Annotated in this window: 81 protein-coding genes and 1 tRNA gene (1 of these 82 only partly in view); 30 read left to right on the forward strand and 52 right to left on the reverse strand. The window is 41.8% G+C overall.

What is annotated here, in order from left to right; all coding sequences use genetic code 11:
* The 11 genes from dnaG to HMPREF9010_RS06110 form a co-directional block, all read right to left on the reverse strand.
* Window positions 1-1,797, reverse strand: the 5' portion of a protein-coding gene (gene dnaG, locus HMPREF9010_RS06160; protein WP_004305478.1) for a DNA primase. Its footprint begins 285 nt before the window's first position; only the first 1,797 of its 2,082 coding nucleotides appear in the window; it begins with the start codon at window positions 1,795-1,797; its stop codon lies beyond the left edge, outside the window.
* A 106-nt stretch (window positions 1,798-1,903) separates the two neighbouring features.
* Window positions 1,904-2,677 (reverse strand): prephenate dehydrogenase, encoded by a 774-nt coding sequence (locus HMPREF9010_RS06155; protein WP_004297263.1) that lies wholly within the window; start codon window positions 2,675-2,677, stop codon window positions 1,904-1,906.
* 57 nt (window positions 2,678-2,734) lie between these two features.
* Window positions 2,735-3,796, reverse strand: coding sequence for a bifunctional 3-deoxy-7-phosphoheptulonate synthase/chorismate mutase type II (locus tag HMPREF9010_RS06150; protein ID WP_004297264.1), 1,062 nt, complete (start codon window positions 3,794-3,796; stop codon window positions 2,735-2,737).
* A gap of 87 nt (window positions 3,797-3,883) precedes the next feature.
* A complete protein-coding gene (locus tag HMPREF9010_RS06145; RefSeq protein ID WP_008650489.1) occupies window positions 3,884-5,062 on the reverse strand; it encodes a pyridoxal phosphate-dependent aminotransferase in 1,179 nt (392 codons plus the stop codon).
* Window positions 5,037-5,885: a prephenate dehydratase gene (locus HMPREF9010_RS06140; RefSeq protein WP_004297266.1), complete on the reverse strand. Its 849-nt coding sequence runs from the start codon at window positions 5,883-5,885 to the stop codon at window positions 5,037-5,039. Before HMPREF9010_RS06140 ends, HMPREF9010_RS06145 begins: the two co-directional genes overlap by 26 nt.
* A gap of 300 nt (window positions 5,886-6,185) precedes the next feature.
* Window positions 6,186-7,148 (reverse strand): tetratricopeptide repeat protein, encoded by a 963-nt coding sequence (locus tag HMPREF9010_RS06135; protein ID WP_008650490.1) that lies wholly within the window; start codon window positions 7,146-7,148, stop codon window positions 6,186-6,188.
* Window positions 7,149-7,186: 38 nt separating this feature from the next.
* A complete protein-coding gene (locus tag HMPREF9010_RS06130) occupies window positions 7,187-9,097 on the reverse strand; it encodes an ATP-dependent DNA helicase RecQ (RefSeq protein WP_008650491.1) in 1,911 nt (636 codons plus the stop codon).
* Window positions 9,090-10,808 carry a single-stranded-DNA-specific exonuclease RecJ gene (recJ, locus tag HMPREF9010_RS06125; protein WP_008650492.1) on the reverse strand — a complete coding sequence of 573 codons (1,719 nt, stop codon included), beginning with the start codon at window positions 10,806-10,808 and terminating at the stop codon, window positions 9,090-9,092. Before recJ ends, HMPREF9010_RS06130 begins: the two co-directional genes overlap by 8 nt.
* A gap of 205 nt (window positions 10,809-11,013) precedes the next feature.
* Complete coding sequence (locus tag HMPREF9010_RS06120) at window positions 11,014-11,244, reverse strand: hypothetical protein (protein ID WP_008650493.1); 231 nt, start codon at window positions 11,242-11,244, stop codon at window positions 11,014-11,016.
* Entirely contained in the window at window positions 11,241-11,720 is a 480-nt protein-coding gene (locus HMPREF9010_RS06115) for a DUF3990 domain-containing protein (protein ID WP_008776722.1), read from the reverse strand. Before HMPREF9010_RS06115 ends, HMPREF9010_RS06120 begins: the two co-directional genes overlap by 4 nt.
* Window positions 11,720-11,941, reverse strand: a complete 222-nt coding sequence (locus HMPREF9010_RS06110; protein ID WP_004305471.1) for a DUF3791 domain-containing protein — start codon at window positions 11,939-11,941, stop codon at window positions 11,720-11,722. Before HMPREF9010_RS06110 ends, HMPREF9010_RS06115 begins: the two co-directional genes overlap by 1 nt.
* A 263-nt stretch (window positions 11,942-12,204) precedes the next feature.
* On the opposite strand from HMPREF9010_RS06110, the gene HMPREF9010_RS06105 reads away from it, so the two are divergent.
* The gene (locus tag HMPREF9010_RS06105) at window positions 12,205-13,065 is read left to right on the forward strand and encodes a phosphodiester glycosidase family protein (protein WP_008650496.1); all 861 of its coding nucleotides are present in this window, start codon (window positions 12,205-12,207) and stop codon (window positions 13,063-13,065) included.
* Window positions 13,066-13,342: 277 nt separating this feature from the next.
* Here the strand turns inward: HMPREF9010_RS06105 and HMPREF9010_RS06100 are convergent, their stop codons facing one another.
* The 24 genes from HMPREF9010_RS06100 to HMPREF9010_RS05985 all read right to left on the reverse strand — a co-directional run bounded on the left by HMPREF9010_RS06100 (window position 13,343) and on the right by HMPREF9010_RS05985 (window position 38,071).
* Complete coding sequence (locus tag HMPREF9010_RS06100; protein WP_008650498.1) at window positions 13,343-14,083, reverse strand: hypothetical protein; 741 nt, start codon at window positions 14,081-14,083, stop codon at window positions 13,343-13,345.
* Between the two features lie 17 nt (window positions 14,084-14,100).
* Window positions 14,101-14,670 carry a hypothetical protein gene (locus tag HMPREF9010_RS06095; RefSeq protein WP_004311052.1) on the reverse strand — a complete coding sequence of 190 codons (570 nt, stop codon included), beginning with the start codon at window positions 14,668-14,670 and terminating at the stop codon, window positions 14,101-14,103.
* 56 nt (window positions 14,671-14,726) lie between these two features.
* Complete coding sequence (locus HMPREF9010_RS06090; protein WP_008650500.1) at window positions 14,727-16,022, reverse strand: phenylacetate--CoA ligase family protein; 1,296 nt, start codon at window positions 16,020-16,022, stop codon at window positions 14,727-14,729.
* Window positions 16,006-17,703 carry a C45 family autoproteolytic acyltransferase/hydolase gene (locus HMPREF9010_RS06085; protein WP_008650502.1) on the reverse strand — a complete coding sequence of 566 codons (1,698 nt, stop codon included), beginning with the start codon at window positions 17,701-17,703 and terminating at the stop codon, window positions 16,006-16,008. The genes HMPREF9010_RS06090 and HMPREF9010_RS06085 overlap by 17 nt, the downstream gene beginning before the upstream one ends.
* Window positions 17,696-19,186: a phytoene desaturase family protein gene (locus HMPREF9010_RS06080; RefSeq protein WP_032852873.1), complete on the reverse strand. Its 1,491-nt coding sequence runs from the start codon at window positions 19,184-19,186 to the stop codon at window positions 17,696-17,698. The genes HMPREF9010_RS06085 and HMPREF9010_RS06080 overlap by 8 nt, the downstream gene beginning before the upstream one ends.
* Window position 19,187: 1 nt before the next feature.
* Window positions 19,188-23,045 (reverse strand): trifunctional MMPL family transporter/lysophospholipid acyltransferase/class I SAM-dependent methyltransferase, encoded by a 3,858-nt coding sequence (locus HMPREF9010_RS06075; protein WP_008650508.1) that lies wholly within the window; start codon window positions 23,043-23,045, stop codon window positions 19,188-19,190.
* Window positions 23,042-24,232, reverse strand: a complete 1,191-nt coding sequence (locus HMPREF9010_RS06070) for a DUF2062 domain-containing protein (RefSeq protein ID WP_008650511.1) — start codon at window positions 24,230-24,232, stop codon at window positions 23,042-23,044. The genes HMPREF9010_RS06075 and HMPREF9010_RS06070 overlap by 4 nt, the downstream gene beginning before the upstream one ends.
* Window positions 24,229-24,663: a 3-hydroxylacyl-ACP dehydratase gene (locus HMPREF9010_RS06065; protein ID WP_004311046.1), complete on the reverse strand. Its 435-nt coding sequence runs from the start codon at window positions 24,661-24,663 to the stop codon at window positions 24,229-24,231. Before HMPREF9010_RS06065 ends, HMPREF9010_RS06070 begins: the two co-directional genes overlap by 4 nt.
* Window positions 24,664-24,666: 3 nt before the next feature.
* Window positions 24,667-25,227: a hypothetical protein gene (locus HMPREF9010_RS06060; RefSeq protein WP_004305461.1), complete on the reverse strand. Its 561-nt coding sequence runs from the start codon at window positions 25,225-25,227 to the stop codon at window positions 24,667-24,669.
* Complete coding sequence (locus HMPREF9010_RS06055; RefSeq protein ID WP_004323602.1) at window positions 25,202-25,837, reverse strand: LolA family protein; 636 nt, start codon at window positions 25,835-25,837, stop codon at window positions 25,202-25,204. The genes HMPREF9010_RS06060 and HMPREF9010_RS06055 overlap by 26 nt, the downstream gene beginning before the upstream one ends.
* Window positions 25,838-25,850: 13 nt before the next feature.
* A complete protein-coding gene (locus HMPREF9010_RS06050) occupies window positions 25,851-26,528 on the reverse strand; it encodes a polysaccharide deacetylase family protein (protein WP_004297286.1) in 678 nt (225 codons plus the stop codon).
* Window positions 26,525-27,523: a beta-ketoacyl synthase chain length factor gene (locus HMPREF9010_RS06045; RefSeq protein WP_008650512.1), complete on the reverse strand. Its 999-nt coding sequence runs from the start codon at window positions 27,521-27,523 to the stop codon at window positions 26,525-26,527. The genes HMPREF9010_RS06050 and HMPREF9010_RS06045 overlap by 4 nt, the downstream gene beginning before the upstream one ends.
* 24 nt (window positions 27,524-27,547) lie before the next feature.
* Complete coding sequence (locus HMPREF9010_RS06040; protein WP_008650514.1) at window positions 27,548-28,738, reverse strand: beta-ketoacyl-[acyl-carrier-protein] synthase family protein; 1,191 nt, start codon at window positions 28,736-28,738, stop codon at window positions 27,548-27,550.
* 3 nt (window positions 28,739-28,741) lie between these two features.
* Entirely contained in the window at window positions 28,742-29,023 is a 282-nt protein-coding gene (locus HMPREF9010_RS06035) for a phosphopantetheine-binding protein (protein ID WP_004297289.1), read from the reverse strand.
* Window positions 29,016-30,788 (reverse strand): beta-ketoacyl-[acyl-carrier-protein] synthase family protein, encoded by a 1,773-nt coding sequence (locus HMPREF9010_RS06030; RefSeq protein ID WP_004311041.1) that lies wholly within the window; start codon window positions 30,786-30,788, stop codon window positions 29,016-29,018. Before HMPREF9010_RS06030 ends, HMPREF9010_RS06035 begins: the two co-directional genes overlap by 8 nt.
* A complete protein-coding gene (locus HMPREF9010_RS06025; RefSeq protein WP_004324733.1) occupies window positions 30,773-31,216 on the reverse strand; it encodes an acyl-CoA thioesterase in 444 nt (147 codons plus the stop codon). Before HMPREF9010_RS06025 ends, HMPREF9010_RS06030 begins: the two co-directional genes overlap by 16 nt.
* The gene (locus tag HMPREF9010_RS06020) at window positions 31,213-31,650 is read right to left on the reverse strand and encodes a hypothetical protein (RefSeq protein WP_004305453.1); all 438 of its coding nucleotides are present in this window, start codon (window positions 31,648-31,650) and stop codon (window positions 31,213-31,215) included. Before HMPREF9010_RS06020 ends, HMPREF9010_RS06025 begins: the two co-directional genes overlap by 4 nt.
* Entirely contained in the window at window positions 31,647-32,717 is a 1,071-nt protein-coding gene (locus HMPREF9010_RS06015) for a class I SAM-dependent methyltransferase (RefSeq protein WP_004311039.1), read from the reverse strand. The genes HMPREF9010_RS06020 and HMPREF9010_RS06015 overlap by 4 nt, the downstream gene beginning before the upstream one ends.
* 18 nt (window positions 32,718-32,735) lie before the next feature.
* Window positions 32,736-33,653, reverse strand: a complete 918-nt coding sequence (locus HMPREF9010_RS06010) for an acyltransferase (RefSeq protein WP_008650537.1) — start codon at window positions 33,651-33,653, stop codon at window positions 32,736-32,738.
* 2 nt (window positions 33,654-33,655) lie between these two features.
* On the reverse strand, window positions 33,656-33,907 hold the full coding sequence (locus tag HMPREF9010_RS06005; protein ID WP_004305450.1) for an acyl carrier protein: 252 nt from the start codon (window positions 33,905-33,907) through the stop codon (window positions 33,656-33,658).
* Window positions 33,908-33,928: 21 nt separating this feature from the next.
* On the reverse strand, window positions 33,929-35,152 hold the full coding sequence (locus HMPREF9010_RS06000) for a beta-ketoacyl-[acyl-carrier-protein] synthase family protein (RefSeq protein ID WP_004305449.1): 1,224 nt from the start codon (window positions 35,150-35,152) through the stop codon (window positions 33,929-33,931).
* A gap of 26 nt (window positions 35,153-35,178) precedes the next feature.
* Window positions 35,179-35,907 carry a 3-oxoacyl-ACP reductase FabG gene (gene fabG / locus HMPREF9010_RS05995; RefSeq protein ID WP_008650539.1) on the reverse strand — a complete coding sequence of 243 codons (729 nt, stop codon included), beginning with the start codon at window positions 35,905-35,907 and terminating at the stop codon, window positions 35,179-35,181.
* Between the two features lies 1 nt (window position 35,908).
* Entirely contained in the window at window positions 35,909-37,432 is a 1,524-nt protein-coding gene (hutH, locus tag HMPREF9010_RS05990) for a histidine ammonia-lyase (protein ID WP_004305448.1), read from the reverse strand.
* 207 nt (window positions 37,433-37,639) lie between these two features.
* Entirely contained in the window at window positions 37,640-38,071 is a 432-nt protein-coding gene (locus HMPREF9010_RS05985) for an acyl-CoA thioesterase (RefSeq protein ID WP_004297299.1), read from the reverse strand.
* A gap of 489 nt (window positions 38,072-38,560) precedes the next feature.
* Between HMPREF9010_RS05985 and HMPREF9010_RS05975 the strand changes: the two genes are divergently transcribed.
* From HMPREF9010_RS05975 to HMPREF9010_RS05885, 19 genes are all read left to right on the forward strand, one after another.
* A complete protein-coding gene (locus tag HMPREF9010_RS05975) occupies window positions 38,561-41,587 on the forward strand; it encodes a SusC/RagA family TonB-linked outer membrane protein (RefSeq protein WP_232284369.1) in 3,027 nt (1,008 codons plus the stop codon).
* Between the two features lie 24 nt (window positions 41,588-41,611).
* The gene (locus HMPREF9010_RS05970) at window positions 41,612-43,234 is read left to right on the forward strand and encodes a RagB/SusD family nutrient uptake outer membrane protein (RefSeq protein WP_004305446.1); all 1,623 of its coding nucleotides are present in this window, start codon (window positions 41,612-41,614) and stop codon (window positions 43,232-43,234) included.
* A gap of 250 nt (window positions 43,235-43,484) precedes the next feature.
* Entirely contained in the window at window positions 43,485-44,048 is a 564-nt protein-coding gene (locus HMPREF9010_RS05965) for an L-threonylcarbamoyladenylate synthase (protein WP_004297304.1), read from the forward strand.
* A complete protein-coding gene (locus HMPREF9010_RS05960; protein ID WP_004297305.1) occupies window positions 44,049-45,842 on the forward strand; it encodes a chloride channel protein in 1,794 nt (597 codons plus the stop codon).
* A gap of 71 nt (window positions 45,843-45,913) precedes the next feature.
* Window positions 45,914-46,885, forward strand: coding sequence for a methionyl-tRNA formyltransferase (fmt, locus tag HMPREF9010_RS05955; RefSeq protein WP_008650541.1), 972 nt, complete (start codon window positions 45,914-45,916; stop codon window positions 46,883-46,885).
* A 98-nt stretch (window positions 46,886-46,983) separates the two neighbouring features.
* A complete protein-coding gene (gene rpe / locus HMPREF9010_RS05950; RefSeq protein WP_004305443.1) occupies window positions 46,984-47,634 on the forward strand; it encodes a ribulose-phosphate 3-epimerase in 651 nt (216 codons plus the stop codon).
* A gap of 8 nt (window positions 47,635-47,642) precedes the next feature.
* Window positions 47,643-49,736 carry a ComEC/Rec2 family competence protein gene (locus HMPREF9010_RS05945; protein ID WP_004305442.1) on the forward strand — a complete coding sequence of 698 codons (2,094 nt, stop codon included), beginning with the start codon at window positions 47,643-47,645 and terminating at the stop codon, window positions 49,734-49,736.
* A 46-nt stretch (window positions 49,737-49,782) separates the two neighbouring features.
* Window positions 49,783-50,820 (forward strand): DHH family phosphoesterase, encoded by a 1,038-nt coding sequence (locus tag HMPREF9010_RS05940; RefSeq protein WP_004297310.1) that lies wholly within the window; start codon window positions 49,783-49,785, stop codon window positions 50,818-50,820.
* 118 nt (window positions 50,821-50,938) lie between these two features.
* Window positions 50,939-51,631 (forward strand): DUF4827 domain-containing protein, encoded by a 693-nt coding sequence (locus HMPREF9010_RS05935; protein WP_004305441.1) that lies wholly within the window; start codon window positions 50,939-50,941, stop codon window positions 51,629-51,631.
* A 42-nt stretch (window positions 51,632-51,673) separates the two neighbouring features.
* Window positions 51,674-53,062: a phosphoglucosamine mutase gene (glmM, locus tag HMPREF9010_RS05930; protein ID WP_004305440.1), complete on the forward strand. Its 1,389-nt coding sequence runs from the start codon at window positions 51,674-51,676 to the stop codon at window positions 53,060-53,062.
* A 975-nt stretch (window positions 53,063-54,037) separates the two neighbouring features.
* A complete protein-coding gene (locus HMPREF9010_RS05925; protein ID WP_004305439.1) occupies window positions 54,038-54,310 on the forward strand; it encodes a hypothetical protein in 273 nt (90 codons plus the stop codon).
* Window positions 54,311-54,474: 164 nt separating this feature from the next.
* Window positions 54,475-58,434 (forward strand): helix-turn-helix domain-containing protein, encoded by a 3,960-nt coding sequence (locus HMPREF9010_RS05920; protein WP_032852932.1) that lies wholly within the window; start codon window positions 54,475-54,477, stop codon window positions 58,432-58,434.
* A gap of 282 nt (window positions 58,435-58,716) precedes the next feature.
* Window positions 58,717-61,854: a SusC/RagA family TonB-linked outer membrane protein gene (locus HMPREF9010_RS05915; RefSeq protein ID WP_008650549.1), complete on the forward strand. Its 3,138-nt coding sequence runs from the start codon at window positions 58,717-58,719 to the stop codon at window positions 61,852-61,854.
* 27 nt (window positions 61,855-61,881) lie between these two features.
* A complete protein-coding gene (locus HMPREF9010_RS05910; protein ID WP_032852875.1) occupies window positions 61,882-63,507 on the forward strand; it encodes a RagB/SusD family nutrient uptake outer membrane protein in 1,626 nt (541 codons plus the stop codon).
* Window positions 63,508-63,812: 305 nt separating this feature from the next.
* On the forward strand, window positions 63,813-66,098 hold the full coding sequence (locus HMPREF9010_RS05905; RefSeq protein WP_004305434.1) for a GH92 family glycosyl hydrolase: 2,286 nt from the start codon (window positions 63,813-63,815) through the stop codon (window positions 66,096-66,098).
* A 6-nt stretch (window positions 66,099-66,104) separates the two neighbouring features.
* Entirely contained in the window at window positions 66,105-68,447 is a 2,343-nt protein-coding gene (locus tag HMPREF9010_RS05900; protein ID WP_008650552.1) for a GH92 family glycosyl hydrolase, read from the forward strand.
* Between the two features lie 13 nt (window positions 68,448-68,460).
* Window positions 68,461-69,255 carry a basic secretory family protein gene (locus HMPREF9010_RS05895; protein WP_004305431.1) on the forward strand — a complete coding sequence of 265 codons (795 nt, stop codon included), beginning with the start codon at window positions 68,461-68,463 and terminating at the stop codon, window positions 69,253-69,255.
* A gap of 10 nt (window positions 69,256-69,265) precedes the next feature.
* On the forward strand, window positions 69,266-71,623 hold the full coding sequence (locus tag HMPREF9010_RS05890) for a GH92 family glycosyl hydrolase (RefSeq protein WP_004305429.1): 2,358 nt from the start codon (window positions 69,266-69,268) through the stop codon (window positions 71,621-71,623).
* Between the two features lie 103 nt (window positions 71,624-71,726).
* On the forward strand, window positions 71,727-73,673 hold the full coding sequence (locus HMPREF9010_RS05885; RefSeq protein ID WP_004305427.1) for a glycoside hydrolase family 97 protein: 1,947 nt from the start codon (window positions 71,727-71,729) through the stop codon (window positions 73,671-73,673).
* 363 nt (window positions 73,674-74,036) lie between these two features.
* Here HMPREF9010_RS05885 and HMPREF9010_RS05880 read toward each other — a convergent pair whose 3' ends face one another.
* The 4 genes from HMPREF9010_RS05880 to HMPREF9010_RS05865 form a co-directional block, all read right to left on the reverse strand.
* A complete protein-coding gene (locus tag HMPREF9010_RS05880; RefSeq protein WP_004305425.1) occupies window positions 74,037-74,831 on the reverse strand; it encodes a LytR/AlgR family response regulator transcription factor in 795 nt (264 codons plus the stop codon).
* A 5-nt stretch (window positions 74,832-74,836) separates the two neighbouring features.
* Entirely contained in the window at window positions 74,837-75,904 is a 1,068-nt protein-coding gene (locus HMPREF9010_RS05875) for a sensor histidine kinase (protein ID WP_008650554.1), read from the reverse strand.
* Window positions 75,905-75,974: 70 nt separating this feature from the next.
* Window positions 75,975-76,868, reverse strand: coding sequence for an efflux RND transporter periplasmic adaptor subunit (locus HMPREF9010_RS05870; RefSeq protein ID WP_004305423.1), 894 nt, complete (start codon window positions 76,866-76,868; stop codon window positions 75,975-75,977).
* Window positions 76,869-76,930: 62 nt separating this feature from the next.
* Window positions 76,931-81,256, reverse strand: a complete 4,326-nt coding sequence (locus tag HMPREF9010_RS05865) for a CusA/CzcA family heavy metal efflux RND transporter (protein ID WP_004305421.1) — start codon at window positions 81,254-81,256, stop codon at window positions 76,931-76,933.
* Between the two features lie 210 nt (window positions 81,257-81,466).
* Between HMPREF9010_RS05865 and HMPREF9010_RS05860 the strand changes: the two genes are divergently transcribed.
* Window positions 81,467-82,009: a glutathione peroxidase gene (locus HMPREF9010_RS05860; RefSeq protein ID WP_004305419.1), complete on the forward strand. Its 543-nt coding sequence runs from the start codon at window positions 81,467-81,469 to the stop codon at window positions 82,007-82,009.
* Here the strand turns inward: HMPREF9010_RS05860 and HMPREF9010_RS05855 are convergent.
* From HMPREF9010_RS05855 to HMPREF9010_RS05845, 3 genes are all read right to left on the reverse strand, one after another.
* Complete coding sequence (locus tag HMPREF9010_RS05855; protein WP_004305417.1) at window positions 81,987-82,505, reverse strand: NUDIX hydrolase; 519 nt, start codon at window positions 82,503-82,505, stop codon at window positions 81,987-81,989. The genes HMPREF9010_RS05860 and HMPREF9010_RS05855 overlap by 23 nt on opposite strands.
* 44 nt (window positions 82,506-82,549) lie before the next feature.
* Entirely contained in the window at window positions 82,550-83,770 is a 1,221-nt protein-coding gene (locus HMPREF9010_RS05850) for an S-adenosylmethionine:tRNA ribosyltransferase-isomerase (protein ID WP_008650555.1), read from the reverse strand.
* Window positions 83,771-83,827: 57 nt separating this feature from the next.
* Window positions 83,828-83,902, reverse strand: a tRNA-Pro gene (locus HMPREF9010_RS05845).
* A 463-nt stretch (window positions 83,903-84,365) separates the two neighbouring features.
* On the opposite strand from HMPREF9010_RS05845, the gene HMPREF9010_RS05840 reads away from it, so the two are divergent.
* Window positions 84,366-85,235, forward strand: a complete 870-nt coding sequence (locus HMPREF9010_RS05840) for a helix-turn-helix domain-containing protein (RefSeq protein WP_004301155.1) — start codon at window positions 84,366-84,368, stop codon at window positions 85,233-85,235.
* A 112-nt stretch (window positions 85,236-85,347) separates the two neighbouring features.
* Here HMPREF9010_RS05840 and aroB read toward each other — a convergent pair whose 3' ends face one another.
* Window positions 85,348-86,409 carry a 3-dehydroquinate synthase gene (aroB, locus tag HMPREF9010_RS05835; protein ID WP_004301156.1) on the reverse strand — a complete coding sequence of 354 codons (1,062 nt, stop codon included), beginning with the start codon at window positions 86,407-86,409 and terminating at the stop codon, window positions 85,348-85,350.
* Between the two features lie 80 nt (window positions 86,410-86,489).
* Here aroB and HMPREF9010_RS05830 point away from each other — a divergent pair, with 80 nt between their 5' ends.
* The 3 genes from HMPREF9010_RS05830 (at window position 86,490) to cls (ending at window position 91,471) form a co-directional block, all read left to right on the forward strand.
* A complete protein-coding gene (locus HMPREF9010_RS05830; RefSeq protein WP_004305412.1) occupies window positions 86,490-86,894 on the forward strand; it encodes a hypothetical protein in 405 nt (134 codons plus the stop codon).
* Window positions 86,895-86,977: 83 nt separating this feature from the next.
* Window positions 86,978-89,899, forward strand: a complete 2,922-nt coding sequence (locus tag HMPREF9010_RS05825) for a TonB-dependent receptor (protein ID WP_008650560.1) — start codon at window positions 86,978-86,980, stop codon at window positions 89,897-89,899.
* A 132-nt stretch (window positions 89,900-90,031) separates the two neighbouring features.
* Window positions 90,032-91,471, forward strand: coding sequence for a cardiolipin synthase (gene cls, locus HMPREF9010_RS05820; RefSeq protein WP_008650563.1), 1,440 nt, complete (start codon window positions 90,032-90,034; stop codon window positions 91,469-91,471).
* 24 nt (window positions 91,472-91,495) lie between these two features.
* Here cls and HMPREF9010_RS05815 read toward each other — a convergent pair whose 3' ends face one another.
* The 3 genes from HMPREF9010_RS05815 to HMPREF9010_RS05805 are packed head-to-tail and all read right to left on the reverse strand — an operon-like array spanning window position 91,496 to window position 93,476.
* On the reverse strand, window positions 91,496-92,029 hold the full coding sequence (locus tag HMPREF9010_RS05815) for an RsmD family RNA methyltransferase (protein WP_004314595.1): 534 nt from the start codon (window positions 92,027-92,029) through the stop codon (window positions 91,496-91,498).
* The gene (locus tag HMPREF9010_RS05810) at window positions 92,020-92,790 is read right to left on the reverse strand and encodes a DUF3822 family protein (RefSeq protein WP_008650564.1); all 771 of its coding nucleotides are present in this window, start codon (window positions 92,788-92,790) and stop codon (window positions 92,020-92,022) included. The genes HMPREF9010_RS05815 and HMPREF9010_RS05810 overlap by 10 nt, the downstream gene beginning before the upstream one ends.
* A complete protein-coding gene (locus HMPREF9010_RS05805; protein ID WP_004301363.1) occupies window positions 92,790-93,476 on the reverse strand; it encodes a hypothetical protein in 687 nt (228 codons plus the stop codon). Before HMPREF9010_RS05805 ends, HMPREF9010_RS05810 begins: the two co-directional genes overlap by 1 nt.
* 95 nt (window positions 93,477-93,571) lie before the next feature.
* On the opposite strand from HMPREF9010_RS05805, the gene HMPREF9010_RS05800 reads away from it, so the two are divergent.
* A complete protein-coding gene (locus HMPREF9010_RS05800) occupies window positions 93,572-94,990 on the forward strand; it encodes an ATP-dependent RecD-like DNA helicase (protein WP_008650573.1) in 1,419 nt (472 codons plus the stop codon).
* A 252-nt stretch (window positions 94,991-95,242) separates the two neighbouring features.
* Here HMPREF9010_RS05800 and HMPREF9010_RS05795 read toward each other — a convergent pair whose 3' ends face one another.
* From HMPREF9010_RS05795 to HMPREF9010_RS05770, 6 genes are all read right to left on the reverse strand, one after another.
* Window positions 95,243-96,745, reverse strand: coding sequence for a BACON domain-containing protein (locus HMPREF9010_RS05795; protein ID WP_008650576.1), 1,503 nt, complete (start codon window positions 96,743-96,745; stop codon window positions 95,243-95,245).
* A 32-nt stretch (window positions 96,746-96,777) separates the two neighbouring features.
* Window positions 96,778-98,202 (reverse strand): BT_3987 domain-containing protein, encoded by a 1,425-nt coding sequence (locus tag HMPREF9010_RS05790; RefSeq protein ID WP_004301366.1) that lies wholly within the window; start codon window positions 98,200-98,202, stop codon window positions 96,778-96,780.
* Window positions 98,203-98,227: 25 nt separating this feature from the next.
* Window positions 98,228-99,394 carry a DUF1735 and LamG domain-containing protein gene (locus HMPREF9010_RS05785; protein WP_004301367.1) on the reverse strand — a complete coding sequence of 389 codons (1,167 nt, stop codon included), beginning with the start codon at window positions 99,392-99,394 and terminating at the stop codon, window positions 98,228-98,230.
* Window positions 99,395-99,405: 11 nt separating this feature from the next.
* Entirely contained in the window at window positions 99,406-100,491 is a 1,086-nt protein-coding gene (locus HMPREF9010_RS05780; protein ID WP_004301368.1) for a glycoside hydrolase family 18, read from the reverse strand.
* Between the two features lie 99 nt (window positions 100,492-100,590).
* Window positions 100,591-102,213, reverse strand: coding sequence for a SusD/RagB family nutrient-binding outer membrane lipoprotein (locus HMPREF9010_RS05775; protein WP_004301369.1), 1,623 nt, complete (start codon window positions 102,211-102,213; stop codon window positions 100,591-100,593).
* An 11-nt stretch (window positions 102,214-102,224) separates the two neighbouring features.
* Window positions 102,225-105,551 carry a TonB-dependent receptor gene (locus tag HMPREF9010_RS05770; protein ID WP_004301370.1) on the reverse strand — a complete coding sequence of 1,109 codons (3,327 nt, stop codon included), beginning with the start codon at window positions 105,549-105,551 and terminating at the stop codon, window positions 102,225-102,227.
* A 236-nt stretch (window positions 105,552-105,787) separates the two neighbouring features.
* On the opposite strand from HMPREF9010_RS05770, the gene HMPREF9010_RS05765 reads away from it, so the two are divergent.
* From HMPREF9010_RS05765 to HMPREF9010_RS05750, 4 genes are read left to right on the forward strand one after another with little or no spacing between them, the layout of a single operon-like run.
* Window positions 105,788-106,858, forward strand: a complete 1,071-nt coding sequence (locus HMPREF9010_RS05765) for a glycoside hydrolase family 18 (RefSeq protein WP_004301371.1) — start codon at window positions 105,788-105,790, stop codon at window positions 106,856-106,858.
* A gap of 9 nt (window positions 106,859-106,867) precedes the next feature.
* Window positions 106,868-108,028 (forward strand): DUF1735 and LamG domain-containing protein, encoded by a 1,161-nt coding sequence (locus HMPREF9010_RS05760; RefSeq protein WP_008650579.1) that lies wholly within the window; start codon window positions 106,868-106,870, stop codon window positions 108,026-108,028.
* A 26-nt stretch (window positions 108,029-108,054) separates the two neighbouring features.
* The gene (locus HMPREF9010_RS05755; RefSeq protein ID WP_004310998.1) at window positions 108,055-109,482 is read left to right on the forward strand and encodes a BT_3987 domain-containing protein; all 1,428 of its coding nucleotides are present in this window, start codon (window positions 108,055-108,057) and stop codon (window positions 109,480-109,482) included.
* A 20-nt stretch (window positions 109,483-109,502) separates the two neighbouring features.
* Window positions 109,503-110,810 carry a DUF4989 domain-containing protein gene (locus HMPREF9010_RS05750; RefSeq protein ID WP_008650581.1) on the forward strand — a complete coding sequence of 436 codons (1,308 nt, stop codon included), beginning with the start codon at window positions 109,503-109,505 and terminating at the stop codon, window positions 110,808-110,810.
* The last annotated feature ends 915 nt before the right edge of the window (window positions 110,811-111,725 follow it).

The following is a 111,725-nucleotide window of genomic DNA, read 5'->3' on the forward strand; positions in this document are numbered from 1 at the left end:
ACTCAATTTACTGATTACCGGATCAGGATGTGCCAGGAAATAACGTTCGGCAATGAAGTTGGAATCGTGCATGTGTGCAGCAGCTTCCGATAACATTTGGCGGTGCAGCGGATTATGGAAGGCTAACTCGTCCTCTTTCAAATCATTAACCACATATTCTATGACGGTTACCGGAATTTCGTTTCCTTCTTCATCGGTCAGGTTACACATGATTTTCTCTCCATAACGAACTACCGCCTGTAATATCAGTCGCTCGAATTTGTAGAATTCCTGCCCTTCCTTTCCTTCCTGCGGAATAAAGGAAGCATAACTGTCTTCCTGCAGAGCAGGAGGAACATCTGTATATCCGCCATCCACTTCAGGAGGTAACGGAATATCTCCATTAGGTATTGGAACATCTTCAGGAGGTGTGCTGCCCTGTGACATCATAGCCGTTCTTTCAGCCATCCGGCGTTCCCGTTCCGTTTGTTCAGCTCGCTTCTCTGCTTGAGTTTCCCGTCTTTTGGCAACTTCTGATACTAGCAGCTTATCTTCTACATGAAGTAGCTGCGCGCATTCTTTGATATAGACGTCTCTGACAATTGCTTCAGGGATGACAGAAATACTTTGCACCAGATTACCAATCAGTTCCGCACGCTTGATGGGATCTTTTCCTGCATCCTCCAGTAGCAAGTTCGTTTTGAAGCGGATAAAGTCCGTTTCATGTTCCGAGATAAAAGTCTGAAATTCCGTTGAGTTGTGCTTGCGGGCAAAAGAGTCCGGGTCGTCCCCATCGGGAAGAAGACAGACTTTGATATTCATACCTTCCTCCAATAACATGTCAATTCCCCGGATAGAAGCCTTGATACCTGCTGCGTCGCCGTCGTAAAGCACAGTCATGTTGTTGGTGAACCGGTGAATCATACGGATTTGTCCCGGTGTAAGGGCTGTTCCCGAGGAAGCAACCACATTCTCTATGCCGGATTGATGCATGGAGATTACGTCCGTGTAGCCTTCAACCAAAAAGCAACGGTCTTGTTTTACAATAGCCTGTTTGGCAAAATATATACCGTATAACTCGTTACTTTTGTGGTAAATTTCCGATTCGGGCGAATTGACGTATTTGACTTTAACCCCTTTCGTTGCACTGGCAAGTACACGTCCGCCAAAAGCCACCACTTTGCCGGAAAGCGTATGTACAGGGAAAATAACACGTCCCCAAAAACGATCCCGTAACCGGTGGTCGTCCGTTTCGTAGCAAAGTCCTGTTTTTACCAAGTACTCTTTCTTATATCCTTTTTGGATTGCTTCTTTGGCGAATGCATCGTGGGCTTCAGTGCAGTAACCTAATTGGAATTTCTCAATGATGTCGTCGCGAAAGCCACGGTTGCGGAAATAGGCCATACCGATGCTACGCCCGTCTACATGATTTTTTAGTATGTTCTGGAAATAGTCGCGTGCAAAGTTATTAACGATAAACAGACTTTCGCGTTCGCTTTGCACAAACTTCTCTTCATCGCTTAATTCCCGCTCCTTGATTTCAATATTATATTTCTTGGCAAGGTACTTCAATGCTTCCGGATAAGACATCTGCTCGTGTTCCATAATGAAATGCACGGCATTTCCACCTTTTCCACAAGCAAAACATTTGCATAATCCTTTGGCGGGAGAGACATAAAAAGAAGGGGTTTTATCACTGTGGAACGGACATAAACCGACATAATTGACACCACGTTTGCGCAGGGTGACAAAATCCGAAACGACATCCATAATTTGTGCCGCGTCCAATATCCGGTCTATGGTAATTTGATCTATCATTCTTTCTCCTGTGAATCCGTTTTTGCGGATACAAAGGTACACATAAAAAAATCCCCTGCAAAGAACTTTTTTGCAGGGGATCGTTAAATCTTGGCACCGGTATTGATTATTTAATCTTTTCCCGGATCTTCGTCAGATACTTTTTCATACCTTCCGCATCCTTGTTTTCGATGATTTCGAGAAGGTTTTTCAATTCTGTCCGGATATTAGTCACTTGTCCCGGAGTGCGTGGGTTGAACAGTATTTCCTGAAGCAGGTAATCATCTTCGCTTAGCAGCCCTTTGGCGATTGCCATGTGCTTTTTGAACGTAGTTCCCGGGGCTTCCTGATGTTTCATTACGGCAGCAAATACGAACGTCGATACGAACGGAATAGAAAGCGAGTAGGCTACTGTTTCGTCGTGCTCATCGAAAGTATATTCAAAGATGTTCAACCGTAATGTCTGGTAGAGGTCTTTGAAGAATATTTTTCCCAGGTGGTCGCCTTCACTGATGATGATGGCATTTTCGCTGCTTAGATTGCTAAGACTTGCGAAAGTCGGGCCAAACATAGGGTGACTGGAAACGTAGCGGAAACCACTTTCTTCGTAGAACTTCTTCAATCCTGTTTTTACAGAGGCAATGTCACTAATGATACAGTCTTTCGGTAATACAGGCAGTATTTTGCGAAAGGCATCCAACGTGTACTTCACTGTAACAGCATTAATAACCAGTTCCGGTTCAAATTCCTTAATCTCCTCCAATGTAGTGAAACGATACGTGTTATAGACGAAACGCAACTGGTGCGGGTTGACGTCGAACACGGCCGTCTCGTGTTGAAAGCTCAAAATATCAGTAAAGAAGGAGCCCATTTTACCAGCTCCAAGGATTAATATTCTCATAATGTTTATTATTTAGTAGTCAAGTAGTAAGTAGTAGATACTACTTGACTACTCTAACTACTTATTAATAATTTCCATCTGTTGACGAACTGATTCTTCGTGGATGGCTTCGAAAATCTTCTTCATAAACTCGCTGTCCATACCGCATTGTTCGCCCTGCGCGCCACGTTTTTCCAGAATCTCATTGTAACGTCCGGCTTGAAGGACTGTGATTCCGTGCTCTTTTTTGTAAGTACCGATTTCACGTGCCACACGCATTCTTTTTGCTAATTCCTGAATGATATTGTCGTCACATTCGTCAATCTGTTTACGGAGCTGTGCCAGACTTTCGGTAGACTGTGTTTCCGTACGGATTACCAACAGATTGAGGATATAGTCGAGTACGTCCGGAGTAACTTGTTGAGAAGCATCGCTCCATGCGCAATCCGGGTTGCAGTGGCTTTCTACAATCAGACCGTCGAAATTCAAGTCCATAGCCTGTTGGCAAAGCGGTGCTACCAACTCACGTTTTCCACCGATATGGCTCGGATCACAGAAAATCGGAAGATTAGGGATACGGCGGCGTAGTTCGATAGGAATATGCCATTGGGGAAGATTTCGATAGATCTTTTTGTCATAACTGCTGAAACCTCGGTGGATAGCACCCAGACGCTTCAAACCAGCGTTGTTGATACGTTCCAGTGCTCCGATCCATAATTCGAGATCCGGGTTCACCGGGTTCTTAACCAATACAGGGATATCAACCCCTTTCAGTGCGTCAGCGATTTCCTGTACGGCGAAAGGATTGGCAGTGGTGCGTGCACCTACCCAAAGAATATCGATTCCCGCTTTCAGACATTCGTAAACGTGTTTGGCTGTTGCTACCTCCGTAGAAACATACATTCCAGTTTCTTTCTTCACCTCTTTCAACCAGGCAAGACCTTCTACACCGATACCTTCGAAACCTCCCGGTTTGGTACGCGGCTTCCAGATTCCGGCACGATATATTTTTTGTCCTTTAGCAGCCAGTTGTTTGGCTGTATCCATTACTTGTTCTTCCGTTTCTGCGCTACACGGGCCGGCAATGACAATCGGTCTTTTAGCTTCAACGCCCGGTAATAAAATTGATTCGAGTTCCATATTCTTATTTGTTTTTATTCTTTTAATAACTTGTTTTCATTGAAATTGTTCTGTCTCATTCTACTGTCGTTCTCTCTTTGGGAGAGGTTAGATTCTTTTAATTCTTTCCAGAGCTTCTGCCAGCTTATTGTCCTTGCAACAAAGTGAGATACGGATATACCTTGCTCCGTTACTGCCGAAGATAAATCCCGGAGTGATAAACACTCTTGCTTCATGCAGCACCTTTTCTGTCAGTTCCTCTACATCTTTGCAGGAAGCGGGAATCTTTCCCCAAAGGAACATTCCTACTTGTTTTTCGTCGTAGGTGCATCCCAATGTTTTCATAATCTCACCGGCGAGGTGACGACGGTTGCGGTAATTCTCGTTATTGCCTTCATACCAGTCCGCTTCGGCTTCAAGAGCAGTTGCTGCAGCCAGTTGCATAGCACGGAACATACCACTGTCGATATTACTTTTCACTTTCAGTATCCATTGCACGAATTCCGCGTTTGACGCCAGCATGCCGATACGCCAGCCGGGCATATTGTGGCTCTTGCTCATAGAGTTAAACTCGATGCAACAGTCTTTGGCTCCCGGTACACTTAGGATACTGATAGGCTTATCGTTCAGGATAAAGCTGTACGGATTATCATTCACAATTACGATATTCTTACGACGGGCAAAGTCAACGAGACGTTCATAGATTTCCGGAGTTGCATTGGCTCCCGTCGGCATGTTGGGATAATTGGTCCACATCAGTTTTACACGGCTAAGATCCATTTTTTCCAGTGCCTCGAAGTCAGGCATCCAGCCATCCTCTTCTTTCAGGTCGTAGTTGATAACTTCCGCTCCGAGTATTTTACTCAAAGAAGTATAGGTAGGGTATCCCGGATTCGGGACTAGCACCTGCTCACCCGGATTGACGAATGCCAGCGTAACATGGAGAATTCCTTCTTTAGAGCCGATTAAAGGCTGTATCTCCGTATTCGGATTCAGTTCCACTCCATACCAGCGTTGATACCAGGCAGCAAAGCCTTTGCGCAGTTCGGGGATACCTACATACGGTTGGTAACCGTGTCCGTTGGGATCATGAGCATTGTTGCACAATGTTTCGATGGTTTCCCTTGAGGGAGGCATATCAGGGCTTCCGATACCGAGGCTGATAACATCCTTTCCCTCTGCATTCATCTGTGCTACCTCTTTTAGCTTCTTTGAGAAGTAGTATTCGCTAACACTTACCAATCTGTCGGCAGGAGCGATTTTATACGTTTGACTTTCCTTCTGCATATTCGCCTAATAATTTAAGTTCTTTGGTTAATGGAGTGATTGCAGCAATAGACTGCTTGTATCTTAGATAATCGTTGAAAGCTACATCTACGTAAAACTGGTATTCCCATTCCCGTCCGATGATAGGCAACGATTGAATTTTTGTCAGATTGATATTATAGAACGATAGAATGGATAAAACCTGTGACAGGCTGCCTTCCGTATGTGGAAGAGTGAATACGATACTTGCCTTGTTGGTTGCATTGGCATGATGTTGACGGAGTTCGTCTACTTGCCAGGGATCGGCAACAACCAGAAAACGGGTGAAGTTGTGCTTGTTTGTTTCAATACCTTCCTGAAGGACTTTCATACCGTAACGTTCAGCTGCTGCTTTGGAGCAGATGGCAGCGTGTCCTTTCAGATTTTCATTCTTGATGATTTCTGCGCTGCGGGCCGTATCTTCACCTTCCACCACTTTCAACTGCGGATGTTGATTCAGAAATTCGCGACACTGCATCAGGGCGATAGGGTGGGAGTTGACTTCTGTCAGATCTTCCCAGTTCTCATCGGGGAGACAGACAAAACTGTGCGAGATGCGCAGTTTGTATTCACCGATAATCTGTGTGCCGCTTTGTCTCAACAATTCATTGTTGTGCAACAAACTTCCCGCAATCGTATTCTCGATGGCTAGCATTCCGATAACCTGGCTGTCTTTCCGTATCGAAGTAAACACATCTTCGAAGTTGGCACAACAGATTAACTCTATTTCTTCTCCCTCGAAGTACTTGTGTGCGGCGATATCATGATATGAGCCGAGTGTTCCTTGAATTGCTATCTTTTTCATTGTTCTAAATGTATTATATAAAAAAATCCCGCATCCATATTGGAGCGGGATTCATATGATTGATTTCTCTATTCAGTCCTTAAGCATCACTGTCACTTGATACATACAAACTCCCGCTCTACTTTGTTGCTAAAGTAAAAGTAAAAAAAGAAGTAATATGCATAAGTAAATGATTTCATTAGAATCTATCTTTTTTGCTTTGTTTTTTAATTCTGGGGCAAAAGTAATAATTTTCTGTTAGATGCAAACAAAAAACGATACTTTTTTTGTTTTCTTGCCTAAAATAGATGAAAAGGATACTTAAAAGATGCCGGGAAGTGCTTCAGGCTTTGGTCCCAGGTTCTTGAATTCTCCGTTCAGACCAGCTTCCTCTTTCGGATTCAATTCCAGAGATTTCTTCATGTCCTCTACCGAACCGTCCTTATCACCATTCAGTAATTTAGCACGTCCGCGTTCTTTGTAGGCTTCCGCAAAGTTCGGATTCAGCTCGATGGCTTCATCAAACAGGCCGATAGCTTCCGTCAGTTTTTTCTGGTTGATATAAAGTTGCCCTAAATAAAGGTATGCCTGTTCGTTGAACGGGTTTATTTCCGTCACCAGTTTGTAGTCCTCTTCTGCCTCTTCGTCCTTGCCGTCTGCTTCTTTCACTTTTCCGCGCAGGAGCATGGCTGTCTCTTCTTCCGGATTCTGGGCGAGCACAGCATCTATATCTTCCATCATATCTTTATACTGTTTCAGGTTCATCAATGCTTCCGCACGTAATAGGCGAGCTTCAATGAAATCATCTTTCAAAGTGATTGCTTTGGTGAGATGGGCAATAGTCATCAGGTCGTCATCCTGTCCCTTGCGGGCCTTCCCTAACAGATAATGAGCCACGACATTTCCTTCTTCGATGGCAATCGCTTTATTGGCAGCTTCTTCCATTGCCTGATAATCTTCTTGGATGAAGCATACATTGGCCAGTGTCAGGAAAGTACTTGTGACATCAGGTTCCATAGCAGCCATCTTTTCCAATAATTCGCGGGCCTTTGCCGTTTCCCCCATCTGGATATAGAGTTGGCTAAGATAGCCCATTGTTTCAAACTCTTCCTTGATGGCAAGAGCTTCAATAAAACATTTTACTGCATAATCCGGACGTCCCATGCGTTGCGCACGTAAACCGTCGTATTTGAAGATCTCGAAATTTTTCTGATCGTTTTTCTGTTTTTCACTTTCCGGAGTTTCCGACTTACCGGAGAAGAAAGATTTAAAAAAGTTCGGCATGGTGTGTTATTTTTGAGTTACCTTGCAAAGGTAGTAACTTATTTTGAAATATGTATCATTCCATCCTGCATCTTCCATTCACCTTCCTCCAATAAATATTGGATGACTTCGCTGATGCTCTCTTTCTCCGCTTCTATCTTATCGGCTATTTCTACCGGTGTCAGCGGTTTCTGGGTAAGTAATTCTGATATTTTCTTTTTCAGTTCCTCGAAATCGAAAGAATTCTCGGTCAGGGCACCAGTTGCACGGTGACTAAGACAAACATCGCATTGTCCGCAGTTGTGCTCGTTCTTCTCTCCGAAGTAACGGAGCAGCATCCGGCTCCGGCACACATTCTCCGAAGTGACATACTCTTCCATCGCTTTGATGCGGGCTTCATACCGGGCTTTGCGTTCTTCGTAGACGGAAGGAGGAATATGCACAAAACGAAGTTCCTGCCGTTCGCGGGTGTATATAATATAAGGTGTCTTTTTGTGCGGGATGTAATCCACGATGCGACGTTTGGTAAGCGTGACCAGTATATTGTAAATTTGTTCACGGGTCAGTCCGGTACGTATGGACAGGGTTGCTTCGCTGATATAGGCATAGTCGGTGAATACTCCGGTGTAAGAGCGGAGAATCGTCTGTATCAGTACTTCGGCTTCCGTTCCCATTTCCCGCAATTTGTATAGTTCGTCCCGGCGAATCGTGAAAAGAATACGGGAGGCATTATCCTGTTCGTCCGTATATTCCAGATAACCGGCTTGAGTCAGTATTTTCAGTGCACTGTCCACCGGAACCGGGAAGTATTTGAACTTCCGGCAAAACTCTTCCAGATTAAATTCGCGGACACATTGGAAACCGTCGCCCATTGCCATCTGATAGTAATACTGCAGATGTTCGTAGACATTGAGAATATACTCTTTGTCGGGAAAAGTATCCACAACGCGCCTGTGCAGCGTCGTTCTGTCCGTTTTGGTGTATAAGATCACAGCATACGCTTTTTCACCGTCTCTTCCTGCACGACCGGCCTCCTGGAAGTAAGCTTCGAGAGAGTCGGGGAGATCGAGATGCAATACGATGCGCACGTCGGGTTTATCAATCCCCATTCCAAAGGCGTTTGTCGCTACCATTACACGAACTTCTCCGCTTTGCCAGCGTTTTTGCCGGAGGTCTTTTACGGCATTATCCAGTCCGGCGTGATAGAAGTCGGCGGTAATATCTTCGTTTACCAGTAACTCGGTGATTTCTTTGGTGCGTCGTCTGTTGCGGACATAGATAATGGCACTGCCGGGTATCTTTCGTAAGATATGCAACAGCTCTTGAGTTTTGTTATCCGTTTGCCGGACGATATATGCCAGGTTTTTCCGTTCGAAACTCATGCGGAAAACATTCTCTTCACGGAACTCCAAACGGGCTTGAATATCCTTCACTACTTCCGGAGTGGCGGTGGCTGTAAGTGCCAGTACCGGAATTCCCGGTAGCAATGTCCGTATTTCGGCAATTTTCAGGTAAGCAGGGCGGAAGTCATATCCCCATTGTGAGATACAGTGACTTTCGTCGACCGTAATCATGGAGACTTTCATTAATCGCAGTTTGGTACGGAATATGTCCGTGTCCAGACGTTCCGGAGAAATATAGAGGAATTTATAATTACCGAAGATGCAATTTTCAAGAGCAGTGAGAATCTCCTGCCGTGTCATGCCTGAATAGACGGCAAGCGCCTTGATGCCGCGTTTACGCAGGTTTTGCACCTGATCTTTCATCAGGGCGATGAGAGGAGTAATGACAATGCAAATCCCTTCCTGGGCGAGAGCAGGCACTTGAAAAGTGATGGACTTACCGCCTCCGGTCGGCATAAGTCCCAGTGTATCTTTGCCTTCGCCGATACTGGTGATGATCTCCTCCTGCAAGTCGCGGAAGGAGTCATATCCCCAATATTGTTTTAATATCTCCTGATACTTATTCAATCGGCTTTATATCCTCGATTTGAAGTTGTACTTCACCACGCTTGTGCGTGTTTTCTTCAATGGTGTAACAGATGTCGAACGAGCGTTTCGTTTTGATATAACGTACGTGTGAGCTCTGTCCGAACGCGATACCGTTCATTACATTATTCGATTTATTATCGACCAGTTCGAGTTTGATATGTTCCTGATCGCGTCCCACCACTTTACTTGTTCCGTAATCATAAACATGGTGAGTGCAGAAAATAGGTTTCGTGTTATCAGGACCGAAAGGATTAAACTTTTTCAGGTCGTTGAAGAACTTTGACGAAATATCCCTGAAATCAATTTCAGCATCAATTTCGATCACAGCACTGGTTTGTTCCGGCAAGATATGCTGTGAAACGTATTCTTCGAACCGTTTGGTAAAGGCATTCACGTTTTCCACTTTCATCGACAGTCCGGCGGCGTATGTATGTCCCCCGAAGTTTTCCAGCAGGTCGCGGCAATGCTCGATTGCTTTATATACATCGAAGCCGGAAACTGAACGTGCGGAACCTGTTGCCATATCATCCGTCCGGGTCAGTACCACGGCAGGGCGGTAGTACACTTCTGTCAGACGGGAAGCTACGATGCCGATCACGCCTTTGTGCCATTCTTCGTTGTAGAGCACGATGGAGCGGCGATCCGCTAATCCTTCCAGATTGGCAACGATGTTGTTTGCCTCTTCCGTCATACTCTTGTCGAGGTCTTTCCGGGTTTCGTTGTACTGGTTGATTTGTCCGGCTTTCTCAAGTGCTACCGAGAAATCTTTTTCCGTCAGCAGGTCTACGGCTTCTTTTCCGTTCTGGATACGACCCGACGCATTGATGCGCGGTCCGATTTTAAACACAATATCGCTGACGGTGATTTCCTTTTCAGAAAGTCCGCATACGTCGATAATGGCCTTCATGCCGATGCTTGGATTACTGTTCAGTTGCTTCAGACCGTGGTAGGCGAGGATACGGTTTTCACCCATAATCGGAACGATGTCCGATGCAATACTCACAGCTACAATATCCAGCAAAGGAATCAGGTGGTGGAACTCGATACCGTTACTGATAGCGAATGCCTGCATAAACTTGAAACCGACTCCACAACCGGAAAGGTGAGTGTACGGATACGTATTGTCCAGGCGTTTGGCATTCAGAATAGCTACGGCAGGCGGAAGCACATCATCCGGTACATGATGATCGCAGATGATGAAATCAATCCCTTTCTCTTTGGCATAAGTGATTTCTTCTACTGCTTTAATTCCACAATCGAGTACAATAATCAGTCCTACACCGGTTTCTGCGGCATAGTCCACTCCTTTTTTAGAAATGCCATACCCTTCATTGTATCGGTCGGGTATGTAATAATCAAGGTTCGAATAGAACTGTTGAATAAACTTGTAGACCAATGCTACGGCAGTAGTACCGTCTACGTCATAATCTCCATAAATTAGAATACGTTCTTTCTTTCCCATCGCCCTGTTCAGACGTTCCACTGCAATATCCATATCCTTCATCAGGAACGGATCATGCAGGTCGGGCAATTGCGGGCGGAAAAACTTCTTGGCATCTGCTGCCTTTGTAATTCCCCGCTGCACCAAAAGTTGTCCAAGTATCGGGCTAATCCCTAGTTCCTGGGCCAATGTCTGGCTTGTCTCTGCCTGTTCGGGTGTAATGGGTCGATAATTCCATTTGTGATTCATTTTATATATTGTTTTTTCTTTTTCTGTTCTCAAGGGTTGAAAAGGCACTTCTTTCCAACAAGGGGTAAAAGTACGAAAAAAAGCGGAAGTGTATAGTAGATAAGACGAAAATATTTCAAGGCTGTAGAAAACAGAGGTTTGATAAAGGTAGCTTTTTTACTTGTGAAAGATATGGGATGCTGACAAGCAAGTGTGAAACTCTATTCTAACTAACTTGTCCTGTGGTCAGTTCTTTTTTTAGAAAGTCGTACACGTAACCGGCACTTTGGTAATAAAGTCCCGTAGTCGGATCACTCAAACGCTCAAAGGTGTCGGAATTGTAGTAGACTTCCATTGCTTGCGTCATATTATACTGCCATTCCTCCATGAGTATCCGTATGATTTCACTACTTAAATCTTCAATCATACATTCTATTTGTGTATTCGTCAGCTTCATAGTTTCTTTAGGTATGAAAGGGCATGTTCAGTGCCGAAGTAATATTGTATGGTCAACCCTTTGGCATATTTTAGTTCTTCAATCAATCTGCTCATTGAAATGTCTCCCATGCTGTAACGACGTAACTGATAGGTTACTCCGTCGTCGGCAATAGGACCAATGACTATATCGTAAGTGTGTGCAGGATGTGTATGGCTACGGTCGCGGTTGAGTAAAACGAACTGTGCCCATTCTTCACAGTAATCATCGAATATTTTTATTTGCAGATCTGAAGTCTTTATTATTTGATCTTCCAGTTCGAAGATGGTCACACATGGCTCTCCGGATTGTAATTGATCGGTTTTTTGTTTGGCTAAGGCATGTGCCTGTTCATAACCGGGAGAAAGATAAAATCCTTGGCCAAAGTCTTTGAAGGGCTTTGAACGAGATAGGTCCGGCTTGTCTATTTCCATATTTGAACCATGGTATAGCTTCATTACAGTTGTCCTCCATTTCTACGGCATACCATTGATAAAGCTTCAATAGAATCTTCGAAAGATTGTGTGTGCATTACTTCATAGTGTTTTTGTAAAAAAACAAGGCCTTTAAAACGATTCAAATAGTTGAATGCCTGTTTTTGCTTGATTTGATAAGTCGCTGCGAACTCTGCGATTAAAGCTACAGTAAAATTCAATTTGTTTTTCTCTATGCGAGACATCATGGTTCTCCTTTCTTCATTTGTATTACCTTCCGAAAACAAAGATAGGAAAAACTCTGCAATATCAAAAATAAGAAGCTATTAAAAGTTGACTTAAAGCTCTGTTGCTCACTCTGAATTAGATGCAGTCAGAAGATATGGATTATCTGGATAGTAAAAAAGGGAGGTAGAGAAAATGGAGCGAGCGGAAAGTTACAGGGATTTTTGGATGAATGGCGATTATTAACTAGCTTTAGCGGCCTAAATGATTCATTTCTCTATCTATGATAAAAAGAAACTTGTTAATTGCTATCTTGATTTTATGTTCTATCGGAACATTGAAAGGGCAAACCGCATCCGATTCTTTGGCAATCGTATCTGCCCAATGGAAGGTGGAAAGTCCTCAAAAAGGACTCATTTATAAGTATGCTTCTATCCCCCGATTGTATCAGGGACCCCAGTCTGTTAGTCTGATAGAAGTTGATCCCGGTGCGGGCTTGAAAGTTGATGTTGCCGTTTCGGATAAAATGAAAGAAACAAGTAAGATTGCTTCTGAATATAACGCCATTGCAGCCATTAATGGCTCCTATTTTGACATGAAACGGGGAAACTCGGTCTGTTTCCTGAAGACGGATCGCCAAGTTATTGATACAACGCTGCAGAGTGAGTTTAAACAGCGTGTCACAGGAGCCATTAGTGTGCGCAAAAGGGGAATGAAATTAATTCCTTGGAACAAACAGATAGAAAAGAATTATAAAGGCAAAGCAGGTACGATACTAGCTTCCGGTCCGTTAATGTTGAAAGACGGACAGGTTTGTGATTGGAACTCGTGTGAACCGAATTTTATCCGGACGAAGCACCCTCGTAGTGCTGTTGCTACTACTAAGGATGGAAAAGTCCTGTTGATAACGGTAGACGGGCGTTTTCCTGAACAAGCAGGAGGAGTGAATATTCCGGAATTGGCACATCTGATCCGGGTTTTAGGAGGTGAGGATGCATTAAATTTGGATGGAGGTGGATCTACTACTCTTTGGTTGTCCGGTGCATCGGATAATGGAGTCGTTAATTATCCTTGTGACAATGGGCGGTTTGACCATGCCGGAGAACGGAAAGTTCCTAATATTCTTTATATAACGCATCAATAACGTTTCCATTATTCTTCATTGTATTTAAGGTCTTTCAGTGCATAGATTAAGACTTTTCAGTGCAGAAACTAGTGACTTTTTATGCAGTCGGGTGGTCGTCCTGTTGTAACGGGACAATGGGCACTTTATAAAAAGACGAATGTCACCTTATAGGGTGACATTTATCATTCTATAAGGTGACTAGCTATCCTCAAAAGGATGAAAATTACTAAAGATACAAAATTAATTAGTGAAAAGCAATAGTAGGGTAAGAAATTTATCTGTATTGCAAACAGGCTTAGAATTCAAATCCGAATCTAGCTCCTACTCCATGTAACTCCCATGTATCATTCCAACTGTTATGATAATAATGCCCTCCATAGCTGTAACTATAATCTGTTGTGGCGTCATAATCTTGGAAGTTATACATCAAAGCTAAATTCAAGGCCTTTTTCCCTTTTAAAGAAAAACGTACTCCTACTCCTATTGAAGCATACGCTCCTTCTATGTCTCCTACAGCATATCCGGCTTTTACGTCGGCGAACGGAGTCACTTTTTTGTTGATGAAGTTAGCTCTGAAGTTAGCATAGATGGGGGCTGCATAAAGATCTGCATCGGTATAGTAGTTGAAAGCAACGCCACCACCTACAAAGAAATAATTGTTGAATTGATAACCATGTGTGGTTGATAATTCAATTTTAGAGGCATTGTAGTCGCTCACATCGCCAATATATGCAAAGTCTACGAAACCCTTATAGCCTTTTAATGTATTTCTTGCGGCTTTGCGGTCGTTGGTATCCTTACGATAACCTCTTGTGTACCGCTCTTCTTTTGTGATTTTAGTCACATCACTCATCTGACAGATGATGAGGCTGCCATCACCTGTTTTGATTTTTAAAGAGACATTGGGCACTTGTTCAATGATTACTCCTTTAATAATGCTGCCATTCTTTAAATACACTACTTCTGTGTAATTCTGTGCTGCGACATACGTACTGATACTTAATAATAAGGTCAGTACTAATAGTAGTTTTCTCATACTTGTATTTTTATTGTTTATAGTTTCTTGAGTGCGCTATAGATAGAGCCTGCCCAATAGTTGCGCAATCCGAAACCACGTGCCTTGCCGTCGGTAATCCATTCTTCAATGATTTCCTTTGTTTCGGTATTGAAGAATACGACTTCATACGTACCTCTATTGTTTGATTTGTCCAGGAACTGTGCGATAAACACCATACCTACTCCGGGTGTTTTCTGGATAGGCAATGCGTTGATGGCTGCTTTGATTTGCTCTTTACTAAGAGTATATTCTCTTTTAGCAGTCATTAGCTCGGTCAGGTCGATGTTTTCGTTCACCTGATTAACGGCATCCAGTGAAATCTCTGTCACTTCTTTTTTCAATTGTTTTCCTACGTTATACTTCTTAGCTTCTGTGATGAACAGTTCATTGATACGTCTGAAAGCATCTTTGAATTGTGCCGGTGATTCATCTGCACCGAAAATTTTTACTTGGGAGTAGTCTACCCCATAGAACTTAATAGACTGAATGTCTTTCAATGCACTCTTGCCTTGTCCGAAACAGAACAGGCTCGTGCTCAAGAATAAGAATAGAATAAGTTTTTTCATATACGTTAATGTTAAAGTGATATAGTTGGTTACTAACTTCCAAAAGTAGAAAATAATTATCGTAAATCAATGAATTTTATCGTTTTTCGACTCATTGGAGGCATTTGTATCTTGGCTATGTACTCTGCCGATTCAAAATTGATGCTTGGCGCCACTCTGACTTTCGAACGGAACAGATCTTTAATCTCTTTGGCAAAGGCTTCGCTACGGTTCTCGCTTCCGATACGAATCAGAATCTCATCCGTTCCCAATTCATTGGTATAAACTTCAATGATATAGTTTTTTACCGAAGGTATATTATCCAGAATGTCGAATAATGCAGGCGGATACAACGTCGTTCCTTTGTATTTAATCATTTGTCCTTTCCGGCCGAGGATGGAGCTTAGGCGGATGGTATTTCTCCCGCAACCACAGGGATCGGTGTGGTGGTAACAAATATCACCTGTTTTGAAACGGAGCAACGGCATACCTTTGACTCCGAGCGTCGTGATCGTCACTTCCCCTGCTTCTCCCTCTTCCACAGGACGATTGTTATCATCCAGAAACTCTACAATGATAAGTTCCGGTTGCAAATGCCCTCCGTGGAATTCATTACACTCGGTAAAGGACGACTGCATTTCGGTGGAGGCATAAGTGGAATACAACTGCAAGGCAGGCCATTTATCGTGTATTTTCTGTCCGAGCGTATTCAACTGGAATTCCTGATTGCGCAATGCTTCTCCGATACAGATGCACTTCTGCATGGAACAGGTATTATGGCTGATATGATTCTTTTCGGCAAACTCTATCAGTTTGATAAGGAAAGAGGGGACTACCATTCCACAAGTCGGATGTATCCGTCGAATTGTGTCCCATTGCAGTTCCGGGATGCCGTTGCCTACACGGATCACTCCCATACCCAGTTCGCGGGCTCCCATATAATATGCCAAGCCTGCCATGAAACGGCGGTCGATGGTAGTCATCAATTGAAGAATATCTTGCTTGGTGCATCCGGTGGTGGTGAAAGATAAGTATTCGTTGTAAGAAAGACGGTCCAGGTCTTCAGAGGTGAGAACGAAAGTGACCGGATCTCCCAATGTGCCCGAAGTCGTCACATAGTCGATAATTTTCTCTTTGTCTACGCAGATGAAATCATCGTTATGGAGTTGCAGGTCCGTCTTGGTAGTGACGGGAATCTGTTGCAAGTCTTCAATCGTCTTTATTTGATTGATATCAATGTGATGTTCGGCAAACATCTGTTGATAGAACTTGGAATGTGCTTGCAGGTAGGCTAACGCTTTGGCTAACTGTTCTTCCTGATAGCTTTTGATATCTTCCGGTGAGCGGAACTGAATTTCAGGATTCTTTTCCATCTTTGGATTGTTTTTGAATTTTCTGTTGGATACGTTCTTTCTCTTGCAACTTGGGAATAGGTCTCTTCAATGCCTGTTGCCAGTATGCAATAGCTTGTTGAGGTTGCTGCATGCCCTCGTAGTAATCTCCTATTACTTCATATACATAGTATAGGGAAGGATTGGAGGCTTGGTATGTTTTTAAAACAGATTCTTCTATCTTTTCCTTTTTTCTGATTTTCTTCAATAAAAGCGGAGTCAGTTTCTTATACGTGAGAAGATGCTGGAACTCCGGTGTGTCGATGAATTTATCTTCCGGAATGGTCAGGTCGGAACTGTATATTTCGTGTTGCCAATCAATCGTGTCCTTGAATATCTTATTCAGGTCATAGGCTACGTATTTCCCACATTGCCAAGGAGAGGTCGATACCCACATCAGCCGTTTCTCCGGTTGGAAGATGACGGAATGATGGGCAATAAACTGATTGATGGCCATTTCGTTGGCCAGTCCCAGGTCTGTGTTTTGCAGGCCTTTGTGGTCACGCAGGATAGAGGCGGCTTTGGAGACATTGATCGGAAGATTCTCATTAATGAGTTCCGTTAATCGTGCAAAACGGTATGGGCTGTCGGAAGTGCGGATATTTTCCATGTTTCGTTCGTCCTTGCTGAATTCTTCCGATTGGTAATGGTTGGTGCAGATGAGCCGATTGGCTTCTTTTCCGGTGAAAAGCACAGTTTTCTCCGGAGATTTCTCGATAATCGCGGTCTTGCCGTCTTTGGCAGAACCTATCAATATGGATTCGGAGACGAATGTTTCCCGTTTTTGGGCGATGGCAAAGGCTTCATCAATAGTGGCTGCATATTGCAGAATCTCTCTGGTCAGGATGGAAATGGGGGTAGCGGAACCTGTCGGGACAGCAGATTTGGCAGCATTAATTGTCACGGTAAGACCTGTCTCGTTCATGCCGGATAACACTCCTATCATACCCGGCCATCCCACGGAAGCAAACCTGTATCCTTGCTCCGGTACATAAAAAGCCACCTGCTTGTTCTCTGCGAAGGCATCTCCTACGTAGAAATCGAAGTTACGTCCGATCAGCAGGGATGAATCTGCACTTTGTGTTCCCCAAGTGGCGAACGAACTGCATCCCACTAACATATAATCTTGCATGGCATGTCCCAGGTCGTGTGCCGAATGGTAATTCAACTGGCGTTCGTAAGGAGTGCCGATGAAGTCGTATTCATGCGTACATGATAGCGAGATTCCGTAGATCTCGTCGCGGTATTCTTCGAGGACGTTCTCACCCAGATTACGGTTGAATAATACAATGAAGAACCGGAGGAATTTCAGATAACTGTCTGAAGGAACAATCTCACGAATCTGATCCACGAACACTTTCTCTTGATAGTGGAGCAGGTCGGAAGACAGTTGCCCGATAGCTTCTCCTCTCTGGAAAGCATCCCCTTTCACAAATAATTCCCATAAGCCGCTGTCGCTGTGCCGGAGAAAGTTATCTCCATAATACCGGAGGTGGAGACTGTCTATATCAATCACTTTGTCTGTGGTCATGCTTTGCTCATGTTTGGGCGTTTGCATATCCGCAGAAAAGTAGAGATAGCTGATTCCGGCTATCAATAGAACGATGAGCGACAGGAAAAGGAAGCCCGTGTATTGGAGTGTCTTTTTGACTATTCTATGCATTTCCTACTTTTTTAGCCAGATATTCTTGTCCTACAAACTCCGCACAAGTCAGCATGGCAGTTAGTGTTACCCCTAATGCACCATGCACATTCAGGTTTTGCCCGGTGAAAAAGAGATTTCCCAAGCGGCTTCTTGTAGATACGAAACCAATTTGCGGACATTTATAATCTTTGATGATCCCATACGCGGAACCATCCACTGTTCCTGTATAGTCCCGATAGCTTAATGGAGTAGTGTCATACATCTCTTCTATGTTTTCTGAAAGGTCAATGCCATGTCCTCGGATGAAGCGGAGAATCTGTTCTGCTTTCTCCTTTTTGAAGGATTGGTAGTCTTCTCCCCGATGTTCGGGAGTCGTGTCCTTCCAGGCAGACAGTTCATCTATATACATAGGTGTCAGGATGGAAATGACACTGGCATATTGACTGTCCTCGGAAGACGCTTGCATGGAAATCATACAGTTGGTGGTCCGTCCCGGATAGAGCAGTTTGTCATACCACACTTTATTGTTCGCATGCAGATACAGGTTGCGGTTCTGATAAGGAGTGCTTTTTTTCTTCATTACCAGGTAGAGCGTAAAAATGCCGTAGGTATTTTCCAACGAACGGATGCGGGAAATATAGGCATTCTTGATGCTACGGTTTTTATCCAGTATCTCCAATGTCCGTTGGGGATGCATATTGGAGATGACGAAGTCGCTTTCCAGTCGCTCTTCTCCATTGATGATAACCCCTTGTACCTTTTCGTTTTCAACGATGATGCGGGTGGCTTCACTGTTATTGAGCACGGTCCCTCCGTTTGCCCGGATTACATTGATTAGCTCCAGACTGACTTGCATACTTCCGTCTACAAAACGGTAGGCGCCTTCAATATAGGAGTGATTAATCATGGCATGCTGGTAGAAAGTGGAGACATCTTTCAAACCTCCGTAGAGTAAAGCTGAACCTGCCAGTACATTTCGTAAGGCGGGGTCCGGAGTGATATCCGCAATCAGATGGGCGGCAGAGGTACAAAAGTATTTCATACCCTCCAAAGCGAGTGTGCCTTGTTTCAGGTGGTCTACGCTAATCAGGTTTCCGACAGCCTGAAGCTGTTCGGCATAGCATTTCAAGTTTTCTTTCTCATGCGGGAAGGAACGGCAGATGGTTTCAATAAACTGCGGGTATCCCATTGCATAATCGTATGTTTTTCCTTTATAGTAGATCGTATCAAAAGCAGCATCGTCCAAGCGTTTTATTTTCAGCTTGTCCATGATACCGAAATAGCGGAAATACTGGTTCATCACTTGACCCTCATCCAGGCTTCCTACATAATGAATACCCGTATCCAACAGATGCCCTTTTCGTTGGTAAGTCTGGAAGCATCCGCCGAATTGCGCATTTTTTTCTACTACGCATACGTTGAATCCCTCTTTGCTAAGAATCGCTCCGCATTCCAGTCCGCCAAGGCCGCTGCCGATAATGATGATGTCATATTTGCTCATACTAGTTCGGTTTTCTAAATATGTAAATGGTGTTTGATGTATATTTGTCATTAGGAATGATTTCGACAGCCATTCCACAGGCGACTGCTATTTCCCGTAATTGGGTTTCAGTGGTGAAATACAGCTCTCCGGTTGTCCGGTTGAAGTTGAAGATACGGGTGGATAGTAATTCCGTGAACCGGGTTAACCGGTGCTTGGAAGCGTTGGCTGAATTTCCGTCGCGTATGATAATCATTCCTTGTGAACGCAAGCGACCGGCACATTTCAACAATAGGGTTTGTTGATGTTCGTAGCTCATATAGTGAAGCATGTCGTTCAGGATAAAGACATCACTTTCCGGCAGGGGATATTCCAATGCATTGCCATGCTTGAACTGGAGATGCTCGTTGCGTAACCATCCGTGCTGCGCCAGCGCTATCTTGTCTTCATCGTAATCAATACCCAGGATTTCCCGGTCCTCGGAAAGCAGAGACAGCATATAGCATAACGGGCCGAAGCCGCAACCGATGTCTGTGATTTGCCCTTGGACGGGAATCAACCGGTTGAATAGCCGGTAATTCTTTTCCATCTTTACTTTAATACGGATATACCATTCTACGACGGGACCTTTATAGATATAGTTCTGGATAAGAGCTTCGTAGAACGCCGGATTGTCCGTCGTGTTCTGTTCACGGCAGATACGGGCATAAACCTCTTTCATGTAAGCGGATATGCGTTTGGTACGCTCCTGATAAGTACTTCCGAAAGACAGATCGTCTAGTGGTATACGGGGAAGTATTTCTGTATAGATGATTCCTTTCCGGATATTGAAAGGCTGTGCTTTGGCAATGATTTTGTTATTACCGTAAAGCAGGATCGGCAGAATATCCAGTTTCAATGCTTCTGCCAGATAGAATGCTCCTTTGTGGAAACGTTTCATCTTTCCGTTATAGGTACGTGTGCCTTCCGGGAAAATGGCGATGGAGTAGCCCTCCTTCACTTTTTTCCGCATCCGTTCCATATATTGCTCGTATCCTTCGCCTATATAATAGAAGTCGACATAACGAATGATGGCTCCGAAGAAAGGAGAGTGCCATACCCAATGGTTGGTTACCATCAGGATTTTAGATGAAAGAGACAGCAATACCAGAATGTCGATGAACGACTGGTGGTTGGCAATGATAATTGCCGGATGCCGGAAGCGTTCGTTGGCTTTGTTGATATGTTCTTTTTTGACGGCGGTGGCCAGTAGCAAAATTCCTTTGCAGGTGATTTGTATCAGGCGGCACACCAAACGCTGCTTGCTGCTTTTGCGCACAGGCACCGGATAAAGCAGGATAATCAATATACGGAGGACGATGCAGCCGATAAAGAAAAGCAGGAAGAGCAACACGGTACGTATCAATCCGATAAGCGTATAAGGCGGTAATCCTTTGGAAGCGGGGCCTGCGATGAAGAACCGGAAAATGAGTGGCTGAATGGTATAAGCCACCAGTACCACTGCTATCATACCCAGAATGGAAATCAGGGAAATGGATTGCAAAGCCGGGTGTTTGGCAAACACAAGTGCTCCCATACCGACCACTGTGGTGAAGGCGGAGAAGAAGATGGCTGTTTTATGGGAATTCAACACCTTCTGACCTGTACGGTATTTGTTTTGTAGCCCGTCCATAATGAAGATACTGAAGTCATCTCCAATGCCAAAGATAAAGGTGGACAGGATGATGTTGATAATATTGAACTCAATCCCCAGAATTCCCATCAATCCCAAGATGATTACCCAGCTGATTAGCATTGGGAGAAAGCTCATCAGGGTAAGTTCGATACGTCCGTAGGAGAACCATAGTGCAAAGAATATGAGGAAAGAAGAGATGTACAGAATCAGGTAAAAGTCGTCATTGATGGCCGATACCCATTTGTTGGCAAAATAGGAACGGTCGAAGATGACTACATTCGGGTCTTTATTAAAGTTCTGGTACACAGCTTCCTTATTCGGTTCGCTGATCCGTATCTGGCTGATAAGCATGGTGATGGAATCGGCAGAGGTTTGCCATTCATTCAATAGCTTGCCGGATAAATCGTCTTCTTGCGCGGTGTAATGATATTCACCGAAAGGCTGGTTCATCCATTGATAAAAAGGTTCGAAGCTTCCCGGGCGGAAACGATATTCGGTGGCAACTGTTTCCAACTGTTCACGGACTTGTTGCTGTTTTTCATCCGTCCAGTAATCTTTCCATTTCTTCAGGCGTTTTTGCTGCTCTTGCGGAGAGATCAGAAACTGTGAGGCGGAGGCATACTCTTTGATGAGTCCCTGCTCTTTCAGTGCCGATAACTTCTGATTGGTCGTTGCATAAATTTCGGTAGCCTGATTCATGTCTTTGCCCACACTGACAAAAAGCACGGTCTTTTCGTCGTTGTCGAAGAGTTGCAGTAATTTTTCTTCCGATTGTTGGAGATGGCGGGGCTCATAGTTGAGACTCATCATATCGTTGTTGAAGCCTACCTTTTGCGAAGTAAACAAACAGATCACTGTAATGAGGAGGATGCCGCCTACCAGCCATTTATTCTTTTCGTAAGAATAAGCATTTATTTTCTCGATGATGCGTAGTATGCGTCCCTGTTTGACGTCTGCCTGTCCTTTCAGAAAATGAGGCAGGTAAATGAGACAGAAGAGGGTGGTGCCCACCAATGCCAGAGAGGCAAACAATCCGAAGTCGCGTAACAGATCGGAACTGGTGAATATCAATCCCAGAAATGCGCCGATAGTGGTGAAACTACCTACCGTAAGCGGATAGGCTATCTCTTTAATAAGTTGTTGAACGGTGGAAACATGGTTCTGGTGTGCCAGCATGTGAATGGAATAGCTTAGTGCAATACCCATCACTGCCGAACCAGCTCCCACTGCAATGGCGGAGATACTTCCTTTGATAAAGAAAATGAGAAACAGGGCAAATAATCCTCCGAACAGTACTGGAGTAATAATCAACGGTATCGATCTCTTTCGTTTAAAAACGAGTGAGATGAATACAATGATGATAAGCAGTGCCAGGGAGGAGGTCAGGATGGTATCTTTCTTAATCTGACGGGCGTTGTAGACTCCCACGGAGGGACCGCCGAAGTATTCAGCTCGAATGGTAGGAGATTTTTCCTGTACGTGCTTGAGCTCTTCTTCGAGTATCTTTATCAGTTCGTCGTTCTTTCCGGTGCTGCCTGTACTGAATACCGGGGTAATGAACATAAGTAAGGTGGAACCGTCTTTGGAGAAGATATGTTCGTCATAAATCTCGTAGTTGGCTTCCAACTGGAAATCTTGCAAATGTTTCAGGGTTTCGCTTCCCAGTCCGAGCGGGTCCCGGAGAATATAGTTTCTTAATGCAATTCCGGCAGGAGAGAGGAGGTTGGTATAATTCTTCTGCATGGTAGCCTGTATCCCTTTATCCGTCAGTAAGGAATCGAAGCGTTGATAGTCCGTATCTGTCAGGAAAAGCGGGAGATGTTCATAAACGAAGTCCGTGGCTCCTTGGATGAGGCTTTGGTCTACCTGTGCGAAAATTCCTTTAATCAGTTTTCCTCCGGCTTTTTCTGTCAGGTTTTGTTGCAGTTGTCCGGCTGCTTCTATCAGGGAGTCGGGTTCTACGCGGTGGCAGGTATCTGCAGAGGATAACATGATGATAATCTTATCCTTAATCTTGAGATTGTCGAACACTTTGATTGTGTTCTGGGAATCTTTAGTGTCGGGGAAAAATTGTGTGATGTTCTCTTCGAACCTTACTTGTAGTGCAAAGAATCCCATTAACAGGACACAACTGATGAGTGACAAATAGAACAGAATCTTGTGCCTCTCGAAATAATCATATAGTCCGATAAAAAACTGGGTCATATCTTTTTTTTCCTACACGCCGTGAGCAGAATGAACGCGATGGTTCCTGCCAGTATGCTGCATACGACTGCAAAGATAACACTTCCTATTAAATATTGCTCTATGACTGATTTTACATTTTCAAAAGAAAGTTCGTTTAAATGCAGATTGACAGGATCTCCCAGCACTTTACAGCCGGTTACGTAACTGCCGTACAGCAAAAATGGAATCATCGGAGGGATACTAATATTGGCTGCTACAATAGCTATGACTTTATTCAGTCTGAACAAATGTGCCAGAAATAACGTGATTAGCATTTGATATCCCCACATCGGAACGATACCCATGAATACGCCGAGTGTGATGGCAGCCGTGATCCGCAGATTAGATTCGGGGGAGTGGGTGACATGATCCGAGAAAAACTGCTTGCAGTTCTTCCAGGTCAGTTTACGGAAAAAGTTCCGGGGGATGATCCAAAGGAAAGTGACGAGCACCAGTACTGTGTTCAGGATACTGATACGGGTGAAATCGCGAAACGGTCGGAAATGAGAAACCCGTTCTTCCTGTGGCGGATAATAAACATGTACCGGAATGTTTTTAACGGTAATGCCTCCCCAGGCTGCAAAGACAAGTGCTTCCAGCTCAAACTCGTATTTGGCGGTGTAATACCACTTGTCCACATTCATTCGTTGGATGGGGTACAGGCGGTAGCCGGATTGTGTATCTTGCAGTTTGATACCTGTTTCGAGGGTAAACCAGAAGTTGGAAAACTTATTGGCAAATGTATTCTTTCCCGGCATATTGTCCGAGGCGAGGTTACGGGCACCTACCAATAATGTGTCCGGTTCCTTTTCTATGGCTTCGATCAATGCAGGGATATCCGAAGCGAAATGCTGTCCGTCAGAATCAATGGTGATAGCATACCGGAATCCTTGCTTTTTGGCAAAGGATAGTCCATGTCTCAAAGCTACTCCTTTTCCTTGATTGACAGGGTGGGTGATGGTATGTAAGTTAGATTCCCGGCTAAGTATTTCGGCAGTTTCATCTGTAGAACCGTCGTTGACAACAAGGATATCGGGGGCGTAGAAACGTACACTTTCTATGACGTCCGCCAGTGTCTTTCCATTGTTGTAACTTGGGATGATAACGATGATCCCTAATTGTTTCAACTTCTCGTGCCAATAGGCTGTACTTATTTGTTCCTTCATACTGTCGGGGTAAGTGCAGCTTTTAGTTTGATGAAACATTCGTTCTTTACGGTATTTTCCTCTACAGTGCTCTCTTTCACAGTACTCTTTTTTACAGCTTCCTTCTTTATAGTCCCTTCCGCTTGCAACTGAAGTGTACCTTCTTCTGTCTCTTTAAAAGTCAGTGCCACCGAAATATGCGGTGTTTCTATAGGATTGATAGCCGAAAGAAACTTGCAGGAAGACACTTGTGTTACTTGCAATTTTTGCTGGCGAATGTCTTCTACACATTCCTTGATAAGTTGTAACAGGCAAACTCCCGGAACTACCGGATGTCCGGGGAAATGTCCCTGATAAACAGGATGCCCGGGATTCAACTTTACCTGGATAGTCCAGATCGTTGAGTCCGATGATTCGGAGGAAAGGATGGTATAGAAGTTATCAAGTAGCATATATTAAATCTCTTTAGATAGTTTGTCCAGACGGATCGTTAACCGAATCCACGGATGTTTGATTTTTATTTGTGCGGGATCGCCCGGAGTATTGCCAATGATGTAGACCACTGACTTTCCAAAGCCTTTTCCACTGGTTCTTTTTTCAGTAGCACTGTCTTTAGTCGTTTTCACACGAATATCTTTCCCACTTAAGAACAGACGTCTGAAATCCATCTCCAGAAGTTTCAGCACCTTTTCCTTTTTCATGGGTTCAATGCAACTGTTGACAGTAAACTGATCGTTGCGTAGAGAAAAATCGAAAAGGCTTAGTCCGAAGTAAGTAGACGCTACGATCCGGATTTCGTTATCAGGCATACGGCGTACTATTAGCATACCGCTCATGTGATGTTTCATGAAATCCAGTTGGATATTGTATTTTTGCGAGCTTTCTCCTTGTGTTAGTTCGATAGCGGGGAGCACAGTACTTCCTTCCCCGCTCATCCGTGGAGAGCAGGAAGTCTGGATCTGTATCCATAAGAACAGCAGAACCATCAGACTAACGAATCGCAAACTTCGTCTCATTCTTCAGGGAGTTGAACTTTTTATTATAGAATTCGTATTCTGTATAGTTTGTGGCTGTTTCGGACAGACGGAGTTTGTGTACCGACATATCTTTCTTGTCCAGATAGATTTCTATACCGGCAATATAGGCTTGTACCGCTTTGTTGGTCGGTTTTATTTTAACCAGATAGTATCGTGCGTCTTCAAAATACTCCAGCAGGTAGTTGGACGACATTTTAGACAGGTCGCCTATCATACACGCGGTCAGCATATCCTGCATCTGTGCCATCATTTTGTTCGAACTAAGATTCATGATACTTTTCTTGCCATCCGAAACGATTTTGAGCTTACTGCCGTTTATCACGATGAGATAATCCATCGGGCGGAAATATTCCATGCAGATTTTATGGGTCTTCTGGTAGTAGAACTTCCCTTTGGAAGTAACCTTCTCATCGAATACATCGAGATATTTCACTTGGGTGAAATCGCTTTCGATGGACTCTACGGTTTGCGCCTCCTTTGCCAGGCGGCTTTCAAACTCTGTCTTTTGCGCCATCTTTTTCATGCTCTGGGCATGGATAGAGGCTATTGACAAGAAGAAAAGCGATAAATATATTAATAAAGTTCTCATACCTTTTTTTATTTTATGCCAATAGTTTGTCCGGACGGACAACGGTATATCCTTGTTCTTTCAGCAAATCCAAGATTTGTTTCACTAGCTGGTCGCTGTCAGGCATCCGGTCGTGCAACAGAATAATGGCTCCCGGTTCAAGATGTTTCCGAATCCTGGCAAGGACTTTATCCGGTGCTTGTTGTGTATCCAGTGTACGGATGCTCCATCCTATAGGGGTATATCCTAACTGTCGAACGGCTTTCGCAATCGTTGGATTAGTGACACCGAACGGCGGACGAAACAAACTAACCGGCTGCGAAGTTACTCGTTCTAGTTCACACTGACAAGTTTGCAAGTCTTTTTTCATCTTGGAGAGCCCGTATAGCGGGAATAAACCGGAATGGGTATGCGAATGATTTCCAATCAGATGACCTTCTGCCACCATTTTTTGCAAGATTGCTTCATTCCCTTTTACCTTATGACCGATACAGAAGAAACAGGCGGTTACCTGATATTCTTTTAGTACCTGCAGAACTTTGGGAGTCTGTAGGGAGTCGGGGCCGTCATCAAAAGTCAGGGCGACAATCTTTTCCGCAGTATGCTTTTTGCAAAATGACCGGAGGTAAATTCCCGATTGAATGCTATAAGAGGCATAAACGAGAAAAGACAGGAGCAAGAGCAAGCAAAGAAGGAGGCAAACGATTATCATACGCTTTTCCGGATTAGAATCAATGAATGATTGATGGAGTGGTGATGATTATAAATCAATATATGGGTCGAGGTAGTGCAGTTGGCCGATTCGTTCACTGCTTTCCATACCGCATACGATGTTGCGGTAGGATATTCACCACATTCATTCTTAAAACTAAGATGAACACTTTCCGGGAAAAGGTTTGTTTCAAGCTCTTCATAAATAGAGTTGCCATTGTCAACAGTTTGCTCGTGAGAGTCATCTTGATTGTGTGGCTTCTTGTTTTTCCCGGTAACCAACCACTGAATATCCTGACATTCTAAACCATTTCGTTGCAAAAAACGGATGATTCGGGAGCTGATTTCTTCTGTAGTCTGTTTCCCTATGAAAGTTTCGATTCCCTGTATTTCAGCCAACGGATGCTCTCCGGCTTCCCGACTTAACAGGAAGAATTGAGCACCTTCTCCTGCTGCTATCCCTTTCAGCACTCCCAGCCGTTGCTGAATCGTGTAACTGGTTTCTGTCATTTCATCGATGGCTCCCACAAGTATATTCTCGCTTCCTTCTCCTATTTTCATCATAGCGTCCAATAAAGCACTTTCAAAACTAAGACCACGGTGGACATAAGTCATGTTGTAGGCATGTATTTGATGAATCAGAGCTATTTGTGCACCGATTGTATTGAATGTCGACTGGATAAAAGGAGTAGGATTCAGCATCCGCTCTTCATTATCCAATAGGTTGTTCAGGAATTTTTCCGTATCTGTCAAGCAGCCCAATCCTGTTGCTGTGATGATTCCTTGTATCTTTTCAGGAGATAGTTCACCCATACATTCCAATCCGCAAGCCACCCCCATTTTTACGATACGGCTCATGCGTCTGCGCAAGGTCGCATTGGTGATAATATCCTTATAATCGGGTTCGCAAGCCTGAAGATAAGGGCGATTATTTCCTGATGAATGATCCTTTGGCGGATGAATGGAAGCGATGCGTTGAATATAAACTGGCTGCATAGGCTTAAATACTTAAAGGTGCGTTTATGCTGGAAAATTCGTTGCGGAAAAGAGGAGCGATGAATCGTTTCCTCCGAAACCGAAAGAGTTGGATAACACATGTCGGATGGGGATTCCTTCTTGAAAAGAGGTTTCCGGTATCAGTCCTGTTTCCGGCATCGCATCCGTAAAGTTCAGGTTGGGATAAATCAGCCCTTTATCTATTGAAAGAACGGAGTAAACAGCTTCAATTCCTTCGGAAGCTCCTAAGGTATGTCCGATAAAAGCTTTTACCGAACTAAATGGCGGAACGTGTTCTCCAAAGATTCTTCGGAGCGCCATGCCTTCTGACGCATCATTGCCGGGAGTACCTGTTCCATGTACATTGATATAATCGATTTCTTCAAGGGAAATACCACTGGAAGCGATAGCTTTACTCATTGACAGAAAGGCACCGTCCCCTTCAGGAGAACTTCCTGTTTGATGATAAGCCTCATTCGTATTGGCGTAACCGCTAAGTTCGCAATAAGGAGTTCTTTGGAGTGAACTTTCCGATTGAAGCACTAAGTAACCGGCACCTTCTCCCAGATTTAATCCGGTACGTGAGCGGTCAAAGGGACGGCAATGTGTTTTGTCCAAAATCATCAGGGAGTTGAATCCATTGAGCGTAAACCGGCAAAGTGCATCCGTACCTCCCACGATAGCAGCATCCAGTAGCCCGTGTTTAATCATTCTTGCTCCCAGCATGATGGCATTGGCTGCTGACGAGCAGGCTGTACTGATGGTGGTTATAAAATCATTGATACCCAAATACGAAGCAATCAATTCTGTACTGGCTCCGCAGTCGTGTGAAATTACTTCCCGTAACCGTCCCTGTCCCGGGTTTTTCTTGAAAGATTCATAGAAGTGCTCGCTCAAATCCATGCCGCCAACGGAAGTGGCGGAAATAAAACCGATACGTAATGGTGGTGTGAGTCCCGCATCTTTCATTGCTTCTTTGGCTGCTATCATTCCCAACAAGGCCGTACGTGATACAGTGCGTTGCGGAGGTAAAGAGATCAGTTGCTTTAGTTCCTCATTGCTACGTTTCACTTCGGATACGGGCACATCGAGAGCAGTCGGAAAAAGAGTTACTTTTCCGATGCCATGCTTTCTTTGTCTCAACGCTTCTATATTTTCGGAAACTCCGATACCGATGCCCGAAACAACTCCCAATCCGGTGACGTATATCTTCATCGGTTAAGCTTTGCGATTAGCAATGATGTAGTCTGCCAGTGTACGTACCGAGTAGAAGATTTGTTTTCCTTCACTGGGGTTCTCTATCTTTATACCGTATTCGCGTTCCAGAATCAGGATGATTTCGAGTGCGTCAATGGAGTCAAGGCCAAGACCTTCGTCGCCAAACAGAGGGGCTTCATTGTCAATATCTTCCGGAGTGATTTCTTCAAGGTTCAACTCTTCGATTAGTTTCCCTTTCACTTCGTCCATCAGTTCTCTTTTGGTTTGATCTAAATTATCCATAAATCGTTGATATATTATTAAGTTGTTTAAATTCTGCTTGATAATGTCCGTCCAGTAGTTCGCACCAGCCTATGATACAGGTGCGTAACTTGCCTTTTGCCATCACAATCCTTGCATAATCCTCTAATGAGGCAGCATCGGATTGCCGACGGACAAAGAATGTATTCTCTCCCTGAATCTTGTGCCGGATACAGATTTCTCCCAATACTACATTGGGGAGAGTGTAGACAAACACGGCAGGACTGGCTGCTTTGTCCCCTTCTTTACTGATGATTGCCTGATGTTTGCAGTCCGTATCCAGAGAGGAAGAAGCATTGGCAAGAATGATTCCAATCTCTTCCGGACGGTGGTGTGTATTTTTCAGTAAATATTCGGCAGCTACATATCCCAGCTTACAGAGGTTGTCCATCTTATAGAACTTCATATTGTTTTCTCCCAGATGCTTGTATGCTTCCCGGATGAACGGTGCAAAGTCAGTTTCCGAAGAGCTGAATACAGTTGTTCCTTTACTTTCTACTGCTCCTGGCCTGATTGTGACCATGTTGCCCGATTCCACCACTGCTTTGCAAACTGACGGAGCACTCGCTTTGTCGGTTGCCTGCAAGTTTACTTTCTGTTTCAGGTGAGCATCGGGGAGGGATAATACCAGTGCGGCATTACAGCCTCCGAAACCGGAAGCGGTTTTGATGCAGCATTTCATCGGCATCGGCTGATGAGTGGTATAGACAGTGATAGGCATGGGAACACCGAGTGTTTCATACCCTAAAGTTCCGTAGTATCTTCCTTCTTTTAGTTGCTCTATGCAAAGTATGGTTTCGATAATGCCCGAAGCTCCTAATGTATGACCGAAATAGGGCTTGAGGCTATTCACCGGAACTGCAGCTAATCCCGCCAGATGTATGGCTTTGGATTCCATTTCATCATTGTAAACCGTAGCTGTTCCGTGTGCATTGATAAAGCTAATGTCTTCGGGGAGTGCTCCGGCTTCTTCCATTGCCTGATTAATGGCTAGAGCTAAACCGTCCCCTGTTCGGGAAGGACCGGATATATGGTTGGCGTCATTGCTGATTGCTCCTCCGGAGAGAATAATATGATTCGCGTTTCCTTGAGTTTCTAAAAGAACAGCTCCACAGGCTTCGCCCAGACTTAATCCATCCCGTTGTATATCGTATGGTCGGCAAAGGTGTGCGCTGACAGATCGAAACGATAGAAAGCCGCTGGTAATGAAATGAGAAAGAATATCCCCACCTGCCACAATCACTCGTTTGTAACGTCCTGATTCTATCCATCTCTTAGCGACGATTAGTGCCGAGACTCCTGATATACAGGCATTGGAGATGACCTCTACCTGATTTGTCGCTCCAAAGAAATCTCCGATTCGTTCCGCCATTTTCCAAAGAAAAACCGGACTGTCAGCAGGTAATTCACTCAATAAATCTATATTTCCTTTAGTGGTAGATAATAACAAGGTACAATCCGGCTCCCGCAAGTCGGCTCCCGATTGAGAAATAACCTCTTGGATAGCCAGTATGAATAATTGCTCCATTCGGGTATAATCCGTAATCTGCATCAGCTTCGCCCGTTTTTCCAATTCCACAGAATCAATCATTCCCGCCAATAGGGGATGATCGGAAATTAGGCCGGCTTCTTGCATACGGATTCCGCTTCGGTAGTTATGGATGGCCTCCAGGTTTTCCGGGATGCCGAAACCTAACGAACTAATCAGCGTATGGGCTGTGATGTATATATTTAAAGGATATTCCATTTCTTTTTCCATTCCAGATAAAACGGAGGATTCATAAGCTCCAATTCTTTATTCAGGTTCAGGAACACTTGTATGGTGCTTCCGGTGGCTACTATACTCTGGTCGGTAGCCCGGTAGATAATGTATTCAAATTTTATCTTGGCTGCTTCACAGGCAATATAGCGCGTTTCGACAATCGCTTCTTCACCAAAAGATAGTGATTGTTTGAACTGACAGGTTAAATCCACGATAGGAACCATGTATCCCTCCCGGTAAATACTCATATAATCCAAACCATACTGTTTGCCAAAAGCTTCTCTTCCATCTTCAAAATAGCGCACATACTCACCATGCCATACAATCTGCATGGAGTCTATTTCGCTGAACCGCACTCTGAAGGTAGTCCGGTTAGTCAAAGCTGCAACCTGTTGATTCGTTTTCCGTTTCATTCTTTTTTTATAAATATTTTCATCCTGCATTCAGCTATCAGCTTGTCTTCCACTTTCACTTGTGCAGAAATCAATGTAATGTCGAATACCTCCTGTACAACGGTAATCTCCGTAAATAGTTTCATCCCGTTCTTTGGCAAATCGTAGATTTTAAGTTTGTCTACCGAGCCGATAAACCCTAACGGTACTTTTTCACCCTGCCGGGTATAAAGAAATCCGATACGTGCCGCTGCTGATTGAGCGATGTGTTCAATAATTCCTGCCTCTTGCAGTTTTCCGGTTTCGTAGAAAATATTATCAGCAGTAACAGTCAGTCCGGAATAAGAATGATTCTTTTCGATACCAAAGAAACTGTCCACCATCACGATGGGCGGACGCTGTGGAATCAAATTGAGTATTCCTTCTCCTTGTATGATAACTTCCCTGTTGTTCATTTCAATCTGCATTGTACAATGCTGTGTCCCATTCCTAAATGGTCATCTATCTTTTCAACTTCCAATCCCGCTGCTTTGATGCACCGTTCCATATCATCCGAATGATACATTTTGCTGTTACCATTTGCCATGGCTGTGAAATAAAGACTGATTTGTGTCAGGCAATAAGCGGCTGTGTCAAACTTTTGCCGGTTCCAGAAAGTTTCCATGATATAGAGGCGACTCTCCCCACTCATAGAACGGGCTGCACGGGTCAGTATGCTGGTTACTTCTTCTTCCGAGAAACAATCAAGGAACTGGCTCATCCAGATAGCATCGAACCCTGTCGGGAAAGGTACTTCGGGATCGAGCAGATTGGCGCCATACCCGTGAATACGCATTGCTCCGGGTAGGTCTTTAGTTTGTTGACGCATCATCTCCAATTGTTGCGGAAGGTCCATAATAGTTACTTCCACTGCATCGTCATAGCTTACGCATTTGGTCGCCCATCGACCGGTATTACCTCCCACATCCAGTAAAGTCTTGGGATGACGGGCGAAAACAATTGCCAAAGCTTCGTCAAACGAGCAATCCGAGTAATAATGATCGAAACCGAACCAGCTCTTTTGTACCTGTGAGGGCAAGCTTGACAGCCCTTCATAGATAGTGCTCCATTCGCCGAATACTTTCAGCCCTCCGGGACGTCCGTTGGTGAGAGCCTCTTCGAGATGGAACATTCCCAGATAGTTGACATCGTGGTTGAAATCCATATTGACACGTACCATCCTGTCGTTGAGCAGGAACCATCCGGCTTTGGCAAGGCGGTAAAGGTTTTCGTGCCGCAATACGGTACCGATCGTTAATGAGGCTTCCAGCAAAACTTGTGTTGCATAAGAAGACAGGCCACAAGCCTTGCTGATTTCTTCTTGTGTCATGCCTGCACGTTCGTCGGCTAGTAACTGGAAAATACCGAATTTGAGCATAAGGCGTGATACCTGAAACACGATGGGCCCGAAAGCTATTTCTTGTGCCAAGCGTTGTGCCTCTACCGCGGTCAACGGTTCCTTATCATATTGATTCTGTTGCATCTTTATTTTGTTATATCTTTATTTCAATCCTTTGGAGGGCGAACCGTCACTCGTGGTTTTCCAGAATGAGTAATAGTTGAACCATTGTTCCGGATAGCGTTTCAGTATTTGGTCCAAAGCGGCCGTATATTGTTCGAGCAGAGCGATCTCTGCTTTCTTTTCTTTGGTTCGTATGACTGGTTCCGTCCTTATAAAATGAAAACGGTAGGTTCTGCCCGGCTCTCTCATGGCAAAGTAGAATACCACCGGAACTTTCATTCGCGAACCAAGCAAGAAAGGACCGGCAGGGAAAGGAGCTTTCTGTCCCAGGAGTGTTCCTGTCAGCAGTTTCTCTTTATTCAGATAACGGTCGCCCTGGAAGCATACATATTCTTTCTTGTTTAACGCCTCGGTAATACGGAAAACGTGTGTCAGGTTATCTTCGTTGACGGGGATAATCTTAAAATCCTTGTCCTGACCATTTTTCTCCAATATCTCTTTGATTCTACGATGTTCGGCATCATACATCACGATATTGATTTTCTTTCCGTAATCGTCGAAGAAAGGAACGCCTATTTCCCAGTTTCCCACATGGGCACCAATCATAATTACTCCCTGTTCGCTGTTCAGCAATTGCAGAAATTCCGGATACCGTTCGAACTCAAACCGGTATTGATCGACTTTTCCGTTACCAATAGCTACTTTGTCAATCAGGATTTGCCCTAACCGGTAATAGTTGCGCAGCAACATACCCAAAGAGCGTATTCGGTTGTATTTCAGAATGTGGCGGGCATAAAACCAGGTGCTTTTAGTGGCTTTCGGAGCAAACGGTACGAAGTACAATACTACCAGACTTAGAAATATATAAGCGGCAGTAATGCCCAGATACTTAATCAGGTAAATAAAGAATAAGTATCCGAATGTTCCTCCCCGGGTTTTGCCTTTCCACGTCGACATATTTACTTGGCTTCCTGCATACGGGTGATAACGAGATCGTAGAAGTCCTGGAAGGTTTTGATACCCGCAAAATCTTGTCCGGTTACGTTGAAGCCGAAGTTCTTTTCTACCAGTACCACCATATCGACCAAGTCCAGGCTGTCCAGTTCAAGAGTTTCCATTAACGGTGCATCCGGCTGGATGACGTCGATGTCTACTTCAAACTCTTCTGCCAGAGTGGTTCTTATCTTCTCGATGATTTCTTCATTTGTCATATATCTGATTTCTTTAGTAAATTATGGATTGATTTTACGTATGATTAGCGTGGAATTGGTTCCTCCGAATCCGAATGAGTTGGAAAGGAACGTATCAAATTCCAGGTTTACCCGTTGGGTAGGTATATTTAATTGTGCAGAGGCCTCGTCCGGTTCCTCGAAATTGAGGTTGGGAGCGATGAAACCGTTGTTCATCATGAGGGTGGAATAGATCACTTCACTGGCACCGGCCATCCACATTTCATGTCCTGTCATAGACTTTGTGGAGGTCACATACGGGTGATGCCCTTCAAATACTTCCGCAATGGCTTTCGCTTCGTTCAAGTCACCTACCGGAGTTGAAGTGGCGTGTGCATTGATATAATTGATCTGTTCGAGTGCAATCCCTGCATCTTTGATAGCCATTTGAAGAGAACGTTTCGGACCGTCCACATTAGGCACGGAGATGTGATCTCCATTGGATGAAAAACCGTAACCGATGACTTCGGCCAAAATGGGAGCTCCTCTTTTTACAGCCGATTCATAACTCTCTAATACCAGACTGGCGGCTCCTCCACTTGGAATCAGTCCGTCACGTCGTTTATCAAAAGGTTTCGAGGCTTTCTCGGGGGCTGCTTCCTGGGTGGAAAATGCGCTTAGTCCGTCGAAACTTCCTACTGCATAAGGATTGACTTCTTGTGCGCCACCGCAAAGAATACAATCCTGTAATCCCGATTTTATAAGCAGGTAACCCATACCAATAGCGTGAGAACCGCTTGCACAGGCTCCGGCAATGGTGAAGTTGACCCCTCTTAGTTTGAAAATAACTGACAGGTTCATTGTCACGGTGGAATTCATCGACTGGAAAATAGAACCGGAACCTACCAGTGCAGTGTTTTTCTTTTCACGAATGATGTCCACTGCATTAATAACAGGAGCGGCACTACTATCATTGCCATACAAAATACCCACTTCATTGGCTTCGAGAAAATCCTCATTAATACCGGCATTACGGAAAGCTTCTAATGTAGCGAGATAAGCATATTCTCCCTGCTCCGGTAGACAGAGACGTTTACGGCGGTCCAACAACTTCTTCAAGTCGGGACGTTCCAATATCCCCGTTAATGCAGAAAAATAACCCAATTCTTTCCGTACTGGGTCTATGCCAATTCCCGATTTCCCATTATATAGTGAGTCTTTTACTTCATCCAGATTCTTGCCGATGCAAGAGTAAATCCCCATTCCCGTGATAACAACTCTTTTCATTATTTTGTCTATTCTATGCTTTTATTTTAAGTATATAGTCCTCCGTTGATGGAAATCACTTCTCCTGTGATGTAGGATGAGGCTGGAGATGTCAGGAAACCGACCAGGTCGGCAACCTCTTCCGGAGTGCCGAAACGTCCCGCGGGAATATGTTTCTTCCATTCGTTCTCATCAATTCCTTCCGTCATATCCGTACGGATGAATCCCGGAGCTACTGCATTGACTGTTACTTTCTTCTTGGCAACTTCCTGTGCCAGTGCTTTGGTAGCAGCTATTACGCCACCTTTGGCTGCGGAGTAATTGGCTTGGCCGGGCATTCCCTGAATGCCCGACAATGACACGATATTTACGATACGTCCATAACGTTTGACCAGCATATTCTTCAATAAAGGCTGTGTCACGTTGAAGAATCCGTTCAGGCTGATATCGAGCACTTTGCTCCATTCTTCTCCTGTCATCCAGAGCATCAGGTTGTCTTTGCGGATACCTGCATTGTTTATCAGTACCTCGATATATTCGTCAGGGTGTTGGGAAGCCCAGTTGCCCAAAGCAAGGGTGATAGCGGCAGGGTCGGTCACATCGAACTTCATCAACTCGCCATTACTTCCTTTTTCCTGTACTAACTGCAACGTTTTCTCCGCTTCTGCGTCATTATTCTGATAATTTATCAGTATAAAGTAGCCCATTTCCGCCAGTTTACAACTGACAGCACGGCCGATACCTCGGCTTCCTCCGGTTACTAATGCATATTTCATTTTATTTATCTTCTTTTTTGAGATAGTCTATCATCATTTCTATCTCTTTATATTTAGGTGTGTCATTGGTAAATACAGGGAAGAAACTGCGTATTTCTTCATAAACCTGCCTGCTTTTGGAACTTAGGCGATCCTGTATTTTCAGGTAGTCGATAGCTTGTGCCATTCCCATAAACTGGATAGCCATCACCTGATAAGAATTCTCAATGACTGTTTTTGCTAATAGAGCCGAGTTGGTTCCCATGCTGACAATATCCTGATTATCATTGTTGTTGGGGATACTGTGTACATACATCGGATTTGATAATGTCTGACATTCCGCTGTGGTGGAGGTTGCAGTGAATTGTGAAGCCTGTAAACCATAGTTCAATCCAAGCACTCCCAAATTTACAAACGGAGGCAGGATGCCATTGATACGGTCGTGGAACAGATAGTTAATCTGTCTTTCGCAAAGCATAGTCAGCTTGGTCACGGCAATTTTCAACTTGTCCATTTCGAAAGAAATGTAATCTCCGTGGAAGTTGCCGCCATGATAAATATTTTGTGTATCCGGATCGACAATCGGATTGTCACAGGCGGAATTTATTTCGTTTATTAATACTTCTTCCGCATTCTCCAGTTCATCGTAAATAGGACCGAGTATTTGCGGAACACATCGCAAGGAATAATAGGGCTGTACTTTGTGTTCGAAGATTTTCTCTTTATGCACCTGGTTGTATAGCTCGTTCTCTCTTTGAAGCACGCATTTACTGCCTGCCACCCATTCTCTCATCATAGCAGCTATCTCTTGTTGACCTTTATGATGCTTGGCCTCGTTTAATGACTGTGCCATAAAATCATCATAAGAGGCGGCAATCTCATTCATCATTACAGAGGCAGCCACCGACCAACGGAGTAGTTTTTTTGCATAAATCAGATTGACAATACCGATGCCTGTCATTACAGAAGTACCGTTTGTAACGGATAAACCTTCACGAATACGCATGGAAAAAGGTTTCAGGCCGTTTTCCTGAAGCACCGTAGCTGCGTTACACAATTTACCCTGATAAAAAACTTCCCCTTCCCCTATTAACGTCAGGGCGATATGGGCCAGTTGTACGAGATCGCCGCTGGCACCTACACTTCCGTGTTCGGGTATGAACGGATAAATTCCGCGGTTGATAAATTCACAGAGGAGAGAAACCAGTTCCAGATGCACTCCTGACTTCCCTTGTAGAAAAGTGTACAAACGGGCAATCATAGCTGCTTTTACATAAAGTTCGGGAAGCGGTTTGCCGGCACCGGTGGAATGGCTTCGGATGATATTATACTGAAGGTCGATCAATGACTGATCTTCTATTCTGTATTGTGCCATTGGGCCGAACCCCGTATTGATACCATAAATAATCTTATCGCTGGAAAAGGATTGCAGAAAATCGAAGCTTTCCTCTACTTTTCGAATACATTCTTCAGAGAGTTCCAGCTTCTCATTATCAAACAATACTTTATGAAGGGTATCTAAATTTATACTTTTGTCAGCTATCATTTTCTGTACTAGATATTTTATGCCTTAATAATAAGGTGCAAAAATAGGCAATTTCTGTTATATAGCGGACATGAATCAGGATAAAACTTTTTCTAAGGAATTGGTTTTGCTTGTTTTGTTTCTTATTCGTGGGAGATTTGTTCCCCGGTACCGCTCGATGCTTTCATTGGTGCCGGAGGGTGTCTTCATCGGTGGGGGGGAATCAATCTATGCTTTTTGCAAATCCCGTCCTTCATACTTGCAGATCGCTTCTATCCATTCCTTGGTTAGTGGCATGGACTCATGTCTTTCAAGATTGAAAGTAACCATGATGGACTTGCAAACACATTTCACCTCATTGGTTTTCGTGTCAATGACTTGTTGAACCAGATGAAAGCTTTTGGTACCTATCTTAGAGACGGCGGTTTGTACAGCGATGTGGTCCGATGCGAAAATTTGCTTAACGAAATTCGCTTCAATATGAACAACGACAATGCCAATCTTTTCCCAATCTACTCCCGGACATACCGAACCGAAGTATTCAGTCTTTCCCAAGTCGTAAAAGGAGAAGTAAACTGTGTTGTTGACGTGACCAAATTTGTCTACATCATTGAATCGCAATTGGATAGGTAATGTGTGATGAAATACGATTTCTTCCATTGTTTTCTCTTAAACGTTTTAAATTCGACACAAAAATAGCACTTTTGCTTTCTTGCTTGAAATTGGGGCAAAGATAGATATTTCTGATGATTCTGTTCTCGGAGACGGGGGAGAAATTAGTTAATAATCGTTTAAACTGGAGTTTTGGAACGTTTATTCTGACTTCTGATATGTGGAAACAATCAGAAGGATGGAAAGGAACTTTTAAATACGGATTATTCTTAACTTATTATCTTGTGGAATATGTCCACATTTCTGTGGAATTTTTGCACAGGATCGTGCTTGAAACTTAATCTGGTTATTAATGCTTTTTTTCTTTATTGCAAATTGTTTATGTATTTGAAAATTAGTGATATAATCTCTTTTGTTAAACTTGATAAGTCTCGTTGTATCAGTCTTTTGTTATGCTTTTGGCACATAAATTGCCCAATATTGATGGTAATCTATCCTAATAACTATTCTAATTTTAGAACAATAATGGAAGTAATAATGAAAAACAAATGGCTATTATGCATTCTTTTAATGCTGTTTCTGCCTTTCGGATTATTCGCGCAGGTTGCTCCTCCTCTTGAAAAACAGAAGACAGAAACACAGGAAGCCCCGGAAAATAACAATGAAGTTACGACAAACAGCGATACTAATACCGACGGGGATGCTGGAAAGACAATCAAAGGAGTGATTAACGACGAACAGGGAGAGACAATCATTGGTGCTTCCGTCATTATCAAAGGTGAAGACACCGGAACTACCAGTGATATGGATGGTAGGTTTACTCTCGAAGCTCCGGAAGGAGCGATTTTAGTGATCTCTTACATCGGCTATCATACGCAGGAAGTGAAAGTCAGAAAGAGATCTCTTCTTCGTGTTGTGTTGAAAGAAGACAATCAGTTATTGGATGAAGTGGTAGTGGTAGGATACGGAACCGTCAAAAAGAGTGACCTTACGGGTGCTGTGTCCGGTGTATCCAACAGACAATACAAAAATCAACCAGTACAACGGGTTGAAAATATACTCCAGGGTCGTACTCCCGGTGTAGAAGTCACTGCTACGAGTGGTATGCCCGGAGCAAGTATGAAGGTGCGCGTTCGTGGAACTACCTCTATTAATAAAAGCAGTGATCCTTTATATGTGATTGACGGTATCATCTCTTCCAGTGGCTTGGACGGTATTAACCCTTCTGATATCCAGTCGATGGAAATATTGAAAGACGCTTCCTCCACTGCCATTTACGGTTCCCGTGGTTCGAATGGCGTTATCCTGATAACCACCAAACAGGGTAGTGAGGGAAAAGCACAGGTAACATTCGATGCATCGATCGGGCTTTCGACTGTCAGAAAACAGTATGACCTGCTGAACGCCTATGAATATGCAACTGCACTGAATGATATTCGCGGATCGTCCACTATCTCTGCCGAAGACCTTGAGGCTTATAAAAATGGAACGAAAGGAATCAACTGGACTGATCTTCTGACTCGTACAGGTATCACTCAGGATTATCGGCTTGCCATATCCGGAGGAAATGAAAAAGTGAAATACCTTATTTCGGGAAATGTGCTTGATCAGGAAGCCATCACGATCATGTCCGATTATAAACGCTATGGAATTCGGGCAAACATCGACTCGGAAGTGAAACCCTGGTTGACAATCTCTGCAAAATTAAACGCATCCAGTCTTCACAAACACAATGAAGGTGGGGCGAACTGGTTGCATGTCACTAACTTTTCGCCTACCATGGAGCTGAAAGATCCCGAAACCGGCGTGTACAATACAGACCCGTATAATATGATCGGTTCCAGCCCTTACGGTGAAATGATAGTGAACAATAGCGATAGCTATAGCTATAATTTAAACGCCAACCTGACATTGCTGTTTAAGATCATGAAAGGACTGACGCTTTCCGTTCAGGGAGGTTATGACTACGATAATAGTCCTTCTTATTCTTTCCGGTCGAAACTGGATTCACCGGGTGCTATCAATAGCGCAAGCAATACCAACGCATTGCATAACTATTGGCAGAATACTAACAATCTGACCTGGCAAAAGCAATTCGGAGATCATAGCTTCACTGCCATGGGTGTATGGGAAATAAGTCGTTCGTGGGACTCACAACTAAAGGGAACCGGTTCCAATCTGAACAATGAAAGTGTTGGGTACTGGAATCTTGGCAATGCTGCTATCAGAGATGCGAGCAATTCATATACGGAATTTTCTTTGGCTTCCGGCATCGTGCGTGCTAATTACGATTATAAGAAACGATATTTTATTACTGCTGCATTAAGAGCTGACGGTTCTTCTAAATTTCAGGGAGACAACAAATGGGGATATTTCCCTTCCGCAGCTGTGGCTTGGGATATTGCACAAGAATCTTTCATGAGCAACCAGCACGTGCTCGATCAGCTGAAGCTGCGTGCCAGCTTTGGTGTCACCGGAAATCAGGATATTGCTGCTTACAGCACATTAGGTATGTTGTCGGGGGCATCTTACGGCTGGGGAACTTCCACTTCCTCTACGGGATATTGGGGATATCAGTTTGCTACACCCGGCATTACCTGGGAAAAAACTTACCAATATGATTTGGGATTGGATATGAGTATCGGAGGCTTTAATATTACAGTGGACTGGTTCAAGAAACAAACGAAAGATCTGCTTTTTCAGAAACAGGTGCCTAAATATAACGGAGGTGGTACTTATTGGGTGAATCAAGGAAAACTGAACAATACCGGAGTCGAATTATCCCTTACCACTTTCCCTGTAAAGGGGGCTGTGACGTGGGAAACCAGCCTGAATGCTTCTTATGTGAAGAATGAAGTAGCAGATCTCGCAGGAGATGACTTTGTACTCACTGCTAACTATAGCGATTTGGGAGGTCCTATGCAGATTATGAAGCCCGGTTATCCTATGGGATCTTTCTATGTCTATCAATGGAAAGGATTCGATGATAAAGGCACCAATCTTTATCAGAAAGCAGATGGTAGTCTGACAACGAATCCGACTTCCGATGATTTGGTTGTGAAAGGACAGGCAAGTCCCAAATGGACAGTAGGTTGGAACAATACTGTTACTTGGAAAAACTGGACGCTGAATGTCTTTTTTAATGCTGCCACCGGATATGACCGGTTGAATATCAGCCGTTTTATGGCGGCATCCATGACTGGCGTCTCTCGTTTCGTAACCTTGCGTGATGCTTACTTCAAAGGATGGGATCATGTTGCCAACAAAGCGGACGCTCTTTATCCGAGCCTTACCAATACCGACAACAAGAGTTATGCCAATTCAGATTTCTGGCTTGAAGATGCTTCTTTTATTAAGTTGAAGAATATCAGTCTCTCGTACCGCATTCCTCGCCGTGTATTAAAGTTTGCAAGTGTACAATTGTCTGTCAGCGCACAGGATCTCTTTACGATCACCCGCTATAAAGGAATGGATCCCGAAGTGTATACCAGTTATGACGGACTGGACTATGGCGCTTATCCGATTCCGCGGACGATTACTTTCGGTGCTAAAATCAGATTTTAAACCACCTATTAAGACAATAACCGTATGAAAATAACATATACCTTTATAATGAAAGTTTTGCCTGCTCTTCTGGCAGCTTTGTGTTGGACTTCGTGTAGTGATTTCCTGGAAGAAGATCCGAAAGGACAATTGCCTTCGGATACCTATTTCAGCAACAAGGAAGATTTGGATGCTTCACTGACGGCTCTCTATTCCGTGATAGCAAGTTCACAGGCTAGTAATAACCTTTGTGGTACGAACTTCTTGGTGGGAGACGATATTTCCACTCATCCTTCAAGTAATAAGCAGCCTCTCCGTGAGCATGATCAGTTTGATGTGAAAGACAATAACTCGTGGTTGTCCAGTATGTGGGAACAGCGTTTCAAAGTTATCAAGGCCGCTAATTTTATCATTAATAATGCGGAGCGTACGCCGGAGGTGTCGAAAGAGGATATTAAGGTGGCTATTGCACAGGCGCATTATTGGAGAGCCTACTCTTATTTTTATCTGGTGACGACTTGGGGACGAGTTCCCATTATGCTGAAAGAAGAAATAGATTATAATGCTCCCTTAAAGACAGAGGAAGAAGTGTACGAACTGATCCTGTCTGACCTGAAAATAGCCGAAACCGGTTGTCCCGCAATGTATACAAAAGAACCTTATGCCAGAAACGGAATGAATATTGCCGTAAGTGAAGGAGCTGTGAAAGCAACAATGGCTTATGTTTATATGTGTATGGCGGGGTGGCCGCTTAATAAAGGAGTTGAATATTATAAACTGGCTGCCGCTAAAGCCAAAGAAGTGATAGACGGTGCAGATAATGGCACTTATTATTATAAACTGCTACCGGAATATAGTCAGGTATATTCGTGGGAGTACAATAATAAGAATACGGAGCTGCTGTTAGGTATCTACTATAACAGGGATGCGATGGGGCAGGCCGCTCCTTTAACTGATTTCCTTCAGGATATGAAACAGGCCGGTTGGGGAGATACGAATGGGGAAATCAAATTTTGGAAGAACTTTCCTGAAGGCCCTCGTAAAGATGCTACGTATTTCCCTAAAATCATGTTTAGCGACGGGAAACTATATGATTGGTGGTATGATACCGATCCTGCTTCTCGTGAAGTAGTCGCCCCCGTCTTTATGAAAACTGCAGAAGGAGCGGTGCGTGGAACAGAATTTGATTATACAAATCCTACCGTAGTCAATGCGTCGGGTGAGAAAACATTCCAGTTGTTACGTCTTTCGCAAGTATATTGCTGGTATGCCGAAGCGACAGGGCGTGCGGGAGAGATCAATGATCAGGCGGTCAAAGTTCTAAACGAGGTACGCAACAGGGCAGATGGTGAAGATACTGATAAATATACGACGGATATGTCTCCTGATAAACTGGCGGAAGCGGCTTACGATGAACATGGCTGGGAAATGGCGGGATACTATTGGGGAGGAATCGCCAGCAGAGCCAGGGATATGTTTAGAATGTACCGTTATAAGGATCATTTTGAATCCCGTAAGCTAAATGAGCCTATTGAGGTGGCGCACGATGTTTTCAGGAAAGAAGCTGTAGCAGTCACCGGAACTTGGGATGACAGTAAGATGTATGTTCCTTATCCTTATGAAGACGTGATTTTAAATCCGAACCTGGATAACAGTTGGAAAAACTGACAGTATTTAGTATGACTTATTGAATGATCTGTTTTTATAGAACGATGTAGATTCTCACAATGGATTACATCGTTCTTTCTTTTTGTATGGCTTGTGGTATCAACCTATATCATTGTTCGATAGTTAAACTCTTGTCTTGTGTGCGAATAGCTGATTTGAAAGGGGAATTTAAAAACGTCGGGCTAGATTTCACTAAATGGAATAAAAGTGTTATTTTTGCATCTTGTTCTTAACGGAAATTAATCAAGAAATGATAGAAGATATTAAAAAAGCCTGTCAGGTGATGAATGAAGGAGGAGTGATCCTTTATCCCACCGATACCGTATGGGGTATAGGCTGTGATGCGACTAATGAAGAGGCTGTACGCCGCGTGTATGAGATTAAGAAACGCGCTGACAGCAAGGCTATGCTGGTCTTGGTAGACTCTCCGGTTAAAGTAGATTTTTATGTACAGGATGTGCCTGATGTTGCATGGGATTTGATTGAAGTTGCCGACAAGCCGTTGACGATTATTTATTCCGGAGCACGTAACTTAGCATCGAATTTGCTGGCCGAGGATGGCAGTGTAGGGATTCGGGTGACGAATGAAGACTTTTCCAGACGACTCTGTCAGCAGTTTCGTAAAGCAATCGTTTCTACTTCGGCTAATGTCAGCGGGCAGCCGGGTGCGGCTAATTTTAGTGAAATCAGTGATGAAATCAAATCGGCGGTAGATTATATCGTTGGCTTTCGCCAGGACGATATGAGCCGGCCGAGACCCTCAAGTATTATTAAGTTGGAAAAAGGTGGAGTGATAAAGATAATTCGCGAATAAATGAAGGGAGAAAAACTTAGTTTATTACAGCGTTGCATCAAATGGCGGGAAGCGAATATAAAGGAGAAGCAATTTATTCTGATATTAAGTTTCCTGGTCGGAATTTTCACAGCGTTTGCCGCATTAATATTGAAATTCTTTATCCATCAGATACAGAATTTCCTAACTGATAATTTTAATGCAACGGAAGCTAACTACCTGTATTTGGTATATCCGGTAGTCGGGATTTTTCTTGCAGGTTGGTTTGTTCGTAACATTGTTAAGGATGACATCAGTCATGGAGTCACCAAAATTCTATATGCTATTTCCCGTAGACAGGGACGTATCAAGCGACATAATATCTGGTCCTCTACCATTGCCAGTGCGATCACCATCGGGTTTGGTGGATCGGTTGGAGCAGAGGCTCCGATTGTACTGACAGGTTCGGCAATCGGTTCCAATTTAGGGAGTGTATTCAAGATGGAGCACCGCACGCTGATGTTGCTCGTCGGCTGTGGCGCGGCAGGTGCGATTGCCGGCATTTTTAAAGCTCCGATTGCGGGATTGGTATTTACATTGGAAGTCTTGATGATCGACCTGACCATGTCCTCTTTACTTCCCCTGCTGATTTCTGCCGTGACAGCGGCAACCGTTTCATATATAATCACCGGTACGGAGGCTATGTTTAAGTTTCATCTGGATCAGGCATTCGAACTGGAGCGTATTCCTTTTGTTATTTTACTGGGAATTTTTTGCGGACTGATTTCATTGTACTTTACGCGTGCCATGAATTCGGTGGAAGGTGTCTTTGGTAAACTCAACAACCCTTATAAGAAACTGGCTTTCGGTGGTGTGATGTTGAGTATATTGATCTTCCTTTTCCCGCCTCTTTATGGTGAAGGATATGATACCATTAATCTTTTGCTGAATGGAACGTCTGCGGCAGAGTGGGATACGGTCATGAACAATTCTATGTTTTATGGCTATGGCAATTTGCTGCTGGTTTATCTGATGCTGATTATTCTGCTGAAGGTCTTTGCTTCCAGTGCAACGAATGGTGGCGGTGGTTGTGGTGGTATCTTTGCACCTTCGCTTTATCTGGGATGTATCGCCGGGTTTGTCTTTTCTCATTTTAGCAATGACTTTGCTTTCTCCGCTTATTTGCCGGAAAAGAATTTTGCATTGATGGGGATGGCGGGAGTGATGAGTGGCGTTATGCATGCTCCGTTGACAGGGGTGTTCCTGATCGCCGAATTGACAGGGGGATATGACTTATTTCTTCCGTTGATGATTGTATCTGTAAGTTCATATCTGACCATTATAGCTTTCGAACCTCATAGTATCTATTCGATGCGTTTAGCTAAGAAGGGACAGTTGCTTACACACCATAAGGATAAAGCCGTGTTGACGTTGATGAAGATGGAGAATGTGGTGGAGAAAGATTTCGTTGTCGTACATCCGGAAATGGATTTGGGCGAATTAGTGAAAGCAATTGCTGCTTCCCATCGAAATGTCTTCCCGGTGACAGATAAAAAAACGGGTGAATTGTTAGGTATTGTACTTCTTGACGACATTCGTAACATTATGTTCCGGCAAGAACTTTATCACCGTTTCACTGTTAATAAATTAATGACATCTGCCCCTGCCAAGATATTCGATACGGATGGAATGGAGCAGGTGATGCAGACGTTTGATGATACGAAAGCCTGGAATCTTCCGGTAGTGGATGAAGAAGGGCGATATCAGGGGTTTGTTTCTAAATCGAAGATATTTAATTCATACCGGCAAGTATTGGTACATTTCTCTGAAGACTAACTGACAATCGGCAAGATGCCGGAGCCGGGTTTATGCAGATAACAGGTTGCTATGCAGATTATAAGACGATTATGAAAAAAGAAGATTTAAGAATAGTATATATGGGGACTCCCGATTTTGCGGTAGAGGCCCTGCGTCAATTAGTAGAAGGCGGTTATAATGTAGTGGGTGTGATTACAATGCCCGATAAGCCTGCCGGACGTGGACATAAGATCCAGTATTCTCCTGTAAAGCAATATGCGCTTGAACAAAATTTACCGTTACTTCAACCGGAAAGGTTAAAAGATGAGGTTTTTGTAGAAGCATTGCGTGAATGGAAGGCGGACTTGCAGATTGTAGTTGCTTTTCGTATGTTGCCGGAAGTGGTATGGAATATGCCACGACTGGGTACGTTCAATCTTCATGCTTCTTTGCTTCCTCAATACCGTGGAGCTGCCCCCATTAATTGGGCGGTTATCAATGGTGATACGGAAACAGGAATTACTACTTTCTTTTTGAAACACGAGATAGACACCGGAGAAGTCATTCAGCAAGTACGTGTACCTATTGCAGATACGGATAATGTGGAAGTGGTACATGATAAGTTGATGGTACTGGGAGGAAAACTGGTTCTTGAAACGGTAGACGCTATATTGAATGGAACGGTAAAACCGATTCCTCAAGAAGAAATGGCGGTTGTCGGTGAACTTCGTCCTGCTCCGAAGATCTTTAAAGAAACCTGTCGGATTGACTGGAATCAGCCGGTGAAGAAGATATATGATTTTATCCGTGGATTATCACCTTATCCTGCTGCTTGGAGTGAACTGATTACTTCTGAAGAAGGAGCAGCAGTGGTCGTGAAGATATTTGAAAGCGAGAAGATTTATGAATCACATCAATTAGCTACAGGAACAATTGTGACCGATGGAAAGAAATTCATGAAAGTAGCTGTACCGGATGGATTTGTATCTATTCTTTCTTTACAGCTTCCCGGTAAAAAACGTCTGAAAATAGATGAATTGCTTCGTGGATATCACCTGGAAGATGGTTGTCTGATGAAGTAATTAATCGGATGAGCAGATTAAAACGAGCAAGCCATTAGATTATAAATAGAATAAAGCGTCTCGAATAAGAGATGGCTAGAACCTAAAATAAAAGAATTATGAAACCGATTATCGCTCCTTCCATTCTTTCTGCCGATTTTGGATATTTGGCAAAGGATATTGAAATGGTAAACCGCAGTGAAGCGGAGTGGGTACATATTGATATTATGGACGGAGTATTTGTTCCGAACATTTCATTTGGCTTTCCGGTACTGAAATATGTAGCGAAGTTAAGTAAGAAACCGTTGGATGTGCATTTGATGATTGTGAATCCGGAAAAGTTTATTCTGGAGGTAAAAGCGTTGGGCGCTCATACGATGAATGTACATTATGAAGCTTGCCCGCATCTGCATCGGGTGATTCAACAAATCAGAGAAGCCGGGATGCAGCCTGCTGTAACTATCAATCCGGCCACTCCTGTAGCTCTTTTACAAGATATTATCCGGGATGTATATATGGTGCTTGTCATGAGCGTGAATCCAGGATTTGGCGGACAGAAGTTTATCGAACATTCAGTAGAAAAAGTTCGTGAGCTGCGTGCCCTGATTGAACGGACAGGTTCGAAAGCGCTCATTGAAGTAGACGGTGGGGTGAATCTGGAAACAGGTGCCCGCTTGGTTGAGGCGGGAGCCAATGCGCTGGTGGCTGGAAATGCTGTCTTTGCGGCACCCGATCCGGAAGCGATGATTAGTCAGTTGCACGAACTGTAACTCATCAGTTGAGTACTTTTTACATCCATCGATATCCCTATATACGCCTGATTATCCCTTGGATAACAGGCGTTTTTTGTGGAGATCATTTTTTTGACCGTTCATGGGAACTTTTTTGGAGTATTCTAGCCCTTGGATTTTGTATTGCTTTATTATTTGTGCTTTATTTCCTGAAACGCCATTCTTTGCGATGGTGTTTTGGATTAGCAGTCTCTATCCTTTGTTTTATAGGAGGATGGCTTGGAATAACTTGGCAATTACAACACGCTGTCTACTCTTTTCCGGAAGAAGAAACAGTGTATCGGGTTTTAATAACGGATGCACCTCAAGCGAAAGAACATACCTACCTCTGCCAGACATTATTAAAGGAACGTCGTGATACTGCCGGCACATATCCGATAGAACGTACTGCAATCCTTTATCTACAGCAAGATTCGGCCGTCACCCGGTTGAAAAGTGGAGATGAACTGCTGATTTCTGCCCGTATTTCTCCCCCTTTCAACAATCGCAACTTTGATGAATTTGATTATGCCCGCTTCCTGATGCGGAAAGGAATCAGTGGAACAGGATATGTTGCATCCGGGAAATGGACAAAACAGGACGGAATGAATAACCTTGATCTCAAAAGTATAGCCAGCTCTTGCCGAAGAAAGATGATTTCACTTTATCAGAAACTAGGGTTTTCCGGCGATGAACTGGCTGTACTTTCAGCACTGACCATAGGAGACAAAACGGAATTAAGTGATTCGGTTCGTGAGAGTTATTCGGTGGCCGGTGCAAGTCATATTCTAGCTCTATCCGGTTTGCATATCGGGCTTTTATATACATTGCTCTTTTTCATACTGAAACCTATTGCCCGAAGAGGAAATATAGGTAGAGTTATACGTTCTGTTCTTCTTCTTATCCTATTATGGGCTTTTGCCTTTTTCACAGGACTTTCTCCTTCGGTAGTACGCTCGGTCAGTATGTTTTCAATTTTAGCAATGGCAGATATGGTTGGTCGCCAACCGCTATCTCTAAATACATTGGCGGCAGCTGCATGGTTGATGCTATTCTGTAATCCGGCATGGTTGTTTGATGTTGGTTTCCAGCTCTCTTTCCTTGCTGTTGCTTCCATCCTATTGATTCAAAAACCAATCTATCACCTGATTACGGTGAAAGGTAGAATAGGAAAATATATTTGGGGACTGATGAGTGTGTCTGTTGCTGCACAAATAGGAACGGCTCCGCTTGTTATGTTTTATTTTTCCCGGTTCTCTGTACATTTTCTATTGACGAACTTGGTTGTTATTCCTTTCATTACGATTATCCTGTATGCTGCTGTCATTATGCTTCTTCTGACTCCTCTTTCGTGGCTTCAGATCGTAGTGGCCGAAGGTGTTAAGAAACTATTGGAAGGACTTAATTTCTTCGTCCGATGGGTGGAACAGCTTCCTTACGCTTCTATAGATGGAATCTGGCTTTATCAGTCAGAAATATTGGGTATCTATATCGTTGGCTTTTTGTTAACCTATTATTTCATGAACCGTCGATACCGGAATTTATTGATTTGTCTTTTTTCTATCTTATTACTGGGGACTTATCATTCAACATTATATTGGCTAGATCGTCCCCGGACAAGCCTGGTCTTTTATAACGTGCGCGGTTGCCCTGCAGTACATTGCATTGAGAGCGATGGACGTTCCTGGATAAACTATGTAGATACTATCTCCAATGAAAAACGTCTGAAGCGCATGGCTGCTAACTATTGGAAGCATCATCATCTTCTGCCTCCCAAAGAAATAACTGCCGATTGCCGGTATATGGAACTTAATCGTCAGCAGCAGATTATATCCTATCATGGCTGTCATATTTGTGTAATAAATGATAACCATTGGCGGAACAAAACCACCGTTTCTCCGTTATATATTCAGTATCTTTACTTATGCAAAGGATATGACGGACATCTGGAAGAGCTCACCCGAATCTTTTCTATCTCTTACGTCATATTGGACGCATCTCTCTCGGAATACCGCAGACACCTCCTTGAAAGCGAATGCAAGCAATCCGGTCTGCGGTTTATCTCGCTATCCGACGAAGGTTCTGTCCGCTTTTTGCTCTAAGTACAAAGATTTATCGTACATTTGCACCTTGATAAAGTATAAGAGTATGTTGACGAAAGTAATTGAACAAGCCAAAATAGATCATTTCACCAAATGGTTTGAACGAGCTGACAAAATAGTAATTGTATCTCATGTTTCTCCTGACGGCGATGCTATCGGTTCTTCACTGGGATTATATCATTTTTTAGATTCACAAGAGAAAACAGTAAACGTAATTGTGCCGAATGCTTTTCCCGATTTTCTGCGGTGGATGCCGGGCAGTAAGGATATCCTGCTGTATGACCGTTACAAAGACTTTGCAGATAAATTGATCGCCGAAGCAGATGTCATCTGTTGCCTCGATTTCAATGCACTGAAGCGTATCGACGATATGGCAGATGCTGTGGCCGCTTCTCCGGCACGTAAAATAATGATCGATCATCATTTATATCCCGAAGATTTCTGTAAGATAGTAATGTCCTATCCCAAAATATCTTCTACTTCCGAACTGATATTCCGTCTCATCTGCCGTATGGGATATTTCAGTGATATCTCTAAGGAAGGCGCAGAATGTATCTACACAGGGATGATGACAGATACCGGTGGGTTCACCTATAACTCGAACAACCGGGAGATTTATTTTATCATTAGCGAACTCCTTTCTAAAGGAATCGATAAAGATGATATTTATCGTAAGGTGTACAACACCTATTCGGAGAGCCGTTTACGTTTGATGGGATATGTATTATCGAACATGACTGTGTATTCGGAATCTAATTCGGCTCTAATCACCCTGACAAAAGCAGAGCAAAGCAAATTTAACTATATAAAAGGCGATAGCGAAGGCTTTGTTAATATTCCCCTTTCCATTAAAAATGTCTGTTTCTCTTGCTTCTTGAGGGAAGATACCGAGAAACCGATGATTAAAATATCCCTTCGTTCAGTAGGAACCTTCCCATGCAATCAGTTAGCTGCCGAATTCTTCCATGGAGGAGGTCACTTGAATGCTTCAGGCGGTGAATTTTTCGGAACGATGGAAGAGGCAAAAGCGGTCTTTGAAAAGGCGCTTGAGAAATATAAACCTTTACTAACAGCGAAAAGCTAAAGATGGAAGGTTAAAAGTGAATATGGAAAGGTTAAAAGATACGAACTTTCAACTTCCCCCTTTCAACTTTTAATGATTTTGAGATACATTTGTGCGGAATATAGCTAAATAACAGATAATGAAGAAACTTGTATTTTTATTTCTCTCTTTGTTAACCGCCGGAAGTCTGTTCCAGGCATGCGACAATTCGAAGACTTATGCAGAAATGCTGGAAGACGAGAAAAATGCGGTGAATAAGTTCATCAAAGATAATGATATTCGTGTCATTTCATTGGAAGAGTTTGAACGGGATACGATTACAGCTTCTAAAGAAGCGGGGAATGGATATGACGAATACGTTGCTTTCTCCAATGGCGTATATATGCAGATCGTAGATCGTGGAGGAAAAGAGGATAAGAATGGAGTTGAAGTTATTAATGAGGTAGATACTTTTGCTAACAATAATGTCATTTGTACCCGCTATGTAGAACAGGATATGATGACAGGAGATACTACATGTTTCAATGTTCCTTTGGAAAGATGGATGGATGTTCCTGATTATTATAAGTTTCCATTAACATTCCGTTATGTGCAAAACACGTCTACTGTTTATGGAATCGTTTTATCCGGTAGTTTGGATTACGATTTATTATGGAATAGTAAAGGTTATGGAACTGCAATTCCATCCGGATGGCTGATTGCCTTACCTTATTTGCGTAATAATGCCCATGTACGCCTGATTGTGCCTTCTAAGATGGGACATACAACTGCACAACAATATGTCAATCCTTATTTCTATGATATCCGGAAGTTCGAGAAAGCAAAAAGCTAAAGCACTAACATTAGATAAATCAAATCTTTAACTAAAGAACCTATGACTCTAATCAAATCTATCTCTGGAATCCGCGGAACTATCGGCGGAGGAGCGGGAGAAGGACTGAACCCGCTTGACATTGTAAAATTCACCTCGGCTTATGCTACTTTGATTCGTAGAACCTGCAAGGCAAAGAGTAATAAGATTGTTGTGGGACGTGATGCCCGCATTTCCGGTGAAATGGTAAAAAACGTAGTAGTCGGCACATTGATGGGAATGGGCTGGGATGTAGTAGACATTGATCTTGCTTCTACCCCGACCACAGAACTTGCTGTAACAATGGAAGGCGCCTGTGGCGGTATTATCCTGACAGCTTCTCATAACCCGAAACAGTGGAACGCACTGAAATTGCTGAATGAACATGGTGAATTTCTGAATGCAGCCGAAGGCAACGAAGTACTTCGTATTGCTGAAGCTGAAGAATTTGACTATGCCGATGTCGACCATCTGGGATCTTACCGCAAAGACCTGACTTATAATCAGAAACATATCGACAGTGTATTGGCTCTCGACCTGGTAGATGTAGAAGCTATCAAGAAAGCCAATTTCCGTGTAGCGATTGACTGTGTGAACTCTGTAGGCGGTATCATTCTCCCTGAACTTCTTGAACGTTTGGGTGTGAAACATGTAGAAAAACTCTACTGTGAACCTACCGGCAATTTCCAACACAACCCCGAACCGCTTGAAAAGAACCTCGGTGACATCATGAACCTGATGAAAGGGGGCAAAGCGGATGTAGCATTCGTTGTAGATCCGGATGTTGACCGTTTGGCAATGATCTGCGAGAATGGTGTAATGTACGGTGAGGAATATACACTGGTTACTGTGGCTGACTATGTGCTGAAACATACTCCGGGTAATACAGTTTCCAATTTGAGCTCTACCCGTGCCCTGCGTGACGTAACCCGTAAATATGGTATGGAATACAGTGCTTCTGCAGTAGGCGAAGTAAACGTTGTAACGAAGATGAAAGCAACCAATGCCGTTATCGGTGGTGAAGGAAATGGTGGAGTAATCTATCCTGCCAGCCACTATGGCCGTGATGCATTGGTCGGTATTGCTTTATTCCTTAGCCATCTGGCTCACGAAGGAAAAAAGGTTAGCGAGCTCCGTGCCACTTATCCTCCTTACTTCATAGCTAAGAACCGTGTCGACCTGACTCCGGAAATCGATGTAGATGCTATCTTGGCAAAAGTAAAGGAAATCTATAAGAATGAAGAAATCAACGATATCGACGGTGTGAAGATTGACTTTGCCGACAAATGGGTACATTTGCGTAAAAGTAATACAGAGCCAATCATCCGCGTATATAGCGAAGCGTCTACCATGGAAGCTGCCGAAGAAATCGGTCAGAAAATTATGGATGTAATTAATGAATTAGCAAAATAATATCCTGTAAAATAGGATCTTGTTTATAACATTGGAGTCTCGTATATCATAAAGATAGCTGAATGAGCTGTCTCACATGATATACGAGACTTTTTTATTAGGATGATATCCAATTGAATGATAGTTATTCTTCTCCTTGAGTATTAACAATAAAGTTTCTTTTGATTAAGTCTAAACTTCCTTTCGTCCAATAGTAAACTTCTCTTTTATTATTTACAAACTTAAAATGCAAGCTTCATTTTTATAAATGCAAGCATTGTTTTTAAAAACGGAACCTTTGTTTTTATAAATGAAGGTTGCATTTATAGATTGGAACGGATGAAAAGCAACTTTACTGTTAATAAAAAGAAAGTTTGGACTTAATCAAGAGCAACTTTTCTATTAATAGATTACATGAGAAGTAAGCAGTATTGAGAGAGAAGTAATCAATAAAGCTTATTTCTCTACTTCGTTAGAATAGATACGCCACAAGAATATCAATTGATATACAAAACTTTATAGGTCTTATATCAATGATAAACACATGGCTTAATTATACAGAATTGATATATGAAAAGCACAATTGAGGGAAAATTGTAGTATATTTGTACTGTTCTTTGAGGCGTCTTTATTATTAAGGAAGCGTTTAGTGCTTTTTCTCAAGTGCGAATCTGGACAATTCGAGCTGTGTTGAGGAAATAAACAAAACGTTCTTCCTTTGGTTTGTATGTTGCATCTAGGTACTGATATACAGTCAAGGGCGTGAGCTGTTTTTGCTTGTATCCAACACAGAGGTAGTTCAGAACCTGCACTTGGATATAAGTTTAGCGGTCTCGCGCTTCTTTTGTGTATACACTTCTGTTGAGACTAGGAAGGAACTAATAAATTGAAAAACATACAAACAGTACAAGTGTTGCCAGTAATGTTGCTAATGTCCGTAACAGTATCAGCAAGAGACCTAACAGGTTTTGAACAGCTTATTGATAAACGTACGACATGAAAATAAAACTGATTGCATTATTTATAATGATGGGATCGTTGGCTGCCGTAGCTGATAATGATACTTATTTCTTTTCAAAAGTAGATTATGGTTCAGTGTTCGTTGTTCAAACAGCCGATGGATTCTTGTATCAGATAATTTTAATTGGCAGGATTTTTTTCCGGTGTGGGGTGGTGAGACGGAGGCAAAGATTGGCTGTTTCGCGGATGGGAATTGGCAAGAATGAAAGAGGCGGAATCCTTGGATTGTGCGAATTAGTAGTGAAGTAGTTGCTGAAAAATAGAGGTACTTGATAAAATAGAGTTGCATTTTCCGTATAAAAACGTATCTTTGTGTAAAGAGAATTAAAGACATCGATTATTAATGGCTATTTTCTTTCGCACTACGAAACAGAACATATAAGCGATTGCCTGATATTTAATAGATGATATTAATGATTAACACAATGAAAATACGCTTGATTTTGTCTTTTGTTTTATTGATTTATTCATTGGTCTGTCAAGCAGATGGCGGTAAAGATTCATATATCTTCCGGAAAGTAGATTATCAGCAAGGATTATCCAATAGTGCTGTGCTTTGTCTTTTTCAAGACAATACAGGGTTGATGTGGTTTGGTACATACGATGGTGTCAATTGTTATGATGGCCGAAACATGGAAGTTTTTCGTTCTGATTTTTCAGCCCCCAAAGCTTTGAGTAATAATGTAATCCATTCTATTCAGCAGGCAGATAATAATTGTTTGTGGATTTCTACACATTTGGGTATCAATCGTCTTTCACAGGATTCGCGGCAAGTTGTCGGATATTATGACTTTACAGATGATTATTATCTACATTCCAATTCTAAAGGAAACACATGGGTGGTGAGTCATGGTGGAATTTTCTACTATAATACATCTTATAAACGATTTGTACAGATTAAGAATCTGAAAGTACCCGTAGAAGATATGGATAAACGGGCATTCGTAACGGATGATGGTGTTTTGTGGATTTTCACTCAACAAACAGGGGAGCTGTTACAGGTTTCGCAGGATGCTTTTGATTGTGACACATTATCAATTCATTCAACTGTTTCATCTACTGATTTTCATGCGAAACCTATTGAAGATGTCTTTTATCAGAATGGCGTTCTTTGTTTTATCGATAGTGAGCATGATCTTTATGTTTATGATATTTCCCGACAATCTAAAATTTATATTCGTAACCTTTCTTCATTAGTGCAGAAGAATGGAACTATTGCAGGAATAGCCCTTTTCTATGAAGATATTATTATTGGTTTTCGAACGAATGGGTTAGTCCGTCTCCGTACTTCACAAAAATATAAAGAAGAAGTGGTCGACCGGAATGTACGTATATATAGTATTTATCGAGATCCTCATCAGAATGTCTTATGGGTTGCTTCGGACGGACAAGGAACGATTATGTATGCTAAGAAATATTCTATTGCCACCAATTTGATGCTCAATCAACTGTCATCTAACTTAAGCAGGCAGGTACGTTCTGTTATGACAGACGATAGTGGTGGACTATGGTTCGGGTCGAAAGGTGATGGACTGCTGCATATACCGGATTATCGTGAGAATGAGGAGGCTTCTGCCGTTACAGTTTACTCTCCTGAAGGAAAGCAAAATGTTGTGTCTTATATACGATGGAATAAAGAATTTCCCGTTTATAAATTGGTTCAAAGCCGTTATATGGATGGCTTTTGGATAGGATCTGGAGATCCGGGACTATTTTACTATTCTTTTGAAGACAAAGCTTTGCATTCTGTGGAGAATCTGCCGGCACAACCCACTGAGATACATGGCATTTATGAGGAAAATGATAGTGTACTTTATGTGGTGACAGCCGGTTCCGGTTTTCATAAATTAATACTTGAGAAGCAGGCAGGTACCATTCGTTTCAAGTCGCAGAAAAGTTATCATTTTTTTCACGGTCAGCGGGAAATTACGATGTTCTATCCAATGCTGCCCGAGGGGGATTCTATTTTGTGGCTTGGCAGTCGGGAGAAAGGACTCGTACGGTTCGATAAGCGGACTGAAGAATATAAAGTGATTTCTTTGAAAGAAATGCTTCATAAGTCGGTAGACGATGTGCTCAGCCTGTATCGGACCAAAGAAGGGTTGTTATATGTAGGGACAACATCAGGATTGGTATGTCTGAATTCTAATGGAAAACAGATGAAAGCTACCTATATCGGACGGGAGCAAGGTTTGCTCAATGATATGATTCATGGTGTACTTGAAGATGAGAACGGACTCTTATGGCTTGGTACGAATCGGGGGCTGATTAAATATAATCCGATAAATGGCTCATCACATGCCTACTTTTACAGTGCAGGTGTTCAAATCGGTGAGTTTAGCGATGATGCTTATTACATGTGTCCATATACACAGGAGCTTTTTTTCGGTGGGATTGACGGGTTGCTTTATCTGGATAAAGAGGTGCAGGCTGCTCCGGAATTTTATCCGGATATTTTGTTACGTAAGTTGACTGTTGGACATACGCAAGTGGTTCAGGGGGATGGAGATTACTATACAGACGATGGTAAGGCATTACAGTTGAAGGGGACGGAGGTTTCATTTGCACTTTCTTTTGTTGTTCCGGATTTTTTATCAGGAGAAGATATAGAATATTCTTACCAGTTGGAAGGATATGATAAGGATTGGACCTCTTTTAGTAGTATTAATGAAGCCTCATATACAGGAGTGCCGGCAGGTGATTATATCTTTAAGGTACGCTATAAGAGGGATGTATTTGATACAGAATATCGGCATTTTTCTATTCCGGTATATATCCTTTCTCCCTGGTATCGATCGGTGGCGGCTTATTTTGTTTATTTGATCATTTTTTTGTTGTTGTTAGGGTACGTGATATATTTGCTACGTAAAAACTACCTTCAGGAACGGATGATGAAAACACTGATGGGGACAGAAAGTTGCCGGAAATCCGAGACTGTATATACAAACCGTAGGATGCTTGAAGATTTTACTCTTATTTATAATTATTGTGACCAATTGCGTGCAGAGAATCTTTCTTATGAGCAATGTCTTGAGAAAGTGTCACTGATACGCGAAACTGTGATGAGCGCACTTCTTAATCCTGACGCTCTGTTTTTGGAAGAACTTAAACAATTCTTTCCGGATCGGTTTATTGTTTCTGCGCGTATGAGTATACAGGGAGTTTCTCAAGAGGTGTTGCGTACGTTGGAAGAACAAGGGATTGATCATTCTTCTATATCGTCAATGATTCCGGAACACTTAACATTTCCAGTTTACAAGAATGCGTTATACAGTATTCTTTATTGCTGCTATCTCCGGATTACTGAAATGAAGGGTACTCATGGCGTAATAGTAGAAATGTCAGAACAGGATGGTAAGATGCAGCTACATTTTTCTTCTAAAGATGCTACTGCGAAAGCGTTGTATGAATATCTTTCAGATAAAGCTTCTTCAGTGACGGAGAAAAATTCCGATCATGTGTTTACTGTGCATTTACTTTTAGGTTTTGTACGGTCAGCTTTGGAACGTATTCATGCCGTTCTTCGTTATGATAATGATGGGAGTGGTAGTCGGTTGACGATTATCTTTGAACCGGCGGTCTTGACAGTGGCAGGTGAACAAGGGAAGAAAACTGTGCTTTTGTTGGAAGACAGAGATGAAATGACTTGGTTGATTAGTAATTTCCTGGCTGATGAATACGTGGTTCATCAAGTAAAGAGTGTGCAGCTTGCTTTTGATGAAATTCGCCGGTCGGCTCCGGCTCTATTATTAGTGGATATGACAATGTATGCCAATGCTGAAAGTACTTTTATGGAGTATGTTAGCCGGAATCGTACTCTGCTTTCAAAAACAGCTTTTATTCCATTGTTAACCTGGAAAGTTGGTTCGGCCATTCAGCGGGAATTGGTCTTGTGGTCTGATTCTTATATTGTACTTCCTTATGATATATTATTCTTGCGGGAAGTTGTCCATAATGCTATTTATGGAAAGCGGGAAGCGAAGCAGATATATATGGAGGAACTGGGAGATTTGGCGGGACAGATTATCTGTACAACTACCGAACAAGCTGATTTTATTCGCAAATTGTTAAAGGTGATTGAAGAAAACCTGGACAAGGAAGAACTGGGCTCAACGTTGATCGCTGATCGTATGGCAATGAGTTCCCGTCAGTTCTATCGTAAATTCAAGGAAATCTCCAATACTGCTCCCGGTGATTTAATAAAGAGTTACCGCATGGAAAAGGCAGCCCGCCTGTTACTTGATGAAGAACTTTCTATTCAAGATGTTATTATGGAGGTCGGTATTTCCAGCCGGTCTTATTTTTATAAAGAGTTTACCCGTCGGTTCGGGATGACACCGAAAGATTATCGGGAACAGCGAAAGGTATGCTGATTGTCAGGTTAAATTCTTTCGTATAGGTGATTGGTTGGGAAACATTATTATTTATTTGTTTGTCACAACCTTGTGCTCTAAATCCCTTTTGCTAATTTTATTGTATTGATTATTAGGGTATTAATCTGTGCTCTAATTTGCCATTCTGTGCTTTAAATATGTGTCTTTATTTTGCCGTTTTTTTGGCAAGGTAGAGCATTGGAGTTTTATTCGAATAGCCTTTATTTGCAACAATCTTTTTAAAGGGAATTAACCTTATTACTAATCAAATTTAAAGGAATTATGAATGAAAAACTAAAGTATCTTACCTTATTTGTAATAGGTATGATGTTGAGTTTGGGCATGAATGCTCAATCTGTAAAATCAATCTCCGGTACGGTAACCGATGATCAGGGAGAGGCGGTTATCAGTGGTACGGTGAAAGTCAAAAACGGCAGTACTGGAACAATCACTGACATTAACGGTAAATACACCCTCTCTGTTCCTTCCAATGCCACCTTGGTATTTTCGTATATTGGTTATATCACACAAGAATTTAAAGTCTCGGAATTAAAGAGCAATGTTCTGAACGTAGTTCTGCAATCGGATACGAAAGCACTGGACGAAGTAGTCGTTGTAGGTTATGGTACCATGCGCAAATCAGACTTGACGGGTTCCATTTCCACAGCCAAAGGTAAAGATATGCTGAAAGCACAATCATTCAATGCGCTTGACGGATTGAAGGGTAAAGTGGCCGGTGTGAATATCTTCTCTAATACCGGTCAGCCGGGTGGAGAATCACGTGTCATCATTCGTGGTATTTCTACTATTAACGCATCAGCATCACCGCTGTACGTAGTCGATGGAGTGGTGATGTCAAACTTCGAATTGCTTAATCCGAATGATATCGAATCTATCGAAGTATTGAAAGATGCTTCCTCTGCTGCCATCTATGGTGCCCGTGGTGCGAATGGTGTTATCATGGTGACTACCAAGCGCGGTAATGCAGGAAAAGGAGTCCATGTTTCCTATGATGGTTCATTGTCTATCGGTAAGATGGCTAGAAAAATAGACGTAATGGATGCTAACGAATGGATGTCTACCTTCAAGCAGGGATTGGAAAATGCCAACGAATTTCAAGGCAAGAACTTCACAACTGATCTGTCACAGATATTCACAGACGAACGTTTGTTCAATGCAGACGGTTCTCCGAAATATAATACCAACTGGCAGGATGAAGCATCCCGCACTGCCATCTCTCATAACCATCAGATCAGTATCCAACGTACGGGAGAAGGATCTTCTATCGGAGCATTCATCAATTATACCGATCAACAGGGAATTTTGTTGAATTCTTACTTCAAACGTATCAATGCAAAATTGGCGTATGATGACAAACCGACTGATTGGCTGTCTACTTCCGTTAATTTATTAGTAAATCATACTTGGGGTAATAGAACTTCTGATAACCCTTACGGACAAGGCGCATTGCGTACAATGATCGAACAGTTGCCTTTCTTACCAGTTAAGCTGGATGGTGAATATACGCAGACGAACATTATTAATACAAGCTCTATTCTCAATAATCAGACTGATCCTAATAGCGGAAAACAAGGATTCAGCCCGGAAGGTGTAGGTAATCCCGTTGAGTTGCTCGAACGGATGCAGGCTATGCAATATCGTACGCAGATTTTTGGTAATGCTGCTTTGACTTTCCATCTCATGAAAGGATTGGATTTGAAGACCCAGTTCGGTATCGACTACCACAATAATCGTGATGCTAACTATACGCCGTTCACTCCGCGTCCGATGATTAATCAAAGTTCCGAGGGAGCAGCTTCTGCAAATAACTCCAACTCTTTGTATTGGCAGGAAGAAACCTATTTGACTTATGTGAAAGATATAAACAAACATCACATTAATGCAATGGCGGGTATGTCTTGGCAAGAGTATAATTATACCAAATTCGAAGCTTCCGACAGTAAGTATATTGATGACTTCTACGGATATTATAATTTAGGTTCCGGAACGAACCGTCCTTCTGTTGGCAGTGATTACGACAAGTGGGCAATGAACTCTTATTTCTTGCGTCTGGCGTATTCTTATGACAATAAGTATATGGCTACCGTAACCGGTCGTTATGATGGCTCTTCCAAATTCGGACAGAACAATAAATATGCATTTTTTCCGTCAGTAGGTTTGGGCTGGATGATTTCTAATGAAGACTTCTTGAAAGACAACTTATTGATTAGCAAACTAAAATTGCATACTTCTTACGGTGTGACAGGTAACTCGGAAATCGGTACTTATAAGTCATTAGCCACGGTGAGCCAGTCAAATACGATTATTGGTGATGCTTTGCACGTTGTGTCTTATCTGGATAATATGCCTAATCCTGACTTGAAATGGGAAAAGACTGGACAGTGGGACTTAGGATTCGAGTTGGGTTTATTCAATAACAGACTGAATTTCGATATTTCCTATTATTATAAATATACTTCAGATTTGTTGCTCGACCGTCCGGTTCCTGAATCCACAGGTTACTCTTCCATTATGGATAATATTGGAGCCGTTTCCAATCGTGGTGTAGATATTCTGGTTACAGCATATCCTATTCAGACACATGATTTCCAGTGGACTTCCACTCTTAATTTAGGTTTCAACAAAAACCGTGTAGAGAAACTGGATGAAAGTGCATCTGTTGATCCTGTCACCGGTAAGCGTCAGATTACAACCGATGGTTTTGTGGGTTACGATATGTTGATCCGTGAAGGTGAAGAGCTTTCTTCTTTCTATGGTTATAAGCGTGCCGGTATTTACGATGGTATTCCGTCTAACTGGGATCCGGAGACAATGAACATACCTTCCACTATCGGTGAAAAGGTAACTTATAAGAAACGCGAAATTATCGGTAACGGATTACCAGACTGGATGGGCTCATTTATCAATACCTTCAATTATAAAGGTTTCGATTTGACTTTAGACTTCCAGTTTACATGGGGGGTAGACGTGATGCAAGAATATTATCACTCAACTGTAGCCCGTTTCCTGACTAACGGTATAGACCGTCTTTATAAGGAAGCATGGCATCCAACTCTCAATCCGTCGGGTAAAGAACAGGCAATTCGTCTGAATAACTTTGGTCAGGGAGCTAATAACCAGGCAGATGATGACTGGGTTTGCAATGGTTCTTATTTGCGTTGTAACATGATTCAGCTCGGGTATACCTTCAATCCGACACTGATTAAGAAGATCGGTCTGTCTTCATTGCGTTTGTATGCGAATGTGAATAACGCATTCCTGATTACTTCTAAGGACTATAACGGATACGATCCGGATAACTCATCTCGTTTAGGTGACAACAAATGGGGGGCTAACCGCCAATTCTTCACCTATCCGCGTCCGAGAACGTTTACGTTCGGTCTTAATGTAGCATTTTAATTCACCGTTATAAAAACTATAAGAATTATGAAACTATTAAAAGTATATATATCTGCATTTTGTATGTGTTCACTTTCTGTGTTGCTGAATTCATGCGACGATTTCCTGAAAGAAGAACCATTGGATATGAAGTCATCTGACCAATTCTGGAAGACGAAAGCTGATGCGGAGTCGGGTGTGAATGCATTGTATTTTGGTGGTGTGCCTTATTTACATAACACTGACGTAGGCGGTGGCTGGACTCCTAAAGCGACGATGTGGGGTGGTATTGTGTCCGGATTGTACGTTGATAAGCGTAAAGACAGAACATTTACTACGGCATCCGAAGGGTGTAACTTCAATATTGAATCTTTTGATGATATTGCAATGAAATACTGGCATGAGTTTTATAAAGGTATTTCACGTGCCAACTTTGTTATTGCCAATATTCCGACAATGACTGGGGTGCTGGATGAAGCTACTATTAATAATTATGTGGCTCAAGGTAAATTCTTCCGTGCATACGGATATTTCTGGCTGGTTAAAGAATTTGGTGGTGTTCCTTATATTTCAGAACCTTACACATCTACAGAAGGTATGTACAAAGAACGTCTTTCTGCTGAAGAGGTTTATAAGAAAATTGAAGCCGACTTGCTGGATATTGTCAACGGGGATGCATTACCCAATAAAACGTTTTATGAAAATGGCTGTTATGTCACTAGGGCAATGGCGCAGACTTTGCTGGCACAAGTTTATTTACAATGGGCTGGTGCACCGTTAAACGGGGGGGCAGACTATTATGGAAAAGCTGCACAGATGGCATTAAAAGTGATTAATGATAGTCCTCACGGACTTATTCATCCGAATGGAACGACTGATGATTTGAACTCTGCGTATAATGTGATTAAGACAACGAAAGAATCTGCTGAAATCATTTATGCTAAAGAATATAATTATAGTGATTATAGTGTAGGTAACTCTTATGCTTGTCGTTCTATTGGTACAGATGCTTTTCAGTGGGGAGTGTTCCATCCGGGAGGAGACGTGCTGTATAATGCATACCTTCCCTGTGATATGTTGCTTAACAGCTATGCCTCTAATGATATTCGAGGACATGAGAAACAGTTCTTCTTTAAGCAATATGCCGATGCTGAAGGAAATACTCATACTTTGAATAATGCAGGCAACTGGGCATGGTTTGATGAAAATGCTTTGATTAGCGGCCACGACGGTGATTATAATATGCCGGTATTCCGTTTTGCGGAAGTCTTGCTGATTGCGGCCGAAGGTCTGGCACGTACAAATCATGAAGATAATGCTGTCGGTGGAGCTAAATATTATCTCAATCAAGTGCGTAAACGTGCTGGATTGGCAGATGAGACGGCTACAGGAAACGATTTAATACAATCGATTTTGACTGAACGTTTGCATGAGTTACCGTTGGAATTTAAGATTTGGGATGACATTCGTCGTACTCGTTTGTATCCGGAAGCATCTACCGAATCAGGAAAATTGAAATGGACTGCTCTTGCATCGGCTCAAATCCAAAACAAGCCCGATGGAAGCACAAGAGCCGGCGCCATTCCTGAATATGCTTTGTTATGGCCTATCCCGTTAGATGAAATTCAGGCTAATCCTGCGTTGGAAGGACATCAGAACCCGGGATGGAATTAATTAGGTAATAATAAATATTTGTTTCTGATAGAATTGGAGAGAGGGTAAAGGCAAATTATCCTCTCTCTATTGCTTAAACAGTTAGTCCTCCGGTTGTACTCTCGTGGTATGCACATAAATATTACATCCTGATTCTCACTTATTTAACTTGTACTCTCGTTGACGCTCGTATCCTTTGGTTGACCATATGCTATTTTTTTCTTATTTTGGCGTATCAGAGGACTGATAATTACAGAAAGATGCTTTAATTTGTAACGTAAATAAAAAAGACTTGATAATCTAATTAATAGCTTAATTCGTAGACCATGAATAAAAAGAAACTACTATCTTTCGCAATAGCCCTGCTATTGGGAGCTTCTTCTACCTTTGCGCAAAAGCAACCGGTAGACTATGTGAATCCTTTAATGGGAACTGATTCGAAAATATCACTATCTAATGGGAATACATATCCTGCCATCGCGTTGCCTTGGGGAATGAACTTCTGGATGCCACAAACCGGAAAGATGGGTGACGGTTGGGCTTACACTTATGCATCCGACAAAATCAGAGGTTTCAAGCAAACCCATCAGCCTAGTCCGTGGATCAATGACTACGGTCAGTTCTCAATCATGCCGATGACTAAACAGTTGAAGATCGATCAGGACAGTCGTGCTTCCTGGTTCTCTCATAAGGCAGAGAAAGCCACTCCTTATTATTATAGTGTTTATTTGTCAGAGTATGACATGACAACTGAAATAGCTCCGACGGAACGTTGCGCATATTTCCGTTTCACTTTCCCTGAAACCTCCGATGCCTATGTGGTGGTAGATGCTTTCGACCGCGGTTCGTATGTGAAGGTGATTCCCGAAGAAAATAAAATAGTTGGTTATACGACACGCAATAGTGGCGGTGTTCCTCAAAACTTTAAGAATTACTTTGTGATAGAGTTCGACAAGCCTTTTACTTTCAATAAAGTATGGGCAGACTATCATTTGGTTGAAACACATCTCGAACTACAATCCAATCACGTGGGTGCTGCTATCGGATTTTCAACGAAGAAAGGAGAACAGGTACATGCAAAGGTGGCATCCTCATTCATCAGTCCTGAACAGGCGGAACTGAACTTGAAAGAAATTGGTAATAAGACCTTTGAACAGACAAAAGAGGCCGGTCGTAAGGCATGGAACAATGTCTTGGGGCGTATCAAGGTTGAAGACAGCGATGAGAACCGTATGCGTACGTTCTACTCTTGTTTGTATCGTTCGGTGTTGTTTCCTCGTATGTTTTACGAGGTAAACGGTAAGGGGGAAACTGTGCATTACAGCCCCTATAATGGTGAAATCCGTCCGGGATATATGTTTACCGACACTGGATTCTGGGATACTTTTCGTTGCTTGTTTCCATTTGTTAATTTGATATATCCTTCAATGGGTGAGAAGATGCAGGCAGGTCTGTTGAATACCTATCTTGAAAGTGGATTCTTTCCTGAATGGGCAAGCCCGGGCCATCGTGGTTGCATGGTTGGGAACAATTCTGCTTCTGTAGTGGCGGATGCTTTCATGAAGAATGTGACCAAAGCGGATGCAGAAAAAATGTACGATGGCCTACTGAAAGGGGCCAATAGCGTACATCCGAAAGTTTCTACTACCGGACGCCGTGGATATGAATATTATAACAAACTGGGCTATGTGCCATACGATGTGAAAATTAATGAGAATGCGGCACGCACATTGGAATATGCATACGATGACTGGTGCATTTACCGTATGGGTGAAAAATTAGGCCGTCCGGCAGAAGAACTGGATGTTTATAAGAAAAGGAGTCAGAACTACCGTAATCTGTTCGATCCGGAAACTAAGTTGATGCGGGGAAAGAATTCCGACGGAACTTTCCAGACTCCTTTCAATCCTTTTAAATGGGGAGATGCCTTTACGGAAGGAAATAGTTGGCATTATACATGGTCGGTATTCCACGATGTACAAGGACTGGTTGATCTGATGGGCGGCAAGAAGATGTTTGTCAGTATGCTTGATTCTGTATTCAATCTTCCTCCTGTATTTGATGATAGCTATTATGGAGGAGTGATTCATGAGATTCGTGAAATGGAAATTGCTAACATGGGTAACTATGCACATGGCAACCAACCTATCCAGCACATGATTTACTTGTATAACTATGCCGGTGAGCCTTGGAAAGCCCAATATTGGTTGCGTGAGACGATGAACCGCCTCTATCTTCCTACTCCGGACGGTTATTGTGGAGATGAAGATAACGGTCAGACTTCGGCTTGGTATGTATTTACTGCATTGGGATTTTATCCGGTATGTCCCGGCAGCAATGAATATGTAATGGGAGCTCCTTACTTCAAGAAAGCAACGATTACACTGGAGAACGGCAAGAAACTGGAAATCTCCGCCCCGAAGAATAACGATGATAATCGTTATATTCGTTCATTGAATTATAATGGCAAGAATTATACAAAGAATTATCTGAACCATTTCGATCTGTTGAAAGGCGGTCGTCTGGTGTTTGATATGGATAACAAACCGAATAGGGGAAGAGGTATCAACGAATCAGACTTCCCGTATTCATTCTCTCGTGACGCAAAGTAAGCTGATATGAATAATTTGAGAAAGAAAGTATTGATGATGACTATGGCGGCAGCAACTTTGTCCGCCATAGCTCAACAGCCGGTAGACTATGTGAATTCGATTATCGGGACCAATGGGATGGGGCACACTTTTCCCGGTGCTTGTACTCCTTTCGGATGGGTACAGTTGAGTCCGGACACAGACACAATTCCGCATAATGTAAATGGAGCTTATCAGAAAAATGCCTACGAGTATTGTGCCGGTTACCAATATAGGGACAAGACCATTGTTGGCTTCAGTCACACTCATCTTAGTGGTACGGGACATTCTGACTTGGGAGACATCTTGTTGATGCCTGCTGTTGGCGATGTGAAGTTAAATCCCGGTCGGGCGGATTATCCGGAAGAGGGATACCGTTCACGTTTTGACCATGCTACAGAAAAAGCTGTTCCCGGATATTATGAAGTGATACTGGACGATTATGGCATTAAAGCCCAACTGACAGCAACGCAACGAACGGGCATACATAAATATACCTTCCCGAAAGGAGAAGATGGGCATTTGATTTTGGATCTGGTGCATGGTATTTATAATTATGACGGCAAAGTTCTATGGGCCAACTTGAGAGTCGAAAACGATACTCTGTTGACCGGATATCGTATCACTAACGGATGGGCGCGTACGAATTATACCTATTTTGCTATCTCTTTGTCACAGCCGATTAAAGACTACGGATATAAGGATAAGGAAAAAGTATTGTACAATGGCTTCTGGCGTCGTTTTAAGTTGGAAAAGAACTTCCCCGAAATCACAGGTCGAAAAATCGTGGCTTACTTTAACTTCGATACCGCTAACAATTCGGAACTGGTTGTAAAAGTGGCATTGTCAGCAGTCAGTACGGAAGGGGCCATTAAGAATCTGCGTGCCGAGGCTTCCGGAAAGAGTTTCGAACAGTTGGCGGAAGCTGCTCGTACAGATTGGAATAGCGAACTGGAGCATTTCGAGATTGAAGGTACGCCCGATCAAAAAGCAATGTTCTACACTTCCCTTTATCACACCATGATTAATCCATCTGTGTATATGGATGTAGACGGTTCCTATCGTGGGCTGGATCATAACATACACCGGGCGAAAGGATTTACCAACTATACTATATTTTCCCTTTGGGATACCTATCGTGCGGAACATCCTTTCCTGAATCTGGTGAAACCGGGACGCAATGCGGATATGGTGGAATCCATGATTAAACATGAGCAACAAAGCGTGCACGGAATGTTGCCGATATGGAGTCTGATGGGAAATGAAAACTGGTGTATGAGCGGTTATCATGCTGTGTCTGTACTGGCGGATGCAATAACCAAAGGTGTCTTTTTGAATGTGGATGAGGCATTGGCGGCAATGGTCAGTACATCCACCGTTCCGTATTATGAAGGTATAGCTGATTATATGAAGCTGGGATATATTCCGCTTGACAAAAGTGGTACAGCAGCCTCTTCTACTTTGGAGTATGCATACGATGATTGGACTATCTATCAGACAGCTTTGAAGGCAGGTAACAAGGAAATAGCGGAGACTTACCGAAAGCGTGCCCTCAATTATCGTACTATCTATGATACAAGTATTGGTTTTGCACGTCCCCGTTATAGTGATGGTTCTTTCAAGAAAGAGTTTGATGTATTACAAACCTATGGTGAAGGTTTTATTGAAGGCAATTCATGGAATTTCTCTTTTCATGTGCCGCACGATGTATTTGGCATGATCGACTTGATGGGAGGAGAAGGGACGTTCGTGCAGAAACTGGATGAACTGTTCTCCATGCATCTGCCGGAGAAGTACTATGAGCATAATGAGGATATTACGGAAGAATGTTTGGTAGGCGGATATGTGCATGGTAATGAACCGAGCCACCATGTGCCTTATTTATATGCGTGGACTTCCCAGCCGTGGAAATCACAGTACTGGCTGCGTGAGATTCTGAATAAGATGTATAAGAATGATATTAACGGATTGGGTGGAAATGATGATTGTGGACAGATGTCAGCATGGTACCTTTTCTCTGTGATGGGCTTCTATCCGGTTTGTTCTGGTACAGACCAGTATGTATTAGGAGCGCCCTACCTGCCTTATCTGAAGATGACGCTTCCTAATGGAAAGACATTGGAGATCAAAGCGCCGGGTGTCAGCGACAAGAAACGTTACGTGCAGTCGCTGAAATTGAACGGCAAAGTATACGACAAGATGTATATTACACATGAAGACATTTTAAAAGGAGGCGTGCTTGAATTCAAGATGGGTGCGTCACCTAACAAACGCCGCGGATTATCACCGGAGGATAAACCTTATTCATTAACTAACGGAATCAACAAATAATCAATAAAGGAGTATGAAAAAGATACATTTAATCTATGCAGCCTGCCTGCTGGTAGGTATGGGGGCTTGTGCTGCAAGTGTGCAAAAACAGGTGAAGGATAATTTTGATGTATGGAAAGAGTACAATACAGGTGCTATATTGTTTGAGGATAAAGCACCGGAAACGTTGGGATCGGACATTTACCACCGGATTATTCCCGATGCTGAATCGTACATCAAGGAACAGGCACGTACTGTATTAGCTACTCTTTACAATTCTCCGGAAGATAGTATTCCCGCAGTGCACAAGATACATTATACTTTGGAAAATATCAATGGTATTTCTGCTAAAGGCGGTGGCAATGGTGATGTGACGATTTTCTACAGTACACGTCATATTGAAAAATCTTTTGCAGCGAATGATACGGCAAAGTTGTTTTTCGAAACGCGCGGGGTATTGTTGCATGAACTGACACATGCTTATCAGCTGGAACCGCAGGGAATTGGTTCTTATGGAACTAACCGTGTTTTCTGGGCATTTATTGAAGGCATGGCCGATGCTGTACGTGTGGCAAACGGTGGTTTCGATGGTCCTAATGCCCGTCCGAAAGGCGGGAACTATATGGACGGTTATCGTACAGCCGGTTATTTCTTTGTCTGGTTGCGTGATAACAAAGATCCTGAATTCCTGCGTAAGTTCAATCGCAGTACGTTGGAGGTGGTGCCTTGGTCGTTTGATGGTGCTATCAAACATATTTTAGGGAATGAATATAGTATTGACGAATTATGGCATGAGTATCAGGTCGCTGTAGGTGATATACAAGCATAATAATGTAAATATGGTGAGTGTAATGGGTAAAAGAGGATTGTTTTTAGTATGGCTGTGCCTGGTGAGTATTTTGCCGGGCATGGCTCAAACCGAGAAACTGATTGATTATGTGAATCCATTTGTGGGAACAGATGGTTATGGTAATGTGTATCCGGGTGCGCAGATTCCTTTCGGGGGAATTCAGATGAGTCCGGACACGGATAGTAAATACTATGATGCGGCTTCCGGTTATAAATATAATCATTCCACCTTGTTGGGATTCAGCCTGACTCATTTAAGCGGGACTGGTATACCTGATTTGGGAGACTTTCTGTTTATTCCCGGAACAGGAGAGATGAAACTGGATCCAGGGACACGTGAGGAGCCGGAAAAAGGATACCGTTCACGTTATTCTCATGAAAAGGAATGGGCATCACCTAATTATTATGCGGTGGAACTGTCAGATTATGGAGTAAAGGCTGAAATGACGTCAGGGGTACGTAGTGGTATGTTTCGTTTCACCTATCCTCAATCGGATAAAGCTTTTATTATGATCGATATGAACCATACTTTATGGCAATCTTGTGAATGGGCAAATCTGCGCATGGAAAATGATTCTACCATCACCGGATATAAACTGGTGAAAGGTTGGGGACCGGAACGGCATATTTATTTCACGGCTACTTTCTCTAAAAAGTTGACCGGCTTGCGCTTTATGCAGAATAAGAAACCGGTGATTTACAATACCTCCCGGTTTCGTAGCAGCTATGAAGCTTGGGGAAAGAATCTGATGGCTTGCATCTCTTTTGATACGAAAGCCGGAGAGGAAGTGATTGTAAAAACTGCTATTTCATCGGTCAGCACAAACGGGGCAAAAAACAATATGGCGGAACTTGCTGGACTCACTTTCGATGATCTGAAAGCTAAAGGAGAAGCACTATGGGAAAAAGAACTTGGAAAATATACCCTTACTGCCGACCGTAAAACGAAAAGAACATTCTATACGTCGGCTTATCATGCGGCTTTGCATCCGTTCATCTTTCAGGATGCAGACGGGCAGTTTCGAGGATTAGATAAAAATATAGAGAAAGCCGAAGGATTTACCAACTATACGGTATTCTCTCTTTGGGATACCTACCGGGCTTTGCATCCCTGGTTTAATCTGGTGCAGCAGGAAGTGAATGCCGATATAGCCAATTCCATGCTGGCTCATTATGATAAAAGTGTGGAGAAAATGCTTCCTATCTGGTCGTTTTATGGAAATGAGACTTGGTGTATGATTGGTTATCATGCAGTTTCCGTATTGGCTGACATGATTGTGAAGGGAGTGAAAGGATTCGATTACGAACGTGCGTATGAGGCTATGAAGACCACGGCGATGAATCCGAATTATGACTGTTTGCCGGAATATCGTATGATGGGATATGTGCCTTTTGATAAAGAGGCGGAGTCAGTATCTAAAACATTGGAATATGCGTATGATGATTATTGCATGGCACAGGCTGCCAAGGCTTTGGGTAAAGAGGATGATTACCGTTATTTCTTGAATCGTGCACTCTCTTATCAGACTTTGATTGATCCGGAAACGAAGTATATGCGTGGCAAGGACAGTCAGGGAAACTGGCGTACACCGTTTACTCCGGTAGCTTATCAGGGACCCGGATCTGTAAATGGATGGGGGGATATTACGGAAGGATTTACTGTACAATATACCTGGTATGTACCACAAGATGTACAAGGATATATGAACGAAGCTGGCGAAGATTGGTTCCGCAACCGGTTGGATGAACTGTTCACGGTAGAGTTGCCGGATGACATTCCGGGAGCACATGATATTCAAGGCCGTATCGGAGCCTATTGGCATGGAAATGAACCTTGCCATCATGTAGCATATCTTTATAATTACTTGAAAGAACCTTGGAAATGTCAGAAGTGGGTCCGTACGATTGTTGACCGTTTCTATGGCGATACTCCGGATGCATTAAGTGGCAATGACGATTGCGGACAGATGTCAGCTTGGTATATGTTCAATTGCATTGGCTTTTACCCGGTGGCTCCTTCAAGCAATATGTATAACATCGGTTCTCCTTGCGTTGAGGCAATAACAGTTCGGATGAGCAACGGAAAAGTTATTGAAATGGTAGCAGATAATTGGTCGCCGAAGAATGTGTATGTAAAGGAATTGTATGTGAATGGCAAGAAGTATGACAAATCTTATTTGAAATATGAGGATATACGTGATGGCGTGAAACTACGTTTTGTCATGAGCAGTAAACCGAACTATAAGCGTGCGGTATCGGATGAAGCGGTAGCTCCTTCTTTGTCGTTGCCTGGAAAGACAATGAAATATCAGGTAAATTTGATGAAAACGGGTATATCAAACCAGTGAAAATAACTTTTGAAGGAGTATTACCCAGTCCGTTTGATAGTACGAAGTGATGTTTTTATTACATTTGCCATTGTAAAACGATTATTAATTAAATATCTAAATCATGAGAAGATATTTCCTGTTAGTTGTGTGTTTGTGCTTGGCATCACTACTTCGTGCACAGAATAAGTTAGAGTTAATTTCTCCCAATGGAGAGCTGAAAGTGTCCTTGAATCTCTCGGATAAAATCTATTATAGTATAGATTATAACGGAGATGTATTGTTGAAAGACAATTCCCTTCAGTTGACATTGAGGAATCAGGTGTTGGGACAAAATCCCAAACTGCGCCGTCAGAAACGTACGAGTGTCGACGAGCAATTAACTCCTATTGTTCCTTTGAAATATGCGAAAGTCAATAATCGTTATAATCAATTGCTACTGACCTTTAAAGATTATTCAGTAGAATTCCGTGCTTTTGACGATGGAGTTGCTTACCGGTTTATTACCTCACAAAAAGGTGATGTTGAAGTAATGAACGAAGAGTTTGCTATCAACTTCCCGTCGGATTATCTTCTTCACTTGCAACAACCGGGAGGCTTCCATACAGCTTATGAGGAACCTTACACACATGTTCAAAGTAATGCGTGGAAGCCTGAAGAACGGATAGCTGTTTTGCCGGTATTGATTGACACACAAAAAGACTATAAAATATTAATTAGCGAGTCGGATCTGGCTGATTATCCATGTATGTTTCTCAAAGGAACGGGGACGAACGGAGCAATCTCTGTTTTTCCTAAAGCTCCGCTTGCGTTTGCCGAAAACAGTGATCGTAGTGTGAAGATTACTCAAGAAGCTGATTACATTGCTAAAACAAAAGGTACGAGAAATTATCCTTGGCGTTACTTTGTGATAAGTAAAAATGATAAGCAGTTGATTGAGAACACAATGACTTATAAACTGGCTGAAAAGAATCAACTTCAGGATGTTTCATGGATTAAGCCGGGACAGGTGAGCTGGGAATGGTGGAATGACGCTTCTCCTTACGGACCGGATGTGAATTTTGTTTCCGGTTATAACTTGGATACTTATAAGTATTACATTGATTTTGCTTCTAAATTTGGTATTCCATATATCATTATGGATGAAGGTTGGGCTAAAAGTACGCGTGATCCTTATACGCCTAATCCCAAAGTAGACTTGCACGAGTTGATTCGTTATGGCAAAGAAAAAAATGTAGGGATTGTGCTTTGGTTGACATGGTTGACGGTAGAAAACAATTTTGATCTCTTCAAGACTTTCAATGAATGGGGAGTAAAAGGACTTAAGATTGATTTTATGGACAGAAGCGATCAGTGGATGGTCAACTTTTACGAACGGGTAGCCCGGGAAGCAGCCAAACATCATTTGTTTGTCGATTTTCATGGCTCTTTCAAACCTGCCGGACTGGAATATAAATATCCGAATGTGCTGTCTTACGAAGGAGTGCGTGGCATGGAACAAATGGGCGGTTGTTATCCGGATAATAGTCTGTATTTACCGTTTATGCGTAATGCTGTCGGTCCGATGGATTATACTCCCGGAGCGATGATTAGTATGCAGCCTAATGTGTATCGGTCGGAACGTCCTAATGCTGCAAGTATCGGAACACGTGCTTATCAGTTGGCACTCTTTGTGGTTTTTGAAAGTGGTCTGCAAATGTTGGCGGATAATCCTACTCTTTATTATCGTAATGAAGATTGTACCCGTTTCATCACACAAGTTCCCGTAACGTGGGACGAGACTGTGGCACTGGAAGCTAAAGCGGGTGAATATGTCGTTGTAGCAAAACGGAAAGGCGATAAGTGGTTTATAGGAGGAATGACTAACAATGGTGAAAAGGAACGTGAGTTTACCATAAAGTTAGATTTCTTGAATAAAGATCGCTCTTATCAAATGACATCTTTTGAGGATGGTATCAACGCAGGACGTCAGGCGATGGATTATCGTTGCAAGTCATCCCAGGTGAAAGCCGGAGAGCAGCTAGCTATAAAGATGGTTAGAAATGGTGGCTTTGCAGCTGTCATTGAATGATGGCACATATTCTAACTTTCCATACGTAAAAATGGAAATCATCTTTCAATCTATCACCATCCTTCTGAAACGTATTGTTCATCGAGCTTTCAGGGTGGTGATAGATTGTTCTCCACCTGTCACCTAATCATTCATCTATCACCGTCTGAAATGAACATGCCTGCATATAAATATAAGCTGGTATGTAAATAGAAGTTTCAACAGGGGATACCTTTGGTTTCAAGGCGGGAAACTGCAGTTTCATAGGCTTGAAACAAAGTGTTTTGCGGCTTGAAACTCTTTGTTTCAAGCGTTGAAACCAATCGTTTCACGGCACGAAACACTTTGTTTTGCTATTTGTTCTAAGAAGGCAATGCCTCGGAATCAACGCTTTCTCTTAGAGAACCACTCTTTAAACTCTGCTACTCGGGCTTTACTGACAAGTATTTTTTCTTTGATTCCTGAATAATACAAGTTGATGGACAGTCGGCTGTTGAACCATAAGTCAATATCTTTGATAGCTTCTCGCGAAATAAGATATTGGCGGTTAGCCCGAAAGAAAAGAGAAGGATTGAGACACTCCGTAAGTTCATCTAATGTTTGAGAAAAACAGTATTCGGTTTCATCGGTTAAGACTACCTTGACCTGACAGTCCTTAATATAAAACAATTGTATCATATCTACAGAAACGGGCAATAGTTTGTCTCCTTTGCTAGGAATAAGGAAATGACTTTTATAGTTTTCTTGCTTTTGGAGTGAATGTATCAGTTTCAGTAGCTCATTCTCCTGTTGTGGAAAAGGAAACTGGTGTTTGTCAGCAGCATCCTGTAAACCTTGGAGCTTATCGAAAGCGTGTTCTATGTCTTCCTTACCGATGGGTTTTAATAAGTAGTCGATGCTGTTTACTTTAAATGCGCGTAATGCATATTCATCATAGGCAGTTGTAAAGATAATCGGACAAGTAATATTGATATGATTGAATATCTCGAAGGCGGAACCATCCGCCAGGTGAATATCCATGAATACCAGTTCCGGCATCGGATGAGAACTGAACCATTCGATAGTGGAACTGATACTATCCAGTATGGTCACGATTTCTCCATTCGGTTTTATCTCATTAAGCAGTGAAGTCAGGTTTCGTACTGCTGCTTTTTCGTCTTCTATAATGACAATCTTCATGGTGATTATTGTTCTAGTTGTGGTTTTTCAATCAAAGGAATACAAACTGTAAACTCTCTGTCCTCCGTTATTTGTATATCCCGTTTAAACAAAAGCCTGTATCGCTTGGCAAGGTTGGCAAGTCCGATACCGGTTCCGGAAGTTGCAGTCCATTTGGGCTGAATGTCGTTGCTGATAGACAAATTGCCGTTATCGTCCGTCGTGATATGAATAGTCAACGGCTTCCGGTTGCTGATTTCGTTGTGCTTTACTGCATTCTCAATCAACACTTGCACCGCCATTGGAGGGAGGAGATATTCTTCGTAGGCATTGCTTATCTGTATGTCGAATTGTAGATTGTTCTCAAAACGCATCTTTAATAGAAATATATAAGCGGAAACAAATTCCATTTCTTCCCGGAGACTGACACATTGTGACTCATTACTTTGCAAAGTATACCTTAGTACCCGGGAGAGTTCCTGAATGTAATCCTGCGCTTTATCCTGATTTTCGCGTACCAGCGAACGCAGGGTATTCAGCGAGTTGAACAGCATGTGTGGGTTCAGCTGATTCTTCAGTACTTCATACTGATTGCGGAGATTCTCTGCCTGAAGCTGTTCGTTTTCAATAAGTACCAGTTGCTGCTTGAATATAAGATGAATGATGCAGCAGCTACTGGTGACGAGACATGCTACAATGAAATCCCGCAATGGATGCAAATAATGATGTACCATGGCATCGATGGCCGGAATATCAAACGTTCTGTGAAGGAAAACAAAAAACTGTCCTGACAAGTTACTCAATATCCATGTCACGATAAAGGAAAGCAAAATCTTTGTCCCTGTAATTTTAATGGACGCCTGATTGAAATGAAACAAACGGGTATTGATGGCAAAAAGTAACAATAACGACAGAAAGGTAAACAGTATTTCGTTTGCCACATCTATAAACTTCATCCCTGAGAATAAGGAATGGCTTTCGAAACGGTCGAAAAGAGATACTGATTCAGGAAAATGAATCAGTACAGCAACGGCCAAGGAGATGATGACTGTGGAAAGTATATACTTATCTTTTTTTATTGCTTTGGCTATCATACAACAAAGATAGTGGTAAATTATGAGTTACCGGTTATAAAATGTGAATGCTGTTGGCGCAGTTGGTCAATTATTGTTTCTGAATGTGTGCCGTGACATACATACCGGGGCGGAATTGCACATTTTCCTCCTTGATGGAAGCATATACCTCGAGCGAACGATTGGTTTCGTCCACTTTTTGTCCGATGGAAATCACGATGCCGTGAAAGGTTTGTGTTCCCATTCCGTTTACACGAAACTGTACCGGGCTGCCGACTTGTATGTCTGCGAGATCTTTCTCGTAAGTAGTCAGGCAAAGCATCGGGTTGCTTTTATCGATAAGTTCGCAAAGGGCTTCTCCCGGATTGATATATTTGCCGATGTTCATCGCTACATTAGCGGCATAACCACTAATGGGGGCTTTGACTTCCAGTAGCGGTTGTATTCCGTTCTTAAGTAATGCCTCCGTTTGAACGCCTAAAAGAGAAAGTTGTGCAGCAGCGGCGTCCTGGCGACTCTTCATGGAGAGAAAGTCTGCTTTACTTTGCTGGAATTTCTTTTGAGAAGCTGCTTGTTCGGCAGACAGATTTTTTTGCCGTTCGTATTCAGCTAAGAGATATTCGGTTTGTGCGTGACTGTCCAGATAAGTTTGTTGCAGGGTGATGAACTCCGGATTCTCTAACGTGGCGATTACACTGTTTGCAGCCACCCATTGCCCTGGAAGCAGAGAAGCTTTTTTTACAATGCCTCCCATGGTTAAAGCAATGGTTGCCTGACGTTGGGGAGGAAGAACGATTCGTCCGTTGAACGAAACCTGATTAGGTTTTGAGGTAGCTGAAGTGATGGCATCCACTTCGGGTTGTGCGATGGTATCCGCTATTGTTTCGGCAACGGGAATTGCGGCGGATTCGTTATTTGTAGTTTGCTGGTTTCCTTTGCAAGCCGTTAGAACTAGTAAAAGGATGGGATAAACTATCTTTTTCATATCTTATGTTTTATAATAATTATTCTGGGTGATGTATGTCATTCAATGTCTCGATCTTCCACCTACTTGAAAAGTTCATATTCCAGTGCAGCAATATTGTATTGGTAGACTGTTTCAATATAGCCTCTGCGGATCTCTCTGGCGGTGGTTATTGACTGTATATATTCGGCAATGCCTGTTTCGCTCTGCTGCAATTGCAGGTTGGCTGCCTTTGTCAGTTCGTCCGCTTCTTTCAAGGCCGATGAAGTATAATATCGTAAACTCTCGTTATATCTGCGGAGGGATACTTCCAGTTCGAATGTCTTGTTTCTTAACTCCCGGATGTTGGCGTCTGCCTGTATTTGCGCTGAAGCGGCAGTTAGGCGTGCCTGCTTCACTTTGCTCTTTTGTGGCAGGAAGTAGATGGGGAAAGAAACCCCGATCATCCAGGCATTCAGATTCTTAAGTGGGAGAATGTCCTGACGTGTATACCCCACACTGATTTCAGGAAAGAAATGACTTTGCTCTACACGGAGCATTGCTTTCGCTTCATCTGCCTGGCTTTGAAAGTAAGCAGTATGTGCTCCCGACAGGTTTCCATCCGAAATGCCGGTATAGAATAAAGATAAAGTGGAATCCACCGGAATAATGGGATCGTTGGAGTAGCAACTCCATTGGAAACGTGCCAATGCCATTTTCTCTTCTTCTTTTGCTTGGAACCAGCGGTTATGCAGATCGGCAGCTATGGTGGTCATCATATTTTTTTCTAGCAAGGTGATCTCTCCTTGTTGGTATCGTAATTCTCCGATGCGCTGCAGTTCTTCTGCCATTTTATCCTGATCCCGATACATTGAACAGAGATTAGTGGCATATTGATAGTAGGCCCACGCCCTTTTCACTTCTGCTGTGATTTCTTTTTCTACCATCTGCCGATAATAGGTGTTCGTTTTTACCTGACGGTTGACTAACGCATTCTTGTAGAATGGCGTTAGAAGGGAGCCCAGGCTTTGCTCGAAAGCCAGTTCCTTGTCTTTTTTGTTTTCTCCGTTAAGTTGACCCCAGGAATAGCTGAACGAGGTAGGCGTTGCTTCTATCACTTCTCCGCGAGTGGCTTTGGCTTGTTGAATAGCATTATTGGCTATTTTCAGGCGAGGATGATTTTGTTTGGCTATTTCTATCGCCTGTTCGAGACTGACTGTTTGTGTCTGTTGAGCGGAAACGAACGCGGGAAGAAACAAGAACAGGAGACACAATCCCCCGAAAGGCCGGCGCAGTTTGATTCCCGGACGTCTCCAGGTAGCAAATGAATTTACAATTTTGTAAAACACCGGAATGATGAGTAAAGTCAGTACGGTAGAAATAATCAAGCCACCGATGACCACTGTTGCCAACGGACGTTGTACTTCTGCGCCGGCTGAAGTGGCTATTGCCATCGGGACGAATCCCAGAGATGCAACCAGTCCTGTCAGGAATACAGGACGGAGCAAGTGTGGAGTCCCTCTTTTGATAATCTGGTTTGTAGTCATGGAATAGGTATTTTGTTTACGAAGTTCGTTGAAGTGATTTACCATCAGGATACCATTCAATACTGCTACCCCGAACAAAGCGATGAATCCTACTCCGGCCGATATGCTAAACGGAAGTCCGCGTAGCCAAAGTGCGGCGATACCACCGATGAGCGATAGGGGGACGGTTGAGAATACCATCAGGGTATAGGTGATGTTCTTGAATGCGAAGAACAGAATCAATAGAATGAGCATTAATGCTACGGGGATGACCACCAGTAAGGTATTGATGGCATTTTGCAAGTTTTCGAACTGGCCGCCGTATTCGAAGTAATATCCCGGCTTCAGTTTGATGTTCTTGTTCAGTGTCTCTTGAATATTGGCGACAACTTGCTGGATGTCTGCGTCACGCACATTGACACCGATGACGATGCGCCGTTTGGTTGCATCCCGGTTGATTTGCAGTGGCCCACTGACAAGGTCGATGCTTGCTACCTCTCCAACAGGGATTTGAATTCCTTCCGAAGTGCGTACAAATAACTTATCAAGATTCAAGTCGGCCACTTTCTCCTGGTCAAGCCGGACCACGAGATCGAATCTCCGTTCGTTTTCAAAGATTACACCTGTTGACTCTCCGGCATAGGCAGTTCGGATAATGGTGTTAAGCTCTTGTATGTTGATGCCGTAACGGGCTATTTTGCCACGGTTGTATTTCACTACCAATTGAGGTAATCCCATCGTCTGCTCAACGATGACATCCGCTGCTCCCGGCACTTTTTCTACAAAGGTAGCTGCTTCTTTGGCTCTTTCATATAATTCGTGCGTGTCTTCTCCATATAATTTGATGGCAATATCTGCTTTTGCTCCCGTCATCAGCTCGTTGAAGCGAAGTTGTATCGGTTGCGAGAAGTTGAATTCGGCACGTTCGGAGAGCGGAGCAAGTGCATCTTTCATTTTATCCACCATTTCTGCACGGTTTCCGGCACTTGTCCATTCTTTGAATGGTTTCATGATAATCATCACATCAGCATCTTCCACTGCCATCGGGTCAGTGGGAACTTCCGCCGTTCCTATTTTGGCTACCACGTGTTTGATTTCAGGGAATTTATCCATTAATGCTTTCTCTGCCAAGCGGGAAACTTCGATACTTTCGGTCAGCGAACTTCCTGCGGGTAGTGTCATTTGCATGGCAAAATCACCTTCGTCCAAAGTGGGAATGAACTCTGCTCCCAGGCGGGTAAAGAGAAAAAGTGAACCGATCAGCGCGGAGAAGGCTATGATGACGGTACGCCATTTGTAACGAAGACAGGCGCGCAGGGTATGCTGGTAGATCTTGTTCAGTTTCTCGAAGAAGCGGTCGGCAAGGGTGGGTTTCACAACAATGGTATGCTTCAGAAAGAGGGAGGCCATCATAGGAACATAAGTCAGTGAGAGAATTAAGGCTCCGATAATGCAGAACACAAGTGTTTTAGCCATGGGGGTGAAGTATTTCCCTTCAATCCCGTTCAATGTAAGGATGGGGAAGAAGACGATAAGGATAATCAACACTGCAAAAGTGGCCGAACGTGCAACGCCGGAAGCTCCTTTTTCCACTTCTTTGTCCATCTCTTTGCGGGTCAGTGTGCGGCCTCGGAATTGTTTTCCGTAAATGTGGGCGAGGATACCTTCCAATATAACGATAGAGCCATCTACTACAATACCAAAGTCAATGGCACCGAGACTCATTAGATTGGCGGTGACATTGAATACACGCATCATGATAAAAGCGAAAAGCATTGCCAGCGGGATGACGGATGCGACAATCAGTCCGGCACGGAGGTTGCCGAGGAAGAGGATGAGTACAAGGAAGACGATAACCGCTCCTTCAATCAGGTTGTTGACAACCGTAGAGATGTTCCGGTTTACCAGTTCCGAACGGTTCAAGTAAGGTTCTATACTGACTCCTTCGGGTAATAGCTGCTGTATTTTTTCTACCCGTTTTTCGAGTTCTTGAGTCACTACATTTGCGTTGGCACCTTTCAGCATCATGGCAATTCCGCCGACACACTCGCCCTCACCATCCTTGGTCATGGCACCGAAACGCTTTGGAGAACCGAAGCGGACAACTCCTACATCACTGATATGTACCGGAATCCCATTCCGGTTGGTCACTACAATCTGTTCAATATCCTTGATGCGGGTAATCATACCTTCCGACCGGATATAGTAGGCGTTCTTTATCTTCTCAATGTAGCTTCCGCCGGTATTTTGGTTGTTGCTGCTAAGTGCTTCGAACACCTCACCGATAGTGATATTCAAAGAAAACAGGGCGTCCGGATCGACGGCTACTTCATATTGTTTCAAGTAACCGCCGAAACTATTGATTTCTACTATACCGGGTATACCGGACAACTGACGTTTCACCATCCAATCTTGAATGGTGCGGAGCTCCATTGCGTCATATTTCTTCTCATATCCGGGAGCTACCTTCAATATATACTGGTAAATCTCTCCCAGACCGGTAGTGATGGGCATCATCTCCGGTGTTCCGAGCTCGGAGGGAATTTCGCTTGTTACGCTTTGTATTTGTTCATTTATCAGCTGCCGTGCATCGAGTGTGGGGACACTTTCTTTAAAAACGACCGTTACGACCGATAGCCCGAAGCGGCTGACAGAACGGATATCTTCGACATTCATAATATTGCTCATCGCTATTTCGATAGGCATAGTGATGAGTTGTTCCACCTCTTGTGGCGCGAGTGTAGGAGATACGGTCACTATTTGTACCTGATTATTGGTAATGTCGGGCACGGCATCAATAGGTAGTGTCAGCATCGCATAGATACCTCCGATAAACAGGAAGAGAGTAGTGAGTCCTACAAATAGTTTCTTCTTGATTGAAAAACGTACAATAGCTGTAAACATGATTTTCGTTGTATTATTATTTCACAGTACAAAATTACTGCCTATCTTCATCCGTTATCACTAAGAATAAATGAAGCGGAAAGATTGTGGGGTGAAGTGACGGATTGGGGAATTGAAAGATGTAAAATCATAGTTCTTGTTTCACTGCTGAACAAACATTTCTTTCAGTTTACTCGTTTAATATAAAAACAAACTAAATGTATATTCAACATGAAAACATTCGTCTTGATGATGGTAAGCCTGTTGTTTGCAATTTCTTCGGAAGCGCAAAACAAGTCTTTTTATGATTTTACAGTGAAAACTATTGATGGTAAGGACTTTCCTCTTTCTTCACTGAAAGGTAAGAAAGTGCTGGTAGTCAACGTGGCATCTAAGTGTGGGCTGACGCCCCAGTATGCTCAACTGGAAAAACTATATGAGAAATATAAAGAAAAAGACTTTGTTGTTATCGGTTTTCCGGCGAATAACTTTATGGGACAAGAACCGGGTAGTAATGAGGAAATAGCCAAGTTCTGTTCTTTGAACTATGATGTTACTTTTCCGATGATGGCTAAGATTTCCGTTAAAGGAAAAGATATGGCTCCTCTTTACCAATGGTTGACGGAGAAAAAACAGAATGGGAAAGAAAATGCACCGGTTCAGTGGAACTTTCAGAAGTTTATGATTGATGAGAACGGACATTGGGCGGGAGTTGTGTCTCCGAAAGAAAGTCCGTTCTCTGAAAAGATTATTACTTGGATAGAGAAGGAATAAGAGAGACTTTTTTCAGCTCTTCTTCGAAGTTGGGAGTGAAGATTCCTTTACCCAGATTTTCTTTTATTTCTTCGATCTTCCAAAATCGTCCACCGTCCAGTTCGTCGCTGGGATGGATTTCTTCCTCATAAACGGTTTTGTGGACAAAAACAAGCTCTTTTTCACGGCTGGATTCAAAAATATAACTGGTGAGAAGCTCGGGAGTGAGGTCTGTGATGCCTAATTCTTCACGGACTTCTCTCTTTAGGGCGATTTCTACGCTTTCGCCCAAATCAATATGTCCGCCCACAGCCGTATCCCATTTTCCCGGTTGAATGTCTTTCCATTCGGGTCGTTTCTGTAAATAGATGTCTCCTTGGGCATTGAATACGTGAAGGTGAACTACCGGATGAAGCAGTTTGCTACCGCTGTGGCATTCTCCGCGAGTGGCGGCTCCGGTGATATTTCCCTGTTCGTCTACGATAGGGAACATTTCTTGGTTATTATCGCTTGGCATGGTGTCTTTTATATTGCGTAAAATCTTTCGGAGAGGAGAATATCTTATGGTATTAATAAAGAAGAATCTCCATAACTTAGGAACCGGAAATCATGCGCCAGTGCATAATCATAAATAGTGCGCCAATTCCCTTTTACAAAAGCTGAAACCAAAAGCAGCAAGGTACTTTGCGGCTGATGGAAATTAGTAACCATCGCTTTCACTATTTTATAATTGTATCCCGGTGCTATGATAATCTGTGTACTGGTGTGAAGGGTTTCCAAACCATTCCTGTCGAGATATCCCAATATCTTTTGCAGCGCAACAACGGGAGGAATCTGGTCGTACTTTTCATAAGGCTGCCATTGTTTGACACGTAGTTCTTCTTCCGTAGCATACGGATTTTCAGCCAATGTAACTCCAATGTGATACAGGCTTTCCAGAGTCCGTACAGAAGTAGTCCCTACTGCAATAGCACAACCGTCGTGGTCAATCAGTTTTTTGATGGTACTCCGATTGACCGATATATATTCCGTGTGCATCTCGTGACCTTCGATTTCTTCACTTTTTACAGGTTTGAATGTGCCTGCTCCTACATGTAGAGTTAATTCTTCAAGATCGATCCCTTTTTCTTGAAGAGCATCCAATACTCGTGGAGTAAAATGTAATCCCGCCGTAGGCGCAGCTACCGAACCTTTAATCTTAGAATAAACAGTCTGATAAGTCTCCTTGTCACTTTCTTCCGTATCCCGGTTTAAGTAAGGAGGAATAGGAAGTTCTCCGAATACTTCAAGGATATCGGCAAACGTCACTTCCGGATTATCCCATGCAAAATCTACCCAATGGCTGGTTCCTTTACATTCTCCTCGGGTAGCGGTCAGAGTAATAGGGAATCCTTTGACGGTCATTTCGCGTTTCAACTGTCCGTCTTTCCATTTCTTCAGATTGCCGATCATGCAAAGCCAGGCGGCATGTGCTGTCTGTTGGAAATTTAAGACATAATCGTTTGGCTGGATCGGTTCAAGACAAAACACTTCGATCAGTGCTCCCGTCTCTTTTCGAAAATGGAGGCGTGCCTGAATGACTTTTGTATTATTGAATATCATCAGGCTGCCTTGTGGCAGATATTCCGGCAAAGACGTGAAAACATCTTCACTAACTTCTCCACGACGGTATATTAAGAGTTTGGACTGGTCGCGGGTAGGCAACGGGAATTTAGCAATACGTTCATCCAAAAGAGGATAACTGTATTCACTGATATGGATATGTCTAGGATCTTCTTTCATTGTTTTCTAAAATAAAAAGAGGTTAGAACCCATTCGGTTTCTAACCTCTTTAACCAGTCGGGGTGACTGGATTCGAACCAGCGACCACACGCCCCCCAGACGCGTACTCTAACCGGGCTGAGCTACACCCCGAATTGCGGATGCAAAAGTACAGATTAATTTTTAATTAGCAAATAATCCGTTGATTTTTCTAGTATGAATTGTGCCGATTTATAGCTATTATTCTGATTATTAGTCTTTCTTGTGAACATACAAATCTTTATTTCAATGAGTTAGTAGTTTTTTTGATTGCCTCTTATGTGATATAAAAGTACATTTCTTTAATTTTGCTTGAATTAGAAAACAATCTGCTTATTTTTCATTTGAAAGCATTAATCCTTTTCCTGTCCTAAAAACACTATAAAAAACAGGTCAGTCTATAATAAAACGAAATAGGAAAATGATAAATGAACTAACAATCAGATAGTTTGTTTATAAATTAATGCAAATAAAAGGTGTTTGACTTCCTTAGTATGATACTATATTTCCATTTTTGGTGCGTGGTAAATTAGGAAGTTATACATTTGTAAAAAGACTTAGTTTAGAAAGGTGTTAAATGTTAGACATTAAAAATAGAGAGACATTAGAGATATACGTCCTGGGTGACGATTTTAAATTTTATCAAAATCTGAAGTATCTTCCTTTGACTTCTTATCCTTCTAATAATCAATCAGCTTTGATTATATATTGTTTAGGTGGAAAGGCCAAAATTACAGTGCATGAAGATGTACATTGGATACAACCGGAGGAATTGATTATATTATTACCCGGACAATTTGTCTCATTTAGTGAGCCAAGTGAAGATTTCTCGACCGTTACGATGGTTATATCTACTTCACTGTTTAGTGATGCGTTAAGTGGTGTGCCCAGATTTTCTCCGCATTTCTTTTTCTACATGCGGACTCATTACTGGTATCCGCAGTCAGAACGAGATATTCCCCGGATATATAATTATCTGGGTATGATAAAAGATAAAGTTACCTCTCAAGATATATATAGACGGGAGCTGATTATTCATTTGTTGAGGTATCTGTATCTGGAACTGTTCAATGCTTATCAAAAGGAATCTACCTTGATGACTGCCCGCAGGGATACCCGTAAAGAAGAGTTGGCTAATAAATTCTTTGGGCTTATCATGAAGCATTTTAAGGAGAATAAGGATGTGGCTTTTTATGCGGATAAACTGTGTATTACTTCCAAATACCTGACTATGGTAATTAAGGAGACAAGCGGGAAGTCTGCCAAAGACTGGATTGTTGAATACATCATATTAGAAATCAAGGCTTTGCTGAAAAATACCAGCCTGAACATTCAGGAAATAGCGATTAAAACGAACTTTGCGAATCAATCGTCGCTTGGACGTTTTTTTAGAAAGCATACAGGAATGTCGCTTTCACAATATCGAATGAGTAACTTAGAACAATAGTGCGGACAATTGCCTCACAATAGGCAATAATATCTATAGGGATTGGGAAGAGAAAGGGAATGAAGTCTATTTCATTCCCTTTTATTATGCGGTATATCTGATGTAGGATGGATTAAATTCCCATACATTCGCGATAGAAGTCGAGCATTTCGAAGATAGTGTCCTTATCGGCAGTCTGATTGATGCAAATGTCTCCAATATCTTTTAGTAATGTGAAATTGATAGTGCCTGAAGTATTCTTTTTATCATGCGTCATAAATGCATACAGTTGGTCATATTTTTTGCAGTCGAAAGTAAATATGCCATAATTATCCTTGATAAACTGGATCGTTTGCCGCATTTTCTCTTTCGGGAAACCTACTTTGAGATGAGAAAGATACAGTTCGCACACAATTCCCCAAGCTACTGCATATCCATGTAATACAGGACGGTTTTCTGCCAGTGCCATACTTTCGAACGCATGTCCTACGGTGTGTCCCAGATTTAATGCTTTGCGGATTCCATGTTCGAAGGGATCCTGTTCTACAATATCTTCTTTCACTTGTACCGATTGGCCTACCAATTGTTTGAGAGCTGCATAATCAATACTAGAGGAATCGAAATTGAGCAATTCTGCCCAATGTGCCGTATTGCTAATCAAACCATGCTTCAACATTTCAGCATATCCGGAGAAGAAATTGTGTGTGTCCAATGTGCGTAGGAATTCAGTTTCAATCAATACACTGTTTGCCGGAGCGAAAGCACCGATTTCATTTTTCAGTCCGTTGAAGTTGATTCCTGTTTTACCCCCCACTGATGCGTCCACCATGGCGAGCAGGGTGGTTGGTATATTGATATAGGAAATGCCCCGTTTGAATGTAGCTGCGGCAAAACCTCCGAGATCTGTCACCATCCCTCCTCCAAGATTGATAAGTAAAGAGTGGCGGGTAGCCCCTTGAGTGCTTAATGCCATCCAGACGGAAGCGAGTGTTTCCAGAGTTTTATGCACATCTTCTGCTCCGATACAGATTTCTACAGCATCTTTCAACAGACCCGATTCCTTTAGAGAGGGGAGACAAAGACGCTGGGTATGCTCGTCTGTAAGGACGAATAATTTGTCATGCGGACATAGCTCAATGGCACGACCGAGGCTCGTTTCCAAGCTTTCGCAGAGAATAACTTCTTGTTTACTCATGATTCTTTTGCTTTTTTACTCTGCAAATGTATATAAAATATCTTTTTTTACTTACTTTTGTCTCATTAAAACGTTTAATCATGAAAGCATTATTACCTGTATATTGTCGTCCTTTAGGATATGTTGTCTTGTTGGTAGCTCTGTTTATCCCTTTTATTTTGGTGATGCAGGGAGTAGTAACTGATACTAACTTGCTGTTTTATAAAGAATGTACAAAGTTGTTGATGATGGCAGGATGCTTGTTAATAATCTTTGCATTGAGTAAGAATGAAAGCCGTGAAACGGAGCAAATCCGGAATTCGGCTGTTCGTAATGCTATCTTTTTGACATTCTTGTTCGTCTTTGGTGGTATGTTGTGGCGTGTTATGCAAGGAGATGTGATAAACGTCGATACTTCCTCTTTCCTTACTTTTCTGGTTTTTAATGTGCTTTGTCTGGAGTTTGGTCTGAAAAAAGCGCTTGTTGATCGATTCTTTAAAAGATAATTTTCTTTTCAATTAAACCTTTTGCGATTCGATTTGTCAAAAAGACATTGTTATTGCTACTAATATAATCGTAAATAAGGTAAATGAAAAGATTTTCAGCAGGGTTGGTGCTGATGTTGCTATGCACCTTCTCAATTTTTGCACAGAATAAGGTTATTACCGTTTCGGGACGTGTGGTGGAATCCGATACTAAAGAGCCCGCAGCGCAGGCTACAGTTCAATTGCTATCATTACCTGATAGTGCTTATGCCGCCGGTATAGCCAGTAGTAACCAGGGATGGTTTACTCTCCCCAAAGTAAAAGCCGGAAAATATGTGTTGAAAGTTTCCTATATTGGATTCCGAACCAAGCTCGTACCGGTACAATTATCTGCTAACGCCACTGATAAAAAATTGGGAACCATTACATTGGACCCTGATGCTGTCATGCTGAAGGAAGCGGTGATTACTGCCGAAGCTCCGCAGGTGGTCGTGAAAGAAGATACGCTGGAATATAACTCAACAGCTTACCGTACTCCCGAAGGGGCGATGCTCGAAGAGTTGGTGAAGAAACTTCCGGGAGCAGAAATAGACGATGACGGTAACGTCAAAATCAATGGTAAAGAAGTAAAGAAGATTATGGTGGATGGTAAAGAGTTCTTTGGCGGTGATGTGAAAACCGGATTGAAGAACTTACCGGTCAACATGATCGACAAACTGAAGACGTACGATAAAAAGTCTGATTTGGCACGTGTTACCGGAATAGATGACGGAGAAGAAGAAACTGTTCTTGACCTGAAAGTGAAGAAAGGTATGAATCAAGGTTGGTTTGGTAATGCAAGTGTTGCCGGTGGTACAGAAGATCGTTACGGAAGCAACTTGATGTTGAATCGTTTTGTCGATAATAGCCAATTCTCTTTAATCGGTTCTGCTAATAATGTGAACGATCAGGGATTCTCCGGTGGAGGTGGCGGACCTCGTTTCCGGAACAGCAATGGTTTGACTGCTACCAGGATGTTAGGGGCTAACTTTGCTACCCAGACTGAAAAATTGGAACTGGGAGGTAGTGCCCGTTATAATTTCAGTGATCGGGATGCAACATCTACAAACTACTCGGAACGTTTCCTGCAAAATGGAAATTCTTATTCAAATTCGAACAGTAAAGGCCGCAATAAGAATACGAACTTTAATGCAGACTTTCGGTTGGAGTGGAAACCGGACACATTGACAAATATCATTTTCCGTCCGAACGTTTCTTATGGAAAGTCTAATAGTTATTCTATTTCCGAATCGGGAACTTTTAATGGAGATCCATTTAATTTGGTGTCTAATCCTAATGAGTTTTTGAATAAGATTTTCTGGGGAAGTACGGATGATCCTTTAGAAGCTATTCGTGTCAACGCCAGTAATAGTGAATCAAAATCTGAAGGGCAGAATCTCTCTGCAAATGCTTCTTTGCAAGTGAATCGTAGATTGAATAATCAGGGACGAAACATCACTTTCCGTGGTACATTTAGTTATGGAGATAATGACAGCGAACAGTTTAGTGAATCATTGACGCGTTATTTTGATGATAATGCAAAAAAAGAAGATGATGAGCGTAAACAATATACTACTTCTCCAACCAAAAATTATGATTATACTGCCGAACTGACCTATAGCGAACCGATTGCGAGAGCTACCTTCTTACAGTTCCGCTATAAATTTCAATATAAATATAGTGAAAGTGACAGAAGTACATACAGCTTGATTCCTGATGCCGATAAAGGACAGGATTGGTTTTGGAATTTTGGTGATGGTCTGCCTGTAGGATATGAAGAGAATAAAGATAGAGATTTGAGTAAGTATGCTCAATATAAATATTATAACCATGATATTAATGCAGGACTAAATATTATCCGCGAGAAATATAGATTGAACTTTGGAGTATCTTTGCAACCGCAGAACACCAGATTGGATTATAAGAAAGCCGAAGTAGATACTGTAGTAAAAAGAAATGTGTTCAATTTTGCTCCTAACGTTGATTTTCGTTACAGATTTTCTAAAGTCAGCCAGTTGCGCTTTACCTATCGGGGACGTGCAAGCCAGCCGAGTATGGAAAATTTGCTTGATGTAACTGATGACTCTAATCCGTTGAATATCCGTAAGGGTAATCCGGGATTGAAACCTTCTTTCTCTCATTCTATGCGTTTGTTTTATAATACTTATAATGCAGATAAACAGCGTGGCATGATGGCTCATGTAAACTTGAATATGACTCAAAATAGCATTACTAATGCCACTACTTATAATCAGAGTACTGGTGGAGTGACTGTTAAACCGGAGAATATCAACGGAAACTGGAATGCGATGGGAATGTTTGGATTCAATACAGCATTGAGAGACAAGCGGTTTACCATAAATTCTTTCTCCCGTGCTAATTATACCAATGCAGTTTCTTATCTTTTTAATGACGATACTAAAATAAATGACAAGAACACTAGTACGACACTGACTTTCGGAGAGAATCTGAATGGAACTTTCCGTAACGACTGGTTTGAATTTACCTTGAATGGTTCAATCAACTATAACTTTGAGCGAAATCAACTGCGTCCGGAAAACAATCAAGAACCCTATACATTTGGTTATGGTGCAAGTACTAATATCTCTTTACCTTGGAGTATGACGTTGTCTACCAATATCACTAATAACGCTCGTCGTGGTTATCGTGATGCCAGTATGAATAAGAATGAACTTATTTGGAATGCACAGATTGCCCAAAACTTCCTGAAAGGCAATGCCGCAACCATCAGTTTTGAAGTATATGATATTCTGCGGCAGCAATCTAATATCAGCCGTTCGTTAACAGCCGATATGCGTTCTGTTTCTGAATATAACGGAATTAATAGCTACTGCATGCTTCGTTTCTCTTATCGTCTGAATGTTTTTGGAAATAAAGAAGCTCGCGGCAATATGCGTCATGGCGGTTTTGATGGTGGTGGGCCTCGTGCCCCGCGTGGTGGCTTTGGAGGTGGCAGACCACACTAAAGCAGAGTAATAAGTTTAAATAAAAACAAGAAGTCCCGGCACAACGATTCAATGTTGTTGCCGGGACTTCTTTGTTAATCCGAGAATTTACTCTATATTTGTTGTTTAGTATCCGTATGAAAGGAGATTCCTATGATTGATTGGAACTATATGCTTAGCCAGATAGCAATAGTGGCTTTTGATATTCTTTATTTTGGAGCCATTATCGGTACGATTGTCATCATCATTCTTGACAACCGGAATCCGGTTAAAACCATGGCATGGATACTCATATTACTTTTCCTTCCTATTGTCGGACTTGTCTTTTATTTTTTCTTTGGGCGGAGTCAACGTCGCGAACGTATCATTGGGCAAAAAAGCTACGACCGCTTATTGAAGAAACCAATGGCCGAATATCTCGCACAGGATTGTTCGGACGTTCCTTATGAATACTCCCGTCTTATTCAGCTTTTCCAGCAAACGAATCAAGCGTTTCCATTTGAGGGGAACCGTGTGGCAGTCTATACCGAAGGATATACCAAACTTCAATCATTGTTGCGTGAACTGCAAAAAGCGAAGCAGCATATCCACATGGAATATTACATCTTTGAAGATGACGCTATCGGGCGTATGGTCAGGGATGTGCTGATAGAAAAAGCTTCTCACGGGGTTGAAGTACGGGTTATCTATGATGATGTAGGTTGCTGGCATGTGCCTAATCGTTTTTTTGAAGAAATGCGCAATGCCGGTATTGAAGTCAGGAGCTTTTTGAAAGTACGTTTTCCTTTATTTACCAGTAGGGTGAATTACCGCAACCATAGAAAGATTGTCGTTATTGACGGACGCGTGGGCTTCGTTGGGGGAATGAACCTGGCAGAACGTTATATGCGTGGCTTTTCTTGGGGGATTTGGCGAGATACGCATATCATGTTGGAAGGCAAGGCAGTGCATGGTTTACAAACGGCTTTTTTGCTTGATTGGTATTTTGTAGACCGTACGTTGATAACCGCTTCCCGTTATTTTCCGAAGATTGACTCTTGCGGAAGTTCTTTAGTGCAAATTGTCACGAGTGAGCCTATCGGGCCTTGGAAAGAAATCATGCAGGGATTGACTGTTGCCATTACCAGTGCAAAAAAATATTTCTATATGCAAACACCTTATTTTTTGCCTACAGAACCAATATTAGCAGCTATGCAAACAGCAGCATTGTCTGGGGTGGATATACGCTTGATGTTACCGGAACGTGCAGATAACTGGATAACTCATCTTGGATCGCGTTCTTATTTGGCAGATGTGATGCAGGCAGGTGTTAAGGTCTATTTTTATAAGAAAGGTTTTCTACATTCTAAGCTGATGGTTTCAGATGATATGCTTTCCACTGTAGGCTCTACCAATGTTGACTTCCGTAGCTTTGAGCATAACTTTGAGGTGAATGCTTTTATGTATGACGTAGAAACTGCCCTTGAAATGAAAGAAATATTTCTTCAGGACCAGCGCGAAAGTACACAGATCTTTTTGAAGAATTGGGGCAGACGTTCGTGGAGACAAAAAGCTGCGGAGTCTATCGTGCGTTTATTGGCTCCGCTGCTTTAATAAGGATGAAATTGTATTTGGATCTTATCTGAATAGTGAGAAGTTCACACTTCCATACACCCTTCTCTCAAGGAAATGTGGATTTTCTTCGAAATTATTATCTTTTCCATGCTCCAGTACCAATAATCCTCCTTCTTTGAGAAGATTATTCTGAAAGATTAATTCGGGTATTGTTTCCAACTCTTTTAAAGCGTAGGGAGGATCGGCAAAGATGAAGTCGAACTGTTCGCGGCCATTTTTGATAAACTTGAATACATCTCCGCGTATCGGCAGACATTTGTCTGTCTGCACCTCTTTCATAATTTTGCAGATGAATGAGTGATGTGCAGGATCTTTCTCAATGCTGATAACACGATCGCATCCACGGGATACCAGTTCGATACTGATGCTTCCTGTCCCGGCAAACAAATCAAGAGCTGTTATTCCTTCTTCAAAATCGATATAGTTATTGAGTACATTAAACAGATTTTCTTTGGCGAAATCTGTCGTAGGGCGTGCTTTAAATGTCCGAGGCACGTCAAATCTTCTTCGTTTGTAAATACCGCTGATTACTCGCATGTTAATAAGGCTTGCATGTCAATATTAGTTGCAGGATTCATGATGAATACCTGTAGGATAAACTTTTTCAATTCACTCATTAAAACGTCTTTCTCCAGAAGTATTCCGGTTAGGTGTAACTCATCCCGTTCTTGATTAAACTCCAGTTGTTTCCAGACGTACAATAAATAGTAAATACGGTCTTCTGTGTGCATACATTCAAAGGAATTAGCCAGAAGCAGATGTCCTCGTTCAAAGCAATAGATGTCAATGCCGTCTTTGCGTATAGAAGCATACATCTTCTTACTGTTTCCCAATCTGCTTTTTACAGAAAAATAATCGATGAATGGAGTAGATTGAGAATAGAAACGAGCTTCGGGATATTGTTCATTCAAAAAGGCCTGTGCGCTTTTGTCTATGCCGAAGATGACAGCTACATTATTCTTTCTTAGAATATTATAGAGCACCGTTTCATTTTCTTTTTTCTGATGATTATGATAAAACAGAAGTTCCGCCTGTTCCTCTTCAAACAATTCTAATGGCACAATCGTAAAACGCTTGCCTGCCATCATAATGTTTACTCGTTTGTAAGGATGATTGAGGAAATCCGATTCGTGAAAGAGTGTCTTTAGATTTGCTGTAAGGGATGAAGACGCATCTATCCCTTTCTCTATTATTGAAAGCGAATCGTCATGAATCGGGTTATAGATAGAAAAAGAAAATCCATCCGTACTAAGACGGATGGATAAAGTATATTGTTTTGATTTAGTAAAATCAATCATTATTCCCAGTTACCAGCACCATTGTTTGGAGTATCGATAGAACCTACCATCAAGCCGCTATATTTGCCTAGTTTAGAATCCAGGTCTTTTAGGTTGATGATTTCTTGTTTGTCAAGTCCGCTCAAATAAGTTTCGTATGGAGCTTTCACTTCGAACAAATATACCGGAGCACCAGACTTGGCAGTGTCATTTTTCACGTTCATTTCGAATTGAGCACCATTTCCGTGAGGAATATATTTCATAGAGTCGGCATTGAATCCTTTGGGATAGATAGTATCCAATACAGCTACCCACATAGTGTCACGTTTGAAGTTTTCAAGTCCCCATTTCTTAACTTCATCGTATCTACCGGTTTTCTTTGCTTTTTCGATGATAGCCATGGCTTTCTTTTCAGTCAGTCCATCTTCCAATTGCTTGTCAGTTAACATTCCCATCTTCATAACGAACGGCAATTTTTGATTTTTAACGAAATCAATCAGTGTGTCTAATTTGGGTGCATACATTCCGCGGTGCAGCGAACGGTATTCCTGCTGTGCCTTACGGATGTCGATCAAACGGGCAATGACTGCTTTTTCTCTTTCTTTTTTTGCGTTTTCAAAATTGATAGGACCCATAATGCTGGTGTAACAGATGTAAATCAGTGCAGCAGCACAAAGCACCAATACAATATTAAATACTGTTTTCATGATAAATTATGTTTTTAGTTGTTATATTCGCATCGCAAAAATAGAATAAATAAATTTAAATACGATAGTTCCTCGAACTTTTTTCTCGTACAAAAATGATAAATAACTATTTAGAAAGGCAAATTAAGGAAAATTTTCCTTATCAGCCAACTTTAGAGCAGGAAATTGCTGTAAAATCTCTTTCAGAGTTTCTGCTGTCCACACTGGCAGATGAAGTCTTTATCTTAAGAGGGTATGCTGGTACTGGTAAAACATCGTTGGTAGGGGCATTGGTGAAAACGATGGATCAGCTGCAGCAGAAATCTGTATTGTTGGCTCCTACAGGACGTGCGGCAAAAGTTTTTTCAGTGTATGCAGGACATCCGGCTTTTACTATTCATAAAAAAATATATAGACAACAAGCTTTTTCTAATGAGCTTAGTAACTTTTCGATCAATGACAATTTAGCTACCAATACATTGTTTATTGTCGACGAGGCTTCCATGATTTCAAACGAAGGACTGTCGGGCAGTATGTTTGGAACAGGACGTTTATTGGATGATTTGGTGCAATTTGTTTATTCAGGACAGGGATGTCGTCTCTTGTTAATGGGTGATACCGCGCAGCTTCCTCCGGTAGGAGAGGAGTTAAGCCCGGCACTTTTTTCCGATGCATTGAAGGGGTATGGACTTGAAGTACGTGAGATTGATCTTACTCAAGTAGTCCGTCAGGTGCAAGAATCCGGAATATTATGGAATGCCACACAGTTGAGGCAATTGATAGCAGAGGATGATTGTTATTCTCTGCCTAAGATAAAAATAGCAGGTTTTCCTGATATTAAACTGGTGCCGGGAACTGAACTGATAGAGGAACTAACTAATTGCTACGATCATGATGGTATGGATGAGACGATTGTTGTCTGTCGTTCCAATAAACGTGCAAACCTATATAACAATGGAATACGTGCTCAAATTCTTTGGCGTGAAGATGAATTGAATACAGGAGATATGTTGATGATAGCCAAAAATAATTACTATTGGACGGAGAAATATAAGGAGATGGATTTTATAGCTAATGGAGAAATTGCAGTTGTCCGGCGTGTTCGTCGAACTCGTGAAATATATGGTTTTCGTTTTGCCGAAGTTACTCTCCGCTTTCCTGATCAGAATGATTTTGAATTGGATGCGAATCTATTATTAGACACTTTACATTCGGACTCACCTGCATTGCCGAAAGAAGACAATGACCGATTGTTCTATACGGTACTTGAGGATTATATAGATATTCCAAACAAAAGAGACCGGATGAAAAAGATGAAAGCCGATCCGCATTACAATGCTTTGCAGGTGAAATATGCATACGCAATAACCTGTCATAAAGCGCAAGGCGGACAGTGGCAGAATGTGTTTTTAGATCAGGGGTATATGACAGATGAGTATTTGACTCCGGATTATTTCCGGTGGTTGTATACAGCTTTTACTCGGGCGACAAAGACACTGTATTTGGTGAATTACCCGAAAGAGCAGGTGGAATAGTTTTGTTTTTTGAATGACTCTTAATCTTTATATGATTTAGAGTTTTAAGGTTACATTGATTATATAATCAGTTGATTTCAATATTGTTGGATTCAAAAAGGTCTTTGAGTACTGGTTGTGGTTTGTTTATAGATGAAAAGAGTATTTTAAGATAAGAGCTAGCATTAGATAAAAATAGATAGCAATAATCCCTTTATTTGACTCTATTCACAGATTTGGAAAGAGTAAATAAAGGGATTCTCTATATATTAATTATTTGTAAACAATAGTAGTTGCATCATTCTTAGTTAACTTTGGTATCACTTGACCAGTCTTTAAATAAAGAGTCTTAATTTTGCTGCTACGATTGGCGTTTAAGTTTGTTAATGCTGGACATTCCGAAGCATCAATTGACGTAACATAATCATAACTTGCATACCAGGAAACAAGACTTAAATCCAAAGACTCAAGTTTACTACTGATGACTTTAAGACTTTCTGCCTCCGAATAAACATAGCTACCTCCTGCATTGAAACTAGTAATTGGATTATCTCCCAAATTATACTCTTCACAAATAGTAGGGCTATTAAATGTGAGTGATGATACCTTATGTAAACCTGAAATATCAAGCTTTTTCATGTTTGAACAATAACCTAAACGTAATGAAGTCAGGTTAGGGAAATACTCTATTCCGGTTAAATCTTTAATCTGGTTAGAGTATGAGGTGTTAGAGAATGAAGTTGCGTTTAATCCTTCTTCAAGAATAATACATTTGGTATCATCAATAGGGAGAGCCCAACCGTTAGATATACAAAGTGCTCGAAGAACGGCATCTGGAATTTCCACAGGGCTGGCGTCCGGATCTTTTTGAACAATAGCAATATCTTTTACTAATGTACCACTGGTTTGGGCAATATGAATTGTACCTCCACGCGAAGCTGGTGATGCGGATAGTTTATAAGTAACAGTAACCGTAGTCAAACCATCATCGCCTTTTTGTGGTTCGGAAATTGATTGATCAGTAATCCAATCTTTCCCTTTTGTTATGGAAATAGCGTAATTGACGTTGTATTTCACTTTAAAAGAGATAGTTCGTGCTGTTAGATCATATGTTAAAGTGTTACTTTCGGTGATAATTGCATCTGTTTGTTTTTGATTAATATCTACATTGACACTTTCAGTAACGAGTGGGCTTGAGATTGTAATTTTTGTACTACGATCTTTATATGTCTTGTTCTCGGCAGCAGTGAATGATAAAGTTACTTTGCCACCGAATTCATTACGTCTATCGAATGTCAGCCACTCTTCACCACCGTCACTATATGTTATCGTTGGGTCGGCCACATTGGTATTAAGTTGAATTCTCACAGTACTTTTTTCTTTAGTAATAGAAAGAGCTTCGTCAGAAAGTAAATCCATTATATATGCAGGTTGAGACTCTACTTGTAGTGGCACAACTGAAGAACCTGTGAAAAACTTGAAGGTTGCAGTACGCTTTTCATCTAATTTGTTAGGATCGATGGTAAAAGTAACTACATCACCATCTTTACCTGAAGTTATTGACGGATGTGCCCAATCACATATTCCTGACAACCGCCAGTTATCGGAGCTTGTTACAGTAACTGTAGCATCCCCTCCATTTTTATCCACTTGGAGTATATTGGTCGATAGTGAGATTGTTGAATTACCATTATTGATTGATTCATCATCATCAGAACAACCCCATAGTAGGAGGGATACCGATAACACTATCATTAAATTCTTAAATAATTTCATATCTATTCTTTTTAAGGTAAAATATACATTAATCAGTTAATAGCTTCACGTTCTGTACTATTCTTTTTATAATAGTAACTTGGATAAACTAATGTTTCATCGTACAAACCTTTACAAACGGATTGGCATCTATATACTTGTGAACCATATAATGATGGGTCAAGTGCGAAGAACATGTAGTATCCATAACCAGCTTCTTTTCTAGAACGCGCTGTAGATTCACTTGAGTTGCCACTGCCTCGTCTTAGTTCTATTGACATACCAGCACACTGTTTCAATGTCATACCGGTACCTGGCCCAGCAGCACCACCATAGTCAGCTACAGCATAATCGCAATACTGACCAGGTTCGATACCATCGATAACTTGGAGACTACTTGAATACATGTTGCCAAGGTTATAGAGCGAGACAATTTTTTCCGGCATGACAGCTTTACATTCATACATTAATCGTGAACCTGCATAAGCTGATGGGCTTGCAAGCCAGGGGTTTGAAAGGTCTGGTGAGTTCGAATATTCGTCATCGAAAGCGACGCCGTCCAGATTATAAGCACGGCAATAAGCTGCCAGTTCCCGGGCGAATTCCCTAGCTCCCATATCCGAAAGTTGAGCGACACCAGCTTCGTCATGATTACCAAGGATGCTGATAATAATTTTCATACCAGCTTTACGCAATGGTTGTAGATACTTATCATTATTGTCGAGCAAGAATTGAACATTTTCATTGTTCGCTAAATATACTCGTTGTTTCTCTGGATCCCAATTGATATTAGCAGCAAAAAGTACGATATGGTCGAAAAAATATTTACCACTTTCAGTCAGAAACTCAAGGGCATTGAGCGGGTTAGTATCATTAACTTCGAAATAAAGAACTGTTTGTACCGCATCTTCTCCTTTGTTAGTATTAGGTTTGTTGCGATAATCTTGAACGAGAAGCACCATATGCTTGGACGTTTCAGTAAATGTTACTCCTTCAGTAGAAGATGTTACTGTCAAAGGTACTATGTAGGTTTTATCCTCTTCCATTCCATCAAACGCAGTCAGTGTAACTTTCACGCTTGGGGTAACTTTATCATCTGGGGCAAGTACAAAAGTACCATTATTTGCGATTTTCACATTAGCGGCAGGAAACACTTCGAAATCCGTTTCATGGATAGTGTTGTATATAGCTGCATATGATTCCTCGACAGCTATTTGAACATCTACTCCTTTTTGAGGTAGTTTAGAAAGACGGAATACCACATTAGTGCTATATTCATTATTTCGGAGCTCGATTACCGAACTGTTTTTATTCGTATTTTCGTCCAATAATAATCCGCTCAGTTGAGTCGATGCCAAATAAGAAGATTCATCTATCTTGTTTCCTATTTCAATGTCTTCCTCACAAGATGTGAAGGTTGCCATAGTGAACATTACCACTGGCAGGAAAGCATATTTGATATTGTTTATCATATTCATATTCAATTCTTAGTTAAATGATTTATTATTGAGGCAATGAAACAGATTCCCATTTAGGTTCTTTTTCGATTGTCAAATCATAGCCACTCACGCTGTAATCTTTAGCTACTGTACCCGAACCTTCGTCGAATTTCCAATATGCAATGAGCCCTTCCGATTCAGGTTCTATTGTGTAGAAGTGATTTGTTGCCTGAATTTCTTCTGCTGTTAATGCACGATTCCAGATTCGTACTTCGGAAACGACGCCATCAAAATAGCGGTCATCTTTATAGGAATAACCTACCCAGAAACAACGTGAGCCGTCTTCCTCATTGGTATGTTTAGCACCAAGACTAACAGAACTCTTTCCCGTTGAACCGGAAAGCTTTTCTACGCCATTGATATATACTTTGACATTACCTTTATTGAATGCGACAGCTACATGATACCACTTGCCACTTTCAAGTTGAAGGTCTGCGCTTGTACAATTGTTAACAGAAGTAGCTACTTGAAGTTGGTTATTCGGAATGGTTGCGTCACCGATACGGAGCAAATAATTGCTTTCGATACCCATCAACGTGTTCAGAGTATTAGGGAATGAATTGGCCTTGAACAGTATCTCCATCGTATTCTCCGTTAGATTATTGAATTTGGAGTCATTCTTGAAGTCCGGATAAGCACGATTACGACTGATATTACATACCACATTAATAAGTGATGCTCCGCGGAATACATAATAATATGTCTTAGCACTTTGCAAAACGCCGATTCCTTCCACTGATTTAATAGTGACTGGAAGCACATAAGTGGTTTTGATATCAAGTTCTCCTGTATTAATGAATTCAATAGGCAATTCTGGACTAACTATACTACCTGATTTGATGGTAGTCGAAGTTTCTGGCATTGAATAATGTTCTTCAGAAAGAAGTACTGCAGTTTCATCGTAATATGCCAGTTTATAAGTTGATAAAAGTTCGGGAGCAGGTGACATAGTCACTTTGATATCATGTTCTTCAGGCTTTGCTATGGCTACTGAAAGACCAGTTTCTACATTTGTATCACCAGCTTTGAACAGTATTTCCTTAGTAAAGTTCGATGCCGAAATGAAGAGTTTATTGTCATAATGCTGTTCATTTTCATCGTTGTTCTGGCAACCGGCAAGAATTATTGAGAAACCGGCAAGAGCTGTAAATATTAAATTGTTTAATTTCATAAGGCAGTTTTTTATTTAACGGTTGGACTCAATATACTTATAGCTTCTTTTAAGGTTGGGTATACATTGCTGGCATTAAAATAGTCTTTTTCCGCTGCATCAATTGAAATTCCAGCTTTGGTGTAGTCAGGCGTCTTTGCCACTGCCCATTGAGCAGCTCCAATGATGGCAGATGAGCCATCTCCGAGTTCACCATTGTAACTCCCCGAATTGGTAAGATAAGGCGTTGTTACTCCCATGATGAAGCGGTCGGTTGGTACGTTTTTTGCTGATGCCATGAGTATGAGATAAGACATCTCGTATTGGTTTTTTGCTCCATGCGCATTGACAATGATGTATTTACAATCAGAAAGCAGACTTTTACCAATAACGTTCTGCGGGTAACCTTTGAAAAGCAAGTCCTTATTAGTATTCGCAACTTTCCAGTTAGCTACCGCGTCAAAGAATGCTCCTTGACGTGCTGTTTCAGCGGCAATTTCATTCTCTTCAACAAGCGAATTGAGGTCGAAGCCTGTATAATTCACTACAATTCCATCTACATCTAAAGCGTTACTTGCGGCGATTTGTTTAGTGATCTCACTTTTGCAGTATTCAATAAAACGTGTTGCATCGTCGACAGTCTCTTCTCCTTCTTCTCCATTTTCTGTTTCATCAGATTCGGGATTAGGTACAGCGTTGGCTGCTTCTTCTTCAAGAATCTTTTTCCATGCACTTTCTATAGCATCGAAATCAACTAATCCCAATACTTTTGTACCCAATCGACGTACTTCCTTCATCTCAGATATATTTGCCTGATTTACTTCCATTGTATTGTTTAGACAAATATAGTCGAGACTGTCAGGCATATCAGTAAGATGTTGACTGCGTGAGGTTGTTACAGTACTTACATTATTAACTGAAACAATTACTACCTGATGGTCTGTTGCTTTAAAGTTGTTGAGAGATTCCAGGTATTGAGCATAAAGTTCCGGATTTTGTTCCTCCATAGAAGGAGTATGTATATTGATGCTTTCTGGATCTGTCCAGTCAGAACACGAGAACTGCATCATAGAACATGCCAGCATTACAGGCATGAGATATTTTATTTTTCTTCTCATATATGCTATAATTAAGGTAATTTTATTTGTATAATTTAATATACTAAGTACTCTAAGTACTTGGTATATATTTTTATTTTTTGTTACTCATTGGTTGATTTATTTACAGTCCCACCATACGTGAGTTGCCATCGTATCTCCTCTTTTAGTCTTGGACTCTTGTGTCAATGTCGCAACTGCTGCTTCTACGCTTTCTCTATTTTCACGATATTCATCAGTTGGATATGGCATGCGTCGTGCACCTTCCGCATCATTAACAATTCCTCCACTTGCATTTGCTGCCATTGGCATTAATTTAGGATAGCCTGTACGACGGTACTCAGTCCATGATTCCATACCATTTGGAAAGTTTGCAATCCATTTTTGAGTAATAATCTGTTCTAAGCTTTTTTCAAAATCACCTCCAGACCATGCCACAGTTACATTTGTATTAATAGCTCCAGAGTAATCATAAGTTTGGGCACTTTGTCCTTTCAGTGGATCTTTATATGCTTCTACTTTTCCCGTACTTGCAAGATAATTTTCGACTCCACTGGTAATTCCGTTTTCTTCAAACGACAAACGGATTCCTTCCTCATAGAAGTCTTTAGCTGTTCCTCCCATGTTCCAGTTACGAAGAGCTCCTTCAGCACGCAAGAAAGCGACTTCTGATGCACGGAACACAACTATATTATCACTCGTAGTGACTTTCATACAAGAAGAGCCTTGTGACCAGGAGTTATATTGTCCTTGCAGAATACCCCGACGTAAACCTACATAACTTTCTTCTCCAGTATATGCATTTCCCGACACGGTGCCAAAAGTACTTTTATCATAATATGCTTCGCGACGAGGATCGTTGTATGCATTCATGTAGCAGGTTAAATCCGCTGAAATTCGTGCATCTGACCATAGTACCATAAAACGTTGCCATGGATTATGATCGGCAACTTTACGATAAGCGCCATCAGTTGCAGCAGTCATAACACCTGCTGCTACAGCTTCTTCAGCCAATTGCTGTGATGTTTTTCCATTCACGTTAAATCCTGCTACATAGCAAGTACGCATCGCCATTCTTAGCTTCAAAGAGTTGGCAAACTTATACCATGCTGATGTATTGCCATTATAAATTCTATCAGCACTTGAGCTGAAGCTTTGGTTGCCAAACTTTCCTAATACTGTAATAATATTATCCAAATCTTCTAGCATTTTGGCATAGACAGCTTGCTGAGAATCATAAGGGGATTTGATCGCATTAGCTGCACCTACTTTTGAATAAGGGATGGGACCATATGTATCTGTTACACGTAACATTACGACGATACGATATAACTCGGCCAACGATAAGAAAAGTTCATCATCGCTTTGATTTTTCAAATTGAAGTAATCAGGATAAAACTTTGAATAAAAATCATTGAATGGAATTTTTTTCCAATCGTCTGAAGGATTATAAGTTGCGTAACGACCAGACCAACCTGTACCCAAATTGGAGTCTGCTACATATCCCGAAAATGCTCCTGCCATCAAACAGTCTACATATTGAGAAAAGTTCTCTTGTTCTGGCATCATCAAATCTTGTAAATTAAGAGCTAATGATCTTACCAAATACCAATCTACTCCCATGTCATTTTGGTCTGGTTCATGAGGATTTTTATTGTAATCTTCAAAGTTTCCTGTACATGCAGTTGCACCGAAAAGAAACATACCAGTGGCTATAAACTGTATTATTGTATTTTTCTTCATCTTTTCCGTTTTTAGAATTTAAGTTTCAAATTGAATCCTACGCTACGAAGGCTAGGCATCATAAAGTAATCAATTCCCTGGTAATAGTTACCTGTAGTGGCTACAGATTCAGGATCGAAAGGAGCCTTGCAATAAATCATCCACAAGTTACGACCTACCAGCGAAAGAGTGATATCCATAATATTTTTCAATTTCTTTCTTGGGATAGTGTAGCTGACAGAAGCTTCTTGCAGACGTAAATTGGTAGCACTATAAGTGTAATATTGAGGAATACCGCTGTCGGCACCAACCACTGTATACCACTTTTGCGCGTCAATCATATCGTTGCCGTTTATCACGACTCCACCATTATCACGAGCTGCTGCTGTAGCTTCGGATACACCATAGGAGTCAAGAACGGCTTGAGTCGCAGAGTAAACGACTCCTCCCAAACGGGCAGTAAGAAGGAAGCCAAGTCCCCAGTTACCATATTGAAAGTCATTGCGCCATGCCATATTAGCTTTTGGAAAAACAGATCCTAAATAAATATCATCAGCTTTGTCATTCACTGCTACATTTCCATCGGCATTTACATAAATCTTATTATTTGAATCTCGAAGCAAGTCAGACTGTGAGTAGAGATCACCTAAAGATCCACCTACTTTTAGAATGAACCGTGCCTTTGATAAACCACCTACATCCATACGGTCTTTTGTTATTTCTTCACCGGTTACAGGGTTTATGTAACCATCAATCAGGCTTAAAATCTTGTTTTTATTGGCACTGAATGTGTAGTTAGAACTCCATGAAAACTTGTTCCATGTATTCTTGTAACCAAGTGAAAGTTCTACACCACGGTTACGTACGTTACCAGTCTGTGCATAGAATGTACTATAGCCTCCTGTTGGAGAAAGCTTTGCATCCATGGTTTGATTGTAAGTCTTGGTATTATAGAATGAAACATCAAAATTGAAATGTTTAAGGAAACGTGCAGTAAGACCTACTTCCCAAGAATCTGTACGTTCCGGTTTCAAATCATACAATGGATATGCAGACTGAGAAGAGTATGCTCCTGTTGAAGTATTCCATGAAAAAGTTGGATAAGCAAGGAAGCGTCCAAATGGTAGACCTACGGATGCCCAAGAAGCACGTAGTTTTAAGTATGAAATACTTTCAGGTAATTTGAAAAGTTCAGACAAAACAACAGAGCCTCCTACTGACGGGTAGAAAAAAGAAGACTGTTTTGAGTTCGGTCCCGCTAATTGACTTGGCCAATCATTACGTCCGGTAAGAGTCAAGTAGTAAGTACTTCTATAACCAACTTCTGCAGATGCAAATATAGATTGTGTTTGTTCACGATAACCAGTTTCTTCACGTTTCCCAGTTTCTTTATCCAATTGAGCAACTGTGAAAAAGTTAGGAAGTCCATTCGCTGCAATTGGTCCACTAACGGCAAGAGCTTCAGAACGATTGTCTGAATAAGATGCTCCGATATTAGCTGTTAAACTCCAATCCTCGCCAAATGTTTTATTTATATTCAACAATAAGTCTGCATATGTTTGCTTGTCACGAGTGTTTGTTACACCATAAAAACCATTTTCACCTTCAGCAATAGTTGCGATGGTAGAGGCATAGTATTTTTGTGTATATGTGTTGTATGAATTATCTAGACGTACACGTCCAGCTACGTTCAACCAACTTAGAATATCGTAACTTAAAGCTGCACTCAACATATAACGATCTTTGTCATTTTCACGCAAGTTACGATAATTAATCCAGTAAGGATTTTGTAAACGGAACGATCCCCCTCCTTGAGGCCAATATTGCGTATACATATTACGCTCTAAATCATAACGTTCGTACATTTTGTAATCTTCCCAGTCATTTCCACGCGGAAACAGGTAAGCAGAAGACAATGGGTTTGCATAAATACCTTGATTCACCATATTACGGTCTTTCTGCATAATATATTGAGCACCAACATCCAGTTTCATCTTATCTTCTAGAAAAAGAGTGGTGTTCCGGAATGTAAAGTTATAGCGGTCGTATTTGTTATTTGGAATAATGCCACGCGAATTAACGGCTGCGGCAGAAAGATATGTCTGATTGTGTTCAGTACCAGTAGAAAGTGTTACAGATTCTGTTCCAATAAGCCCAGTCTGAAAATAATCACTTGCAGGATCGTATCCGCGGTAATTAGCTTCATTCAATCTTTTACCCCAACTAGCATCTGTTCCAGAAGTTCCATAGCGATTCTGAAACTGTGGCATGACGAATGGAGATAACATTTCTGTATTACTAGATACGGTCAAGGCTACACGACCCACTTTTCCTTTTTTGGTTGTAATCACAATAGCACCATTAGATGCATTGCTACCATACAATGCGGCAGCAGCAGCACCAGACAAAACTGACATTGATTCAATGTCATCTGGGTTTATATCAGCTATAGCTTCTGTAGAGCCTTGCGATTGCATCTCTTCAGAACCACCAGAAGCGCTCAGGTTATACATTGGAATACCGTCGATAACATAAAGAGCATTAGACGATTGTTCGATACCCCTGGAGCCACGCATAACAACTTTACTTGCACCACCAATACCAGAAGAAGAAGAGTTGATATTTAAACCCGCAACCTTTCCGTTCAGTGAATTAATAAAGTTCGCATCTTTTACAGCTAAAGCTGATTCTGCATCGACCTGTGTGACATTATAACTCAAAGCTTTCTCTGAACGCTTAATACCCAAAGCTGTAACAACTACCTCGTCAATCACTTGGGTATCATCCATCATCGTAATATTAATGGCTGTCTGTCCTTTCAAAGGGATTTCTTGTGTCTTATATCCGATATAAGAATAAACAATAACTGGGTTATTGCTTTTTGTCACAATTTTGTAGTTACCATCCAAATCGGTAATAGCTCCGTCTGTTGTTCCTTTCACTAAAATGCTAACACCAATCAATGGTTCTCCTTTAGCATCTACAACTTGTCCGGTTATAGTACGTTCTTTCCCGCTTTGTTGTTGTAGTGAATCGGAATTTTCTTTTTCTGATAAATAAATTATATTCTCTTCTATTTTATAAGAGATATCTTTATTTTTCAAAAGTGTGTTTAAAACTTGCTCTAAAGAAGCATCTTTTACTTTTAAAGGTTCAACTGTGACAGTTGATAGCTTGTCATTGTAGAAAAATTGGTACTTTGATTGTGATTGAATTTGTTTAATTACAGTTCCTAAAGTTGTACGGGGAGTTGATAAGGTCAACTGTGCCGCAGCCCATTGTACAGGAACTGCTATCAACAAAAGAATCAATAAAGCTCGAAATAACTTCGACTTTCGAAGCGAATGTTTGCTTTCCATACATTTAATTTAATGGTTATACATTTTATTAAACTCAAAAAGAAGAGTGTCGACTTTCCCTTCCTTTGTTAATAAAACAATGCTAATATAATAAACACTTAGTCCATTTTCTCTTTTTTTCGAAAAAAGTAAGAAATATCTGATATCTCCTTGAATAACCTATATTTAGAATTTACCAAGTACTTAGAGAACTTGGATGAAAATAATGTGATTAAAATCTTTAAGTGATAATATATATGAAAAGAATAGTAAAAAACAGTTTGTTTACAGCAATATTGATGGTGTGGGGGATGATGTATTCCTCATGCGAAGGCTGGACAGACCCAGAAAGCATTAACATCCATTACCCTACATTTGAAGAGCAAAACCCGCAACTGTATGCTGACTATATCAGAGATCTGAAACGCTACAAGGATGGAGAACATAAGTTAGTCTTTGTCTCTTTTGACAATCCGGAAACTAATCCAATCAATCAAACCGAACGTCTCACCGCTATACTGGACAGTGTGGATTTTATCTGTTTGAATAATCCAGAAAAGCTCTCGTCTGAAACACAAGCCGAAATGGTAAAAATACGCGAGAAGAATATCCGCACGCTTTCCTGCATTAATTATGAGAGTTTAGAACAAGAATGGAACAATAAGGCAAAAGATAATTCCGAATTGACGGAAGAAGATGCACAAAGGTATCTGAATGAACGTACGGATGCTATGCTGGTTCTATGTGACAATTATGGATATGATGGTATCCTAATTGACTATACAGGACTTTCAATGGTGGGTATGCAAGAAGATGTGTTACAACAATACAAGGCACGTCAGCAAAACTTCTTCAGCAGAGTGTTGGATTGGCGGATTAAGCATACCGACAAAACATTGGTTTTTTACGGTTATGTGCAGTATTTGGCTCCAGAAAACATGGATATGCTGGATAAATACAATCATCTGATACTGAAAACCGCTTCTTCCAAAAACATGGAGGATCTGACATTAAATGTTTTTATGGCTATTCAAGCAGGCATAGACGTAGCAGGAACGAATGCGGATCTTGTTCCAAAAGATCGTTTTATTGCCTGTACACAGTTTCCTCAACAGGAAGATAAGGATATGATAATTGGTTATTGGGATACACGGGATGCAAATGGAAATAAAGTATTGGCTGCACAAGGTACAGCTCAATGGATTGTACAGGCATCACCAGATTATACCTGCACTGGTATTTTTATCATCAATATCCAAAAGGATTATTACAATAATACTTATGGAACAGTACGTGAAACTATTCATATAATGAATCCTAATAAATAGAAATACAATATGAAATTGCATATTTATCAATTAGCATTTATAGCACTTACTGCATTTACGGTAAGCAGCTGCAAGGATACGGATATTAATGATGAACATCATTATGACAATAAGCTTTATATAAGTTCGGTACCCGTAACAGAAGATTTACTGATTAAAGAAGATGTATTGTTTGACAGTCGTAAAATTACTTATCGGCTTGCTGCTCCTGTCGACAACGAAATCCAAGTCAGCTTTGATGCCAAACCATCTTTAGCGGCTACCTACAATCTAAGTTATGGAGATAATGCTACAGCACTTCCCGAAGAGTTTTATGATATTCCTGTGAAGAATGTTACGATTCAACCCGGAGGAATTTCTGGAGATGATATCATAGTGAATTTCGTTAATTTGAATCAATTGGACGACTCAAGACGTTATGTGTTGCCTGTTACAATCACAAATGTATCTGGAATTGGACTTCTTGAGAGTGCCCGTACTACTTATTTTATCATCAAAGGCGCTGCTCTTATTAATGTTGTAGCTAATATTAAAGAAAACTATTTTCCGATAAAATGGAATAGTGATGTAAGCAAGATGATTACTATTACAGTGGAAGCATTGGTACGAAGTGATGACTGGGTGGCCAAACGTGATAATGCACTAAGTTCTGTTTTTGGAATTGAAGGTAATTTCCTTATACGTATCGGTGATGGCGACCGTCTACGTGATCAACTTCAGGCATTTGTGCCAGGTGGAAGTTTTCCTCCAGCAAATCACGCACCAGGTATTGGACTTCCGGTAGACGAATGGGTACACATAGCTGTTGTGTATAACACTGTCAATAAAAACCGAATCTATTACAAGAATGGTGTGGCGGTGTATAAAGACCAGTCAGCAAATAGTACGGTTAATTTAACTAAGAATTGCTATATAGGCCGTTCTTTTGATGGTACCCGCTGGCTTCCGGGAGAAATTTCAGAGGTTCGTATTTGGAGCGTAGAAAGAACTGCAGAGCAAATTGCAGATAATCCTTATAAAGTAAATCCTGCCAGTGAAGGACTTGTAGCCTACTGGAAATTTAATGAGGGGTCTGGAAAGGTTGTTATAGATCGTACAGGTAATGGAAATGATATCACTGCGAGTAAAGATCCGATATGGGTTCCTGTAGAACTTCCTCAAATATATTAATCCTTTTAATTAAAAAGAATATTATTATGAAACAAAAATATCTGATAACAGGGTTGATGGTTGCCATATTTGCAGGCGGCATAACTTGCCTTACCTCTTGTGATGATGATCTTGTCATAAATAAAGCAATAGATGAGTCAGCATATACTGGCATTTATGAAAACAATGGATACTTGCGTGACGGAAAGTCCAATTTGTCCTCTAACGTAGTGGAGCTATACAAAGATACTTATACTACTTCTGTAAAAATGAGTCTTAGTAAAATGGCGAGTACCAGTACTTTTGCTCAAGTAATTATTGATGCAGACTATTTGGATACTTATAACAAAGAGCATGAAACCGATTTTGAATTGTATCCTGCGCACTTGGTTTCTTTTAAGAATGACGGGAAGCTTATTGTAGATGCACAAACAAAATCTGCTCAGACTGACATCACCATTCAGACGGACGGCACTTTGAAAGAAGATAAAACCTATGCTTTACCTATAGCTCTTACCCACGTAAGTAGCGACATTACCATAAAAGATGAGAAAGCTGGTCATTGTATCTATTTGATAAAAGATATGAGAAAGTTGGGAAACACTTACAAAGGGGAAGATGTAGTAAAGTCATTTGTCTTCTTTGATGGTACAAATCCACTGAATGCTCTTTCTTTTCAACTGGAAAACGGAAAATTGCTGTGGGATGTAGTATCTCCATTTGCTGCCAATATCAACTGGGACGCACAAGCCCAACGCCCTTATTTAAAATGTAATGCTTACATACAATATTTGCTAGATAATAATGAGAAATTTTTGCAACCACTTCGTAAACGTGGAACTAAAATAGTATTAGGAATACTTAGTAACGGGGATATAACAGGAGTGGCGCAACTTTCTAAACAAGGTGCCAAAGACTTTGCACGAGAACTAGCTCAGTATTGCAAAGCATATAATCTGGACGGGGTATGTTTTGATGACGAATATGAAGGTGCTTATGATCCGAATAATCCAGCATTAACAGAGCCTAGTGAGGAGGCTGCGGCACGTTTATGCTACGAAACTAAACAAGCAATGCCTGATAAAATCGTAGCAGTATATGCATTAAGAAGAATGTATAGTTCGAAGGCAACCGTTGTTGATGGAGTAACTATTAAAAACTGGATAGATATTGTAGTTGGTGATTATGGTAGAGATCCTTCTCAAGTTCCGTATGGGGACCTGACATCCAAAGAATGTTCCGGTCAATCCATGGAGTTTGTTAGAGGTACAGGTGGCGATTTACAGGGACAAAGACTGATAAACCAAGGTTCTGGATGGTTTATGGGCTTTTCACCGAAGCCGGAAAATTATGGCAATGTATTCCGGCGTCTGTCTGATGTGAGAACTCTGTATGGTTCTCCGTTACAAGCACCTACCGTGTTCTACAAAGACAATGATGCCACACCTTACCAATATCCCGATGATTTGCAATAAATTAAAAAACAATTGTAGAAATGAGAACACTTTATAGATTTTTCTTATTATTGGCAGTCGGTTCGCTGACAGCCCTTTCTGGATGCGGCGAAGATGAAACTCCAAGTCTGGCTACCTATCCGGATAACAATTTTTCTCTTGTGGCGGAAGACGGAGAAGGCTCGGAAATAACAGTGAATGCCACCTATAATAATGAGGGTATATTAGAATTCGATAAACCCGTAATATTCACCTTTCGTTTTAACGCTTCACCCGAGGACGCAATAGTTACTTTTGAGCCAATCGGAGAAGATGTTGAGTTAAGTGATACCAAATTGATAATTCCGGCAGGCTATACGGATGCCAGTGTTACTTTGGGTATAAAAAATATGGATGTTTTTCAATCTAATTACGATGAAGCTACCTGTAATTTAGGAGTGAGAGCTACTGTGCAAGGATATAAAATGCCATCTATTACCTTGGAGGCAAAAGCTTTGATAAAGAAAGAGGCGTATGTAGCTACAGGTTTCTTGGAAGGAAAAGTCGGTAATAAAACTACATTCGAACATACTTATTTCAACGGAGAATTTAAGGACACGGAGCGGAATCTATATACATTCAGTGTACAATTGGATCGTCCTGCTCGGAAAGATGTAAAGGTGAAACTTACAACGGAAGGAGTGGATGACGAATACCTGAAAGACATTAGTATTACTCCTGCAGAAATTATAATTCCTGCTGGTGAAAAGACATCAGGAGATATTACTTGGGAGATTACTAATGACTTTTTGTTGCGTACATCGGACGACTCGTCAAACACATTAAATATCACAGCTGTTTTTGAATGTGAAGATCCGGTCTTCGTGCAGGATGAGAAAAGAAGTTCTTTCACCTTGAATATAAATAAATATATAAGAGGATTTGAACACATATCTTACAAACGGCCTTCCGGTTGGATAGAATGGGCCAAACAGGGTTGGTCTGTAGATGTGGAAGATAGTAGTGATTTTTATCAAAACGATGGTGGCGGTTCGCTTATTGATGGTGAAACCAAAGGTAACTATGAAGGTATATGTTCTGATGGAGATATTTCATTTACACTCGATATGGGAGAGGAAAAAACAATCACTGGAGTAGGTCTTGATTATATATATTATTATGCTCCTCAAAATGTACAATTATCAGTTTCTTCTGATGGAAACACATGGAATTATCTAGGAAAAGTAGCTACTGCTGATGAGAATGCCGATTACTATCAATTCATTGAATCTATAACTGCACGGTATGTGAAATTTGATCTTTTGGCTTCTTGGGGATGTGAGCTTTATGAAATATACGTCTTTAAGTAGTATTGAGTCTAAAAAGAATATAGGTTAAAGTTTGTATTCGAGAGGCTGTCTCAAGATTGTTTTTGAGTCAGCCTCTTTTTAATTGCTTTTTCAAAGAACGGGCAGGCGCTAACTTTTCTAAGTCTAACGTTTGCTCATGTTCCTAAATATTTGAATTAAATGCTACATAGTGAAATAAAATATCTATCATAGTATCATTTATTTCAATAATCTTTTAATTATCAAAGGAATAAGTATGATAGATAGCTTTTAGAAAATGCATCTATCATACTTTTACCAGTAAAAACAGGTTATCTATCATTGTGCAAAATAGCCATATAAGGGTCATAATAGGTGTAAGATAGCTTGTTTTTGTCACAAGGGAGCCATATAAATCTGATTATCGTGGCTTAATAATGTAAATGTAATGGCGATAAGTTTATAGCCCACGTATGTGTGCTGTACAGTCCGCATGTGTGGGCTGCACGGTTTACATACGTGGGCTGTACAGCCTGCACATGTGAACTATAGAAAGACAGCCGCTTCCAATAGATTATTAAGTTGTCAATACAGGTTATCATCCTATAAAGTGTGCATTCTTATGCCTTTAAATGGATACTCTCACCTAATGCTACACTAAATAGATATAGTATGGGTGTGATAGATACCCGTTTTTTGCAATAAAAGTATGATAGATGCATTTTCTAAAAGTTATCTATCATACTTATTCCTTTGATAATTAGAAGATTATTAAAATGAATGATACTATGATAGATGTTTTTCTCACTATGTATTCAAACCTGTATCATTTTACTCATTTCCGTACGGTGCTGAATCAATTGATATTTTAGCAAATAAGTATTGAAACGCAGATTAACGCAGATTTTCGCAGATTATTAGAAGGCTGCGCCATGTTTGAGAACTTTTTTATTCTTT

This window comes from Bacteroides sp. 3_1_23 (genome assembly GCF_000162555.1).
Taxonomy (GTDB): domain Bacteria; phylum Bacteroidota; class Bacteroidia; order Bacteroidales; family Bacteroidaceae; genus Bacteroides; species Bacteroides ovatus.

Excerpts from the sequence above, each read along its gene's own strand:
- HMPREF9010_RS06155 (WP_004297263.1), bottom strand. The coding sequence starts at position 2,677 with ATGAGAATATTAATCCTTGGAGCTGGTAAAATGGGCTCCTTCTTTACT.
- HMPREF9010_RS06150 (WP_004297264.1), bottom strand. The coding sequence starts at position 3,796 with ATGGAACTCGAATCAATTTTATTACCGGGCGTTGAAGCTAAAAGACCG.
- HMPREF9010_RS06145 (WP_008650489.1), bottom strand. The coding sequence starts at position 5,062 with ATGCAGAAGGAAAGTCAAACGTATAAAATCGCTCCTGCCGACAGATTG.
- HMPREF9010_RS06140 (WP_004297266.1), bottom strand. The coding sequence starts at position 5,885 with ATGAAAAAGATAGCAATTCAAGGAACACTCGGCTCATATCATGATATC.
- HMPREF9010_RS06135 (WP_008650490.1), bottom strand. The coding sequence starts at position 7,148 with ATGCCGAACTTTTTTAAATCTTTCTTCTCCGGTAAGTCGGAAACTCCG.
- recJ (WP_008650492.1), bottom strand. The coding sequence starts at position 10,808 with ATGAATCACAAATGGAATTATCGACCCATTACACCCGAACAGGCAGAG.
- HMPREF9010_RS06120 (WP_008650493.1), bottom strand. The coding sequence starts at position 11,244 with ATGAAGCTGACGAATACACAAATAGAATGTATGATTGAAGATTTAAGT.
- HMPREF9010_RS06115 (WP_008776722.1), bottom strand. The coding sequence starts at position 11,720 with ATGAAGCTATACCATGGTTCAAATATGGAAATAGACAAGCCGGACCTA.
- HMPREF9010_RS06110 (WP_004305471.1), bottom strand. The coding sequence starts at position 11,941 with ATGTCTCGCATAGAGAAAAACAAATTGAATTTTACTGTAGCTTTAATC.
- HMPREF9010_RS06105 (WP_008650496.1), top strand. The coding sequence starts at position 12,205 with ATGATAAAAAGAAACTTGTTAATTGCTATCTTGATTTTATGTTCTATC.
- HMPREF9010_RS06100 (WP_008650498.1), bottom strand. The coding sequence starts at position 14,083 with ATGAGAAAACTACTATTAGTACTGACCTTATTATTAAGTATCAGTACG.
- HMPREF9010_RS06095 (WP_004311052.1), bottom strand. The coding sequence starts at position 14,670 with ATGAAAAAACTTATTCTATTCTTATTCTTGAGCACGAGCCTGTTCTGT.
- HMPREF9010_RS06090 (WP_008650500.1), bottom strand. The coding sequence starts at position 16,022 with ATGGAAAAGAATCCTGAAATTCAGTTCCGCTCACCGGAAGATATCAAA.
- HMPREF9010_RS06085 (WP_008650502.1), bottom strand. The coding sequence starts at position 17,703 with ATGCATAGAATAGTCAAAAAGACACTCCAATACACGGGCTTCCTTTTC.
- HMPREF9010_RS06080 (WP_032852873.1), bottom strand. The coding sequence starts at position 19,186 with ATGAGCAAATATGACATCATCATTATCGGCAGCGGCCTTGGCGGACTG.
- HMPREF9010_RS06075 (WP_008650508.1), bottom strand. The coding sequence starts at position 23,045 with ATGACCCAGTTTTTTATCGGACTATATGATTATTTCGAGAGGCACAAG.
- HMPREF9010_RS06070 (WP_008650511.1), bottom strand. The coding sequence starts at position 24,232 with ATGAAGGAACAAATAAGTACAGCCTATTGGCACGAGAAGTTGAAACAA.
- HMPREF9010_RS06065 (WP_004311046.1), bottom strand. The coding sequence starts at position 24,663 with ATGCTACTTGATAACTTCTATACCATCCTTTCCTCCGAATCATCGGAC.
- HMPREF9010_RS06060 (WP_004305461.1), bottom strand. The coding sequence starts at position 25,227 with ATGAGACGAAGTTTGCGATTCGTTAGTCTGATGGTTCTGCTGTTCTTA.
- HMPREF9010_RS06055 (WP_004323602.1), bottom strand. The coding sequence starts at position 25,837 with ATGAGAACTTTATTAATATATTTATCGCTTTTCTTCTTGTCAATAGCC.
- HMPREF9010_RS06050 (WP_004297286.1), bottom strand. The coding sequence starts at position 26,528 with ATGATAATCGTTTGCCTCCTTCTTTGCTTGCTCTTGCTCCTGTCTTTT.
- HMPREF9010_RS06045 (WP_008650512.1), bottom strand. The coding sequence starts at position 27,523 with ATGCAGCCAGTTTATATTCAACGCATCGCTTCCATTCATCCGCCAAAG.
- HMPREF9010_RS06040 (WP_008650514.1), bottom strand. The coding sequence starts at position 28,738 with ATGAAGATATACGTCACCGGATTGGGAGTTGTTTCGGGCATCGGTATC.
- HMPREF9010_RS06035 (WP_004297289.1), bottom strand. The coding sequence starts at position 29,023 with ATGGATAATTTAGATCAAACCAAAAGAGAACTGATGGACGAAGTGAAA.
- HMPREF9010_RS06030 (WP_004311041.1), bottom strand. The coding sequence starts at position 30,788 with ATGGAATATCCTTTAAATATATACATCACAGCCCATACGCTGATTAGT.
- HMPREF9010_RS06025 (WP_004324733.1), bottom strand. The coding sequence starts at position 31,216 with ATGAAACGGAAAACGAATCAACAGGTTGCAGCTTTGACTAACCGGACT.
- HMPREF9010_RS06020 (WP_004305453.1), bottom strand. The coding sequence starts at position 31,650 with ATGAACAACAGGGAAGTTATCATACAAGGAGAAGGAATACTCAATTTG.
- HMPREF9010_RS06015 (WP_004311039.1), bottom strand. The coding sequence starts at position 32,717 with ATGCAACAGAATCAATATGATAAGGAACCGTTGACCGCGGTAGAGGCA.
- HMPREF9010_RS06010 (WP_008650537.1), bottom strand. The coding sequence starts at position 33,653 with ATGTCGACGTGGAAAGGCAAAACCCGGGGAGGAACATTCGGATACTTA.
- HMPREF9010_RS06005 (WP_004305450.1), bottom strand. The coding sequence starts at position 33,907 with ATGACAAATGAAGAAATCATCGAGAAGATAAGAACCACTCTGGCAGAA.
- HMPREF9010_RS06000 (WP_004305449.1), bottom strand. The coding sequence starts at position 35,152 with ATGAAAAGAGTTGTTATCACGGGAATGGGGATTTACTCTTGCATCGGC.
- fabG (WP_008650539.1), bottom strand. The coding sequence starts at position 35,907 with ATGAAATATGCATTAGTAACCGGAGGAAGCCGAGGTATCGGCCGTGCT.
- hutH (WP_004305448.1), bottom strand. The coding sequence starts at position 37,432 with ATGATAGCTGACAAAAGTATAAATTTAGATACCCTTCATAAAGTATTG.
- HMPREF9010_RS05985 (WP_004297299.1), bottom strand. The coding sequence starts at position 38,071 with ATGGAAGAAATCGTATTTCATCACACATTACCTATCCAATTGCGATTC.
- HMPREF9010_RS05975 (WP_232284369.1), top strand. The coding sequence starts at position 38,561 with ATGAAAAACAAATGGCTATTATGCATTCTTTTAATGCTGTTTCTGCCT.
- HMPREF9010_RS05970 (WP_004305446.1), top strand. The coding sequence starts at position 41,612 with ATGAAAATAACATATACCTTTATAATGAAAGTTTTGCCTGCTCTTCTG.
- HMPREF9010_RS05965 (WP_004297304.1), top strand. The coding sequence starts at position 43,485 with ATGATAGAAGATATTAAAAAAGCCTGTCAGGTGATGAATGAAGGAGGA.
- HMPREF9010_RS05960 (WP_004297305.1), top strand. The coding sequence starts at position 44,049 with ATGAAGGGAGAAAAACTTAGTTTATTACAGCGTTGCATCAAATGGCGG.
- fmt (WP_008650541.1), top strand. The coding sequence starts at position 45,914 with ATGAAAAAAGAAGATTTAAGAATAGTATATATGGGGACTCCCGATTTT.
- rpe (WP_004305443.1), top strand. The coding sequence starts at position 46,984 with ATGAAACCGATTATCGCTCCTTCCATTCTTTCTGCCGATTTTGGATAT.
- HMPREF9010_RS05940 (WP_004297310.1), top strand. The coding sequence starts at position 49,783 with ATGTTGACGAAAGTAATTGAACAAGCCAAAATAGATCATTTCACCAAA.
- HMPREF9010_RS05935 (WP_004305441.1), top strand. The coding sequence starts at position 50,939 with ATGAAGAAACTTGTATTTTTATTTCTCTCTTTGTTAACCGCCGGAAGT.
- glmM (WP_004305440.1), top strand. The coding sequence starts at position 51,674 with ATGACTCTAATCAAATCTATCTCTGGAATCCGCGGAACTATCGGCGGA.
- HMPREF9010_RS05925 (WP_004305439.1), top strand. The coding sequence starts at position 54,038 with ATGAAAATAAAACTGATTGCATTATTTATAATGATGGGATCGTTGGCT.
- HMPREF9010_RS05920 (WP_032852932.1), top strand. The coding sequence starts at position 54,475 with ATGATTAACACAATGAAAATACGCTTGATTTTGTCTTTTGTTTTATTG.
- HMPREF9010_RS05915 (WP_008650549.1), top strand. The coding sequence starts at position 58,717 with ATGAATGAAAAACTAAAGTATCTTACCTTATTTGTAATAGGTATGATG.
- HMPREF9010_RS05910 (WP_032852875.1), top strand. The coding sequence starts at position 61,882 with ATGAAACTATTAAAAGTATATATATCTGCATTTTGTATGTGTTCACTT.
- HMPREF9010_RS05905 (WP_004305434.1), top strand. The coding sequence starts at position 63,813 with ATGAATAAAAAGAAACTACTATCTTTCGCAATAGCCCTGCTATTGGGA.
- HMPREF9010_RS05900 (WP_008650552.1), top strand. The coding sequence starts at position 66,105 with ATGAATAATTTGAGAAAGAAAGTATTGATGATGACTATGGCGGCAGCA.
- HMPREF9010_RS05895 (WP_004305431.1), top strand. The coding sequence starts at position 68,461 with ATGAAAAAGATACATTTAATCTATGCAGCCTGCCTGCTGGTAGGTATG.
- HMPREF9010_RS05890 (WP_004305429.1), top strand. The coding sequence starts at position 69,266 with ATGGTGAGTGTAATGGGTAAAAGAGGATTGTTTTTAGTATGGCTGTGC.
- HMPREF9010_RS05885 (WP_004305427.1), top strand. The coding sequence starts at position 71,727 with ATGAGAAGATATTTCCTGTTAGTTGTGTGTTTGTGCTTGGCATCACTA.
- HMPREF9010_RS05880 (WP_004305425.1), bottom strand. The coding sequence starts at position 74,831 with ATGAAGATTGTCATTATAGAAGACGAAAAAGCAGCAGTACGAAACCTG.
- HMPREF9010_RS05875 (WP_008650554.1), bottom strand. The coding sequence starts at position 75,904 with ATGATAGCCAAAGCAATAAAAAAAGATAAGTATATACTTTCCACAGTC.
- HMPREF9010_RS05870 (WP_004305423.1), bottom strand. The coding sequence starts at position 76,868 with ATGAAAAAGATAGTTTATCCCATCCTTTTACTAGTTCTAACGGCTTGC.
- HMPREF9010_RS05865 (WP_004305421.1), bottom strand. The coding sequence starts at position 81,256 with ATGTTTACAGCTATTGTACGTTTTTCAATCAAGAAGAAACTATTTGTA.
- HMPREF9010_RS05860 (WP_004305419.1), top strand. The coding sequence starts at position 81,467 with ATGAAAACATTCGTCTTGATGATGGTAAGCCTGTTGTTTGCAATTTCT.
- HMPREF9010_RS05855 (WP_004305417.1), bottom strand. The coding sequence starts at position 82,505 with ATGCCAAGCGATAATAACCAAGAAATGTTCCCTATCGTAGACGAACAG.
- HMPREF9010_RS05850 (WP_008650555.1), bottom strand. The coding sequence starts at position 83,770 with ATGAAAGAAGATCCTAGACATATCCATATCAGTGAATACAGTTATCCT.
- HMPREF9010_RS05840 (WP_004301155.1), top strand. The coding sequence starts at position 84,366 with ATGTTAGACATTAAAAATAGAGAGACATTAGAGATATACGTCCTGGGT.
- aroB (WP_004301156.1), bottom strand. The coding sequence starts at position 86,409 with ATGAGTAAACAAGAAGTTATTCTCTGCGAAAGCTTGGAAACGAGCCTC.
- HMPREF9010_RS05830 (WP_004305412.1), top strand. The coding sequence starts at position 86,490 with ATGAAAGCATTATTACCTGTATATTGTCGTCCTTTAGGATATGTTGTC.
- HMPREF9010_RS05825 (WP_008650560.1), top strand. The coding sequence starts at position 86,978 with ATGAAAAGATTTTCAGCAGGGTTGGTGCTGATGTTGCTATGCACCTTC.
- cls (WP_008650563.1), top strand. The coding sequence starts at position 90,032 with ATGATTGATTGGAACTATATGCTTAGCCAGATAGCAATAGTGGCTTTT.
- HMPREF9010_RS05815 (WP_004314595.1), bottom strand. The coding sequence starts at position 92,029 with ATGCGAGTAATCAGCGGTATTTACAAACGAAGAAGATTTGACGTGCCT.
- HMPREF9010_RS05810 (WP_008650564.1), bottom strand. The coding sequence starts at position 92,790 with ATGATTGATTTTACTAAATCAAAACAATATACTTTATCCATCCGTCTT.
- HMPREF9010_RS05805 (WP_004301363.1), bottom strand. The coding sequence starts at position 93,476 with ATGAAAACAGTATTTAATATTGTATTGGTGCTTTGTGCTGCTGCACTG.
- HMPREF9010_RS05800 (WP_008650573.1), top strand. The coding sequence starts at position 93,572 with ATGATAAATAACTATTTAGAAAGGCAAATTAAGGAAAATTTTCCTTAT.
- HMPREF9010_RS05795 (WP_008650576.1), bottom strand. The coding sequence starts at position 96,745 with ATGAAATTATTTAAGAATTTAATGATAGTGTTATCGGTATCCCTCCTA.
- HMPREF9010_RS05790 (WP_004301366.1), bottom strand. The coding sequence starts at position 98,202 with ATGAATATGATAAACAATATCAAATATGCTTTCCTGCCAGTGGTAATG.
- HMPREF9010_RS05785 (WP_004301367.1), bottom strand. The coding sequence starts at position 99,394 with ATGAAATTAAACAATTTAATATTTACAGCTCTTGCCGGTTTCTCAATA.
- HMPREF9010_RS05780 (WP_004301368.1), bottom strand. The coding sequence starts at position 100,491 with ATGAGAAGAAAAATAAAATATCTCATGCCTGTAATGCTGGCATGTTCT.
- HMPREF9010_RS05775 (WP_004301369.1), bottom strand. The coding sequence starts at position 102,213 with ATGAAGAAAAATACAATAATACAGTTTATAGCCACTGGTATGTTTCTT.
- HMPREF9010_RS05770 (WP_004301370.1), bottom strand. The coding sequence starts at position 105,551 with ATGGAAAGCAAACATTCGCTTCGAAAGTCGAAGTTATTTCGAGCTTTA.
- HMPREF9010_RS05765 (WP_004301371.1), top strand. The coding sequence starts at position 105,788 with ATGAAAAGAATAGTAAAAAACAGTTTGTTTACAGCAATATTGATGGTG.
- HMPREF9010_RS05760 (WP_008650579.1), top strand. The coding sequence starts at position 106,868 with ATGAAATTGCATATTTATCAATTAGCATTTATAGCACTTACTGCATTT.
- HMPREF9010_RS05755 (WP_004310998.1), top strand. The coding sequence starts at position 108,055 with ATGAAACAAAAATATCTGATAACAGGGTTGATGGTTGCCATATTTGCA.
- HMPREF9010_RS05750 (WP_008650581.1), top strand. The coding sequence starts at position 109,503 with ATGAGAACACTTTATAGATTTTTCTTATTATTGGCAGTCGGTTCGCTG.